The organism is Gordonia sp. LMA167, from assembly GCF_058130025.1.
The window spans coordinates 5,281,607-5,396,083 of record NZ_CM176708.1; the positions used below are offsets into that span (position 1 = coordinate 5,281,607).

The 114,477-nt window shown below is 66.9% G+C and carries 105 protein-coding genes (2 of these 105 only partly in view); 58 read left to right on the forward strand and 47 right to left on the reverse strand.

The window, feature by feature from the left end:
- The 5 genes from nirB to ACVT6V_RS24070 form a co-directional block, all read right to left on the reverse strand.
- Positions 1-1,251 carry the 5' portion of a nitrite reductase large subunit NirB gene (gene nirB, locus ACVT6V_RS24050; RefSeq protein ID WP_489900987.1) on the reverse strand. It extends 1,272 nt beyond the left edge of the window, so only the first 1,251 of its 2,523 coding nucleotides appear in the window; the start codon lies at positions 1,249-1,251; its stop codon lies off the left edge, out of view.
- Positions 1,252-1,339: 88 nt separating this feature from the next.
- On the reverse strand, positions 1,340-2,851 hold the full coding sequence (locus ACVT6V_RS24055; RefSeq protein WP_489896601.1) for a nitrate/nitrite transporter: 1,512 nt from the start codon (positions 2,849-2,851) through the stop codon (positions 1,340-1,342).
- A 172-nt stretch (positions 2,852-3,023) separates the two neighbouring features.
- Entirely contained in the window at positions 3,024-3,878 is an 855-nt protein-coding gene (locus ACVT6V_RS24060) for a TIGR02569 family protein (RefSeq protein ID WP_489896602.1), read from the reverse strand.
- 126 nt (positions 3,879-4,004) lie between these two features.
- On the reverse strand, positions 4,005-5,180 hold the full coding sequence (gene moeZ / locus ACVT6V_RS24065) for an adenylyltransferase/sulfurtransferase MoeZ (RefSeq protein WP_489896603.1): 1,176 nt from the start codon (positions 5,178-5,180) through the stop codon (positions 4,005-4,007).
- A gap of 100 nt (positions 5,181-5,280) precedes the next feature.
- Positions 5,281-6,372, reverse strand: a complete 1,092-nt coding sequence (locus ACVT6V_RS24070; protein ID WP_489900989.1) for a DUF3152 domain-containing protein — start codon at positions 6,370-6,372, stop codon at positions 5,281-5,283.
- A 153-nt stretch (positions 6,373-6,525) separates the two neighbouring features.
- Here ACVT6V_RS24070 and fasR point away from each other — a divergent pair, with 153 nt between their 5' ends.
- A complete protein-coding gene (fasR, locus tag ACVT6V_RS24075; protein ID WP_489896604.1) occupies positions 6,526-7,200 on the forward strand; it encodes an HTH-type transcriptional activator FasR in 675 nt (224 codons plus the stop codon).
- A 746-nt stretch (positions 7,201-7,946) separates the two neighbouring features.
- Here fasR and ACVT6V_RS24080 read toward each other — a convergent pair.
- Entirely contained in the window at positions 7,947-8,180 is a 234-nt protein-coding gene (locus ACVT6V_RS24080) for a DUF3107 domain-containing protein (RefSeq protein WP_489896605.1), read from the reverse strand.
- Positions 8,181-8,318: 138 nt separating this feature from the next.
- On the reverse strand, positions 8,319-9,020 hold the full coding sequence (locus ACVT6V_RS24085) for a ferritin-like fold-containing protein (protein WP_489896606.1): 702 nt from the start codon (positions 9,018-9,020) through the stop codon (positions 8,319-8,321).
- A 306-nt stretch (positions 9,021-9,326) separates the two neighbouring features.
- On the opposite strand from ACVT6V_RS24085, the gene ACVT6V_RS24090 reads away from it, so the two are divergent.
- The gene (locus tag ACVT6V_RS24090) at positions 9,327-10,961 is read left to right on the forward strand and encodes a DEAD/DEAH box helicase (protein ID WP_489896607.1); all 1,635 of its coding nucleotides are present in this window, start codon (positions 9,327-9,329) and stop codon (positions 10,959-10,961) included.
- 78 nt (positions 10,962-11,039) lie between these two features.
- The gene (locus ACVT6V_RS24095; RefSeq protein WP_489896608.1) at positions 11,040-12,326 is read left to right on the forward strand and encodes an Rv3212 family protein; all 1,287 of its coding nucleotides are present in this window, start codon (positions 11,040-11,042) and stop codon (positions 12,324-12,326) included.
- Positions 12,327-12,354: 28 nt separating this feature from the next.
- Here ACVT6V_RS24095 and ACVT6V_RS24100 read toward each other — a convergent pair whose 3' ends face one another.
- Positions 12,355-13,146, reverse strand: coding sequence for a ParA family protein (locus ACVT6V_RS24100; protein WP_489896609.1), 792 nt, complete (start codon positions 13,144-13,146; stop codon positions 12,355-12,357).
- Between the two features lie 87 nt (positions 13,147-13,233).
- Positions 13,234-13,689 carry a hypothetical protein gene (locus tag ACVT6V_RS24105; protein WP_489896610.1) on the reverse strand — a complete coding sequence of 152 codons (456 nt, stop codon included), beginning with the start codon at positions 13,687-13,689 and terminating at the stop codon, positions 13,234-13,236.
- 101 nt (positions 13,690-13,790) lie between these two features.
- Between ACVT6V_RS24105 and ACVT6V_RS24110 the strand changes: the two genes are divergently transcribed.
- Entirely contained in the window at positions 13,791-14,762 is a 972-nt protein-coding gene (locus ACVT6V_RS24110) for a diacylglycerol/lipid kinase family protein (RefSeq protein WP_489896611.1), read from the forward strand.
- Here the strand turns inward: ACVT6V_RS24110 and ACVT6V_RS24115 are convergent.
- Positions 14,690-15,907: an MFS transporter gene (locus ACVT6V_RS24115; RefSeq protein WP_489900991.1), complete on the reverse strand. Its 1,218-nt coding sequence runs from the start codon at positions 15,905-15,907 to the stop codon at positions 14,690-14,692. The two genes, ACVT6V_RS24110 and ACVT6V_RS24115, sit on opposite strands and share 73 nt — an antisense overlap.
- A gap of 456 nt (positions 15,908-16,363) precedes the next feature.
- On the opposite strand from ACVT6V_RS24115, the gene ACVT6V_RS24120 reads away from it, so the two are divergent.
- Positions 16,364-16,618, forward strand: coding sequence for a WhiB family transcriptional regulator (locus ACVT6V_RS24120; RefSeq protein WP_161062209.1), 255 nt, complete (start codon positions 16,364-16,366; stop codon positions 16,616-16,618).
- Positions 16,619-16,773: 155 nt separating this feature from the next.
- On the opposite strand, the gene ACVT6V_RS24125 is transcribed toward ACVT6V_RS24120, so the two are convergent.
- Both ACVT6V_RS24125 and ACVT6V_RS24130 read right to left on the reverse strand, forming a co-directional pair.
- Positions 16,774-18,279 carry a sensor histidine kinase gene (locus tag ACVT6V_RS24125; protein WP_489896612.1) on the reverse strand — a complete coding sequence of 502 codons (1,506 nt, stop codon included), beginning with the start codon at positions 18,277-18,279 and terminating at the stop codon, positions 16,774-16,776.
- A gap of 58 nt (positions 18,280-18,337) precedes the next feature.
- Positions 18,338-18,553 carry a biotin/lipoyl-binding carrier protein gene (locus ACVT6V_RS24130; RefSeq protein WP_489896613.1) on the reverse strand — a complete coding sequence of 72 codons (216 nt, stop codon included), beginning with the start codon at positions 18,551-18,553 and terminating at the stop codon, positions 18,338-18,340.
- 114 nt (positions 18,554-18,667) lie between these two features.
- Between ACVT6V_RS24130 and ACVT6V_RS24135 the strand changes: the two genes are divergently transcribed.
- Positions 18,668-18,742, forward strand: coding sequence for a 50S ribosomal protein bL37 (locus ACVT6V_RS24135; RefSeq protein WP_370452957.1), 75 nt, complete (start codon positions 18,668-18,670; stop codon positions 18,740-18,742).
- 250 nt (positions 18,743-18,992) lie between these two features.
- On the opposite strand, the gene rsrA is transcribed toward ACVT6V_RS24135, so the two are convergent.
- Both rsrA and ACVT6V_RS24145 read right to left on the reverse strand, forming a co-directional pair.
- The gene (gene rsrA / locus ACVT6V_RS24140; RefSeq protein WP_489896614.1) at positions 18,993-19,310 is read right to left on the reverse strand and encodes a mycothiol system anti-sigma-R factor; all 318 of its coding nucleotides are present in this window, start codon (positions 19,308-19,310) and stop codon (positions 18,993-18,995) included.
- Complete coding sequence (locus tag ACVT6V_RS24145; protein ID WP_489896615.1) at positions 19,307-20,194, reverse strand: sigma-70 family RNA polymerase sigma factor; 888 nt, start codon at positions 20,192-20,194, stop codon at positions 19,307-19,309. The genes rsrA and ACVT6V_RS24145 overlap by 4 nt, the downstream gene beginning before the upstream one ends.
- 153 nt (positions 20,195-20,347) lie before the next feature.
- Between ACVT6V_RS24145 and ACVT6V_RS24150 the strand changes: the two genes are divergently transcribed.
- Together ACVT6V_RS24150 and ACVT6V_RS24155 are read left to right on the forward strand one after the other, a co-directional pair.
- Positions 20,348-20,845: an aminoacyl-tRNA deacylase gene (locus ACVT6V_RS24150; RefSeq protein WP_489896616.1), complete on the forward strand. Its 498-nt coding sequence runs from the start codon at positions 20,348-20,350 to the stop codon at positions 20,843-20,845.
- A 73-nt stretch (positions 20,846-20,918) separates the two neighbouring features.
- Positions 20,919-21,728 carry an SOS response-associated peptidase gene (locus ACVT6V_RS24155; protein WP_489896617.1) on the forward strand — a complete coding sequence of 270 codons (810 nt, stop codon included), beginning with the start codon at positions 20,919-20,921 and terminating at the stop codon, positions 21,726-21,728.
- 4 nt (positions 21,729-21,732) lie between these two features.
- Here the strand turns inward: ACVT6V_RS24155 and ACVT6V_RS24160 are convergent, their stop codons facing one another.
- Together ACVT6V_RS24160 and ACVT6V_RS24165 are read right to left on the reverse strand one after the other, a co-directional pair.
- A complete protein-coding gene (locus ACVT6V_RS24160; RefSeq protein WP_489896618.1) occupies positions 21,733-22,761 on the reverse strand; it encodes a zinc-binding alcohol dehydrogenase family protein in 1,029 nt (342 codons plus the stop codon).
- Positions 22,762-22,801: 40 nt separating this feature from the next.
- Positions 22,802-24,304: a flavin-containing monooxygenase gene (locus ACVT6V_RS24165; protein WP_489896619.1), complete on the reverse strand. Its 1,503-nt coding sequence runs from the start codon at positions 24,302-24,304 to the stop codon at positions 22,802-22,804.
- Between the two features lie 174 nt (positions 24,305-24,478).
- Between ACVT6V_RS24165 and ACVT6V_RS24170 the strand changes: the two genes are divergently transcribed.
- Positions 24,479-24,901: a globin domain-containing protein gene (locus ACVT6V_RS24170; protein ID WP_489896620.1), complete on the forward strand. Its 423-nt coding sequence runs from the start codon at positions 24,479-24,481 to the stop codon at positions 24,899-24,901.
- Between the two features lie 224 nt (positions 24,902-25,125).
- Positions 25,126-26,304: an MFS transporter gene (locus ACVT6V_RS24175; RefSeq protein ID WP_489900993.1), complete on the forward strand. Its 1,179-nt coding sequence runs from the start codon at positions 25,126-25,128 to the stop codon at positions 26,302-26,304.
- Between the two features lie 80 nt (positions 26,305-26,384).
- Here the strand turns inward: ACVT6V_RS24175 and malQ are convergent, their stop codons facing one another.
- Positions 26,385-28,532 (reverse strand): 4-alpha-glucanotransferase, encoded by a 2,148-nt coding sequence (gene malQ / locus ACVT6V_RS24180; RefSeq protein WP_489896621.1) that lies wholly within the window; start codon positions 28,530-28,532, stop codon positions 26,385-26,387.
- Positions 28,533-28,666: 134 nt separating this feature from the next.
- Between malQ and ACVT6V_RS24185 the strand changes: the two genes are divergently transcribed.
- Positions 28,667-29,287: a cysteine hydrolase family protein gene (locus ACVT6V_RS24185; protein WP_489896622.1), complete on the forward strand. Its 621-nt coding sequence runs from the start codon at positions 28,667-28,669 to the stop codon at positions 29,285-29,287.
- Positions 29,288-29,303: 16 nt separating this feature from the next.
- Here ACVT6V_RS24185 and ACVT6V_RS24190 read toward each other — a convergent pair whose 3' ends face one another.
- Both ACVT6V_RS24190 and ACVT6V_RS24195 read right to left on the reverse strand, forming a co-directional pair.
- The gene (locus ACVT6V_RS24190) at positions 29,304-30,680 is read right to left on the reverse strand and encodes an FAD-binding oxidoreductase (RefSeq protein ID WP_489900995.1); all 1,377 of its coding nucleotides are present in this window, start codon (positions 30,678-30,680) and stop codon (positions 29,304-29,306) included.
- 5 nt (positions 30,681-30,685) lie between these two features.
- The gene (locus ACVT6V_RS24195; RefSeq protein ID WP_489896623.1) at positions 30,686-31,339 is read right to left on the reverse strand and encodes an SDR family oxidoreductase; all 654 of its coding nucleotides are present in this window, start codon (positions 31,337-31,339) and stop codon (positions 30,686-30,688) included.
- Positions 31,340-31,682: 343 nt separating this feature from the next.
- Between ACVT6V_RS24195 and ACVT6V_RS24200 the strand changes: the two genes are divergently transcribed.
- On the forward strand, positions 31,683-33,071 hold the full coding sequence (locus ACVT6V_RS24200; protein WP_489896624.1) for a NarK family nitrate/nitrite MFS transporter: 1,389 nt from the start codon (positions 31,683-31,685) through the stop codon (positions 33,069-33,071).
- Positions 33,072-33,165: 94 nt separating this feature from the next.
- On the opposite strand, the gene ACVT6V_RS24205 is transcribed toward ACVT6V_RS24200, so the two are convergent.
- Positions 33,166-33,438 carry a GlsB/YeaQ/YmgE family stress response membrane protein gene (locus ACVT6V_RS24205; protein ID WP_489896625.1) on the reverse strand — a complete coding sequence of 91 codons (273 nt, stop codon included), beginning with the start codon at positions 33,436-33,438 and terminating at the stop codon, positions 33,166-33,168.
- Between the two features lie 210 nt (positions 33,439-33,648).
- Between ACVT6V_RS24205 and ACVT6V_RS24210 the strand changes: the two genes are divergently transcribed.
- Positions 33,649-34,098 carry a MarR family winged helix-turn-helix transcriptional regulator gene (locus ACVT6V_RS24210; protein WP_489896626.1) on the forward strand — a complete coding sequence of 150 codons (450 nt, stop codon included), beginning with the start codon at positions 33,649-33,651 and terminating at the stop codon, positions 34,096-34,098.
- Positions 34,099-34,148: 50 nt separating this feature from the next.
- Complete coding sequence (locus ACVT6V_RS24215) at positions 34,149-35,969, forward strand: MFS transporter (protein WP_489896627.1); 1,821 nt, start codon at positions 34,149-34,151, stop codon at positions 35,967-35,969.
- A 166-nt stretch (positions 35,970-36,135) separates the two neighbouring features.
- On the opposite strand, the gene ACVT6V_RS24220 is transcribed toward ACVT6V_RS24215, so the two are convergent.
- From ACVT6V_RS24220 to ACVT6V_RS24245, 6 genes are all read right to left on the reverse strand, one after another.
- Positions 36,136-37,008 carry a ParA family protein gene (locus ACVT6V_RS24220; protein ID WP_489896628.1) on the reverse strand — a complete coding sequence of 291 codons (873 nt, stop codon included), beginning with the start codon at positions 37,006-37,008 and terminating at the stop codon, positions 36,136-36,138.
- Between the two features lie 90 nt (positions 37,009-37,098).
- Positions 37,099-37,389, reverse strand: coding sequence for a hypothetical protein (locus tag ACVT6V_RS24225; RefSeq protein WP_489896629.1), 291 nt, complete (start codon positions 37,387-37,389; stop codon positions 37,099-37,101).
- 13 nt (positions 37,390-37,402) lie between these two features.
- A complete protein-coding gene (locus tag ACVT6V_RS24230; protein ID WP_489896630.1) occupies positions 37,403-38,056 on the reverse strand; it encodes a hypothetical protein in 654 nt (217 codons plus the stop codon).
- A gap of 113 nt (positions 38,057-38,169) precedes the next feature.
- The gene (locus ACVT6V_RS24235; protein WP_489900997.1) at positions 38,170-38,679 is read right to left on the reverse strand and encodes an O-acetyl-ADP-ribose deacetylase; all 510 of its coding nucleotides are present in this window, start codon (positions 38,677-38,679) and stop codon (positions 38,170-38,172) included.
- Positions 38,680-38,701: 22 nt separating this feature from the next.
- Positions 38,702-38,920, reverse strand: a complete 219-nt coding sequence (locus ACVT6V_RS24240) for a hypothetical protein (protein ID WP_489896631.1) — start codon at positions 38,918-38,920, stop codon at positions 38,702-38,704.
- A 62-nt stretch (positions 38,921-38,982) separates the two neighbouring features.
- Complete coding sequence (locus tag ACVT6V_RS24245; protein WP_489896632.1) at positions 38,983-39,480, reverse strand: hypothetical protein; 498 nt, start codon at positions 39,478-39,480, stop codon at positions 38,983-38,985.
- A 72-nt stretch (positions 39,481-39,552) separates the two neighbouring features.
- Here ACVT6V_RS24245 and ACVT6V_RS24250 point away from each other — a divergent pair, with 72 nt between their 5' ends.
- The 14 genes from ACVT6V_RS24250 (at position 39,553) to ACVT6V_RS24315 (ending at position 56,304) form a co-directional block, all read left to right on the forward strand.
- Positions 39,553-40,026, forward strand: a complete 474-nt coding sequence (locus ACVT6V_RS24250; RefSeq protein ID WP_489896633.1) for an NUDIX hydrolase — start codon at positions 39,553-39,555, stop codon at positions 40,024-40,026.
- Positions 40,027-40,453: 427 nt separating this feature from the next.
- A complete protein-coding gene (locus tag ACVT6V_RS24255; RefSeq protein ID WP_489896634.1) occupies positions 40,454-41,395 on the forward strand; it encodes an NADP-dependent oxidoreductase in 942 nt (313 codons plus the stop codon).
- Positions 41,396-41,464: 69 nt separating this feature from the next.
- The gene (locus ACVT6V_RS24260; RefSeq protein WP_489896635.1) at positions 41,465-42,298 is read left to right on the forward strand and encodes an aldo/keto reductase; all 834 of its coding nucleotides are present in this window, start codon (positions 41,465-41,467) and stop codon (positions 42,296-42,298) included.
- Between the two features lie 71 nt (positions 42,299-42,369).
- On the forward strand, positions 42,370-43,545 hold the full coding sequence (locus tag ACVT6V_RS24265) for a pyridoxal phosphate-dependent aminotransferase (protein WP_489896636.1): 1,176 nt from the start codon (positions 42,370-42,372) through the stop codon (positions 43,543-43,545).
- A 140-nt stretch (positions 43,546-43,685) separates the two neighbouring features.
- A complete protein-coding gene (gene acmB, locus ACVT6V_RS24270) occupies positions 43,686-44,891 on the forward strand; it encodes a methyl acetate hydrolase AcmB (RefSeq protein WP_489896637.1) in 1,206 nt (401 codons plus the stop codon).
- Positions 44,892-45,065: 174 nt separating this feature from the next.
- Positions 45,066-46,703: an aromatic/alkene/methane monooxygenase hydroxylase/oxygenase subunit alpha gene (locus ACVT6V_RS24275; protein WP_489896638.1), complete on the forward strand. Its 1,638-nt coding sequence runs from the start codon at positions 45,066-45,068 to the stop codon at positions 46,701-46,703.
- Between the two features lie 432 nt (positions 46,704-47,135).
- A complete protein-coding gene (locus ACVT6V_RS24280; RefSeq protein WP_489896639.1) occupies positions 47,136-48,188 on the forward strand; it encodes a 2Fe-2S iron-sulfur cluster-binding protein in 1,053 nt (350 codons plus the stop codon).
- Positions 48,189-48,220: 32 nt separating this feature from the next.
- Positions 48,221-49,327, forward strand: a complete 1,107-nt coding sequence (locus ACVT6V_RS24285) for an aromatic/alkene monooxygenase hydroxylase subunit beta (protein WP_489896640.1) — start codon at positions 48,221-48,223, stop codon at positions 49,325-49,327.
- A gap of 5 nt (positions 49,328-49,332) precedes the next feature.
- Entirely contained in the window at positions 49,333-49,671 is a 339-nt protein-coding gene (mimD, locus tag ACVT6V_RS24290; protein ID WP_489900999.1) for a propane 2-monooxygenase effector subunit MimD, read from the forward strand.
- Positions 49,672-49,787: 116 nt separating this feature from the next.
- Positions 49,788-50,834, forward strand: a complete 1,047-nt coding sequence (locus ACVT6V_RS24295) for an amidohydrolase family protein (protein ID WP_489896641.1) — start codon at positions 49,788-49,790, stop codon at positions 50,832-50,834.
- A complete protein-coding gene (locus tag ACVT6V_RS24300; RefSeq protein ID WP_489896642.1) occupies positions 50,831-51,604 on the forward strand; it encodes an iron-sulfur cluster assembly protein in 774 nt (257 codons plus the stop codon). The genes ACVT6V_RS24295 and ACVT6V_RS24300 overlap by 4 nt, the downstream gene beginning before the upstream one ends.
- Entirely contained in the window at positions 51,601-52,626 is a 1,026-nt protein-coding gene (locus ACVT6V_RS24305; RefSeq protein WP_489896643.1) for an NAD(P)-dependent alcohol dehydrogenase, read from the forward strand. The genes ACVT6V_RS24300 and ACVT6V_RS24305 overlap by 4 nt, the downstream gene beginning before the upstream one ends.
- Before the next feature lie 80 nt (positions 52,627-52,706).
- Entirely contained in the window at positions 52,707-54,356 is a 1,650-nt protein-coding gene (gene groL, locus ACVT6V_RS24310; protein WP_489896644.1) for a chaperonin GroEL, read from the forward strand.
- Between the two features lie 163 nt (positions 54,357-54,519).
- Positions 54,520-56,304, forward strand: coding sequence for a sigma-54-dependent Fis family transcriptional regulator (locus tag ACVT6V_RS24315; protein WP_489896645.1), 1,785 nt, complete (start codon positions 54,520-54,522; stop codon positions 56,302-56,304).
- Positions 56,305-56,314: 10 nt separating this feature from the next.
- Here the strand turns inward: ACVT6V_RS24315 and ACVT6V_RS24320 are convergent, their stop codons facing one another.
- Complete coding sequence (locus tag ACVT6V_RS24320) at positions 56,315-56,983, reverse strand: DUF6891 domain-containing protein (protein WP_489896646.1); 669 nt, start codon at positions 56,981-56,983, stop codon at positions 56,315-56,317.
- A gap of 157 nt (positions 56,984-57,140) precedes the next feature.
- Here ACVT6V_RS24320 and ACVT6V_RS24325 point away from each other — a divergent pair, with 157 nt between their 5' ends.
- The 5 genes from ACVT6V_RS24325 (at position 57,141) to ACVT6V_RS24345 (ending at position 62,048) form a co-directional block, all read left to right on the forward strand.
- Positions 57,141-57,797 carry a class II aldolase/adducin family protein gene (locus tag ACVT6V_RS24325; protein ID WP_489896647.1) on the forward strand — a complete coding sequence of 219 codons (657 nt, stop codon included), beginning with the start codon at positions 57,141-57,143 and terminating at the stop codon, positions 57,795-57,797.
- Entirely contained in the window at positions 57,794-58,693 is a 900-nt protein-coding gene (locus tag ACVT6V_RS24330) for a carbohydrate kinase family protein (protein WP_489896648.1), read from the forward strand. The genes ACVT6V_RS24325 and ACVT6V_RS24330 overlap by 4 nt, the downstream gene beginning before the upstream one ends.
- Before the next feature lie 114 nt (positions 58,694-58,807).
- Positions 58,808-59,218, forward strand: a complete 411-nt coding sequence (locus ACVT6V_RS24335) for a RidA family protein (protein ID WP_489896649.1) — start codon at positions 58,808-58,810, stop codon at positions 59,216-59,218.
- Positions 59,219-59,415: 197 nt separating this feature from the next.
- A complete protein-coding gene (locus ACVT6V_RS24340; RefSeq protein WP_489896650.1) occupies positions 59,416-60,798 on the forward strand; it encodes an FAD-binding oxidoreductase in 1,383 nt (460 codons plus the stop codon).
- 113 nt (positions 60,799-60,911) lie between these two features.
- The gene (locus tag ACVT6V_RS24345; protein ID WP_489896651.1) at positions 60,912-62,048 is read left to right on the forward strand and encodes a LuxR C-terminal-related transcriptional regulator; all 1,137 of its coding nucleotides are present in this window, start codon (positions 60,912-60,914) and stop codon (positions 62,046-62,048) included.
- Between the two features lie 15 nt (positions 62,049-62,063).
- Here ACVT6V_RS24345 and ACVT6V_RS24350 read toward each other — a convergent pair whose 3' ends face one another.
- Positions 62,064-62,648 carry a TetR/AcrR family transcriptional regulator gene (locus ACVT6V_RS24350; RefSeq protein ID WP_489896652.1) on the reverse strand — a complete coding sequence of 195 codons (585 nt, stop codon included), beginning with the start codon at positions 62,646-62,648 and terminating at the stop codon, positions 62,064-62,066.
- A gap of 112 nt (positions 62,649-62,760) precedes the next feature.
- On the opposite strand from ACVT6V_RS24350, the gene ACVT6V_RS24355 reads away from it, so the two are divergent.
- From ACVT6V_RS24355 to ACVT6V_RS24390, 8 genes are all read left to right on the forward strand, one after another.
- Positions 62,761-64,527, forward strand: coding sequence for an acyl-CoA dehydrogenase (locus tag ACVT6V_RS24355; protein ID WP_489896653.1), 1,767 nt, complete (start codon positions 62,761-62,763; stop codon positions 64,525-64,527).
- A 59-nt stretch (positions 64,528-64,586) separates the two neighbouring features.
- Entirely contained in the window at positions 64,587-65,348 is a 762-nt protein-coding gene (locus ACVT6V_RS24360; protein ID WP_489896654.1) for an SDR family NAD(P)-dependent oxidoreductase, read from the forward strand.
- 48 nt (positions 65,349-65,396) lie between these two features.
- A complete protein-coding gene (locus ACVT6V_RS24365; RefSeq protein ID WP_489896655.1) occupies positions 65,397-66,176 on the forward strand; it encodes an SGNH/GDSL hydrolase family protein in 780 nt (259 codons plus the stop codon).
- A 173-nt stretch (positions 66,177-66,349) separates the two neighbouring features.
- Positions 66,350-66,775, forward strand: coding sequence for a PH domain-containing protein (locus ACVT6V_RS24370; RefSeq protein ID WP_489896656.1), 426 nt, complete (start codon positions 66,350-66,352; stop codon positions 66,773-66,775).
- Complete coding sequence (locus ACVT6V_RS24375) at positions 66,762-68,291, forward strand: PH domain-containing protein (protein ID WP_489896657.1); 1,530 nt, start codon at positions 66,762-66,764, stop codon at positions 68,289-68,291. Before ACVT6V_RS24370 ends, ACVT6V_RS24375 begins: the two co-directional genes overlap by 14 nt.
- Positions 68,292-68,739: 448 nt before the next feature.
- The gene (locus ACVT6V_RS24380; protein WP_489896658.1) at positions 68,740-70,563 is read left to right on the forward strand and encodes a hydroxysqualene dehydroxylase; all 1,824 of its coding nucleotides are present in this window, start codon (positions 68,740-68,742) and stop codon (positions 70,561-70,563) included.
- Between the two features lie 31 nt (positions 70,564-70,594).
- Positions 70,595-71,218, forward strand: a complete 624-nt coding sequence (locus ACVT6V_RS24385) for a TetR/AcrR family transcriptional regulator (RefSeq protein WP_489896659.1) — start codon at positions 70,595-70,597, stop codon at positions 71,216-71,218.
- Positions 71,219-71,259: 41 nt separating this feature from the next.
- A complete protein-coding gene (locus ACVT6V_RS24390; RefSeq protein WP_489896660.1) occupies positions 71,260-72,228 on the forward strand; it encodes a LysR family transcriptional regulator in 969 nt (322 codons plus the stop codon).
- 23 nt (positions 72,229-72,251) lie between these two features.
- Here ACVT6V_RS24390 and ACVT6V_RS24395 read toward each other — a convergent pair whose 3' ends face one another.
- The 8 genes from ACVT6V_RS24395 to ACVT6V_RS24430 all read right to left on the reverse strand — a co-directional run bounded on the left by ACVT6V_RS24395 (position 72,252) and on the right by ACVT6V_RS24430 (position 81,186).
- On the reverse strand, positions 72,252-73,469 hold the full coding sequence (locus tag ACVT6V_RS24395) for a vWA domain-containing protein (protein WP_489896661.1): 1,218 nt from the start codon (positions 73,467-73,469) through the stop codon (positions 72,252-72,254).
- 34 nt (positions 73,470-73,503) lie between these two features.
- The gene (locus ACVT6V_RS24400; RefSeq protein ID WP_489896662.1) at positions 73,504-74,388 is read right to left on the reverse strand and encodes an AAA family ATPase; all 885 of its coding nucleotides are present in this window, start codon (positions 74,386-74,388) and stop codon (positions 73,504-73,506) included.
- Entirely contained in the window at positions 74,388-74,999 is a 612-nt protein-coding gene (locus tag ACVT6V_RS24405) for a nucleotidyltransferase family protein (protein ID WP_489896663.1), read from the reverse strand. Before ACVT6V_RS24405 ends, ACVT6V_RS24400 begins: the two co-directional genes overlap by 1 nt.
- A complete protein-coding gene (locus ACVT6V_RS24410) occupies positions 74,996-75,976 on the reverse strand; it encodes an XdhC family protein (RefSeq protein ID WP_489896664.1) in 981 nt (326 codons plus the stop codon). The genes ACVT6V_RS24405 and ACVT6V_RS24410 overlap by 4 nt, the downstream gene beginning before the upstream one ends.
- Positions 75,977-76,088: 112 nt before the next feature.
- Positions 76,089-78,488 carry an aerobic carbon-monoxide dehydrogenase large subunit gene (locus ACVT6V_RS24415; protein WP_489896666.1) on the reverse strand — a complete coding sequence of 800 codons (2,400 nt, stop codon included), beginning with the start codon at positions 78,486-78,488 and terminating at the stop codon, positions 76,089-76,091.
- The gene (locus ACVT6V_RS24420) at positions 78,485-79,015 is read right to left on the reverse strand and encodes a (2Fe-2S)-binding protein (RefSeq protein WP_489896667.1); all 531 of its coding nucleotides are present in this window, start codon (positions 79,013-79,015) and stop codon (positions 78,485-78,487) included. Before ACVT6V_RS24420 ends, ACVT6V_RS24415 begins: the two co-directional genes overlap by 4 nt.
- Before the next feature lie 48 nt (positions 79,016-79,063).
- Positions 79,064-79,951: an FAD binding domain-containing protein gene (locus ACVT6V_RS24425; RefSeq protein WP_489896668.1), complete on the reverse strand. Its 888-nt coding sequence runs from the start codon at positions 79,949-79,951 to the stop codon at positions 79,064-79,066.
- A 29-nt stretch (positions 79,952-79,980) separates the two neighbouring features.
- Positions 79,981-81,186 carry an XdhC family protein gene (locus tag ACVT6V_RS24430; RefSeq protein WP_489896669.1) on the reverse strand — a complete coding sequence of 402 codons (1,206 nt, stop codon included), beginning with the start codon at positions 81,184-81,186 and terminating at the stop codon, positions 79,981-79,983.
- A 257-nt stretch (positions 81,187-81,443) separates the two neighbouring features.
- Here ACVT6V_RS24430 and ACVT6V_RS24435 point away from each other — a divergent pair, with 257 nt between their 5' ends.
- The 6 genes from ACVT6V_RS24435 (at position 81,444) to ACVT6V_RS24460 (ending at position 87,629) form a co-directional block, all read left to right on the forward strand.
- Positions 81,444-82,232: a CPBP family intramembrane glutamic endopeptidase gene (locus tag ACVT6V_RS24435; protein ID WP_489896670.1), complete on the forward strand. Its 789-nt coding sequence runs from the start codon at positions 81,444-81,446 to the stop codon at positions 82,230-82,232.
- 181 nt (positions 82,233-82,413) lie between these two features.
- On the forward strand, positions 82,414-83,709 hold the full coding sequence (locus tag ACVT6V_RS24440; protein WP_489896671.1) for a flavin-containing monooxygenase: 1,296 nt from the start codon (positions 82,414-82,416) through the stop codon (positions 83,707-83,709).
- A gap of 40 nt (positions 83,710-83,749) precedes the next feature.
- On the forward strand, positions 83,750-84,202 hold the full coding sequence (locus ACVT6V_RS24445) for a RidA family protein (RefSeq protein WP_489896672.1): 453 nt from the start codon (positions 83,750-83,752) through the stop codon (positions 84,200-84,202).
- A complete protein-coding gene (locus ACVT6V_RS24450; RefSeq protein WP_489896673.1) occupies positions 84,199-84,873 on the forward strand; it encodes a DUF1028 domain-containing protein in 675 nt (224 codons plus the stop codon). Before ACVT6V_RS24445 ends, ACVT6V_RS24450 begins: the two co-directional genes overlap by 4 nt.
- The gene (locus ACVT6V_RS24455) at positions 84,870-86,039 is read left to right on the forward strand and encodes a M20 family metallopeptidase (RefSeq protein WP_489896674.1); all 1,170 of its coding nucleotides are present in this window, start codon (positions 84,870-84,872) and stop codon (positions 86,037-86,039) included. The genes ACVT6V_RS24450 and ACVT6V_RS24455 overlap by 4 nt, the downstream gene beginning before the upstream one ends.
- 177 nt (positions 86,040-86,216) lie before the next feature.
- On the forward strand, positions 86,217-87,629 hold the full coding sequence (locus ACVT6V_RS24460) for an aspartate ammonia-lyase (protein ID WP_489896675.1): 1,413 nt from the start codon (positions 86,217-86,219) through the stop codon (positions 87,627-87,629).
- A 79-nt stretch (positions 87,630-87,708) separates the two neighbouring features.
- On the opposite strand, the gene ACVT6V_RS24465 is transcribed toward ACVT6V_RS24460, so the two are convergent.
- On the reverse strand, positions 87,709-88,311 hold the full coding sequence (locus ACVT6V_RS24465) for a TetR/AcrR family transcriptional regulator (RefSeq protein ID WP_489896676.1): 603 nt from the start codon (positions 88,309-88,311) through the stop codon (positions 87,709-87,711).
- A 296-nt stretch (positions 88,312-88,607) separates the two neighbouring features.
- Between ACVT6V_RS24465 and ACVT6V_RS24470 the strand changes: the two genes are divergently transcribed.
- A complete protein-coding gene (locus ACVT6V_RS24470) occupies positions 88,608-90,710 on the forward strand; it encodes an oxidoreductase (protein ID WP_489896677.1) in 2,103 nt (700 codons plus the stop codon).
- Positions 90,711-90,818: 108 nt separating this feature from the next.
- On the opposite strand, the gene ACVT6V_RS24475 is transcribed toward ACVT6V_RS24470, so the two are convergent.
- Both ACVT6V_RS24475 and ACVT6V_RS24480 read right to left on the reverse strand, forming a co-directional pair.
- Positions 90,819-92,462: an HNH endonuclease signature motif containing protein gene (locus tag ACVT6V_RS24475; protein ID WP_489896678.1), complete on the reverse strand. Its 1,644-nt coding sequence runs from the start codon at positions 92,460-92,462 to the stop codon at positions 90,819-90,821.
- A 502-nt stretch (positions 92,463-92,964) separates the two neighbouring features.
- Entirely contained in the window at positions 92,965-93,876 is a 912-nt protein-coding gene (locus ACVT6V_RS24480) for a LysR family transcriptional regulator (RefSeq protein WP_489896679.1), read from the reverse strand.
- 143 nt (positions 93,877-94,019) lie between these two features.
- Here ACVT6V_RS24480 and ACVT6V_RS24485 point away from each other — a divergent pair, with 143 nt between their 5' ends.
- The 3 genes from ACVT6V_RS24485 to ACVT6V_RS24495 are packed head-to-tail and all read left to right on the forward strand — an operon-like array spanning position 94,020 to position 97,475.
- Positions 94,020-95,540, forward strand: a complete 1,521-nt coding sequence (locus ACVT6V_RS24485; protein WP_489896680.1) for an APC family permease — start codon at positions 94,020-94,022, stop codon at positions 95,538-95,540.
- A gap of 45 nt (positions 95,541-95,585) precedes the next feature.
- Complete coding sequence (locus ACVT6V_RS24490; RefSeq protein ID WP_489896681.1) at positions 95,586-95,966, forward strand: cupin domain-containing protein; 381 nt, start codon at positions 95,586-95,588, stop codon at positions 95,964-95,966.
- Positions 95,967-95,987: 21 nt separating this feature from the next.
- Entirely contained in the window at positions 95,988-97,475 is a 1,488-nt protein-coding gene (locus ACVT6V_RS24495) for an aldehyde dehydrogenase family protein (protein ID WP_489896682.1), read from the forward strand.
- On the opposite strand, the gene ACVT6V_RS24500 is transcribed toward ACVT6V_RS24495, so the two are convergent.
- The 3 genes from ACVT6V_RS24500 to ACVT6V_RS24510 all read right to left on the reverse strand — a co-directional run bounded on the left by ACVT6V_RS24500 (position 97,472) and on the right by ACVT6V_RS24510 (position 101,179).
- Positions 97,472-98,881: an FAD-binding oxidoreductase gene (locus tag ACVT6V_RS24500; RefSeq protein WP_489896683.1), complete on the reverse strand. Its 1,410-nt coding sequence runs from the start codon at positions 98,879-98,881 to the stop codon at positions 97,472-97,474. The two genes, ACVT6V_RS24495 and ACVT6V_RS24500, sit on opposite strands and share 4 nt — an antisense overlap.
- 78 nt (positions 98,882-98,959) lie before the next feature.
- Positions 98,960-100,627, reverse strand: coding sequence for a LuxR C-terminal-related transcriptional regulator (locus ACVT6V_RS24505; RefSeq protein ID WP_489896684.1), 1,668 nt, complete (start codon positions 100,625-100,627; stop codon positions 98,960-98,962).
- 75 nt (positions 100,628-100,702) lie between these two features.
- Positions 100,703-101,179 (reverse strand): NUDIX hydrolase, encoded by a 477-nt coding sequence (locus ACVT6V_RS24510; protein ID WP_489896685.1) that lies wholly within the window; start codon positions 101,177-101,179, stop codon positions 100,703-100,705.
- Between the two features lie 115 nt (positions 101,180-101,294).
- Here ACVT6V_RS24510 and ACVT6V_RS24515 point away from each other — a divergent pair, with 115 nt between their 5' ends.
- Positions 101,295-102,998: a nucleobase:cation symporter-2 family protein gene (locus tag ACVT6V_RS24515; protein ID WP_489896686.1), complete on the forward strand. Its 1,704-nt coding sequence runs from the start codon at positions 101,295-101,297 to the stop codon at positions 102,996-102,998.
- Between the two features lie 73 nt (positions 102,999-103,071).
- Here the strand turns inward: ACVT6V_RS24515 and ACVT6V_RS24520 are convergent, their stop codons facing one another.
- Both ACVT6V_RS24520 and ACVT6V_RS24525 read right to left on the reverse strand, forming a co-directional pair.
- Positions 103,072-103,443 (reverse strand): nuclear transport factor 2 family protein, encoded by a 372-nt coding sequence (locus ACVT6V_RS24520; protein ID WP_489896687.1) that lies wholly within the window; start codon positions 103,441-103,443, stop codon positions 103,072-103,074.
- Positions 103,440-103,817 carry a cupin domain-containing protein gene (locus ACVT6V_RS24525; protein ID WP_489896688.1) on the reverse strand — a complete coding sequence of 126 codons (378 nt, stop codon included), beginning with the start codon at positions 103,815-103,817 and terminating at the stop codon, positions 103,440-103,442. Before ACVT6V_RS24525 ends, ACVT6V_RS24520 begins: the two co-directional genes overlap by 4 nt.
- Positions 103,818-103,943: 126 nt before the next feature.
- On the opposite strand from ACVT6V_RS24525, the gene ACVT6V_RS24530 reads away from it, so the two are divergent.
- The 5 genes from ACVT6V_RS24530 to rsgA are packed head-to-tail and all read left to right on the forward strand — an operon-like array spanning position 103,944 to position 110,146.
- The gene (locus tag ACVT6V_RS24530) at positions 103,944-107,117 is read left to right on the forward strand and encodes an ATP-binding protein (protein ID WP_489896689.1); all 3,174 of its coding nucleotides are present in this window, start codon (positions 103,944-103,946) and stop codon (positions 107,115-107,117) included.
- A gap of 29 nt (positions 107,118-107,146) precedes the next feature.
- The gene (locus ACVT6V_RS24535) at positions 107,147-107,383 is read left to right on the forward strand and encodes a hypothetical protein (RefSeq protein ID WP_489896690.1); all 237 of its coding nucleotides are present in this window, start codon (positions 107,147-107,149) and stop codon (positions 107,381-107,383) included.
- Between the two features lie 2 nt (positions 107,384-107,385).
- Positions 107,386-107,772 (forward strand): VOC family protein, encoded by a 387-nt coding sequence (locus ACVT6V_RS24540; RefSeq protein WP_489896691.1) that lies wholly within the window; start codon positions 107,386-107,388, stop codon positions 107,770-107,772.
- A 48-nt stretch (positions 107,773-107,820) separates the two neighbouring features.
- Positions 107,821-109,086, forward strand: coding sequence for a 3-phosphoshikimate 1-carboxyvinyltransferase (gene aroA, locus ACVT6V_RS24545; protein WP_489896692.1), 1,266 nt, complete (start codon positions 107,821-107,823; stop codon positions 109,084-109,086).
- Between the two features lies 1 nt (position 109,087).
- On the forward strand, positions 109,088-110,146 hold the full coding sequence (rsgA, locus tag ACVT6V_RS24550; RefSeq protein ID WP_489896693.1) for a ribosome small subunit-dependent GTPase A: 1,059 nt from the start codon (positions 109,088-109,090) through the stop codon (positions 110,144-110,146).
- A 375-nt stretch (positions 110,147-110,521) separates the two neighbouring features.
- Here the strand turns inward: rsgA and ACVT6V_RS24555 are convergent, their stop codons facing one another.
- The 3 genes from ACVT6V_RS24555 to ACVT6V_RS24565 all read right to left on the reverse strand — a co-directional run bounded on the left by ACVT6V_RS24555 (position 110,522) and on the right by ACVT6V_RS24565 (position 113,913).
- Positions 110,522-111,268 (reverse strand): GntR family transcriptional regulator, encoded by a 747-nt coding sequence (locus tag ACVT6V_RS24555; RefSeq protein WP_489896694.1) that lies wholly within the window; start codon positions 111,266-111,268, stop codon positions 110,522-110,524.
- Between the two features lie 129 nt (positions 111,269-111,397).
- Positions 111,398-112,780 carry a chloride channel protein gene (locus tag ACVT6V_RS24560; RefSeq protein ID WP_489896695.1) on the reverse strand — a complete coding sequence of 461 codons (1,383 nt, stop codon included), beginning with the start codon at positions 112,778-112,780 and terminating at the stop codon, positions 111,398-111,400.
- Positions 112,781-112,890: 110 nt separating this feature from the next.
- Positions 112,891-113,913 (reverse strand): LacI family DNA-binding transcriptional regulator, encoded by a 1,023-nt coding sequence (locus ACVT6V_RS24565; RefSeq protein WP_489896696.1) that lies wholly within the window; start codon positions 113,911-113,913, stop codon positions 112,891-112,893.
- Between the two features lie 148 nt (positions 113,914-114,061).
- Here ACVT6V_RS24565 and ACVT6V_RS24570 point away from each other — a divergent pair, with 148 nt between their 5' ends.
- On the forward strand, positions 114,062-114,477 hold the 5' portion of the coding sequence (locus tag ACVT6V_RS24570; protein WP_489896697.1) for a phytanoyl-CoA dioxygenase family protein. It continues 790 nt past the right edge of the window; 416 of the gene's 1,206 nt are visible here — the first part of the coding sequence; the start codon lies at positions 114,062-114,064; its stop codon lies off the right edge, out of view.

Genomic DNA, 114,477 nt, shown 5'->3' on the forward strand with positions numbered 1-114,477 from the left:
GCCCTTCGACACCCCGTTGCACGAACAGATCTCGGCGTCGTCGGGCAGGGCGTCGATGCCCACACCGGGTCCGGCCGCCGGAGCGATCAGCGCCGCCGGGTCACCGGGGATCTCCCGGCCCACCATCGGCTTGAGCATCGCGTACGCGGACGCATCACCCACCAGGATGCCGCCGAGCAGCGTCGTGGCGTCGTCGGAGACCACCACCTTCGCGTAGCGTCCGGCCACCGCGTCGTGGTAGACGATCTCCAGCGCGTTCTCGGTGGTCGCCATCGCGTCACCGAAGCTGGCGACGTCGACGCCGAGGAGTTTGAGCTTGGTCGACATGTCGGCGCCCGGGAATGTGGACTGCTCGCCGAGGAGCTGGTCGGCCACCACCTCGGCAGTGCTGTAGCCGGGGGCGACGAGCCCGTAGCAACGCCCCTCGACCGCCGCGACCTCACCGATCGCATAGATGTCCGGGTCGTCGGTGCGGCACGCGGTGTCCACCAGCACGCCGCCACGTTCGGCGACTGCCAGCCCGGCCTCGCGAGCCACCTGATCGCGGGGCCGGACACCCGCCGAGAACACCACCAGCGCCGCATCCAACTCGGTGTCGTCGCTGAGTGTCACGCGCAGCCCACCGGATTCACCGTCGGCGATGTCGGCGGTGCCGACACCGGTGTGCACCGTCAGCCCGAGGTCGGTGACCAGGGACTTCAAGACCGCCCCACCGCCCTCGTCGACCTGCATCGGCATGAGTCGCGGCGCGAACTCCACCACGTGCGGCGTCATACCCATCAGCTTGAGCGCGTTGGCGGCCTCCAGTCCGAGCAGACCGCCGCCGACGACGATTCCGGGGGCCCCCGGACCGGCGGCATCGGCCGTCGCCCGGATTGCGTCCAGATCGTCCAGCGTGCGGTAGACGAAGCACTTCTCGTTGTCGTGGCCGGGTACCGGCGGAACGAACGCGTAGGAGCCGGTGGCCAGCACGAGCGCGTCGTAGGCGATCTCGCGACCGGACGTGGTGACCACCCGATGCCCTGCGCGGTCGATGTCGGTGACCGTCTCCCCGAGATGGGTCACCACGTGCTCGTCGCCGGCGTAGGTGTTGCCGTCCAGCGCCAGCGAATCCCGTTGCCAGGCGCCGACATAGGATGACAAGCCGACACGGTCGTATGCGGGGTCGGCCTCTTCGGAGACCACCTCGATCCGCCAGGTGCCGTCGGTGTCACGGTTGCGTAGCGTCTGGACGAAGCGGTGACCCACCATGCCGTGGCCGACCACGACAACTGTCTTGGATTCGCTGGTCACTGGTAACTCCTTGATGTTTCGGCGTAGGACCGGTCGGTGGGACCGGTCAGGCCAGGGTTTTGTCGGTCGCGCCGGAATCGGTACCGGCGGCGACCTCACTGTTGTCGGTGCTCGGGTCGACCGGGGTTGCTTCTGCTCCGGAGCCCTCGGCGACCTGCAGGTCGGTGGTCTCGCTGACCACGGCGGGACGGCGCGCATAGAACCACCAGGTGATCGCCCCGGCGACGACGTAGAAGGCCAGGAAGATCCAGAACGCCACGGTGGCCGACTGATTCGACTTGTAGCTCTGGCGCAGGACGAGGTTGATCCCCACACCGCCGAGACCACCTGCCGCGCCTGCGATCCCGATCAGCGCGCCGGACATGCTGCGCGACCACTTGGTCTTGCCGAGCGCGTTGAGCCCGGACAAGCCCTTGGACTTGTCCTCCCAGATCGTCGGGATGATCTTGTAGACCGAGCCGTTGGCGATGCCCGAGATGAGGAACAGCAGGATGAACGCGATGACGAACGCGGTCAGCACTCCGCCGGTGATCACCTTGCCGTTGGAGTCCGCGATCGTGCCGGCGACCACCAGGATCGATGCGGAGGCGGCCATCGCGATGAAGCTGTAGAACGTGACCTTGCCGCCACCGACCCGGTCGGCGAGCTTGCCGCCGTAAGGCCGGGACAACGAGCCGAGCAGCGGTCCGATCCAGGCGATCTGCGCTGCCGCCAGCGCCGGTTTGGCCGCTCCGGCAGAGGTGAAACTGATGTTGAGCACCTGACTGAAGGCGAAGCCGAAACCGATGAAGGAACCGAAGGTGCCGATGTAGAGGATGCAGATCAGCCAGGTGTCGCGGTACTTGAGGCAGTCGATCATGGCGCGACCGCTCGAGGTCTGGTGATCCAGGTTGTCCATGTAGAGCATGGCGCCGACGCCTGCGACGGCCAGGGCCACGAGGTAGATCGCGCAGACGATCTCGGGCTGATCCGAGGCGAGCCAGATGACGGCGAGGCCGATCAGCTGGATCACCGGCACGCCGATGTTGCCGCCGCCGGCGTTGAGCCCCAGTGCCCACCCCTTGAGGCGCTGAGGATAGAACGCGTTGATGTTGGTCATCGACGACGCGAAGTTGCCGCCGCCGAAGCCGGTGAGGGCGGCGACGCCGAGGAACCAGCCGAAGCCGAACTCGCCCGGATTCATCATCAACATCATGGTCAGTGCGGTCGGGACGAGCAGGACGATCGCACTGAAGATGGCCCAGTTGCGCCCACCGAATCGTGCGGTGGCCTGGGTGTAAGGAATACGTAGACACGAGCCGACGAACGTCGCGGTCGCGGCGATGATGAACTTCTGATCGAGACTGATCCCGTACTCGGGGCCCATGAACAGTGCCATCACGGAGAACAGGGACCAGACGGAGAAGCCGACGTGCTCGCAGATCACCGACCAGACCAGATTGCGCTTGGCGATCTCGGCGTTCCCTGCGTCCCAGGCCTTCTGGTCCTCGGGATCCCATTCGGTGATCGTGTGATCGCGCGTCATCGCTTGCCGCACAAAGGCGGGCAGTACAGGCATGAGCAGTCCCATCGAGTCGTCGTGATGAATTACCGACGACGCTGTCGGTGATGGGAACAAAGTTAGGGAGCCCGTGTTGCCGGGATTTTCCCTGGCGTGACCGATCGGTCACGATGTGCTCACATTGCGCGGCAGAGACTGTGAGAAGGAGTCAGCGGATACTGACCTGCGATTACAGCATCAAACGGACAAGATCGACGACCCGCTGCAGGCCGGGTAGGGCGCCCGCGGTGGCCCTCGGATGTAACGCGTGCACCGCCAGCCGAAACATGACGGCACGCAGCATCATCTGCGGCCACTCCGGCTGATCTGCCCAGCGTCGCACGAGGTCGTCGTCGGCGCCACCCCACGCCAGCGAATCGACCACCACGACCGCGGCCGCCCAGGACGCGGGCCTCCAGTACGGCACGATGTCGGTGATCCCGGGCGCGGCGGCACCCGCGAAGAGCACCGTGCCGAACAGGTCACCGTGCACCACCTGAGAATCCAGGGACACCGTCTTCCGAAGTGTGGCAAGGGTTCTCAACATCTGCACGCTGTCTTGACCGTCCGGCGAGGTCGGTTCGCCCATGCCGGCTGCACGCGCGGTCCGCAGCGGGACATCCTCCCACGCCGCACGGTCCGCGGCGGTGAACACGTCGACGTCGGTATGCGGTGGCGCCGGGGACTGCAGCAGAAATCTCGGACGGTCCAGCCCCGAGGTGGCCGCGTGCAAGCGATCCGCGACGAGTACGACCTCGTCGTGCCGAGGTTCGGGCGCACCCGCGATATAGGTGTCGGCCCGCCACCCCGACACCACGTAGCGACCATCCGTGGCACGGAATGGACGTGCGATCCGCAAGCCCTCCACATAGAGCGATTCGCGCACACTCGCCGACCACGCGGCCCGTGCGTGATCGGGCACCAGCGACAACACGACCTCACCGACCCGCCAGCCACCGATCCAGGACTCACCCATGGGAATCGGCGGGTGTGCGGTCAACCCGAACGTGTTCAACACATGTTCGGGCGGCTCGACGGTCTTCACATCTGCAGAGATTACCGAGCGAACCGGGCAGAACTCCGCAACGACGCGACTCTGAGCAGGGCAGAGACACGATTGGTTGCTGTTTGCGTCGGTTTCCGACTCAAACAGCAACCAATCGAACAGCGATCAGTAGACCGGGAGCGTCTTGTCCACCTGGTTGGCCCACGCGGTGACACCACCCTGTAGGTGGGTCGCATCGGCGAATCCGGCACGTTTGAGGGCCGCCAACACCTCGGCGGAGCGGATGCCGGTCTTGCAGTAGAGGACTGTCGGCCGGTCCTGGGGAACCTTGGCCAACCCGGCCCCGGACAGGATCTCGTCCTTGGGGATCAGGGTCGCACCGTCGATGTGCACGATCTCCCATTCGACCGGTTCACGCACATCGATGAGGGCCAGGTTGTCGCCGGCGTCGATCTTCTCCTTCAGCTCGGCGGCGGTCAGGGTCGAATCCGCTGCGGCATCGGCCGCCTCGGTCGACACCACGCCACAGAAATCGTCGTAGTCGATCAGTTCGGTGATCTTCTCGCCGGCCGGGTCCTTGCGGATCTTGATGGTGCGATAGGTCATGTCCAGGGCGTCGTAAACCATCAGACGGCCGAGCAGGGGCTCGCCGATTCCGCAGATCAGTTTGATCGCCTCGGTACCCATGATCGATCCGATCGATGCGCACAGGATGCCCAGCACCCCGCCCTCAGCGCAGGACGGCACCATTCCGGGTGGCGGCGCCTGGGGATAGAGGTCGCGGTAGTTGATGCCGCGACCGTCCGGCGCGTCCTCCCAGAAGACCGACGTCTGGCCCTCGAACCGGTAGATCGAACCCCAGACGTAGGGCTTGTGAGCGAGGACGGCGGCGTCGTTAACCAGGTAACGCGTCGCAAAGTTGTCCGTGCCGTCGAGGATCAGGTCGTACTGCGAGAACAGCTCGACCGCCCCCTCGGGCTCCAGCCGTCCGTCGTGGATGTTGACGGTGACATACGGGTTGATCTCGCTGATCGAGTCGCGGGCGCTCTCGGCTTTCGGACGGCCCACGTCGGACTGGCCGTGGATGACCTGACGCTGCAGATTCGACTCGTCGACGACGTCGAACTCCACGATGCCGATGGTGCCGACTCCGGCCGCGGCCAGGTACAGCAGTGTCGGCGAGCCAAGGCCGCCGGCCCCGATCACCAGCACCTTGGCGTTCTTCAGCCTCCTCTGACCGTCCATCCCCACGTCAGGGATGATCAGGTGGCGGCTGTAACGGGCCACCTCTTCGTTGGACAGTTCCGCTGCGGGTTCCACCAGCGGTGGCAAGGACGACACGGGCGCCTCCAGTACGTGACTCGATGTGCGATCTCTATCTGTGATCTCTATTCGTCAACGGTCACGACCGCGCTGTCATTCCGGACGCGGTCCGAGCGCGTCAATTCTTGGGGAACGGCCAGGGGTTCGGCGTGCAGACGTAGCTGCGATTGGCGCGCATGTCGGGGTCGAGCGCCATGATCTCGGCGTTGGCCACACCGAACGACTGCTGCATCATGACCGGGGCCAGCGCACCGTTCTCCTTGCAGGGTTCGTGGGCCTCGTAGCCGATCCCATGGCCGGTCTCGTGGTTGACCAGGTATTGGCGGTACGCCAGGTCGTCACCCTGATACGACAGCGCGCCACGCACCCAGCGGGCTTCGTTGAGCGTCACCCGCTTCTCCGGGGGATAGAAACACGACGTCTCGAGTTGGATCTGGTAGCCGCAGAGTTCGCGGGTCGTGCCCGGCGACGTCAGCGTGATCCGCAGATCGGGATCGCCCGACGACACCCGCCGGAACGCGACCTTCCCGTCGCCGATCCAGCTCCGCGGATTGGCCAGGGTGGAATCCACCATCTTGGCGAACGACGTGTCGCCCCCGAAGTCCTGTCCGTTCAAGCCGTTCTCGACCTCGACGGCGTAGGTGTAGACCTGAGGGCCGGTCCCCACCTGCTTCCCACCCCCGCGGACGACGTGGTAGGTCTCCTTGCCCTTCTGCGTGTAGGGACCGCCGTCGGGCAGCGTGCCCGCGGGCAACGAAGCGGCCTGGATCGAGCCGGTGGGCGCGCCGATCGGCTTGGTCTCCTTGCTGACATCGGTGTTGCGTGACGCCGAGTCGGGATTCACATCGGCAGCCGGGACGAACGCGGCGTCGTTTCCGCTGCGGACGGTCACCACGATCAGCACGACGGTCAACACGATCAGCACGGGGATCGCGTAGGCCCGCCAGCCATAGGTGGCCACGAACCGACCGAGCGCGCTCTGCTTCTTGCGTTCCGGCTGCGCCTCCCGATCGACGCGGATGCGGCCGCTGTCGTCGGTCGGATCCCACCGCGCACGTAGCGGCTGATCTGGCCGGGGACGCGTTCTGGCACCCGGCGGGGGCACGGTCGTGTCCGCCGACGGTCCGGTGTCCATGCGGGTCCGCCGGGGCCCCACATCACGTGCGCGGACCTGCTCACCGCCTGCGACCCCCGCCGCCCCTGGGCCCATCGAACCGGCGCCGGGATCGCCGGAGTTCGGCCCGCCTCCTGGGTGACTCACAGGCTCAACCTTCTCACAGGTCAGCGATGATCAGCGGGACCAAGTCACAACGCGTGCTGTGCGGCTGAGATCACGCCGGACACCGGCGAGTACGCTCAACCCATGTCGACCGCCACAAATTCATCGCACGGCGCAGGGCGTAGCACGCGCCTTCCGCGCAGTGCTCGTCGCATGCAGCTCCTGGATGCTGCCAGCGAGATCTTTGTGGAGCGTGGCTACCATTCGGCGGGCATGGACGAGATCGCCGTGCATGCCGGGGTCAGCAAACCGGTGCTCTATCAGCACTTCCCGTCCAAGCTCGACCTCTACATCGCCGTCGTCGACTCGCATGCGGAGAAGCTGGTCAGCGACGTGAACCGGGCACTGCTGACGACCACGGACAACAAGCAACGTGTGCGTGCCGCCGTGGAGGCGTTCTTCGACTTCATCGATCAGGACAACTCCGGGTATCGCCTGATCTTCTCCTCGGATGCCAAGGATCCGGCAGTCATCCGCCGCGTGGAGGGCGCGACCGAGGCCTGCGTCGACGCCGTCTACGGCCTGGTGATGCACGACTCGGGCCTGGACCCCTACCGCTCACGCATGCTGGCCGCGGGACTCGTCGGCGCGAGTCAGGTCAACGCCCGCTACTGGCTCGAGGCCAAGCGCCCGGTCGACAAGCGCGCCGCGGTGGACACGACCGTCGCACTGCTCTGGGGCGGCCTGTCGCATGTGCCCCTACAGGGCTCGTCGGGCGAGCACTACGCCGACACCGACGCCGCTTCCACAGACAGCTGAGACATCCGCTCAGCGGACCACCGTCCCGCGGGATGAGCACCCGAGCTCTGCGGTGATTCACCCGATCCCTGAGGAGGCCCCGAGCGCTAGCGAAGGGCTGTCACGAAGGGGCGCCCTTCGTGACGCATCGCTCGTCCCTCGCGAGGCTCCTCAGGGACCGGGTGGTCACGCATCGCGCGTCCCTCGCGAGGCTCCTCAGGGACCGGGTTGGTGACGCATCGCTCGTCCCTCGCGAGGCTCCTCAGGGGCCGAATGGTCACGCATCGCGCGTCGCTCGCGAGGCTGATTCACCCGATCCCTGAGGAGGCCCGGAGCGCTAGCGAAGGGCCGTCACGAAGGGGGCCCTTCGTGACGCATCACTCATCCCTCGCGAGGCTCCTCAGGGACCGGGTGGTCACGCATCGCTCGTCCCTCGCGAGGCTCCTCAGGGACCGAATGGTCACGCATCGCGCCCGCTCCCGAGAATGATTTACCCGATCCCTGAGGAGGCCCGGAGCGCTAGCGAAGGGCCGTCACGAAGGGGCGCCCTTCGTGACGCATCGCTCGTACCTCGCGAGGCTCCTCAGGGACCGAATGGTCACCATCACTCATCCCTCGCGAGGCTCCTCAGGGACCGGATGGTCACGCATCGCTCGTACCTCGCGAGGCTCCTCAGGGACCGGATGGTCACGCATCACTCGTCCGTCGCGAGGCTCCTCGGCGACAGAGGTGGTCACGCCCCCAAGCTCACTCCCAGCGGAGCCGCCTCAGGAGGGGCCGAAGCCGACCCGGCGGTTCTCCGTACTCCCGACCTCTACGTAAGCGATCTTCGAGACCGGCACCAGGAAACGCGCGCCCTTGTCGTCGACCAGCGACAGCAGCTGCTCCTTGCCGGACAGCGCCGCCTCGACCTCCGAATACGCCTTGTCACCGGTGAGTGCGGTGTGGATGGACAGCTCACGAGGGCTGTCGGTGATACCGATCTTCACTTCAACGGCCATGGCCACCCTTCTCTCAATCTGACGGTGCCGCCGAGGACCGACCCCGAAGGCGTCGACACGACACAATTGGTGTGCCGACCCAGGCTAGTTCAGGCCGCGAGCCCGATGACACCGGCTCCGCTCACAGCGCAACGACCGCTAGTCCAGGCCGAGATCACGCATCCGTTTGCCGTGTTCCTCGGTGATCGCGTCGAAGAAGGTGGCGATCCCCTGCAGTGCCGCCGAGCCGGCGAACAACAGGTCGGTGACCTCTTCCTCGGCCGCCAACACCCACTGCGCGTGGGTGACCGCCTCGCCCAGGAGACGGCGACCCCACAGCTTGAGCGGTGAGGCCAGAGCCGGGTCCGCCGCGACCGCCGCCGCGACCTGATCACGAGCGAATCGCGAGTTCGACGTCTCGGCCATCACCTCGCGGACCACCGACTGCGCATCGGCGGGCAGGCCGCCGGCGACCTCGCTGTAGAAGTCCGCGGCGAGGCCATCGGCCAGATAAGCCTTCACCAGCACCTCGTACCAGGTCTTGGGCGTCGTGACCTGGTGGTACTGGTCGAACACCTTCCGGTACCGCTCGACCGCCTCGGTCGGGTCGATCCCGCGTGCGGACACCTGGGCGGCGAGAGCATCGAAATGGTGGATCTCCGACGCCGCCATGCGCGCGATCGCGATCCTGCTCTGCACGTCCGGCGCCATGCGCGACTCGTCGATCAGCCGGTAGAACGCGGCGTATTCACCGGCCAGCAAGACGGCGAACAGCTTGGCGATCGCACTGTCCCCAGCGCCCGAGCCGGGGGCTGCTGCGGGATCGGGAGTTACTCCGGACGGGGGCGGCGCAGTCGACATGGTGGAGATGGTAGGCGGGGCCGAAGCGTTCACCAAGTACACTTGACAACGGTGCACTGACGCGATCATGACGATCAGGTGGCGAGGCGACCGGCCGAACGGCCCGCCGACCGACCCGGATCACGCGCGGGCACCGGACAATGTGCGCGCACTTTGAGCGCCGGGCGACGCAGCCCGGCCGGCCACCACACAGTCACCGACCACGGTTTGCCCGGTCCGAAGCGGACCTTTCTCAGCCGCAGACCGTCGAATCAACTGTGGTGCCTTTCGTGCGTGCGGGAAATGCAGAAAGGCATACAACCTCACATGAGCGATTCCATCGCGACACAGACAACCAGTCCCGCCGCGCCGACCGACAGCGGGAACGACGAGGTGAAGACCACCGTCGTCGACGAGACACACTCCTCCCCCACGTTCGCCGAGCTCGGCGTCGACGACCGGATCGTCGCGGCCCTGGCAGAGGACGGCAAGACCCACACCTTCGCGATCCAGGAACTGACCCTGCCACTCGCGCTGAGCGGCGACGATCTCATCGGTCAGGCCCGCACCGGCATGGGCAAGACCTTCGGTTTCGGTGTTCCCCTGCTCCATCGACTCGCACACGCCGAGTCCTCCGGGCTGCGGGCACTGGACAACACCCCACGTGCCCTGGTGATCGTGCCGACCCGCGAGCTGTGCCTGCAGGTCACCGGTGACCTGGAGGTCGCCGCACCCAAGCTCGAGGTCACCCTGGCCAACGGCACCACCCGCCCCCTCAAGATCACCTCGATCTACGGTGGGCGTCCCTACGAATCGCAGATCGCCGACCTGAAGTCGGGTGTCGACGTCGTCGTCGGAACCCCCGGCCGCCTCCTCGACCTGGCCCAGCAGGGTCACCTGATCCTCGGCAAGGTCTCGATCCTCGTGCTCGACGAGGCCGACGAGATGCTCGACCTCGGGTTCCTGCCCGACATCGAGCGGATCATGTCCGCGCTCCCGACACCCCGGCAGACGATGCTCTTCTCGGCGACGATGCCCGGCCCGATCGTGACCCTGGCCCGGACGTTCCTGCACCGCCCGACGCACATCCGCGCCGAGCATGCCAACGATTCGGCGATCCACGAGCGCACCACCCAGTACATCTATCGCGCCCATGCGCTGGACAAGGCCGAGCTGGTGGCTCGGGTTCTGCAGGCTGAAGGCCGCGGTGCCACAATGATTTTCACCAGAACCAAGCGAACTGCCCAGAAGGTCGCCGACGACCTCGCAGAGCGCGGCTTCTCGGTGGGCGCCGTCCACGGCGACCTCGGTCAGGTGGCCCGGGAGAAGGCCCTCAAACGTTTCCGGACGGGCGACATCGACGTCCTCGTCGCCACCGATGTCGCCGCCCGTGGCATCGACATCGACGATGTCACCCACGTCGTCAACTACCAGTGCCCCGAGGACGACAAGACCTACGTGCACCGCATCGGTCGCACCGGCCGCGCCGGCCGCACCGGCATCGCGATCACCCTCGTCGACTGGGATGAGATGCATCGCTGGGAACTGATCAACAACGCCCTCGGTCTCGACAAGGCCGCGCCGGTCGAGACCTACTCGACGTCGGAGCACCTGCGCGAAGAACTCGGCATCCCCGAGTCGGCCACGGGCCGGATCGTCGCCCCGAAGCGCACCTCCGACGACGACGGCAAGAGAGCCGAGCGTTCTCCGCGCTCGGACCGCCCGAAGTCCAACCGGACGCGTCGACGCACCCGCGGCGGCAAGTCCGAGACGAGCGGCGAGGCCGCAGCACCCGCGGCAGCACAGTCCGAGAACCCCGGGTCCGGCAACGGCCCGTCGACAGACCAGTCGGACAGCGACAAGCCCCGCCGTCGGCGCCGTCGCCGCGGAGGGGCCAAGCGCAGCCCGTCGTCCACCGAGACACAGACCGAGAAGGCCACGTCCGCCGCGTCCGCCGAGTGATACTCAGTAGCGTGATCAGATTCCGCTGCACGATCGGACCCCAGTCGGCATCGGCGGTGATCCGCGACCGGAGAGCTCGTGGCCCGTATCCGACCTGAGCGGCGGACACCCGTCGATCTCGCGGTATCCGCCGCGATCGTGGTGATCCTGCTCGTCGCGGGGGTGGTGGTCTGGCTGTACAGCCCGGTTCGGCACACCGACAGCACCCAGGCGGCCGCGCCGGTTGCCGAGGTGCAGCCGTCGTCGGCCGTGCCTGACCGACTCACGCCCATCTGGCGCGCGTCGTCTGCCCGCACCCACAGCCCGGCGGTCACCCGCTCGTTGGTGGTGACAGCCGACGGCGGCGAGGTGGTCGGCCGCGACCCGGCGACCGGCGAGGAACGCTGGCACTATCGGCGCGATCTGGATCTCTGCGCGGTGCTCGCCGCATGGCCGTCGAGCAGCAACGAGGTCCTCGCTGCCTACCGCAACTCGCGCGGGTGTGGCGAAGTGACCGCTCTCGACGGATCGTCGGGACGTCGCGCCGGCGCGCGCAGCAGCGACGCCGACGATCACGTCCGCCTGACGTCGGATTCGGGTTACGTTGTCTCCCAAGGACCTACCCGCCTGGAGACCTGGGGATCCAATCTCGTCCGCGGCATCGAATACGGCCGGGTCGACGCGCCGGTCAAACCCGGCGTGCAGCCGGGACGGAAGGATTGCCACCTCTTCTCGTCGGCCACCGGCGGAAGTAGGGTCGCAGTCATCGAACACTGCGGCAGCGAACCGGGCTACCGTCTGACCGTCCTCGGGGCCGTGCTCGACAAGGACGAGGAGGTCCAGCAGTACGGGTCGTCGATCATCACCGACGGCACGTCCGGACCGCCGCCGGTGGTCATCGGGATCACCAGTTCGGCGATCGCTGTCTACGACGGCGGCGGCGATCCCCCCATTCCGGCCCAGAACAGCCCCACTCCGCGCGGGACGGATACGGCCACGATCCGGCAGTTCAACACGGACGGCGTGGCCATGGCCACCAACACCGTCAACGGCCCCGAGGCCCCGCCCGCAGAGGTCGTCGCGGTCACCGGCGGCGGACTGACCAGCTTCTACACTGGCAACGCGACCGTCGTGCTCGACTCCGCCGACCTGCGGCCGATGTATCAGGTGCCCGGGGCGATCGGAACGGGCGACGTCATGGCAGGCCAGTTGCTACTGCCGACGCCGACCGGGATCAGCGTGCGAGATGCTGCCACCGGGCGGGAGTTCCGCACGATCCCAGTCCTCCGAGACGGCCGACACGACGAACCGGTCAGCCTGCGGGTGCTCGGCTCCACCGTTCTGGAACAGTGGGGTGCGACCGTGCAGGCCTACGGGCAGGCGTGACCGCTGACGTCGGCACATCCGGCGATGTTCAGGCCGTTTCGAACGTCTGCACCGGTTTGCCCGCCTCCCAGTGCTTCCACATGTTCTCGGCGAGTCCTCGGTAAGCGTTCGCGCCCTTGTTCTTTCGGCCGCGCATCACCGACGTACCCGACGCCGACGCCTCCGCGAACCGGACCGTGCGCGGAATGGGCGGATCGAGGACCGGAAGCTCGTATCGATCCGACACATCGGCCAGCACGTCACGGCTGTGGGTGGTTCTGGCGTCGTACAGGGTTGCCACCGCACCGAGAGTCTTCAGGCCGGGGTTGGTGATCTGCTGGATCTCTTTGACGGTCCGCAGCAGTTGGCCCACACCCCGATGGGCCAGGGTTTCGCATTGCAGCGGCACGATCACCTCGTCGGCGGCGGTCAGGCCGTTGAGGGTGAGCACGCCCAGCGACGGCGGGCAGTCGATCAGGATGACGTCGTAATCCTGCGCGACCTCGGCGAGTGCGCGTTTGAGCGCGTACTCACGTCCCGGGCGCATCAGCAGCAACGCCTCCGCACCGGCCAGATCGATCGTGGCGGGCAGCAGGGTCATGTTGTCCTCGGTGTCCAGCAGGACGTCCGCGATCTCCTCGTCGCCGAGCAGCACGTCGTGCACCGACACCTGGAGCTGATCGGGGTCATGTCCGAGCGAAAAGGTAAGACAGCCTTGTGGATCGAGGTCGACGACCAGAACCGAGACGTCGAGATCGGCCAGGGCGGCGCCGAGCGACGCAACAGTCGTGGTCTTGGCGACGCCACCTTTTTGATTCGCGACGGCCAGCATCCGGGTCATGGCATCAACTGTACGGCCGATGGGCGCAGCCGTCGTGCTTACCCGCGCCGCGACACGGAAGTGGACCCGAGATCGGATCCGCGGCCCTCAGCGCCGTCGTGACCTGCGCTCTCCGGCAGGCGGGTCATCAGAGGCGTACTCGCCCACCAACCAGCTGGTCGAAGCCGGACTGAAGATCAGCACCAGGACCGCGATGGCCGCGATGGCCAGGGGTATGCCGAACCACGGTTGGTGGCTGTCGGTGAGCAGTGCGTAGGCGACGGGCAACAGCAGAATCTGTGCGACCACGGCGATCGCGCGTCCCCACCGGCGTCCGACGAGCAGCGCGGTTCCACCCACGAGGACTCCCGCACCGATGATCCCGAACCATGCCGCCGTGCCGTACCCGCTGATGAACGCCTCTCGGTGACCGGCCGCCTCCCGGATGGCCAGGACCACGGCGACGGTCACCGCGATGGCGCCCTCCAGCGCGGTGACCGCTCCGGCCAGCCGAATCGTCGTCGGTACCCGCTCGACGGTGCCGTCGTCCCGCTTCTCGCTCACGCGTTCCAGCCTATGGGTGGGCGAGCCGTCTGCGCCGCTCACCCCCGGCCGCGGGCAGGCGGATGCACGTCACACCGCGCGACCCCATATCGTGGGGTCTCGTGCGCGTCATGCTCATCGTCAATCCGTTCGCCACCGCGACCACACCGGCCGGTCGCGACGCGCTCGCGCACACCCTCGGTTCGCGCTTCACGCTCGATGTCGAACACACCACCCACCGAGGACACGCCGGCGAACTAGCGCAACGCGCCGTCGCCGAAGGTGTCGACGTGGTTCTGGTACATGGCGGCGACGGGTCGGTCAACGAGGCGGTGAACGGACTCCTGGGCGCACCGGCGGCGCCGGTCGAGCCCGGGCGCCGACTGCCGGGCCTGGGCGTGATCCCGGGCGGCAGCGCCAACGTCTTCGCCCGCACACTCGGGATCCTGGCCGACCCACTCGCCGCGACGGGTCAGATCATCGAACTCCTCGAGACCGGGCATTGCCGCCGCATCGGCCTCGGCCACACCCAGGACCGATGGTTCCTCTTCAACACCGGGATGGGGATGGACGCCGTCGTGGTGCACGCGATGGAAGACAAGCGGCACGCCGGCAAACCGGCCACACCCGCGCGGTACTTCCGGACCACCGTCGCCTCGTTCCTCCGGAATGCGACGAGCGGTGCGTCCTTCACCGTCGAGGTCCCCGATCGCGAACCCATCGAGGGCGTGAAGTTCGGCTTCGTCAGCAACACCAGCCCGTGGACCTACTTCGGCGATTACGAGATCCGCACGAACCCGACCACCGGGTTCGACACCCGCCTCGGCCTGTTCGCCGCGACGTCGACCGCTGTGTCCCGCAACATTCCGCTGGCTGCACGCCTGCTCACTCATCGCGACCCCAAGGGACGCCACGTCTACCGCGACGACGACGTCGAATGGGTGCGGTTCCGCACCGACGAGCCGATCGACGTGCAGATGGACGGCGACTACATCGGCGCCCATCAGCTGATCGAGTTCGGCTATCGCGCGGACGCCCTCGCGGTGGTCGCACCCGGCAGCACGCGCCACAACATCACGCCCAGAACTGCGTAAGGCAGCGCGGCAACGGCGAACAGCGCGGTCGGTGGCAGCCACGCAGACCCGACGGCCCAGGCGCCGAACGCAGCCACGGCGACAACCTCCTCGCCCACCCCGACCACCGACGTGATCGTCGCCCGCACGCCCGACGGCACGCGGTCCTGCAGCATCGCATCGGCCATCACCAGAGACCACCCGAAGACTCCGAAGGCGAAGGCCACCAGGATGATTCCGGCCGGATGACCTGACGCCGCACCGATCCCCAGCGCGACGGCGCCGAGAACCAGCCACGGCGCCAGCCGACGCGGGCGGAAATCTCCGACATCGGTGCGTTCGGCGGCGTAGCCACCGGCGATGTCACCGCAGGCCACCACGACCATCAGGACGGCGACACCCGAGGTCGGACCGCTCCACATCTCGTCGGCGAGCAGTGGCAGGTACTCGTCGAGGGCGCCGACCCAGGTCAGGGCGATCACGAGCAGGAGGACGCGGCGGAGGATGCGGTCGGCACGAAACCGGCCGAACACCGCCGCGATCACCCCGCGACCGGAGGTGGGGTCGGTCAACACAGGCCCGTCCGACCGCCGCTGCTCGGTGTCAACGGGGTGTTCGGTCCCATCCGGGCGTACGACATCGGCGCCGTTGTGTCGTGGCGCGCGGACACGCTGCGGAGCGTGCTCCTCCGCCAGCATCGCCGATGCCGCCGCACACACCACGCACGATCCGATGCTCGCCGCGCCCGCCGCCTGGTATCCGCCCCAGGCGGTCAGCGGCACCGCTGCCACGGTGCCGACAAGGACTCCGCACGCGCCCATGGCCCGGACCCGACCGGCGAGCGCCGCATACCGCTGCGCCTGTCCGCGGGCGGCGAGGGTGTCATAGAGGAGCGCCTGCAGTGTGCCCGAACGCAACGCCGACCCTGCCGACCAGAGCACGAACCCGGCGGCGAACGCCGCGTACGACGGCCACCATGTCCACAGGGCGAATCCGGCGGCCGTCAACAGCGGGCCGATCACCAGCAACCGACGACGCGGCACCCGGTCGGCCACGATCCCCGTGGGGATCTCGAACAGAAATGAGCAGATCGACCAGATGATGAACAGTGACGAGATGGAAGCTGCAGAGAGTCCGGCCCCGGTGACGTCGGGGTCGGCGAACATCACCGCGTAGAGCGGATAGAGCGGGATGGCGTCCTCGGCCAGGGCCGCGATCGACGCCGGCGTCGTCAGCCGGGACGCCCTCGGCGCCCGCGAATGTGATGAGGATCAACATCGTCGTCGTGGCATGCCTCACAGAGTACCGACGGTGAAGCGAATACCACCAGGGTTTTTCTTCGACGACCTGCGGAAATCTCTGCAAACTCGTAACAAGAACGAGTAGAGTAGTACATCGGTGCGTAACGGTGTGCAGCCACCCCCTCCCAAGGATGGTCACGGAACAGTGATATTGCACACGTGTTAACGGAACACCATTGACTTCGCCTGGATTCGTGAAAGTATTCACAAGCAACAGTGCGGAAACATTCGGTGTGTCCGCGTGAACTAGCGGTTACAGCCACAACAAACCAGACATTGGGAGTTGTCGAGTGGTGCTTGAAAGCACCTGAAGGAGAAGGAATGGACTGGCGTCACAATGCAATCTGTCGCGACGAAGACCCGGAACTGTTCTTCCCGGTAGGGACCAGTGGGCCGGCCATCGCGCAGATCGCTGATGCGAAGCTCGTCTGCGCACGGTGCCCCGTCACGGCCGAATGCCTTTCGTGGGCCCTGGAGTCCGGACAGGACGCGGGCGTATGGGGCGGGATGAGCGAAGACGAACGGCGCGCGCTCAAGCGTCGCACCGCACGTACACGGACGCGGAGCAGCGTCTAGGGGGGCCACAGAGCCGAAACCGCAACAGCGGTCACGAAGAGACCCGGCCCCGGCCGGGTCTCTTCGTCTGTACGGAGTTCATGTGCCGGGCGATCCCGCACATACCCAAACGGCCAGCGACCGAACGGATTCGAACATCTCGTCGGTGTCCTGGATCACCGGAGTCCGATGACGACACCGACTTCGGTGCCACGCCCGGACGGACTCGGACCCATCGTGAGCGTCCCACCGAGTTCGATCGACACCATCGTCTGCACAATCTGTAGACCGAGTCGATCAGACGAGGCGACGTCGAATCCCTCCGGTAAACCAGAACCGTTGTCACGCACGGCTATCCGGAGCTCACGGACATCTCGATCAGCGAGGATCTCGATCTCGCTGTCGGCGCTCGGCGCACCGAACCCATGCTCGATGGCGTTCTGGATCAACTCGGTGAGCACCATCACGAGAGGCATCGCCATCTCCGCGGAGAGGACGCCCAGCCGATCGGTATGGGTGACCCGCACCCGGGTGTCGCCGGAAGCGACGTCGACCAGGATCGGCACGAGCCGGTCGACGACCTCGTCAAGGTCCACCTCCTCGTCGACGCTGCCGGAGAGCAACTCGTGTACCAGGGCGATGGATGCGACGCGGCTCACGGCCTCGGTCAGCGCGCCCCGCGCCTCGGGATTGGTGGTACGCCTGGCCTGCAAGCGCAGCAGCGCCGACACCGACTGCAGGTTGTTCTTGACGCGATGATGGATCTCCCGGATCGTGGCGTCCTTGCTGATCAGTGCGAGGTCCCGCCGCTTCACCTCGGTGACGTCACGAATCAGGACAACGGCACCCGTCGTCCGGCCGCGTGGACGCAGCGGCACCGCGCGGATCAGCACCGTTGCGCGCCGCGCATCGGCTTCCATCCGCATCCCCACATCCCGGTACGGCCCGGCCGGCGGCGGGGTGGCGCCTGCGGCCGCGTCGATCATCGTCGCGACATCCTCGGACTCGAACGGATCGGTCAGCAGCGACGAGGTCACATCGGACAGCCGAGTATGCGTCAGTTCGGTCGCCCAACCCATCCGATGGAACGCGGACAACGCATTCGGGCTGGCATAGACCACCATGCCGTGCTCGTCGACCCGAACGAAACCGTCACCGGCGCGTGGCGTCGACAGCCCCCGCGGATTGCCCTCCTGATGCGGGAACGTACCGTCGGCGACCATCTGACACAGGTCGTTCGCCGAGTCCTGGTAGGCCAACTCCAGCGGCGACGGTAGACGCGGATGGGTCAGATCGACGGCCCGGGTGAGGACCGCGATCGCGCGGTCCGTGCCGGTGAACCCGACCGGCACCGCCTCCCGCCGGATCGCCACCGCGCCGAGCCACTCCGGGTCCTCATCACGCAGGACCCGATCAGCGACGAACGCGCGCTCGAGCTGAGGGTTGACGGTCCCGTCGGCGACCGACCCGACCTCGTCACGCGGGAACACCGTCGATGCAGTGTTCGGTCGGCATTGCGCCACCGTGACCATGTCGCCGTTCTCGGTCTGCACCGACATCAGGAAGTCGGCGAACGACAGATCCGCCAGCAACTGCCACTCGGCGACGAGCCGCTGCAGATGCGCGGCGGCCGCATCGGAGAGCTGAGTGTGTTCGGCGAGGAGGTCGGCCAGCGTCGACATGTGCGAACGCGCTCAGCCAGCGAGCCGGGAGGGCGGCAGTGTGTCCACCGACGCCCGACTACTGGTACACGGCGATGACGTCGCCGGCCTGGATGACATCGCCCACCTTGACCTTGACGTCGGCAAGCGTGCCGGGCTCCTCCGCCAGGACCGGGATCTCCATCTTCATCGACTCGAGCAGGAACAGGGTGTCACCGACGTCGACCTGCTGCCCGGCGCTCGCCCGCACCTCGAGAACACTAGCCACGATCTCCGCCACGACGTCTTCAGCCATGGACATAAACTAGCTCACTTCCCGCCTGGTCACGACGAGGTCGATGGGCGATTGGGAACCGAAGCCACCAGCATGGGACAATCGAGGACGCAATCAGCACGAAGGAGATCCGTCATGGGTAAGCGCGGTCGCAAGAAGCGCGCTCGTAAGAAGAACGCTGCCAACCACGGCAAGCGTCCCAACTCCTGATCTCAGGGGTCGCGAGCACTACTGCGGGGTTTGGACTCGGCGCCTTTCGCGTCGGAGGCTCGGCGCTTGTCGCGTCGGAGGCTCGGCGCCTTTCGCGTCGAGAGAACCCCAGAATTCACCGACAGCACCCACCGTTGGTCGCGGACCTCATCGGTCCGAGCCGGGGTGGGTGCTGTCGGTGAATTCCGGGGTTCTCTCGACCTCCGTGCTGGGCACGATGGTGAGGTTGGTGCGGTGGTGACCGTGTTGGCTACGCTTGGCCGGTCTCGCGGACGATGACGGTTTTGCGAATCTCCACCCGCAGCCGCTCACGGAGGCCCTCGGGGGCGTGATCGTTGCCGCATTTGCGATTGATCAGGGTCTTGAGCTGCCGTTCGATGCCGTAGTGGGCGAAGCACGACGGGCAACTGTCGAGGTGCGACTGCAGTCGCGACCGCGCACCCGAGTCGCACTCGTTGTCGAGGAGCAGCCAGACGTCGGCGAGAACCGCTGAACAGTCCAGCTGCAGGAACTCGGGATCGGCGTCGGCGTCCATTCGGGGCTCCTCGGAACCATGTGTGCTGCTCATCGTGCCACCTCGCTCTCCGAGGGGAGGGCGGCCCGGTTGAAACCGCGCTCACGGGCGACGTCGGCGAGCAGTTCACGCAGTTGACGACGACCGCGGTGCAGACGGGACATGACGGTGCCGATGGGGGTATCCATGATCTCGGCGATCTCCTTGTACGGCAGCCCTTCGACGTCGGCGTAGTAGACCGCCATACGGAAGTCCTCGGGCAACTCCTGCAGGGCTGCCTTGATGTCGTCGTCGGGTAGGGCTTCGAGAGCTTCGATCTCAGCCGATCGCAACCCGGTCGACGAGTGTTCGGCGGTCGCTGCCAACTGCCAGTCGGTGATCTCGTCGGTCGGATACTGCGCCGGCTGCCGCTGCTTCTTGCGATAGCCGTTGATATAGGTGTTGGTCAGGATGCGATAGAGCCACGCCTTGAGGTTCGTGCCCTCACGGAACGACTTGAAGGCCGAGAAGGCCTTCACATAGGTCTCCTGCACCAGGTCCTCGGCGTCGGCCGGATTGCGGGTCATCCGCAGAGCGGCGCCGTACATCTGGTCGAGCAACGGCAGCGCATCACGCTCGAAACGCTCGGTGAGCGCCTCGGGTGTCTCGGTCGGATCGGTGCGGCTCGGTGCCTGCGATCCGGCCCCGGACGCGCGCGCCCCGGACTCGTCCGCCTCGTCGGCGGGCGCCTGATCGGTTGACTCGGGTTCGACCACTACGATCCCTTCGGTGACGGCCTTCGCGGAGACGTCGTCCGGCGCCGGGAACACCCAACGGGGCTCGGGCGCCGACGTTCCGCTGTCGGTCAAGCTTACCGATGACGATCCGGGCGCCATGCCCGGCTCGTCTGAGGGCTCGTGTACCGGTGAGGCGGGTACGAGCAAGCCGACGCTACTCATGTGGCTGATCGACCTTCCTTCGGAGTCGAGAACGTGCAGGTTGCGGCAACAAGAAGACGAAGTGTCCAGCTCGTCACCACACTCAACAACAGCCGTGGTGCGACAAATGTTCCACGCGACGATCGGCATCGATCGAGGAGAAGGGAGACAACAATGGCCGCGACTCCCGCGGTGGCCGCACTCGAGCGTGCGCGCATTACGCACACCGTGCATCGATACCCGCACGACAAGAACACCGACGCCTACGGAGCCGAGGCGGTCAGCGCACTCACCGACGCCGTCGGGGCCAGCGCCGAGCAGGTCTTCAAGACGCTGGTGATCGATCTCGCCGGGACACTCGCCGTGGCCGTGGTGCCGGTTCCACGTCGCCTGTCGCTCAAAGCAGCCGCGGCGGCGCTGGCTCACGTGGTGCCCGGTGTGTCGAAGGCCCGGATGGCCGATGAGAAGTCGGTGACCCGATCGACGGGTTATGTGTTCGGCGGGGTCTCGCCGATCGGCCAACGAACCGCTTTGCCCACGGTGGTGGATCGTTCTGCGCTCGACTGGCCGACCGTGTTCTGCAGCGCCGGTCGACGCGGCCTCGAGGTCGCCCTCGCCCCGGGTGACCTGGTCGCCGTCACCGATGCCGTGGTCGCCGACATCGCGGTCTGACGGGCCGGACGGACGGTCTCCGATCACCGCGCCGACCGAGACCACCGTCGGTCCGGCGTGACAGCATGGACACATGTGCGGACGCTATGCGGTGACCACCGACCCGGCGAAACTCGCCGCCGAGATCGACGCCATCAATGAGGTACCGGTGCCGCTCGACCCGACGACGGCGAGTTCGAGCGAGACGGAGGGTACGGAGAAGTCGGAGAGTACGGAGAAGTCGGAGAACGGACCCCGCCAACCGGGACCGAACTACAACGTCGCGCCGACGACGACGGTGATGACCGTCGTCAAGCGACACTCCCCCGACGATCCCGACGACGATCCGGCACTGCGGGTCCGGGCGATGCGGTGGGGGCTGGTACCGGTGTGGGCCAAGGACGTGAACAAGGGTCCCCTGCTGTTCAACGCGCGCGCGGAGAGCGCCGCGGAGAAGAGTTCGTTTCGGACCTCGGTGAAGTCCAAACGCTGTCTGGTGCCCATGGACGGCTGGTACGAGTGGCGCAAGGGACCCGTCGACGACAAGGGCAAACCGACCAAGGTGCCGTACTTCATGTCACCGGTGGACGGCACCCGGCTGTTCATGGCGGGATTGTGGTCGGTCTGGCGTCCGAAGGACGCACCCAAGGATGCGGCGCCGCTGTTGAGCTGCACCATCCTCACCACCGACGCGGTCGGCCACCTCCGCGACGTCCATGACCGGATGCCGCTGATCATGCCCTTCGACAACTGGGACGCATGGCTCGATCCGGACCACACCGCGCCGAACGATCTCTTCGCGCCCCCGAGCGAAGCGGTCGCCGAGGCGATCGACATCCGTGAGGTGGCACCGCTGGTCAATCGGGTCGCCAACAACGGTCCGGAGCTGCTCGAACCGGTGTGAGTGCTCAGTCGGTGACCAGGACGGCCGCACCATCGAAGCGCCCGGCCTTCAGATCGATGAGTGCCTCGTCGGCCTCGGCCAGTGGATAGGTGTGGGTCCTCGCGCGAACCCCATGGCGTGCCGCCACCGCGAGAAACTCCCGGCCGTCCGCGCGCGTGTTGGCGGTGACCGAGCGTATCTCCTTCTCGTAGAACAATTCTCGTTCGTAGTTCAGCGTCGGGATGTCGGTGAGATGGATGCCGGCGACCGACAGGATCCCACCGCGGTCGAGTGCTCGCATCGCCACCGGGACCAGATCCCCGACCGGTGCGAAGGTGATCGCGGCGTCCAGCGGCTCGGGCGGGGCGTCATACGCGTCGCCGGCCGAGTCCGCGCCCAGCGTCAACGCCAGCTCGCGGGACGCCGCACCGCGCGTCATCACATGCACCCTCGCGCCCATCGCGATCGCGACCTGCGCGCACAGGTGGGCGCTGCCACCGAAGCCGTACAACCCCAGCCGGTCGGGCACCCGGAAGCCGAACTCGGCCCCGGGATCGGTTCGGCTCGCCCGTTTCAGGGCGCGATACCCGATGATCCCGGCACACAGCAGCGGCGCGGCGGCCACGCTGTCGAGATCCTCCGGTAGCGAGTAGGCGAACGCGGCCGGCACCGTCGTGTACTCTGCGTACCCGCCGTCGTGGTCCCAACCGGTGTACGACGATGCCGGACACAGGTTCTCATCGCCGCGACGGCAGTAAGCACATGTGCCGTCGGTCCGGTGCAGCCAGGCCACACCGACCCGGTCACCGAGCGCGAATCCGTCCGCCTCCGCACCCATCCCGGCGATCTCGCCGACGACCTCGTGCCCCGGCGTCACCTGGTCACGCCGGACCTCGAGGTCCCCTTCGGCCACATGGAGGTCCGTCCGACAGACACCGCAGGCGATCACCCGGACGAGTAGTTCGTCGGCGGCCGGTTCCGGGACGGGCCTCTCCACGAAGGACAACGGCCGGTCCGTGATCGGCCCCGGATTCTGGACCACCCAGGCGTGCATAGGCCAAGGATAGGTCCGATCGGGTCGCCCCGAACCGCCATCAGCGGTAGGTGTAGGCGTCCAAGGGGAACCGGTCCATCTCGCGCAGTGTCGACAGGGTCGAACTCGGCCGGAGCAACGCCGCCTCGCCGTGCTGATTGAAGTAGTAGCTGCGCGATGATGCACAGTTCCCGTTGTAGAAGACCGACGATCCGAGACGTTCGGTGACCGTTGCCAGGAATTCCGCGTTGGCCTGCTCGGTGACCTCGAAGGTCGACCGGCCACTGCGCTCGAGTTCGGCGAAGATCCTTCGGATGTGTTTCATCTGGCCCTCGATCGTCGTGAAGTACGAGAGGCCGCTGTAGGAGTACGGACTGTTCAGCGACAGCAGGTTCGGGAAACCCGGTATCGTGATGCCTTCATAAGCCTGAAAACGATTCTCCCGCCACCATTTCCCCAGATTTCGTCCGTCTCGACCGACGATCTCGAACGCCGGGAAGTTGACATCCCACAGGTTGAAGCCGGTGGCCAGGACCAGGACGTCGACGCCGATCCGGTCACCGGCCTCGGTGACGATCGCATCGGGTTCGATGCGGGCGATCGAACCCGTCTGCAGCGCAACGTGAGGCTGATTGAAGGTGCGGAAGTAACTGTTGGAGAAGGTCGGTCGCTTGCATCCGAAATCATAGGTCGGCGTGAGCGCACGGCGGGTTCCCCGATCTCTGACCTGTAACCGCAGATGCGCCCGCGCAAGCAGCTCGGCCGCGCGGTTGCCGGGCTTCGCCTGTTTGAAATGGAGCACACCGAACACCATCAGCGCCTCGAGGCCCGCGGTGTTGACCAGCCGGGCGAGGCGCTGCGTGAGAGGCACCCGCGCGAACAGATTCTGTACCGCCGCGGGTATCGGGAAGTCGATCTTCGGCACCACCCAGATCGGTGTGCGCTGAAATACCGTCAATTGCTCGGCCTGCGCGGCGATCTCCGGAATCAACTGGACCGCGGTGGCACCGGTCCCGACGATCGCCACCCGCTCGGCGGTGAAGTCGTGACCGTCCTGCCACGCTGTCGTGTGGATGATCGTTCCGGCAAACGAGTCCATCCCGGGAAAGTCGGGAGCGTGCGGCTGCGACAGGAATCCGGTGGCGGTGACCAGGTAGCGGCAGGTACGCGTCGCGCCGTCGGCGGTGGTGACCTGCCAGATCTGCCGGTCATCGTCCCACTGCGCACGCTCGACGGATGTACCGAACTCCATGTGCCGCTTCAGGTCGTACTTGTCGGCCACGTGTTGCGCATACCGTTCGAGTTCGGCACCGGGGGCGAAGAGCCGCGACCAGCGCGGATTGGGTTCGAACGAGTACGAGTACGTCACCGAGGCGATGTCGACCGCGAGGCCGGGATAGTGATTGACATGCCAGGTACCACCGAGATCGCGCTCCCGTTCGAGAATCGCGATCGACTCGATCCCGTGTCGTTTGAACTCGATCGCGGCGCCCATGCCGCCGAAGCCCGCGCCGACGATCACCACCTCGTGATCTGGCCGCACCGTCATCACCCCGCCCGTCATGCCATTTTGATGTTACGCAAGACACACTAACCCAGCGGCGCGCGCGGGACCAGAGTCGATTCCTCGGCGATCTCACACCGTTGCCGACACGGTGTGAGATCCCGGTTACCCGCGGCCAAGACCAATTGCCGCGCCGGTAATTGTCAGGTAACAGCTGCGCCGGACCATCACCACATGGACAAGAACCTTCTCGAGCACAGCCTCTCGCTCGTCGATCTGCCGGACGCCGGACTGACCGTCCGGTTCTACGAGATCCTCTTCGAGCGCTACCCAGAGGTCAGACCGATGTTCAGCCGCGATCAGCGTCAGCAGGCCGCCATGCTGCGAACCGCGGTCATCGCGGTCGTCGATCATCTCGACGAGCCCGAGTGGTTGTCGACGACCCTCGGTTCGCTCGGCCGACGCCACGCCGAACTCGGGGTCACCGAACCCATGTATGCGGCGGTCGCCGACTGCATGATCGCCGCGATGTCGGAGATCGGGGGCGAGAGCTGGACGCCCGAGATGACACAGGCGTGGACCGACGCACTCACGGCGGTCGCCTCGTTGATGGTCGCGGCGTATCCGGCCGAGGAGGACGCCTCCGGGGCCGCCTGACAATCCCGGAGATCTGTTGCTGGCCGTGGCCGTGCCGCCGGCGCCCGTGCGTCGGTCGGAATACCCTTGCCTCGCCCGGCGCTGGCAGTGGTATGCCATCGACCGGAAACAGCCGTCCGCACCATATGCCGTCGGCCGCTCAGCCGACCCGGGCCACGGACTCGCGCCGGCGTACGTCAGGTGGCTGGGCCTTCGTCTCCGCAGCTCTCGCGTTCACGGTCGTCATGATGGGCACGACTCTGCCGACGCCGCTGTACGCCATCTATTCCGACGAACTCGGGTTCGGTGTCACCACCACGACCGTGATCTTCGCGATCTACGCGGCCGGTGTCATCACGGCACTGGTCGTCTTCGGACGGTTGTCCGACGTGGTGGGCCGACGACCACTGCTGATCGCCGGAGCGGTGCTGTCCCTGATCAGCGCGGTCGTCTTCATCACCGCCGGTCCGGTCTGGCAGCTGATGATCGGCCGCGTGCTGTCCGGGTTGTCCGCCGGCATCTATGCGGGCGCCGCCACCGCTGCGGTGATCGAACTGGCGCCCGCCGGGTGGCGCAGCCGCGCTCCGTCCATCGCGACCGCCGCGAACATCGGCGGACTCGGCCTCGGGCCACTCGTCGCCGGACTGCTCGCGGAGTTCGCACCTGCGCCGTTGCATCTCCCGTTCGCGGTGGACCTGGTCCTGCTCGTACCCGTGCTGGTCGGTATCTGGTTCATCGCCGAACCGGTCGACGTGAAACCCGACGCGCGGTTTTCCGTACAGCGACTCTCCGTCCCGGCCGAGGTGCGCGGCGTGTTCCTGCGGGCGGCGATCGCGGCGTTCGCCGGATTCGCGGTGATGGGGACATTCAGCGGCGTCGCACCGTCGTTCGTGTCGCACATCCTCGGCATCGGTTCCCACGCGGTATCCGGAATCCTCGTCGCGGTGTTGTTCCTGACCTCGGCGCTCACGCAGATCGTCGGTCGATCACAGCCGACCGAGCGTGCCCTGGTCGTCGGATGCGCGGTCCTCGTGGTCGGTGTGGCGGTGTTGATCTGGGGACTTCTCGCCGCGTCGCTGACCGTTCTGATCGTGGGTGCGGTGATCAGCGGGGTCGGACAAGGTCTTTCCTTCTCCAAGGGGCTGGCCGCGGTGGTCGCCGCCAGTCCCGCCGACCGACGCGCCGAGGTCACCTCGACCTACTTCGTGGTCGCCTACGTCGCGATCTCGATTCCCATCGTCGGTGAGGGAATTGCGGCATCGCACTGGGGGCTGCGGACCTCGGGCGTGGTGTTCAACATCGTGGTCGGGCTGATGGCGCTCATCGCGTTGACGCTCACCGTGATGGCGGTTCGCGCCGACCGACGGGTCCGCGCCGACAACCCGGTTGCCCCGAGCGTCTCGGCCAGATCGAACCGCGGCTGACAGCGCTCGTCGGAGCAACACCGGGGCTCACGGTCGCAGCCTGAAGTGACGCCCTCGACCGTATCGAGCCGACGCACTGATCAGCCGCGACCGACACCCGCATCGTTGAGCGCCTCGACCAGCTCCGCGAACCGCGCGTTGCTGGCGAGATCCTCGACCAGGACCACCTCGCCGTCGTCGCCGGCCAACGGGATGCACCAATTCGGATACTGCGCCGCTCCCGTTCCCGGCTGATTCTGGATGCGCCGCTCCCCGACCGCGTCGACGAGCGCCACCCCGAGCAGCACCGACGGGCTCGCCGCGATCAGGCGATAGAGCGCGTCCACGGTCCGCGGGTCGGTGAGCGGCGTGTCCTCCGAGATCAGTCCACGCGCCCGGGCCATCGCCAGCACCGCGTCCCGGTCACGTTCGTCGCGGGCCCGCTCGGCCTCTTCGCCGGTCTCCAACAGTCCGAGGCGAGAACGCAATTCGATGTGATCACCCGCGAGATAGCCCACCGTCGGTGGCAGGTCGTGGGTGGTGACCGAGGTCAGACACAACTCGCGGTAGTCCTCGGGCGGTATCGGCGTGTACTGGCCGTGCTCGAACCAGAGGATGGACGTCCCCAGGATTCCCCGCTGCGTCAACGCCTCCTGCACATGCCGCTCGAAGACGCCGAGATCCTCACCGATCACCACCGCGCCGGCCCTTTCCGCCTCCAGGGCGAGGATGCCGATCAGTGCGTCGTGGTCGTAGTGGACGTAGGTACCGTCGGCGGGCCCCTTGCCATCCGGAATCCACCACAACCGGAAGAGCCCGAGGATGTGGTCGACCCGCACTCCGCCGACATGTCGCAGAACGGTCCGCAGCATGTCGCGGTACGGGACGTACCCGGCCTCGGCGAGGCGGCGCGGATGCCAGGGTGGCTGATCCCAGCCCTGCCCCTGTTGATTGAAACCGTCCGGCGGCGCCCCGACGGTGGCGCCGCTTGCCAGCACCTCGCCGAGCATCCAGACGTCGGCACTGTGCCGCGCGACCCCGACGGCGAGATCGGCGATGATCCCGATTCCCATGCCGGCCGAGATCGCGGAGTGCTGGGCCGCCGCCAGTTGCTCGTCGCACACCCACTGCAGCCACATGAAGAAGTCGACGCGGCCCGCGAGCTCCTTACGCTTGTTCTTGACGAAGTCCTTGTCCTGCAGCTTCGTCGACCATTTCGGACTGTCGTCCCCGTACTGCTCGGCCAGGGCGCACCAGGTGGCGAACCGCTTCAGCCCCTTGCCCTCACGTCGACAGAAGGAGCGGTAGTCGAAGTCCCTGGCCTCGGACCGCGGCTGCTCGTGTATCCGTTCGAGAACGGCCATCTTTGCGCGAAAGGATTTGTTGCGTTTGATCTTCGCTACCGAGAGATTCTCGTCGAAGAGTGCTCGTTCGAGCACCCGGATCCGTTTGCGATCACGTTTGTCGAGGGTCGCGGACTCCGGGATGTCGCCGATGCGGATGTAGAGCGGGTTGATGAAGCGTCGGGTCACGGGCAGATAGGGAGAGGCCTCGATGGGCGCGCGGGGCTGGGCCGCGTGCACGGGGTTGATCTGGACGAAGTCCGCCCCGTAGTTGCTCGCGGCGATCGCGCAGATCTCGCCGAGGTCGGCGAAGTCGCCCACGCCCCATGACCGCGCCGACCGCACCGAATACAGCTGGACGGCCAGGCCCCACTGCTGGTGGCCCAAGAGCTTGTCCGCGGTGGACAGTCGGCGCGGTGTCACGATCAACGGGCGCTCGTCGGAACTGCCGGTGACCGGGTCGACGGCGTGCACGGTGTGATAGCCCGGTTCGAGGTCGGCGGGGACCACAAATGTCGCGCGCCCGATGAGAACCCCGTCGACCTCGCGTGGTTCCACCCACACGTCGGCCTGTTGGGGATCCGCGGTCGCACCGCTCTCGGTGGTGATCCACACGTGTACGGGATCCCAGTGCGGCACATGGACCACGAACGTGGCACCCGACCCCTGGGTGGCCACCGTCACGGCGGGCACCATCGCGCACCAGGCCTCGTCATCGAGCGCGGCATGCGCGGCGTCGATCTCGGCTGCCGATCCCGCCGTCACACCGAGAGAGTCGAGGACCGCGACGATCGTCTCCGAACTCACCTCGTGCTCGAGCTCATCCCAGCCGACGTAGCTCGTGGCCACGCCACATCGTCGGGCCAGCCCGGCCAGTTGCTCGCGTGGCACATGCACCGTCGTCACCCGAGCATGGTCTCAGGATTCGGCGCGGTGCGCCCGATGAATACCACGCGAATTCGGTGGGGCCACACTCGAAAGGTGGTTGAATCGGGCTCGTTGAATCAGGCGGGCGCCGCTCATCGTCGAAAGGCATACACATGGCCGACACGCTGACCCTCGATCCCACGACCACCGCTCTGGTGCTCATCGAGTTCCAGAACGAGTTCACCAGTGACGGCGGTGTCCTGCACGACGCTGTCGCCGAGGTCATGGACAAAACCGGCATGCTCGCCAACACGATCGACCTCGTCGACAAGGCGCGAGCAGCGGGGGTGACGATCATGCATGCACCCATCACCTTCGCGCCCGGTTATGGCGAACTGACCCGCCACCCCTACGGGATCCTCAAAGGCGTCGTCGACGGCAACGCCTTCGTCAAGGGCTCCTGGGGTGCGGCGATCGTCGACGACCTCGCTCCCGCCGACGGCGACATCCTCATCGAGGGCAAACGCGGGCTGGACACGTTCGCGAGCACGAACATCGACTTCATCCTGCGTAGCAAGGGGATCACCACGATCATCCTCGCCGGGTTCCTCACCAACTGTTGTGTCGAGTCCACCATGCGCACCGGGTACGAGAACGGTTATCGGGTGATCACCCTGACCGACTGCACCGCGGCGACCTCGGTGGCCGAACATGACAACGCGATCGAGTTCGACTACCCGATGTTCTCCGAACCGGTCGACTCCGCGGCGGTGAAAGCGGCCGTGGGCGGCTGACACCAGCCAACCGGCGCTATCGGCCGAACAGGACGCCGGGATTCAGCAAACCCGCGGGGTCGAGCGCGGTTTTCACGGCGTGCATCGTCGCGAGGTCGACGTCACTGCGTCCGAGGTGTGTCCAGGCGACCTTGGCCCGCCCGATGCCGTGCTCCGCGCTGATGCTGCCGCCGTTGGCAGCGACGATCCCGAACACGTGTGACGTGACCTCATCGGCCCGATCCTCCGGGACGTCGAGCAGGTTGACGTGGATGTTCCCGTCGCCGATGTGGCCGAACAAGATGGGACGACATGCGTGGTCGACGACGTCGGCGACCGTCGACAGCTCGGCCAGCGCCTCCGGCAACGCCCGAATCGGCACGGACACATCGAGTTTGACCACCGGGGTGGTGGAGGACCGGGAGATGGATTCGGTGTGGAGTTCGCGCGCCGCCCACAGGGCGCGACCCGGGCCCGGTTCGAGAACGGCGTCGGCGACCGCGGCGTTCTCCAGCGCATCGAGAACCACCGCCTCGATCCCGCCGGTACCGGAGACCTCCACCAGCGTGTAGAACTGCGCCTGCACCGCGACCGGGCGGCGGACCCCGCGCTCATGCACCAGCCGGAGGCCGTCCTCGGTCATGATCTCCGCGGCCTCGATGGTCAGGCCGCGAGCGGTCAACTGGTCCAGCAGCGCGAACGTGTCCTCCACATGGTCGACGGCCGCGACCAGGACGATCGTCTCGGTGGGCGGTGCGATCAACCGGAACAGCACCCTCGTGATGATCGCGAGTGTCCCCTCGCTACCCGCCAGCAGACCCGGAAGGTCATAACCGACATTGTCTTTCACCAGCGACGTCCACCGACGCAGGATGCGTCCGTCGGCGAGCACCGCCTCGATGCCCAGCACCTGGGCGCGTGTGTTGCCATGCCGGATCATCCGGACCCCACCCGCATTGGTCGCGACGACCCCTCCCGCGGTGGCGGATTCACGCGAGGCCAGATCGACCGGAAAGGCCAGGCCGCACACCTGCGCAGACCGGTCGATCGCGTCGATCGTCGCCCCGGCCTGAGCGCCCACACAGTGACCGACGGTATCGACCTCGTCGACATCGTCCATCCGTGCGGTGCTCAGCACGATCAGCGGCGACCGGTCGTCGTCGCGGTCGGCGGGCGGGACGGATCCGCCGACCAATCCGGTGTTCCCGCCCTGCACGCAGATCGCGATCCCGTCGTCGGCACAGGCCGACACGATCGCCGCGACCTCGTCGGTGGTACGCGGACGGACAACCGCGGCCGCCGACCCCGTCCATCGGCCGGTCCAGTCCGTGAGGTGGCCGGACATCGCCTGCGGATCGGTCAGCACCTGTGTGTCACCGACGATCGCGCGAGCACGACCGAGGAACGCCTCGATCGTGCTCACGGCGCGCGGAGGGCCTCGGCGATCGGTGTGCTGCCGTCGTTGAACTCGATGGTCCGATGCACCGTCGTCGGATCGGCGATCACGGCGGCCACGACAGCGGCCACGTTGTCGCGGCTGACCTCATCGCCCGATGCCCGCGTGCCACCCACGTCGATGCTGCCGGTTCCCGGTTCGTCGGTGAGTCGACTGGGTCCGAGGATCGTCCACTCCAACGGCGTCTGTTTCAGGTGAACGTCGGCCTCGGCCTTCGCCTGGGCGTAAGCGTAAAACGAATTGTCCTCGGGCACACCGTGGTCGAGGCCGGCACCGAAGTAGGAGACCATGATGTAGCGGCGCACCCCCGCCTTCTGTGCGGCATCCATCGAGCGGATGGCGGCGTCGCGGTCCACGGCGTAGGTCCGACTCGGGTCTCCTCCGCCGGCCCCGGCGGACCACACCACCGCATCGACCCCGGAGAGCACCGAAGCCAGTCCCGAGGCGTCGAGTTGCTCGACGTCGGCGACCACCGGATCGGCACCCGCGGCGATGACATCGTCGGAATGCGACGGATTCCGGATGATCGAGCTCACCTTGTCACCGCGATCGGACAGGATCTTCGCGAGTCGCAACGCGATCTTGCCGTGACCACCGATGATGGCAATCTGGCTCATGCGTTTCTCCTTCTCTTGTCGGGTTTCTGGCCTCTACGCCAGGCTAGGCGAGATCGCCGCGACCATGGCGTGAGTCGCGACACCCCGTTCCCCGATTCATCCCCGATTGCTACTCCGCACAGCGCGCTACACTGGCTGTGAGGTCTTGACCTGCGGCTTTCACTGCCCGCCGGGCCTCCCGATTCCCTCACAGCCACCGTCGGCGAATGTGCGAAGCGCTTGACTGTCGCGTAACGGGAGCGCGCACGGCACGTAACGGGGCGTCCATAGGTTCATCGCAGTACATCTGGGCAGCGTCGCCCGCCTTTCTTCAGCAGCCGCTCACATCCCAGGAAGTTCCCTGATGACATCAACTCTTGAGACCACCCGCACCCCGGACGAGGTCGCACTCGACCAACGGGGCCACTGGATCCACAACTGGCAGCCTGACGACGAGACGTTCTGGAGCTCGATCGGCAAGAAGGTCGCCCTCAAGAACCTCTGCTTCTCCATCTTCGCCGAGCACATCGGATTCTCGGTGTGGCTGTTGTGGAGCATCGTCGTCGTCCAGATGACCGCCGGCGCCGACGGTACGCCCGCCGCATCCGGATTCGCCCTGACCACCACCCAGGCGCTGTGGTTGGTCGCGGTCCCCAGCGGCGTCGGCGCATTCCTGCGTCTCCCTTACACTTTCGCGGTCCCGGTGTTCGGCGGGCGGAACTGGACGGTGATCTCGGCACTGCTGCTCCTCATCCCGTGCCTCGGATTGGCATGGGCTGTGTCCAACCCCGACATCCCCTTCGGCCTACTGCTGCTCGTCGCCGCGACGGCGGGATTCGGCGGTGGCAACTTCGCCTCCTCGATGGCCAACATCTCGTTCTTCTACCCGGAGAAGGAGAAGGGCTGGGCGCTGGGCCTCAACGCCGCCGGCGGAAACATCGGTGTCGCGGTGGCGCAGAAGATCATTCCGTACATCGTCGTGATCGGTGCGGGCGTGACCCTGTCCTACGCCGGCCTGTTCTATGCGCCGCTCGCGGTTGCTGCCGCCGTGTTGGCGTTCCTGTTCATGAACAACCTCGCCGAGGCCAAGGCCGACGTGAAGCCGGTCTGGGAATCGTTGCGACACAAGGACACCTGGATCATGTCTCTGCTCTACATCGGCACCTTCGGCTCGTTCATCGGCTATTCGGCCGCCTTCCCGAGCTTGTTGAAGGCCGTCTTCGATCGCGGCGACATCGCACTGACCTGGGCCTTCCTCGGCGCCGGCATCGGTTCGATCGCGCGCCCGCTGGGCGGTAAGCTCTCCGACGTCATCGGGGGCGCGCGGATCACCGCGGTCAGCTTCGTCATGCTGGCCGTCGGCGCGGCCGGCGCACTGTGGTCGGTGAAGATCGAGAACCTGCCCTTGTTCTTCACCGCCTTCATGTTCCTGTTCATCGCCACCGGCATCGGCAACGGCTCGACGTACCGGATGATCTCCAAGATCTTCCGGGTGAAGGGTGAGGACGCGGGCGGAACCCCGGAGATCATGACCAACATGCGCCGTCAGGCCGCGGGCGCACTCGGGATCATCTCCTCCGTCGGCGCATTCGGCGGATTCATCGTGCCGCTGGCCTACGCCTGGTCGAAGAGCCACTTCGGCAACATCGAGCCGGCCCTGTGGTTCTACGTGTTCTTCTTCATCGCACTGCTCGGGGTCACGTGGGCCTTCTACATCCGCCCGAGCACCCGGATGGCGCAGGCCGGGGTCTGACCCACACCGGACACGCTTTTCACCGACCACAGCAGCGCCCCGCCACTCGGAAGTGGCGGGGCGCTGCTGTGCTTGGCGGGTCAGGGCTTTCCGGTCACACCCGCGAACCCCGCCCGCGGACGAGGCCGACGACCCAGATCAGCAGGCAGGCGCCGGCCAGACAGGTGACGAAGCTGAAGATCAGTCCGCCGCCCTCGACGTCGACGCCGAACAGTTTGAGGATGAACCCGCCGATCAAACCACCCACGATGCCGACCACGATGTTGAGCAGAAGCCCCATCTGCGCGTTGGTCTTCATGATCATGCTGGCGACCCACCCCGCGAGTCCGCCGATGATGATCCAACCGATGATTCCCAGTCCGAGCATTGAAGGTCCTCCAGATCTGCGGCGAGCCCACTCATCCGCGATGACGTGTCGTACCCGAAAACGGTACCCGCGCACCGGCAAGAGATCGGGGGAAATCTCTTTACGATTCGATTACTTAGCACTACGCAACTAATATAGTTAGCTACCTACAACTAACCATCTGGACGAAAACCCCGAACGGGCCCCATCCCCCCGCGAAAGGTGGCGCGCATGGCGCTGGTCAACCCGACCGCCGAGGTCGACGACGCGACGGACATCGCGACGCTCTATCACCTGCTCACGCGCATCACCAGAATCCTGCGCACCCGCGGCGGGAGCGGAAACCTCACCGCCGGCGTCGCCGCCGCGCTGTGGACCGTCATCAACCACGGCCCGATCCGACTGTCCGCACTCGCCGAGCGGGAATCGGTCTCGGCCCCGACCATGTCACGCATCGTCGCCGCGCTGGAGGAGCAGGGCTACCTCGAACGCACCACCGATCCCGACGATGGGCGAGCCAAACTCCTCAGCGCCACACCGGCCGGCGTGGAACTCATCACCAACGCCAGGACCATGCGGGCCCGCGTGCTCGCCGAAGCGATCGACGGCCTGGACGAGGACGACCGCGTGACGGTGAACCGAGGACTCGCGATCCTGGCCGATGCCCTCGGTGCGATCTGATGCCGCCACACACATCGACCACCGACACGCCTCCGCCGGCTAGGACTCCCATGACATCCACCTCGCCCGCAGACACCTCCAGCGCGGACCACGATCCGCACTACAAGTGGATCGCCCTGTCCAACACCACGTTGGGCATGCTGATCGCCACGATCAACAGCTCGATCGTGCTGATCGCGCTCCCGGACATCTTCCGGGGCATCCACCTCAACCCGCTGTTGCCCGAGAACACCAGCTACCTGCTGTGGATGATGATGGGCTTCCTCGTCGTCACCGCAGTACTCGTGGTCAGCTTCGGACGCCTCGGCGACATGTTCGGCCGAGCCCGCATGTACAACATGGGCTTCGCCATCTTCACCATCTCGTCGATCTTCCTGGCCATCACCTGGTTCGACGGCTCCGAAGCAGCGATCTGGCTCATCTTCTGGCGCGTCATCCAAGGCGTCGGCGGGGCATTCCTGATGGCCAACTCGTCGGCGATCCTCACCGACGCATTCCCCGCCAACCAACGCGGACTCGCATTGGGTATCAACGGAGTCGCGGCCATCGCCGGTTCGTTTCTCGGCCTGCTGGTCGGCGGTGTGCTGGCACCGATCCACTGGCACCTCATCTTTCTCGTGTCGGTGCCGTTCGGCGTGATCGGCACCATCTGGGCCTACCTCAAGCTCCGCGACACCGGCGTTCGGCGCAAGGCCAAGATGGACTGGTGGGGCAACCTGACCTTCGCGGTCGGCCTCATCGCCGTGCTGGTCGGGATCACCTACGGCATCCAGCCCTACGGCGGACACAGCATGGGATGGACGAGTCCGATGGTGCTGTCCTGCCTCATCGGCGGTGGCCTCGTCCTCGCCGCCTTCGTCCTGATCGAGACCCGGGCGCCCAGCCCACTGTTCAACCTGCACCTGTTCACCAACCGGTCGTTCACGTTCGGCAACATCGCGAACCTGATGGCCTCGATCGGCCGCGGCGGCCTCCAGTTCATCCTGATCATCTGGCTGCAGGGCATCTGGCTCCCCCAACACGGCTACAACTTCGAGCAGACGCCACTGTGGTCGGCGATCTACATGATCCCCCTGACCATCGGATTCCTGGTGACCGCGCCTCTGTCCGGCGCACTGTCGGATCGGTTGGGCACCAAGTGGTTCACCACCACCGGCATGCTGCTCACCGCCGCGTCCTTCGCCGCACTGATCGCGATGCCGGTCAACTTCTCGTACACCGCGTTCGCGGTCGTGCTGCTGCTCAACGGCATCGGCATGGGACTGTTCTCCTCGCCCAACCGCGCGGAGGTGATGAACAGCCTGCCGGCCGACGCCCGCGGGTCCGGATCGGGCATGATGACCACTTTCCAGAACACCGCCATGGTGTTGTCGATCGGCCTGTTCTTCAGTCTGATGATCACCGGTCTCTCGGCCCATCTGCCCGCGACCATGAGCGCCGGCCTGATCGACAACGGGGTCTCCGCGGCCCAGGCGGGTCAGATCGCCCAGCTTCCCGCTGTCGCCGTACTCTTCGCCGCATTCCTCGGCTACAACCCCGTGGAGCAGCTCCTCGGCGGCCAGCTGTCGAGCCTGCCGCAGGCCAACCAGGACACGCTGACCGGGCTGGACTTCTTCCCGCATCTGATCACCAATCCGTTCGCGGACGGACTGTCGGCCGCGTTCAGCTTCGCGATCGTGTGCTGCGTGATCGGCGCGATCGCCTCGCTGTTCACCGGCGGGCGCAAGTCCGATGCGAGCTCACCCGACGAGCCGACCGCGGTCCACCGGGACTCGATCGGCGAAGACCTGGCCGCAGTCGCCGCCTCTGCATCGTCGGAGTCGCCTTCTGAGCTGATCAGCGAGGTATCCGGACCGCCTGGGGTTCGCTGATTGCCGCCGCAACGATCCGCGACGGATCGCACGCGATCGCACGGATCGGGCTTGGCCACATGGTCATGGCCCCTGACGATGATCAGTGACGTGGCCGTTGACCTGTCGGCGGTGATGTCACCCGCCATCATGGCGGCCCAATGCCCTGCACGGTCCTAGTGCAGCACTAGCCAGGTCGACCCCGATCGAGCTTCACGCCGACCTCGATCATCAGTGCCTGCGCCAGCCTGCGGAACTGGTCGAAATGACCGTGGTGTCCGTACTTCGCATGCAGGGTCGGATAGGGCGTGAACTCCGCGGCGGCGCCGATGACGTTGGCCTCGTGCAGGTAGGCGGGCAAGACGTTCTGGATGGTGGGATCACGACGGAGCCGGCGGATCGTGTCCTGGTGCAGGACCGATCCGCTCCGGAACTTGGTCACGACCACACCGAGTTCGATGATGTGGCGGCCGATCTCGGCGGCGAAGTCGGCGACCTGCCGTTGGATGTGTGGAATCGCATAGGTGGACAACACATCCGGGATGGTCGGGATCACGTAGGCATCGGCGAGCGCCAAACCGTTGAGACTGAACGGCCCGACGTTGGGAGGGCAGTCGATCAAGATGAAGTCGTAGTCGGCGGCGATCGACGCCACGGCCGTGCGCAGGATGCCGACGGCCGCGGCGTGATCGTCGGCGGCCACGCGATGTGCGCTCAGTTCTTCGGAGAGCTCGATCAGGTCCAGGGACGATGGCAGCAGGTCGATGCCGGCAACTGTGCGCACCGGCGACACATCATGCTGGAGGGTCTTGGCCAGATCGAATTGCTCGGTGCCGTCGAGGACATCACCGAAGAGCGTCGCGAGCGTATGGCCGCGTGCATTGCACTGTTGCCAGCGGTCCGGACCGATCATCATCGTGGTGAGGTTGGTCTGGGCGTCCAGGTCGATCAGCAGCACCCGTTTCCCGAATTCGCCCGCCAGGAATTCGGCGACACCTGCGGTCAGCGTCGTTTTGCCGACACCGCCTTTGAGGCTGATGGTCGCGATCGCGGTCGGCATGGCACACCCCGATGTCGTGGCCCGCAAGGGCCGCACACTGGCACGGACTCCCTGGTCAGCCTAATGGCAGCGAGCGGTCCGGGTGCGCCGTCAACCGTGGAATTCGTTCTTCGGCAATCGCGGGCGGGCTCCGGCGGGCCAGCGCCTGCCGGGTACCCGCAAGGTCCAGCCCGCGGGCGGGACGGTGAAATCCATCCACCGCCCGTCACCGAGCCACAGCGACCAGAGGTCCTCGTCCGGAAAATCACCCATCCGGACGTAGAGCTGTTGCTCGCCGATCGCTGCGGTCATCCAACCCTGATCGTCGGGATCGTCCACGAAGTCGGCCTCTGCGGCCAGCACGGCCTCCAGATCGTCGACCCGATCGCAACGTCTGACCATTTCCCGTCTCCCGTCAGTCGTCGAATCGGACCGAGCTCACCGCGGCGCCGATAGATCGGCGGAACGACGCGCCCTCCCTCGCCGGGGCGGTTCCGGTGGCGTGCAGGAGATATGCGACGTTCCCGCGGCGGTACGCCGCGTACCGGATCGCGCAGTACCAGGTCTGGTCGTCGCCGACGTAGGTGCCGGTCTGCATGGATGAACCTGCGGTCCGAAAGCCCGGTTGGGTGCGAGTGGCCTCGTGTTCGTTCCACTCCGGAAGCGCTCGCGCCTCCACGAAGGCATGATCGATCAGTTCGGAGATCGCGATCCCGGAATCGACGACGAAACGGGTCAACACGATCGCGATCGTGCCGTCATGACCATGACCGGCGACGAAAAGTCGCAGATAGCCGGGCGCGACGGCACTGCGCCAGATCTCTGCATCGACGTCGATGAGGACTTCCCCGGGGATCGACCCGTGATCGGTCACCCGGCTGGCCGACACCGCCATACGGGCAAGACGATCCAGGATCGGAACGTCGGCCGCACGAGACGATTCGCGGTCGGTCCGGGTGCGTTCGGCCGCCGCATACGCGAAGGTGTGGGGTCGCAGGACCGTCGGTTCCCGCAGTGTTGGTTCAGGCCGCGTGGTCGTCGATTCCGCGTGATCGGCGTCGGCGGTCATCGTCGGCCACGCGCCAGGTCACGGCTCGCATCGCGATGCCCGCAGGCGTGGGTCATGTACCCCCGGTTTTCGGCCACCAGCAGAGGATAGTCACCACGGCCCGAGAATGAGTGCTAGCTCAGTGCGCGGCGTGTGAGATCCGCGATCTCGTCCGAAAAGGCAACGAGCGTAATCGATTCGACAGTTGAATCTGCGCCTTTGACAGCACGAACCTGCTGCCCGACGGCATCATCGAGCGGCCATCCGTAGGCACCCCCCGAGATCAGCGGAAATGCGATGGACGAGGCGCCCATCGCATTGGCCAACCGCAGGCTGCGGGTGTAGCAGGCCCGTAGAACCGACGAGCGATCCTCGCCGGGCGAATAGACCGGCCCGACTGTGTGGATCACCCATCGAGCCGGAAGATCTCCTGCGGTGGTGGCAACCGCGGCTCCGGGCTCCAGGCCCGAGGGCAGTGTCGTCTCTCTCAGTAACCGACATTCGTTCAGGATCACCGAGCCACCCGCGCGATGAATCGCGCCGTCCACGCCCCCACCACCGAGGAGAGACGAGTTCGCGGCATTGACGATCACGTCGACGCGCATCGTGGTGATGTCGCCGATGACGATGTCGATGCTGCCCATGCCGGCCGAGACCATCAGGCGGTCAGTACGACGTCGGCCCGTTCACGTTCTTGCCGGACCTCGACTTGTACAGCGCGTACCCGCCGTAGACGGCAAGGCCGAGCAGTGCGATCCAGAACAGACCCTTGAGGAGCGGTCCCACCATGGCGAGCGCCAGCAGCACCACGGCGATGATGCCGAGCACCTTCCAGAAACCGATTCCGTTGCTTGTTGTCCCGTTGGGATTTGTTGATGTTGTCATGACTCCACTGTGATCGTTGCGGGCCGGAAAATCATCAGCCGGCGGTCTAAATCGGGGAAAGATCAGGGGTATCCCTGACGCTCGACAGCTCCGCCCGACGGCGCCGACCTCGGCAGTTGCGCCGGAGCGGTGTACGAGCACCCGAGTTGGTCGGGGGTGGTGTAGTTGCACCGATCGCGAAACCAGGCGACCGTGATCTCTGCGATGCGCCGACGCGAACGGCTCATCAGGTAACCATGCGTGCAGTCGTCGAACGTGTCGTCGTAGAACCAGGTGTCCAACGCACTTCGGGACACGCTGTAGGACGAGAGCACCGGAGCCGACATGATCACGGTCGAGAGGCGCAAGAGAAACGTCTCCGAGCTCAGCGCCAGGATCTGGGCGCAGTCGGCGTCACGCGAATCGTCGTCGACCCGGATTCCGGCCGGACCGACATCGAGGATGGCGGCGCGTGGCATCCGGCCCATGGATTCGACCAGCCATCGGTCCATGGCTGCCCAGTCGACCGACCGGCGAGAACGGCCCGCCTCGGGGTGGCGGTCGGGCTGGTACTGGGTCATGGGCGACACCTCCTGTATCGGGACGGCGCAAGTGAATCACCGACCACCGACAAGCTCGGGCAGGATGGCGGTGTGCCCATCCCAGAATTCATCCGTGACCTGCGCCGCCACGTCGGACATGCGCCGTTGTGGCTGTCCGGCGTCAGCGCGGTCATCGTCGATCATGACGACCGCATCCTCCTCACCCATCGTGCGGACACCGGCCAGTGGGCCGTGGTGTCGGGAGTGCTCGAACCCGGGGAGGAGCCGGCCCGGGCGATTCTTCGGGAGATCGCCGAGGAGACCGGCGTTCGCGCCGAGGTGCTGCGATTGACGAGTGTCGACGTGACGCCGACGATCACATATCCCAACGGCGATCAGACCCAGTACCTCGATGTCTGCTTCCTGGCGCGTCACATCGACGGCGAGCCGCACCCGGCCGATGACGAGAACACCGCAGTCGACTGGTTCGCCATCGACGATTTACCCGACGATCTCGCCGAGACGTCGCGACTCCGCATCGACAAGGCACTGCGGAACGATCCGTCCGCCTGGTTTCGTCGCTGAGTGTCGCGCAGCGCTGGCGCTCCGGGCGCCTGGGGAGCGTCCCGCCGACGTAACCCCCCCACCGGTCCCTGATGTAACCACCCGGTCCTGAGGAGCGAGCCCGCGACCACCCGGTCCCTGAGGAGCAAGCCCGCGAGCGTCACGAAGGGCCGACCCTTCGTGACGGTCCTCCGCTGGCGCTCCGGACCTCCTCAGGGATCGGGAGAACAATCCCCCGCCCTGGCGCTCCGGACCTCCTCAGGGATCGGGAGAAACAATCCCCCGCCCCGGCGCTCCGGACCTCCTCAGGGATCGGGAGAAACAATCCCCGCCCCTGGCGCTCCGGACCTCCTCAGGGATCGGGGTATGAGATAGCTCCCGCCGCCGGCGATCGGGCCCCATGAGCCGGCTCGGAATACTCGACGGGGGCCCTGTCCTTGTACCGGGCATGGCCAAGAAGCTCGTTGCGACCGCATACGGGGACCCGTCCGACGTCCTCGCGTTCGTCGATGTGTCGATTCCGTCGCCTCAACCGGGTCAGGTCGTGGTCGAGACGCGCGCCATCGGGCTGAACCCGATCGATGTCAAGACCGTGCTGGGCGCACTGGGCGCCGATGAGTCGAAGCTGCCGCTACCCATCGGGTATGAGGCTGCGGGTGTCGTCGTCGAGGTAGGCGAAGGCGCGGAAACAGACAAGGGCCCGATCGAGGTCGGCGATGAGGTCATCGTCTACCGCGCTGTGGGCGCCGTTGCCGACACGCTGGTGGCCAAGGCCACCGCGATCCATCCCAAACCGGCCGCACTCGACTTCGAGCATGCTGCAGGACTGTTGCTGGTCGGAACGACCGCCGCGGATGCCATCGGCACCGCCGGCGTCGGCTCATCGGACATCGTGCTCATCCACGGTGGATCCGGCGCCGTGGGTTCGATCGCGATCCAGCTGGCCGTCGCACGCGGGGCAACGGTGATCGCCACCGCGGGCACGAGAAACCACGATCATCTGCGGTCGTTGGGCGCCATTGCGGTGGCGTACGGCGACGGACTGGTCGATCGGGTACGCGCGACGGCTCCGGGTCCGGTGACGGTCGTCGTCGACGCCGCGGGCACCCCCGAGGCGATCGACGCGTCCCTGGAGCTGGTCGACAACCCGGGAACGATCATCAGCGTCGCCGCCTTCGGGCGTGCCGCCGACGGTATCGTGCTGGTGAATGGCAGCACCCCGCACAGCCGCCGCCACCGCGCCGAGGCCATCGACGGTCTCATCGCCGACGCAGCCTCGGGTGCGCTCATCACCGAGGTCGCCAAGACCTTCCCACTCACCGAGGCGGCGCGCGCCCTCGACGAACTGGCGACCAGCCATCCGCGGGGCAAGTTCATCCTCGTACCCTGACTCGCAGATCCGGCCCACCGACGAACCGTCCTGTGAAACCGATGATCGACGAAAGGTGAATGAAACAGAATGTCTGTTCCCACAATCACTCTCAACAATGGTGTCGAGATCCCACAACTGGGCTTCGGTGTCTTTCAGATCCCGCCGGAGGAGACCAAGGCGGCAACCCTGACGGCGCTGGAGATCGGCTACCGCCACATCGACACCGCCGAGATGTACGGCAATGAAAAGGAGGTCGGTCAGGCGGTCGCGGAGTCCGGCATCCCGCGCGAGGATATCTTCATCACGAGCAAGCTGAACAACGGTTTCCACGCCCACGACGACGCCGTGCGCGCCACCGATCAGACCCTGACCGATCTCGGCGTGGACGCCGTGGACCTGTTCCTGATCCACTGGCCGCTCCCCGGCATCGACACCGACTACGTCGAGACCTGGCGTGCACTGGAGAAGATCCATGCCGAAGGCAAGGCCCGCGCGATCGGCGTCTCCAACTTCCAGCAGGCCCACCTCGAGCGCTTGTTTGCCGAGACCGATGTGGTGCCGGCCGCCAACCAGATCGAGGTTCACCCGTATCTGACCCAGAATGCGTTGCGCGCATTCAACTCTGAGCACGGAATCGCGACCGAGGCATGGTCGCCCATCGCGCAGGGCGACGTCCTCGACGACCCCGTGCTCACCAAGATCGCCGGTGAGAAGGGCCGTACCACCGCCCAGATCACCCTGCGCTGGCACATCCAGCGCGGCGACATCGTGTTCCCCAAGTCGGTGACCCGTTCGCGGGTCGAGGAGAACTTCGCCCTCTTCGACTTCGAGCTGTCCAGTGAGGACATGGCCGCCATCGACGGACTGAACAAGGATCGTCGGCGCGGGCCGAACCCGGACGAGTTCAACTACATTCCGTAGCGCTCACCGGCACGAACGACACACGCGGCCCCTCGGCAGGCCGGGAATCCTCCGAAGAGCACAATGACGCCATGAGGATCTCCCAGCGCGCCGAGGCGGTCGCGCCGTTCTATGCGATGGAGTTCGCCAAGCGCGCCGCGGCAATCGAGGCAGACGGCCACCACGTGGTGAAGCTGAGTATCGGTGAGCCCGACTTCGGTGCCCCACCAGCGTTTCTCGCTGCGGTCCGCGATCTCACCGACGGCCGCCCACTCAGCTACACCGCAGCGCTGGGGTTACCGGAACTGCGGGCGGCGATCGCCGAGTTCTACTCCCGCCGGTTCGGTTGCGACGTCGATTCCCACCGCGTGGTGGTGACGTCAGGCGCGTCCGCTGCCCTTCTGCTGAGCTGTGCGGCATTGATCGACCCCGGCGACGAGGTTCTGCTCGCCGATCCCTCCTATCCGTGTAACCGCCAGTTCGCCGAGAGCTATGGCGCTCGCGTGCGCCTGATACCCACCACACCGGCGACGCGCTTCCAGTTGACCACCGACCTCGTCGCCGACGCGTGGGGTGAGCACACCCGCGGTGTGATGGTCGCGTCGCCGTCGAATCCGACCGGGACGTCGGTGCCCTACGACGAACTGAGCCGGCTGTGCGCCGACGTGGCCGGTCGTGGCGGATGGCGCATCGTCGATGAGATCTACCTCGGCCTCGCGGACGATACGGCCGGCCGCCCGCCGAGCAGCATCCTGGCCGCTGATCCCGGCGCGGTCGTGATCAACAGTTTCTCCAAATACTTCGGCATGACGGGCTGGCGCCTCGGCTGGTGCATCGTGCCCGACGAGCTCGTCGGGGTCATGGAACGCCTCGCGCAGAACTTCTACATCTGCCCGCCCACGCCGGCCCAACATGCTGCCCTGACCTGCTTCACCGACGAGTCCCTCGCCCTGACCGAGGCACGCCGCGAGGAGTTCCGGATTCGCCGTGACCTCGTCGTCGACGGCTTGGCCCGGATCGGACTCGACGTGCCCGTGGTGCCCGACGGCGCCTTCTACGTCTACATCGACGTCGGCGGCACCGGGCTCACCTCAGCGGAATTCTGCGATCGCGCGCTGCGCGAGGCACATGTCTCCCTCACGCCGGGAAAGGATTTCGGGCATCATACGGCCGACGATCACATCCGGTTGTCATACGCGGCCTCGACCGACGAGTTGACCGAAGGCCTCCACAGGCTCGGCGAATTCGTGGCATCGCTGCGGCACTGATCGGTGGACAGAACCCCCCGTGGACCCACGAAACGCCGCCACTCGGGCCGATGCGACCTGTCCGGTTCGGCAGTTCCCGAACGCCGCCGCTGGCCCTAGTGTCGACAGGTGACGCAGCACATCAGAGAGGATGGCAGCACATGAGCACACCGACCATCGACCCCCACAGGATCGGCGATGCGGTCGACGAGGTGATCGCGGCCGCAGTGTCGGGTACGCCGAGGGTTCCCGGAGTCGTCGCCGGAGTCACCACCGACAAGGAAATGCTGTCGCTGCGTGCGGGCGGTGTTCGCGCCATCGACGGCGACGACGCCATGACCACCGACAGCATCTTCGCCATCTTCTCCACCACCAAGGCCATCACCGCGACCGTGGCACTCCAGCTCGTCGAGGACGGGCGGCTCGACCTCGATGCGCCGGCCGCGGAGTACGCGCCGCGCCTGGGCAACGTGGCAGTGATCGACGGTTTCGATGGTGCCGGCAACCCACGCCTGCGGGCGCCGAAGACTCCGGTCACGACCCGTCACCTCCTCACCCACACAGCCGGTTTCGGGTACGACTTCTTCAACGAGACCTACCTTCGCCTCACCCGTGACCACGGCGTGCCCGGGATCATCACCGCCACCCGGGAGTCGCTGGCAACACCGCTGCTCTTCGATCCGGGCACCGAGTGGTGCTACGGCAGCAACATCGACTGGGCCGGGCTGGTCGTCGAAGGCATCACCGGCAAGCGCCTCGGCGAGGTGATGTCCGAACGGGTGTTCTCGCCGCTCGGGATGTCCGACACGTCGTTCACCCTCACCGGCGAGATGACCGGTCGCCGCGCCGTCATGCACCATCGGCGCGAGGACGGTTCACTGTCCGCCAATCACAAGTGGGCGCTGCCGGAGGATCCCGAGGTGCACATGGGCGGCCACGGCCTCTACTCGACGGTGCGCGACTACCTGACCTTCATGCGGATGTGGCTCAACGACGGCCTGTCCGATGGCGGCGACCAGATCCTGCGGCCCGACACGATCGCCGACGCCGAGCAGAATCACATCGGTGACCTGCGGGTGACGATGCTGCCCGGGGTGATTCCGGCACTGTCTAACGATGCCGAATTCTTCCCCGGCATGCCCAAGTCCTGGGCGTTGAGTTTCATGATCAACGACGACGACGCCCCGACCGGCCGACCAGCTGGTTCACTCGCCTGGGCGGGTCTGGCAAATCTCTACTACTGGATCGATCGCAGGACCAAGATCGGCGGATTCTGGGCCACTCAGATCTTCCCTTTCGCCGACCCGACCTCGGTGGGTGGGTACCTGGACTTCGAGACGGCCGTATATCGGGCGGTGACGACCTGAAGACACACGGAACCTGAGATCGCCATCCGCACGTCCGGCAATTCCGGATTCATCTCATCAAATGTGCTTCGCGTCTCACAGTGAGACGGATATGACCTGACTCACACTGTTGTATCAAAGGCGCTCCAGCCAAGCAGGCCGGCACCGCGCCGGCCTTCTCACGAGGAGGCCACATTGAGCAGGCAGAGCTTGACCAAAGCACATGCAAAGATCACCGAATTGTCGTGGGAACCCACCTTTGCCACACCGGCCACACGATTCGGGACCGACTACACGTTTGAGAAGGCCCCGAAGAAGGATCCGCTCAAACAGATCATGCGGTCCTACTTCCCGATGGAGGAGGAGAAGGACAACCGCGTCTACGGCGCGATGGACGGCGCCATCCGCGGCAACATGTTCCGCCAGGTCCAGGAGCGGTGGCTGGAATGGCAGAAGTTGTTCCTGTCGATCATCCCGTTCCCGGAGATCTCGGCCGCTCGCGCGATGCCCATGGCCATCGATGCGGTGCCCAACCCGGAGATCCACAACGGGCTCGCCGTACAGATGATCGACGAGGTTCGTCATTCGACGATCCAGATGAACCTCAAGAAGCTGTACATGAACAACTACATCGACCCGGCAGGCTTCGACATCACCGAGAAGGCATTCGCCAACAACTACGCGGGCACCATCGGCCGACAGTTCGGTGAAGGATTCATCACCGGCGACGCGATCACCGCGGCGAACATCTATCTCACCGTCGTCGCCGAGACCGCGTTCACCAACACCCTGTTCGTCGCGATGCCCGACGAGGCCGCGGCGAACGGTGATTATCTGCTGCCCACGGTGTTCCACTCGGTACAGTCCGACGAGTCGCGGCACATCTCCAACGGCTACTCCATCCTGCTGATGGCGTTGGCTGACGAGCGCAATCGTCCACTGCTGGAACGTGATCTGCGGTACGCGTGGTGGAACAACCACTGCGTCGTCGACGCGGCGATCGGCACCTTCATCGAGTACGGCACCAAGGACCGTCGTAAGGACCGGGAGAGCTACGCGGAGATGTGGCGGCGGTGGATCTATGACGACTACTACCGCAGTTACCTTCTGCCGCTGGAAAAGTACGGTCTGACCATCCCGCACGATCTCGTCGAGGAAGCCTGGAACCGGATCGTCAACAAGCATTACGTGCACGAGGTGGCACGGTTCTTCGCCACCGGTTGGCCGGTCAACTACTGGCGCATCGACGCCATGACCGACAAGGACTTCGAGTGGTTCGAGGAGAAGTACCCCGGCTGGTACAACAAGTTCGGCAAGTGGTGGGAGAACTACAACCGTCTCGCCTACCCCGGCCGCAACAAGCCGATCGCCTTCGAGGACGTGGGTTATGAGTACCCGCACCGGTGCTGGACGTGCATGGTCCCGGCCCTCATCCGCGAGGACATGGTGGTCGAGAAGGTCGACGGACAGTGGCGCACCTACTGCTCGGAGACCTGCTATTGGACCGACGCGGTCGCGTTCCGGGCCGAGTACGAAGGCCGCGAGACCCCGAACATGGGTCGGCTCACCGGTTTCCGTGAATGGGAGACGCTGCATCACGGCAAGGATCTCGCTGACATCATCACCGATCTCGGCTATGTCCGCGACGACGGCAAGACGCTGATCCCGCAGCCACACCTGGATCTCGATCCGAAGAAGATGTGGACGCTCGACGATGTGCGCGGCAATGTCTTCCAGAGTCCGAACGTGCTGCTGAACGAGATGTCGGATGTTGACCGCGAAGCCCATGTCGCGGCCTATCGCGCCAATCCCAACGGGGCCGTCCCCGCCTGAGGGAGATCCGGTCGGGTGGTCTCGATACGCCACTCACTCCGTTCGCGGCTACTCGACCAGCGGAAAAGGGCCGGGTAGGCCAACCGCTGGTCGAGTAGGACCGAACCGCCAGGCGAGGACCGCATCGAGACCACCACCCCAGGGGTCTCGAAAAGCCACTCACTCCGTTCGCGGCTACTCGACCAGCGGAGAAGGGTCGGATACCCAACCGCCGGTCGAGTAGGACCGAACCGCCAGGCGAGGACCGTATCGAGACCACCACCCCAGGGGTCTCGATACGCCACTCACTCCGTTCGCGGCTACTCGACCAGCGGAAAAGGGTCGACCACCACCCAACCGCCGGCCGTATCGAGACCACCCCGCCACACCCGCTGTCTCGCTACGCCACTCGCCAGCGGAAAGCCGGCGGTTCATGCACAGACAGGAGTTCCCGTGGCAGACAACCACCGCATCAACTTCGAGCCCGTCGACATCGAGATGGAGGTCGGCGAGAACGAGACCATCCTCGACGCCGCCTTCCGTCAGGGCATCCACCTGATGCACGGTTGCCGCGAGGGCCAATGCTCGGCCTGCAAGTCGTTCGTCCTCGACGGCGACATCCAGATGGACGACTACTCGACCTTCGCCTGCAACGACGCGGAGACCGAGGAAGGCTATGTCCTGCTGTGCCGCTCGTATGCCTACAGCGACTGCGAGATCGAGCTGCTCAACTTCGACGAGGACGAGTTGCTCGGCGGCGCTCCGATCCAGGACGTCACGACCCGGATCAGCGCCATCGAACACGTGACCCGCGACATCGTGTCCCTACGACTCGATGTCGTGGAACCGGAGGTATTCGAGTTCAAGGCCGGTCAGTATGTCGACCTGCAGGTGCCCGGCACCGACCACACGCGTTCGTTCTCGCTGGCCACCACGCAGGCACATCCGGACAAACTGGAGTTCCTGATCAAGCAGTATCCCGGCGGGCTGTTCGCCGGCCTGCTCGACGGGGGGTTGGCGGCCGGCGACGAGATCTGTCTCACCGGGCCATTCGGCTCGTTCACCATCAAGGACGGTCATGTGCTGCCGATCGTGGCCATCGGTGGCGGTGCAGGCATGGCGCCGGTCCTCTCCCTGCTCCGGCATGCGAGTGAGACCGGACTGCGTCGACCGGTGCACTTCTACTACGGCGCCCGCACACCCGCCGATCTCTTCTATCTCGACGAGATCATCTCCCTCGGAGCCACACTCGACGACTTCCGCTTCACCGCATGCCTGTCGGAATCCGCCGACGACGCCCCGGACGGCGTGACGGTCGAGACGGGCAACGTCACCGACATCGTTTCTCGATGCGAACCCGACCTGGCCAGAACGGAGGTGTACTTCTGCGGGCCGCCACCGATGGTGGACGCCGCCCTCGCCCTTGCCGATCAGGCCGGGGTACCCAAAGACCAGATCTTCTTCGACAAGTTCTCCAGCCCCGCGTTCGAACAACCGGCCGTCTGACCGGCGAACGCAAGACGACAGGAACGAAAGGTATGTCCGCACCAGCAGAGCCGCGGGAGCGTAGCTTCCCCTCCATCGAATTCACCGACGCCGAGGCCGGCGCCAAGGAATTCCCGAGTTCCAAGAGCCGCAAGTACAGCTACTACACGCCTGCGAAGAAGCGCGCGACGATGTACGAGGACGTCACGGTCGACGTGCAGCCGGATCCCGAGCGGCACCTCACCCAGGGATGGATCTACGGATTCGGTGACGGCCCCGGTGGCTATCCGCAGGAGTGGACTGCCGCCCAGTCCAGCAACTGGCATGCCTTCCTCGATCCGAACGAGGAATGGGAACAGACCATCTACCGCAACAACTCCGCGGTGGTGCATCAGGTGGACCTGTGTCTCCAGAACGCCAAACGCGCACGGGCATACGATAACTGGAACTCCTCCTGGCTCAAATTCATCGAACGCAACCTGGGCGCCTGGATGCACGCCGAGAGCGGGATGGGCCTGCACGTGTTCACCTCGATCCAACGCTCTGCGCCCACCAACATGATCAACAATGCGGTGGCGGTCAGTGCGGCGCACAAACTGCGGTTCGCACAGGACCTGGCGCTGTTCAACCTCGACCTGTCCGAGGCCGAGGACGGATTCGACGGCTCTGCACACAAGGAGGTCTGGCAGTCGGCCCCGGAGTGGCAGGCCACTCGGGAGGCCGTCGAGAGGCTCACCGCGATCGGCGACTGGTGCCAGCTGCTGTTCGCCACCAACATCGTGTTCGAACAGCTCGTCGGATCATTGTTCCGGTCGGAACTGGTGATGCAGGTGGCCGCCCGCAACGGCGACTACATCACCCCGACGATCGTCGGTACCGGTGAATACGACTATTCCCGTGACCTCAACTACTCGCGCGCTCTGTTCCAGATGCTCGCGCGCGACGAGACGTTCGGCGAGCAGAACAAGGCTTTGTTCGCGGAGTGGATGTCGGAGTGGGTGCCCCGTTGCCTGGATGCCGCCCGGTCACTGCAGCCCATCTGGTCGCAGCCGGCCGACAAGAGCGTCACCTTCGCCGCCAGCCTCGAGCACGCCACGACGAAGTTCCGCGACGTGCTCGCCTCCATCGAAGTCGAAACCCCCAAGGAGTTGGACCAGTGAGCACAATGCAATTCGGAGCCGACACGGAGTTCTCCAACATGTGCGGTGTCACGCTCATGAACACGCCGATCGGTCGCGTCGTGGCGAATGTGATGGGCGCCAAGGAAGGGATCAGCCTCACCGAGTACCCGTCGATGATCCGCGTGGACGGGGTCAACAGGCTCGACTTCGACTACGACGAACTGACCGACGCCCTCGGTCAGGACTTCGACGGCTCGATCTTCGAGGAGATCAGCTCGACCCACTACGGGCGCATGGTGCACCTCGATGACCGCACGATCCTGTTCGCCAGCCCCGAGGACGCGGCCGAGTTCATCGGTTTCGATCTCACCGCTTCGTCGTAACAGCTTCGCCGCCCGAGGGTTGACTCCCCACACCCTCGGGCGGTGGACCCGACCGGCCACCCCCGCCCACAGCTTCAGCCCCAGCCCCAGCCCACCGAGAGATAGCGAGCGAACCGATGTACGAGAAGAACGGCGAGAAGTACTTCATCGTCGATGGCCATGTCCACCTGTGGGACGGCCGGGAATCCAACCAGCGCAACATACACGGCAAGCAGTTCATCGACTGCTTCTACGACTACCACAAGAACCTGAGCCCCGAGGAGCAGGTGTGGGACTACGACACCTACTGCTATTACGGCGCGGACCGGTTGATGAACGACCTGTTCGTGGACGGCCCGGTCGATCACGCGATCTTCCAGGCCACCATCCTGCGCGAGTTCTACGTCAACGGATTCGCCCAGGTCGACGATTCGCTCAAGCTGGCCCAGGACAACCCGGACAGATTGACCTACAACCACGCCTACGATCCGCGTGACGGCGAAGAGGGCCTCAAGCAGCTGCGCCGGGACGCCGACGCCATGCAGTTGCAGGGCGTCAAGCTCTACACCGCCGAATGGCACGGCGATTCGCGGGGTTACAAACTGGACGACCCGTGGTCGAGGCGCTACCTCGAGGAGTGCATCGACCTGGATATCAAGAACATTCACGTACACAAGGGACCGACCATCCGGCCTTTGGATCGCGACGCCTTCGACGTCGCCGACGTCGACAAGGTGGCCACCGACTATCTCGACCTGAACTTCATCATCGAGCACGTCGGCCTGCCTCGCCTGGAGGATTTCTGCTGGATCGCCACGCAGGAGTCCAACGTGTACGGCGGTCTCGCCGTGGCGATCCCGTTCATCCACACCCGCCCCCGGTACTTCGCCCAGATCATCGGGGAGCTGCTGTACTGGATCGGCGAGGACAAGATCCTCTTCGCATCCGACTACGCACTCTGGACGCCACAGTGGCTCGTCGAACGGTTCGTCGACTTCCAGATCCCCGAGGACATGACCGAGTACGCCCCGATCACCGTCGAGCAGAAGAAGAAGATCCTGGGCCTCAACGCGGCCGCGCTGTATCCCAACATCAAGGTGCCCAGCGAGCTCCAGATCCCCACGGATGCGGCCGATCCCGGCGTGGAGGTGGCGGCCGGCGCCAAGGATGCGGTGACGGCATGACCGCCCTGGCCACCGGCAGCCCGACGTCGACGGCACCGGTCGTCGACGCGATCCTCGCGGCACTCGGCACCGTCCTCGATCCCGAACTCGACGAGCCGATCACCGATCTGAACTTCGTGCGATCGGTCGTGATCGACGATGAGGGCGTCACGGTGCACCTGCGGTTGCCGACCTCGTTCTGCTCGCCCAACTTCGCCTACCTGATGGCATCGGATGCCCAGGACGCGCTGCACCATGTCGACGACATCGGTTTCGTGCGGGTGCTTCTCGACGATCATCACGACAGCGACAAGATCAACACCGGTCTGGCCGCGGAGTCCGGGTATGTCGGAACGTTCGGTGTCGAGGCCGACGACAGTCTCGACGAACTGCGCACGATCTTCGTCCGCAAGGCGCATACCGCGGCGATGGAGCGCTGCATCTCCGATCTGCTCGCGCGCGGTGAGATCACGATGGAGTCGATCGGGCATCTGACGCTGCGCGATCTGCCCCCCGGGGCGAAAAAGGGGGCGCTGCTGCGCCGCCGGGCCAACGCGGGTCTGAGTCTGTGCCCCAACAGCCTCGTCCTGGTCGACGAGGACGGGCAGCCCGTACCGGCCGACGACGTCGCGCTGGCATTCCGATTCGCGCGGTCGGTGCGGATCTCGATCGAGGGCAACGGGCATTTCTGCCGCGGATTGCTCGCCACCCGCTACGCCGACGACGCCGACTGCGACGGCCGCAGCGGGCCCGTCATCACCAACCTCCGATCCGAGGAGAACCCATCATGAAGGCCGTCCAGGTCATCGGCTACCACGACAAGCTGCAGCTCAACGACATTCCCGACCCGCAGATCACCGGTCCCCTCGACGTCATCGTGAAGATCGGCGGCGCCGGTGTGTGCCGGACCGATCTGCACATCCTCGAAGGCCAGTGGGCGGAGAAGAGCGGCGTGGCACTGCCATACACGATCGGCCACGAGAATGCCGGCTGGGTACACGCCATCGGTGACGCGGTCACCAATGTCGCGGTCGGCGACACCGTGATCCTGCATCCGCTCATCACCTGCGGACTCTGCCACGCATGCCGCGACGGCGACGACGTGCATTGCGAGAACAGTGATTTCCCCGGCATCGACACCGACGGCGGCTACGCCGAGTATCTCAAGACGACGGCTCGCAGCGTCGTGCGGATCGACGAGTCGCTGCAGCCATCAGACGTCGCGGCACTCGCCGATGCCGGTCTGACCGCCTATCATGCCGCCGCGAAGGTGGCGCGGATGACCAGGCCCGGGGACACCTGTGTCGTCATCGGTGCAGGAGGGTTGGGCCACATCGGCATTCAGGTCCTCAACGCCATCTCCGGGGTCACCATCGTGGTCGTCGACCGCAACCCCGCGGCCGTCGAGCTCGCCATCGAGGTGGGGGCGCAGCACGGCATCGTCGCCGACGGCTACCACGTGGACAAGGTCCTCGAGCTCACCGAGGGCAAGGGCGCGGAGGCGGTGCTGGACTTCGTCGGCGAGGGCGGGGCCACGGCCGAAGGCGTCGCGATGCTGCGCCGGGCGGGCAACTACTTCGTCGTCGGCTACGGCGAGAACATCGACGTCCCCACCATCGACATCATCTCCACCGAGATCAATTTCATCGGCAATCTGGTCGGGTCCTACAACGACCTCACTGAGCTGATGACCCTGGCCGCCCAGGGCAAGGTCGCGCTACACACGACCAAGTACGCCCTCGACGACTACCAGCAGGCCATCGACGACCTCGACGCCGGCCGCGTGCGCGGGCGGGCCATCCTCGTTCCCTGATACCTGCCCCGACGTCCAGAGCAATAGACACCACAGCAATAGACACCACAGCAGCAGACACCCACGAAAGGTAGATGACAATGGCCAAAGAGTTGCGCTACAACGCCGAAGCGCGGCTACGGCTGGAACGGGGCGTCAACGCCCTGGCAGACGCAGTCAAGGTGACCCTCGGCCCGAAAGGCCGAAACGCCGTCCTGGAGAAGCTGACCGGTCCCCCCACGATCACCAACGACGGTGTCACCATCGCCCGCGAGATCCAGTTGCGGGATCCGTTCGCCAACATGGGTGCACAGCTGGTCAAAGAGGTCGCCATGAAGACCAACGGCGTGGTCGGCGACGGCACCACCACCGCGACCGTGCTCGCGCAGGCGATGGTTCGTGAAGGCCTACGCGCAGTCGAACAAGGCGCCAACCCGATGCGGGTGCGTCGCGGCATCGAGCGCGCCGTCGCGACCGTCATCGAAGCGCTCGAGGGTCAGGCCGTCCAGATCGGCGGCAGGGCCGACCTGGAACGGATCGCGAGCCTGGCCGCCAGCGACGACGACGCCATCGGATCGGTGATCGCGGGCGCTGTCGAGTATGTGGGCAAGAACGGAGTGATCACCACCGAGGAGAGCGACACGCTCGGACTCGGGGTCGAGGTCGTCGACGGGATCGAGTTCGACCACGGCTACATCTCCGGGTACATGGTCACCAACCCGGAACGGATGGAAGCGGTTCTGGAGTCCCCCGTCATCCTGCTGACCAACAAGAAGATCACCGCGGTGCAGGAGATCATGCCGGCCGTCGAGACGGCCAAGCGTGCCGACCGGCCGCTGCTCGTTCTCGCCGAGGACGTCGACGGCCCCGCGCTCCAGCTGTTGGTGGGCGGCAACATGCACAAGACGATGCAGTCGGTCGTGGTCCGTGCCCCCGGATTCGGTCACCGCCGGATCGCCGAACTCGAAGATCTCGCGGTCGCCCTCGGTGGACACGTGATCGCCAAGGACACCGGTATCGAGCTGTCCGAGGTGTCGCTCGAACACCTCGGCACCTGTGACCGGGTCACCATCACCGAGGACGAGACCACCATCGTCGGAGCGCACGGCAGCCAGGAACTCGTCGACGCCCGCGTGACCCATCTCGAGGCGCAACTGGGTCGCGCACGCATCGATGCCGATCGCGACAGCCTGGAGCTGCGGATCGCCCGGTTGACCGGGCGGGTGGCGGTCATCCGGGTCGGCGGCTTCACCAGCGTCGAGCTGAAGGAGCGCATGCTCCGGGTCGAGGACGCGCTGGCCGCCACACGGGCGGCGGTGGAGGCAGGCATCGTCTCGGGCGGCGGGACGGCGTTGGCGCAGGCCCATCGCGCCCTCGACTCTCTCGAGGCCACCGGCGACGAGTCGGTCGGCATCGATGTCGTGCGACGCTCGCTGGCCGAACCGCTGTTCTGGATCGCAACCAACGCCGGCTTCGACGGCGAGGAGGTGGTGAAGGTGGTGACCGGCCTCCCGATCGGCCACGGCTTCAATGCCTTGACCGGCGGATACGGGGATATGTTCGACGAGGGCGTCATCGATCCGTGCAAGGTCACCCGGGCCGCCCTGGAGAGTGCGGCGTCGATCGCCGCATTGTTGATCACCACCGAGACCGCCGTCGTCGAAGAGGTGCTCACCCACCCCGGCGCCATCGAGGCCCCGGGCTTCGGCGACCTGGCCGAGGGCATGGTGCGCCCCTCGAACATCTACTGACGCGCCCCGAGCTGGGCCGGCCGCGATCCGAACGACATGTTCGCGGCGTTGATCGCGGCCGGCCCTCCCCACCATCACCGTCCAGCCACCCCATTCCGGGGCCCACCGAGTCGGCTAGACTCGGACCGATGTGAGATCCACATCACAGAGGAGTTCGTTTTCTGTGAGATCGCAGCCCGCCTCCCAGACCGAAACGCCCATCGAGGTCGCCGCCGCGCGTGAACGCTTCCTGACCGACGACAACATCTCCGGCGGAGTACGTGACAGCATCTCCACCTCGTGGCGTCGGTCCCGCGCGTTCAATGTGCACGCCGACCGCCTGGAGCTGCCGTTCGTCCGAGAACCCAATCTGGAGAGTCCACTCGTCTCGGCCGCGCGACCCATCATCCGGCAATTGGCCGACGACCTGTCCGCGGAACCGGTGAGCATCATCCTCACCTCCGCGGACGGCGTGGTCCTGTCGCGTGCGACCGCGCACCGCCCGCTCAACCAGATGCTCGACCAGGTGAGCCTGGCGCCCGGCTACAGCTACAGCGAGGAGCACGCGGGGACCAACGGCATCGGTACGGCCCTGGAGAACCGGCAGGCCACCCTCGTGCGGGGTTCCGAGCACTACGCCGGGTGCCTTGCGCAGTTGTCGTGTGCCGGTGTGCCGATCGTGCATCCCGTGTCCGGCGCCGTGGTCGGCGCCCTCGACCTCACCGGACTGGCCGACGACGGCGGTCCGTTGCTGCTGACCCTCGCGAAGTCGGCGACCGCTCAGATCGAGCAACGCATGCTGTCACAGGCCAGCGAACGCGAATCGCGACTCCTCAACGCCTACCTCGCCACCTGCCGACGCGCACCTCAGATGATGGTGCTCGCCATCGCCGGTGACGTCGTGTTGATGAATCAACGCCTACGACTCGCAGTTGACCCGCAGGACCAGATCTCGCTGCTCGAGCATGCGGTCGACCAGACGCTCGACACGACGTCATCGCGCGGGGTGACGACGATGGCGAGCGGGCGGGTCGCCCGGCTGTCCCCGGTGCCCGAGTACTGGGACGAGCGTGCCGGGATGGCGGTGTTCCATGTCCACCTCGTCGAGACCGGTGAGCGACCGGTGCCGCGATCGTCGACACGCCGCCCCGGAGCCACCCTTACGGGCCTGGTCGGCCGGAGTTCGTCGTGGCAACAATGCTGCGACCACGTCGTCCGGTACGTCGGTGCCGGCGAGTGGATCGCGGTGTCCGGCGAGTCCGGGTCCGGGCGCCTCACCGTGCTCCGCGCCAGCGCTGCACTCGCGCACGGCAATCCCCGGGTGTTCTCCGCGAAGGACCTCCTCCTCCCCGCCTCGCTCGACGCACTGGCCGGCGAACTCGAACGTGACGACTTCAGCGTCATCCTCAGCGATGTCGACGCACTCGAAGGACCGTCCCTCGCGCACATCGCGAGCATGTTCCAGGGGCGCGAAAGCGCCGGTTGGGTGGGCATCACCGTCGGCGACACCGCCGCCGCGTCGCAGGACACCGACGCCGCAGCGACCGTGCTGCCGTTCTTCACCCACACCGTGTCGATCCCGCCGCTGCGGCACCGCATCGAGGATCTGCAGGATCTGATCCCGATGCTCCTGCGACAGTTGACGCGGGGTCGCGAACTGACTGTGTCCGCCGAGGCGCTGCGGCAGCTCAGCAAGTACAGCTGGCCCGGTAACGTCGCCCAACTCCGCCAGGTCCTGCGGGAGGTCGTCACCCATCAGCGGTCGGGTGTCATCGACGTCCATCAGCTGCCGCCGTCGGTCCGGTCGCTGAGTCGGCACAAGCTGACCCGTATCGAGGCGCTCGAACGTGACGCCATCATCCGCAGCCTCGAGGAGAACGGCAACAACAAGGCCACGGCAGCAGCCGCGCTCGGCATCTCGCGTGCCACCATCTACCGCAAGATCAAGGAATTCGGCATCGACGTCTGACCTTCTCCCGTCACCCGGTCACGCTCTGCGGTAGGGGTTTTCTCCATTCGCTGATGCGGACACCGATGCGGTCATGGCGCGACCCCGACCACCTGACGTCGAGCCCGGACCGCCGTAGGGTTGCGACGATCTGCTCCCCCAACAACGTCTCTGTGCTCTCGTAGACGGCGTGCTCGGCGTCCGTGTCGCCCGCCGACATCGCGTCGAGCAAGGCCTCCGGCACCGTTGGATGCGGCCGGAATGCGCTGTACCCGAGATAGAGAACAGGATCGTCGTCGGCGAGCCGTTCGGCGTCCTGCTCGTGAAAGAACACATACGCCCACTCCCGGAACCCATACCAGTCATCCTGGTCCGGTTCAGGTGTGCGTTCGCGATCGATGTCCCTTGTCGCGCAACGGGTGCAACACGAGTAGTTCATCAATGCGAGCACGCCGTCGGTGACGAGTTCGTCGAACGCCGCCCGGAGCCTGCCGTAGTCGCCGCCGTCGCTCCATGTGCGTTCGGACTCGCGGCGCGCCCACCACATCCGCCGGACCTCGGCGACGGCCTCCACGGCCGGTTCCCCGGCATCCTCGGCCCAGTCGCGTGCATCCGACTCGATGTCGGCGAGTTCGGTGAAACCCGGGATCAGCCGCGCCGCGACCAGGCCCCGCAGGTCCACCAGATGCTCGTCACGCATGGATGCCCCCACTTCTCCGCCCTTCACTCATCGCGTCTGATCGAATATCGGACATGGTCATTGGACGTCGGCGCGGTCGAATCGGTTCCACGATGACGGCAGTTCGTCCGTTCGGATGACACAGCTGCCGCACGGGGCTTCGCGTAGTCTCTCGAACGTGCGATTCACCGAGGAACGAACATCGCTGGCGGCCGCGGCGCATCGACTGGCGCACGCCGGGATGACCCACGGCACGGGCGGCAACCTCTCCATCCGGGTCGGCGAATCGGTCGTCCTCACACCGTCGGGCTGTCAGCTCGGCGATGTCACACCCGACCAGATGGTCGTCGTCGATCTCGACGGAGTGGTCATCGAGGACACCGAGCACCGACCGACCTCGGAACTACGCATCCATCTCGACGTCTACCGCCACACCCCGGCCGGTGCGGTGGCTCACGCCCACCCGATCGCATCGATCGCGGTGGCCAACATCGTCGACGAACTCCCGGTCGTGCACTACACCGCCGCATTGATCGGGGGTTCGATCCGGGTGGCACCGTACGCGGTCTTCGGCAGCAATGACCTCGGTGACGGCGTGGCGGCGGCCCTCACCGAGCGCACCGCGGCACTGATGCGCAACCACGGTTCCGTTGCCTACGGCGACAACCTCGACATGGCCTGCGACCGTATCGAACTCGTCGACTGGCTGGCCGAGGTCTATCTGCGTTCGGCCGCCGTTGCGCCGCCCGCGACCCTGAGTTCCGACGACGTCACCGAGGTCGTCGCCACCGCACTCCGACGTCACTACACACCGTTCCCCGGGAGGAAAGCATGAGGGTCGCCACCTTCGGCGCGCACGTACTCGATGTGCTCGCCCAACCCGTCGACGAGATCCCCGACGGACAGGGCGCCGCGCTCGTGCAGAACATCCGGATGTCGGCAGCCGGACCGGCCGGTGGAACCGCGATCGCCCTGGCCAAACTCGGCGTCGAGGTCTACACCGTCGGTGCCATCGGGGCCGACGATCCGGGCGATGTGCTGACCACCATGTTGAACCGCCACGGCGTCAACACCGACCACCTCGTGACCGTCGATCAACCGACCTCGATGAGCATGCTGCCGATCCGCAGCAACGGCGACCGCCCGGCTCTGCACCTACCCGGCGCAAACCTCGCGTATCCGCTCGGGCACGCTCCGCTGGAACTGCTGACCGGCGTCGATCATGTCCACGTCGGCGCTCCCGAGCTCCTCAATCCACCGGAACTCGCACCGCTGCTCGCCGACATCAGGGCCGCCGGAACCACCGTATCGGCGGACATCCTCGCCGACGGCGACCCCGGTCTGCTCACCTGGATCGAACCCGTTCTGCCGCATCTGGATTACCTGCTGCCCAACGATGATCAGGTGCGGGGGTTCACCGGCGAGCGCGACCTCGTCGCCGCATGCCGGCGCCTGATCGACCTCGGTGCGGTCTGCGTCGCGGTCACCGCCGGCGCGGACGGCGCCCACGTCGTGACGTCCGAGAACGCCGAACATGCTGCGGCACAAGCTGTCACCGTCGTCGACACGAGTGGTTGCGGCGACTCGTTCTCGGCCGGGTTCCTCGCGGCTCGCGGACACGACCTCGACCTGCTCGAGTCCGCCGAGATCGGCTGCGCGGTCGCCGGAATCGTCGCGACCGGACTCGGCAGCGATCACGGCGACTTCACCTGGTCGTCGGTCGCGAACTGACGCCCCCGGGGCATCCCACGACGATCGGCCGATCGGCCCCCCAGATTTCTGGATGGAGAATTCCCCGGGTCATCGGGATGGGAAATGTTCTGCGTCCAGACGAATCTCTGATGCATGAACTCACCAACGCACACGATCACCCGGATCAACCCATCCTCCTGGAACGCGCAGTTCCGGTTCGACCACGCCCAACTGCGGCCGGCACCGCGCGAGATCCTCACCATCGCCGGTCAGGCATCCGTCGGCGACGACGGCACCGTCCTGCACGAAGGTGATGTCGCAGCCCAACTCTCGCTCGCGATGCACCACGTCGAGGAGATCTTGTCGGCCGCGTCGATGACCCTCGCCGACGTACACATGCTCACCGTCTACGCCACCGAGGTACCGGCCACGCTCGCCGCCTACGAAGCCCTGACCGAACGCCTCGATGCGCAGGGCGCCACGCCGCCTGCGGCGGTCATCGGCGTCGCCGCGCTGGCCTTACCCGGCCTCGCCGTCGAGATCACCGCGCAGGCCGGTCGCTGATCTGCACGGTGCACGTCGCCGTGAGCGGTCTCGATACGCCCCTCGCCTGGCGGCTCGTGGCTACTCGACCCACGGGGGGCCGCAGCCTCACCCAACCGCTGATCGAGTAGGCACCGAGCTCGCGAGGAGCCGTATCGAGATCACCGAAGCCCGAACTCACTGATCACCAACACATCTCATAAACCCAAGGAGAAACCATGTCCATCACCACCCCCGAAGAACACATCCCCCCGACCATCGCTGCCACCGACACCCTCGCCGCCATCGTCGACGGTCCCGTCCTGACCCCCGGCGACGCCGCCTATGCCGACGAACTGGCGGGCTTCAATGCTGCGAGCGCGCCGAATCCGGCGATCGTCGTCGGAGCCACATCGGCCGACGACGTCGCCGCCGCCGTCCGTCACGCCCGGGCACACGGGCTGCGCATCGGTGTGCGGGCCACCGGTCACGGACCGGTCATCGAGGGTGCGGGCTACCTCACCGTCACCACCTCCCGGATGACCGATATCCAGGTGGACCCGGTCGCCCGGACCGCACGGATCGGGGCCGGTGTGCGCTGGCGTGACGTCATCGCCGCAACCGCACCGCACGGATTGACCGGGCTGGTCGGCTCCTCGTCGTCGGTCGGTGTCGTCGGCTACACGCTGGGCGGTGGACTCAGTCCGCTGGCCCGCGAGTTCGGTTTTGCCGCCGACCGCGTGCGTCGCATCGAGGTGGTGACCGCCGACGGCACGATTCGAACGGTCGACGCCGGTGCGGGCTCTGATCTGTTCTGGGCCCTGCTCGGGGGCCGTGACGGCTGCGGCATCGTCACGGCGATCGAGTTCGAGCTGATCCCGCTCGTCACCCTCTACGGGGGCGGGATATTCTTCGCCGGCTCGGCGGCCGAGCAGGTGTTGCACGCCTGGCGGCGGTGGGCCCCGACGCTCCCCGAGTCGGCGGGGACCTCGGCGGCGGTGCTGCGTCTCCCGCCCGACCCGCAACTCCCGCCGCCGCTGCAGGGCCAGATCGCGGTGCACGTCCGGTTCACCTATACCGGCGATCCCGCCGTCGGCGCGCAGCTGCTGGCACCGATGATGTCCGCCGGCCCGATCCTGTTGCAGAACGTCGACGTGCTGCCGGTCGCGGCGCTTGACGCCGTCCACATGGACCCGCCCGGGCCGATGCCGAGCATCGAGCGGGGCTGCGCCTTGCGGGAGCTGCCGGCCGAGGCCATCGACGCGCTGCTCACCGTGGCCGGGCCGCAGGTGCCGAGTCCGCTGGCCATCGTCGAGATCCGACTGTTGGGCGGCAGGATCGCTGCGCCGCAAGGGGTCCCCAACTCCGTGGCCGGTCGCCACGCAGCCTTCGGGGTTCTCGCGATCGCCGTCCCCGCAGGACCGCTCGCCGATCAGGCGGCTTCCGATGTCGCAGCCGTGCACCGTGCGGTCACACCATGGGCGCATGGCGGCCTGCTGAACTTCGCCGGCCACATGCCCGCGGACGAACTGGCGGGCCTGTGGTCTGCGGCCGACGCGGCACAGCTGGCCGCGATCCGCGGCCGCCACGACCCGACCGGGATGTTCGCGCGACAGGCCTGACAGATACCGATCACGGCGACCGGCCGGACGCACCCGCGTCCGGCCGGTCGTTCGATCAGCGTCCCCACATTTCTGGGATAGACAGATGACCTGCGAAAACGGAGAATCTTCTCATGACGACGAGTCTGACCGCGGATCGGGTGCGCAGTGACGTCGATGTGCTCGCCCACGCCGGGCTCGGCGTCGGCGACTTCCTCGGCGAGGCCATCGGATCACTCATCCGGGCGGTACCCCACGCCGCCGCCTGTATGGCCACCGTCGACCCCAACACCCTGCTCATCACCAGCACCCGAAAATACGGAAATCTCCTCGGCCGCAACCAGCACGACGACGAGTGGGGACTGCGCGAGTACGGAACCGTCGAGTCCTCGTCGTTCCGGCAACTCGCGATGGCCGGCGTCGATGCGGTCGGCATGCACGAGTTGACGGCTGGTCGGACTCAGGAGTCGCCGCGAATGCATGAGTTCATGCGGCCGCACTACGACTTCACCGATGAGGCACGGCTACTCATGCGCGACGGCGCGCAGGTCTGGGGCGGCATCGCCTTCTTCCGCGAGGTCGGCGAGCGACCCTTCACCCCGGACGAGGTGGAATTCCTTCGAACTCTGTCCCAACCGCTTGCCCTCGGTGTCCGCACCGGTCTGCTCGCCAGCATCGTCGCCGAACCGCAGTCAGCGCCCTCGGGTCCATGTGTGCTGATCGTCGACAGCCAGAATCACATGGTCCAGATGAGTGCCGGCGCCGAGGAGCGGGTCGACGACCTTCTCTCCGGCGCCAACAGCGGGGCAGCGTCATCGGTGATCACCGCGCTGGTCGGGGCGGCCCGACGGTACGGTCGTGGGGAAACCGACGTTCCGCCGCGACTGCGCGTCCGGGGGGCATCGGGAATGTGGCTCGTGGTGCACGCCTCCCCGCTGTCGAATGCCGATGGCCGGGTCGGCGAGGTGGTGGTGACCATCGAGGAGGCACGGCCGCCGGAGATCGTTCCCCTGGTGGTGGCCGCCTTCGGCCTCACCGCCCGCGAACGCGACGTCACCCAGATGGTGTTGCAGGGGGTCGCGACCAAGGACATCGCGTCGACGCTGCACGTCTCCGCCTACACGGTTCAGGACCACCTCAAGTCGATCTTCGACAAGGCCGGTGTACGCAGCCGACGCGAGCTGATCGCCCGGGTGTACTTCGATCAGTACGCGCCGCGGATGAACGATCAGCTCTTGCCGTCGGGGGCATACGTCACCACGGAGTCCTGAGCAGGCGATCGGCGCCTACCGCACCATCCGCACGGCCAACTCTCCGTAAGCACGCGCGAGCGCAACGGGGTCGCGGTGGGTCCGTGACGGGAACCAACGGCACACGTCGACGCACAACGACGAGAGCGCCAGGACGGCGTCGTCGGCGGCCGTCACCGTGAATTCCCCGGACGCCACACCTTGACGCACGATCACCGCGAGCACGTCGGAGGTCTCACGACGGATTGCGGTGATCGTCCGATAATGCTCGCGGGTCAGGCCGTGCAGTTCGTACTGAACCACCTTCGCGAGCTCATGCTGTTCGGCCTGCCAGCGGGTGAATTCGCCGATGACAACCCGCAGTCGGTCACTCGCGGACAGCGATTCATCGTCGACCTCCCGTAACGCGGCGAGCACACCACGGTGCCCTTCGAGGGCGATCGCGTAGAGCAGTTCCTCTTTCGAGCGATAGTGCGGATACATGGCGGCCGCACTCATGTTGAGCCGCTTGGCGATCTGCCGTGTGGAGGTGCCGCCGTAACCGACCTCGGCGAACGAGGCGATCGCCGCCCTGCGGATTCGCTCCGCCGCCACCGAGTCGCCGTTCTTCGGCCCAGCCACCGACGCTCACCCCGCCTTCCTGATCTCGACATCTTGACCTGATCGCACTGTACGATGCATCATAAGCGAGCGCTTAGATTATGAGCGAATGCTTAGGTGACGAAGGAGTCCGATGGCCACCCCACTCTCCCGACGCGATCTCGAGTTCCTCCTGTACGAGTGGCTCGACGTCGAAGAGCTGACCAAGCGCGAACGTTTCGGTGAGCATTCCCGCGAGACGTTCGACGCGGTCCTCGAGCTGAGCGAGGATCTCGCCACCAAACGGTTCGCGCCGTTCAACAAGCTCGGCGACCAGAACGAACCGTTCGTGGGCGAGGACGGGAAGGTCGTCTTGCCGGCGGAGATCGAGGCCGGCATCTCCGAGTTCGTCAAGGCCGGATTGATGGCCGGCTCGTTCGACGAATCGGTCGGCGGGATGCAGCTGCCGACCGTGATCAGCCGGGCGTCGAGTGCGTGGTTCCAGGCGGCGAACGCCGCGATGTCGTCCTACACCTTCCTCACCGTCGGCAACGCGAATCTGCTCACCGAGTACGGCACCCCAGAGCAGATCGACACGTGGGTACGCCCGATGGTCGAGGGACGCTACTTCGGGACGATGTGCCTGTCCGAACCCCAGGCCGGTTCGTCACTGGCCGACATCACGACCAAGGCAGAACCGCAGTCCGACGGCACCTACCGGATCACGGGCACCAAGATGTGGATCTCGGCGGGCGAGCACGAGCTGTCAGAGAACATCGTTCACCTGGTGCTTGCGAAGGCACCAGGCGGAGGGCCCGGCGTCAAGGGCATCTCGTTGTTCATCGTGCCCAAGTATCTCGCCGACGGCACCCGCAACGACGTCGCGCTCGTCGGCCTCAACCACAAGATGGGCAACCGGGCGACCACCAATACATTGCTCAACTTCGGCGACGGAACACACCTGGACGGCGGCGCCGTCGGCTATCTCGTCGGCGAAGAGCATCGCGGCCTGAGTTACATGTTCCACATGATGAACGAGGCGCGTATCGGCGTCGGATTCCTCGCCACCTCGCTGGGCTATGCGGGTTACCTGGCCTCTCTCGAGTACGCCAAGGTCCGCACGCAGGGCCGACCTGTCGACCAGAAGGATCCGGCCGCCAAGCCGATCCCGATCATCGAACACGCCGACGTCAAGCGAATGCTGTTGGCGCAGAAGTCCTATGTGGAAGGCGCACTGGCGCTCGGCCTGTACTGCAGCAAGCTCGTCGACATCGAGTCGACGAGCACCGGTGACGACCGCGATCGCGCGACCCTGCTGCTCGACGTCCTGACCCCGATCGCCAAGAGTTGGCCGTCGCAGTGGTGCCTGGAGGCCAACAGTCTCGCCATCCAGGTCCACGGCGGTTACGGCTACACCAAGGAGTTCGATGTCGAGCAGTACTACCGCGACAACCGGCTGAACCCGATCCACGAAGGTACCCACGGGATTCATGGTCTGGATCTGTTGGGCCGCAAGGTCGTGATGCAGGGCGGTGCCGGACTCGCTCTGCTGGCCGAGACCATCGGGGCGACGATCGAGCGGGCCGGCAGCGTGGAAGCCGTCGCAGGTTACGCCGCCGAACTCCGCGCCGCGCTCGAGCAGCTGGTCGCAACAACCGCCGCCGCATGGTCCACCGGCGATCCGGCGGTGGCGCTGGCCAACGCCACCGCCTACCTCGAGGCCGCCGGACACATCGTCATGGCGTGGCTCTGGCTCGAGCAAGTGCTCGCGGCAGATGAGAAGACCGGTGACTTCTATGACGGCAAGCGTGCTGCGGCACAATACTTCTTCCGCTACGAGTTGCCGAAGACAGCCGCTGCGCTGAACCTGGTCGCCGCCCTCGACCGGACCACCGTGGATGCCGATCCCGCCTGGTTCTGACGCACCCTGATCCCTACCCGCCGGTGTGATCAATCCGGTTCCGACACAAGGAGACACACATGCCCGTGATGGACCTGTTCGACCTATCCGACAAAGTCGTCGTCGTCACCGGCGCGTCCTCCGGACTCGGGGTCGCCTTCGCCAAGGGCTTCGCCGAGGCCGGCGCCGACATCGTGCTCGCCGCACGTCGCGCCGATCGCCTCGCCGAAACCGCGGCGATGGTGGAGGCGCTGGGCCGCAAGGCCCTGTCGGTTCCGGCCGATGTCGCCGACCCCGACCAGTGCCAGGCGGTCATCGACGCGGCCATGGAGACGTTCGGTCGCGTCGACGTGCTGATCAACAATGCCGGCGTCGGCACAGCCGTCCCCGCGACCCGCGAGACACCCGATCAGTTCCGCTCGGTGATCGACATCAACCTCAACGGGTCGTATTGGATGGCCCAGGCGTGTGGACGCGTGATGCAGCCGGGCAGCGCGGTCATCAACATCTCCAGCGTCCTCGGCATCACCACCGCCGGACTGCCGCAGGCCGCGTACGCGTCGAGCAAGGCCGGCGTCATCGGTCTCACCCGGGATCTCGCCCAGCAGTGGGGCACACGCAAGGGAATCCGCGTCAACGCCATCGCGCCGGGGTTCTTCGAGAGCGAGATGACCGACACCTACCACGACGGCTACCTCGAATCCCAGCTGCCGCGGGTCGTACTCGGGCGAATGGGCAAGGGCGAGGAACTGGCCGCCACCGCGATCTGGCTGGCATCGCCGGCATCTGGCTACGTGACCGGTCAGACCGTCGCGGTCGACGGTGGTGTGACGGTCACTTAAGTATCCGTCAAACGACAGACGTCAGATCTCGAATCCAGCAGGAGCACTGTGCGATACGTTGCTGTCGGCGACAGTTTCACCGAAGGCGTCGGAGATGAACCGGACGGTGTCACTCCGCGCGGATGGGCCGATCTGGTCGCCGAAGGACTGGCCGCCCACCACGGGGGCATCGAGTATGCCAACCTCGCCATCCGCGGCCGGTTGCTCGCGTCGATCGCCACCGAGCAGATCGACGCCGCATTGTCTCTCGATCCCCTGCCGACACTGCTGACCTTCAACGGCGGAGGCAACGACATGCTTCGCCCCGGAAGCGATCTCACACAACTGATCGAACTCACCCGCAGCGCGGTACGACGCTGCCGGGACGCGGGGATCGAGGTCGTGCTGCTGGCCGGCGCGGACCCCTCGGCAGGTCTGCCGTTCAGCGACGCCATCCGGGGTCGCGGCGAATTCCTCACCACGCAGGTGAGCGCCCTGGCCGTCGAGGAGTCCGTGCGGTTCGTCAATGTGTTCGGCGACAGTGAGATCCGTCAGCCGGTCTACTGGTCCGATGATCGTCTGCATCTCAACCCGACCGGCCATCGGCGGGTCGCGGCCCACATCCTCCGGGCGCTGGGAGTCGAGACGGCCACGATGCCGCAGCGACCCGAGGACCCGGTCGGCGGACGACGGTGGGCGGGCGACCTACGGTTCGCCCGTGCCCACCTGGCACCGTGGGTGATCCGCCGTCTACGCGGCCGGTCGTCGGGTGACGACCGCGCCGCGAAGCACCCCGCGTGGGTCCCGGTTCCCGCCACGATGAGCCAGGCGTCGCCGGAGGCGCCGTAGCCTCTGCCACTGGTCTTCACCGCCGCCGTCGATCACGGCGACACCCGCGCCTGCGCGAAGTCGGCGGGCGCCGGCCGGCCCGCACCCTAAACTGGTCGGCAATGGATGCCTCGCCGCCGATACTCCGTGAACCCCTCCACCAGGTCGATCCTCGCGCCCTGACCATGTGGCGGATGACACCGCTCCTGCCGGCCATCCCGCTGCTGGCGGTCGCCGTCGTCCTCGCCTGGATGGTCGACACAATCCGTTGGCCTGCGCTGGTGGTCGCGGTGCTGACCGTGCTGATCGCCGCCTTCTTCGTCACCGTCGTGCCGGTGTGGAGGTATCGATTTCATCGGTGGGAGGTCACCGAGGACGCTGTCTACACCCAGTCCGGATGGTTCGTGCGGAGCCGGGTGATCATCCCCATCGCCCGCATCCAGGTCGTCGACACCGCGGCGGGACCGATCGAACAGCTGTTGAACCTCGCGACACTGACCGTCACCACCGCATCGTCGGCAGGGACCATCCGGGTCGTCGGGCTCGACGCCGCGAGCGCCCGTCGAGCCGCGGCAGATCTCACCGCACGCACCCAGGCACACTCCGATGACGCGACCTGAGCAGCCCCTCCCGCCCGGCGGCCGCCCACCGGTCGCCGATGCACTCGACGACAACCCCGACGAATGGCATCGGCTGTCGCCCTGGATGATCGCGGTCAAGCCGATAGAACAGTTGCCCCAGCTCATCCCGCTGGTCATCGCCATACTCTTCGCCGGACGCGGCGCCCCGAGCCTCAGTATCATCCTCACGGTCGTCGCGGTCCCGCTGGTCACCATCGTGCCGTGGCTGGTCACCCGCTATCAGGTGACCGAGGAACACGTCCGCGTGCGGAGCGGACTGCTCACCCGCAAGGTCGCGACAGCACGGCGCGATCGGATCCGAAGTGTTGACCTGACCGCATCCCTGCCCCATCGGGTGCTGGGTCTGAAGAAGATCCGTATCGGCACCGGCGGCGACAAGGACTCGTCGGTGGTGGAGCTCAACGCCATCACCGCAACTGATGCCGACGCCCTGCACGACCACCTGATGGCGACGGCCGCACGCGTCCGGCGATCGGATGTCAACGCTGCCGGCGCGCACCCACCCTCGACTCCCCCACAGCTGCTCTCGCAGCTTCGACTGTCCTGGTTGCGGTTCGCACCGTTCCAGATGACCGGGTTCGCCGCAGCCGCCGCCGCGGGTGGGCTGGCAGCACAGTTCGCCAATGACGCGGGCTTGTTCGAGCAGGGGGCGACCGCCGCCGAACAGGCCGTCGACCGCGTCCGCGACGTCCCGGTGCCGGTGGTGATCACCGTCGTCGTGCTCGCGGTGCTCGCCGTCGGCGCCCTGTTGTCGGTCGGCGGATACGTGCTGGGGTACTGGAACTTCTCGCTGGCTCGCAACCCGGACGACGGCACCCTACGCATCCGTCGCGGTCTGCTGACCACGAATGCCTCCAGCCTCGACGAGAACCGCATCCGCGGCGTGCACCTCCATCAACCGGTGTTGATGCAGCCGCTGGACGGGGCCCGCCTCCATGCCATCGCCACGGGTTCGTCCAAACATCCACTGCTGTTGCCACCGGCACCGGCCGCCGAGGCCATCCGGGTCGGTCGGCTGGTGACGCACGGCGACGGCGAACTCACCGGACGGTTGCGGCGGCACGGCCACGTGGCACTGGTACGCCGTGTCACCCGCGGATTCTGGTCCGGCCTGGTGGTGGCCGCGATCCTGGCAGCCCTGGTCGCCGGCCCTCTGACCTGGCCGTGGCTGATCCTCGCAGTTCTCGTGGTCCTGATTTCATGCCTCCTCGGCATGGTTCGCTATCACCATCTCGGTCACGACATCACCGACCGGTCGGTGGTCATCGCGCCGCCGCGGATCGCGCGTCACCGGTACGTCCTGGACCGTACGGGCACCGTCGGCTGGGCGTCGCGGGCGTCGATGTTCCAACGTCGCCAGGGCGTGGAGACCGTCATCCTCGCCACCGCCGCGGGATCGGAGGCGTACACCGCCGTCGACCTCGACGAATCCGCCGCCGCCGAACTGATGGCGACCGTGTCGCCGGATCTGCTCGCGCCGTTCCTGACACGCTGACGAACGAGCGAGCGTCCCGGACCGGAGGAACAAGCGAAGCGTCACCACCCCGGTCACGAGGAACAAGCGAAGCGCCACCACCCCGGTCACCAGGAATGAGCGAAGCGCCACCACTCCGGCCCCGATGAACAAGCGAAGCGCCGCCACCCCGGTCGCGAGGAACGAGCGATGCGTCACCAACCCGGTCCCTGAGGAGCCTCGCGAGGAACGAGCGATCGTCACCAACCCGGTCCCTGAGGAGCCTCGCGAGGAACGAGCGATGCGTCACGAAGGGCCCAACGCGTGCGGCCCTCCGCTAGCGCCCACCCCGGGAGAAGGCGCCCAGACATGCCTAGTGAGACGATTGACCAGGTTATTTGAGACTTTTTCCCGAATCAGTCCCAACGGTCCGTCGGACAGTGGTAAACCCACAATCAGTCAGTGCTGACTGATTGGAAGGGACGGGGACATGAACGACGAGGACACCAACGAGGACAAGGGCCGGTTCTCTCGCCGGTCGGCGTTGACGGGGGCGGCGGCGGCCGCCGTGCTGGCGGGCACCGCGGTCGCCATGCCGAACGTCACAGTGCCATCGGCACAGGCAGTTCCACGGACCGGCCGGGGTCGAGGACGTGAGGTCGCCATCTTCGGCGGTGGTATGTCCGGACTCGCCGCGGCACACGAACTCGTCGAACGCGGGTTCCGCGTCACCGTGTACGAACCGGCGTATCTCGGCGGGAAGGCACGCAGCCACGACGTTCCCGGCACCGCCCGTGGCGGTCGTCTCGCCCTGCCCGGTGAGCACGGTTTCCGCTTCTTCCCCGGCTGCTACCAGCATGTCCCGGAAACGATGGAACGAATCCCGGTGGCCGGCGGCACCGTCAGGGACCGTCATCTCATCAGTGTCGAGACGGCGGTCATCGCCTTCGACGACTCCGGCTACGCTCCCACGACGGCCCCGACATCCCTCGTGGGAGCCGTCCAACACGGTCCCGCGGTCCTCGAACTGGACAACCTCCGCAACGCCCTGACAACGGGACTCAAATTCGTCGCCGACGTCCCGCCCGACGAGCTCGCCTATTTCGTGACCCGCGAGCTGATCATCGCGACGAGCTGCGAGGAACGACGACTCGGCCAGTGGGAACAGCAGTCCTGGGTACAGTTCGTCAAGGCGAAGGGCAAATCGTCGGCATATCAACGGTATCTGGCCGGTGCCCTCACCCGAGCCCTGGTGGCGGCGAAGTCGCAGACCGCGTCGGCACGCACCATCGGGCAGATCGGATTGGCCCTGGCGACATCGGCGACCGGGTTGCTCGGCCAATACGACGCCGGCCTCGTGCAGGGTGGTGTCGACCGAATCCTCAACGCCCCCACCAGTCACGCGTGGATCGGTCCGTGGGTGGCCTACCTGCGTGGTCGCGGAGTCGAATTCGTGATGGGCGACGGGGTCGCAGACTTCCAGGTCTCGGATCGGCGGGTGACGGGTGCGCGCCTGACGTCCGGCGGAACCGTGACTGCCGACTGGTATGTGGCGGCCATCCCGATCGATCGACTCAAACCGTTGCTCACCGGAAGCGTGCTGCGCGCCGATCCATCGTTGGCGGGCATCCGGCGCCTCCAGGACGACTGGATGGTGGGGATCCAGTACTTCCTCTCCCGCCAGACGGAACTGCCACCCGGCCACATCGCCGCCTTGGGCACACCGTGGGCCCTGACCGGCCTCTTCCAGGCACGACCATGGAATGTCGACTTCGCCAAGACCTACGGCGACGGCCGAACCCGTGATTGCCTGTCCATCGACATCTCCGACTGGGACAAGCCCGGCATCCTCTACGGCAAGCCCGCCAGACGTTGCACCAAGCGGGAGATCGCCCGCGAGGTGTGGGCGCAGATGAGTCGCGCCATGAACTCCGCAGGCAACAGGTTGCTGCGCAGCGAGGAGATCGTCACGTGGTCACTCGACCCCGGGATCACATGGTCGCCACAGATCGCCAACGCAACCCCGCTGATGGTGAACACGGCCGGTTCCTATCACCACCGGCCCACCGCCCACACTGCAATTCGGAACCTCTTCATCGGCGGCGATCACGTCCGCACGAACATCGATCTGGCGACGATGGAAGGAGCCAACGAGTCCGGGCGTCGAGCGGCCAACGCGATTCTCGCCGCGGCGGACAGTCCCGCACGACCGGCATCGGTGTTCCCATTGGCAGAGCTACCCATGCTCGATCCGATCAAGGCCGAGGACCGCGCGCGCTATCGCGCAGGGTTACCCCACTTCCTCGATGCCTGAGCGGGGTGGCGTCGGCGGATAGGATCGGTGGGTGAACGCAACGGCGCACAACCTCCCGCGCGGCGAGGGTGCCGTCACGCAGCAACGCGGTGACCGCACCCGTCATCAGATCATGGATGCAGCGATCCGTGTGCTCGTCGAGCGCGGTTACGCGCGGGCCAGCACCCTCGCGATCCAAGCCGAGGCGGGTGTCAGCCGCGGCCGCCTGCTCCACCACTACCCCTCGCGCGACCGACTTTTCATGGCCGCCGTCGACCACCTTGCTCGCACGCGAATCGAGGAGATGCCATCCCAGGTCGACTGGCCGGACAATCCTGCAGCACGGATCGGCCCGGCGATCGAACTCGGCTGGAGTACCTTTCATCAGCCCTACTTTGTCGCGTCCATGGAGTTGTGGATCGCGGCACGGACCAACGAACAACTGCGTAGCGCGCTGCTGCCGACCGAACGACGACTCGGACCGACCGTACGACAGGCCGTCGCCGGGTTCCTCGGCGACGAGTTGACCGCTCACCCAAGGTATCCCGAGCTGTATCCACTCTTGTTGTCCAGCATGCGCGGCGTGGCCACGACCTACCTGATCGATCGCCGGGACCCGCGAACGGATCCGCATCTGGATCTGTGGAAGGCGATGACGCGAACCTACCTGCTCTGATCGCGACCGGGCGCGCGCGGCCGGTCACTACCATGGGCATCATGACCTCGACCCAGCTGCGCGCGTTCGTCGCGATCGTGCGGACCGGGTCGGTCAAGCAGGCGGCCGCCGAGCTCGGCCTCACCGAGCAGGCGGTGTCGATGCATGTCGCGCAGCTCCGCAAGAGCCTGGGCGATCAGCTCTTCCGGCGGACACATTCCGGCCTCGCGTTCACGCCGGGCGGGCTGCGGCTGGCCGCCCGTGCCGTGGAGATCCTCGGATTGCAGGATCAGACCGTGAGCGAGGTCGAGGCGGCCGCCGGCGGCCGGCGCACGATCAGGGTGGCCGCGTCCAGCTTGTTCGCCGAACATGCCGCCGGAGGTCTGATCGACCTGTTCACCAAACGGGCGAAGGATCTCGAGGTGGAACTGAGTGTCCAACCGCCGGATCAGTTCTCCTCTCTGCTCGCCTCGCGTGCCGTCGACGTCGCGATCGGACCGGCACCTCTGGAAACCGAGGCCGGCCACGACGGTCCCGCCCTGAGCGTCAAGGAGTTCCTCACCTACGACGTCGAGGTGATGGCGGCGCCCTCACATCCGCTCGCGCGGCGGCGCGTGAGTCCCGAGGAACTCGCCGGCACCCCGTGGAATCTCGGCCCGTCGGCGGCCGGCAGACGCGGTGCGATCCCCGAGATGCTGGCACGCCTCGGTGTTGCCGAGGATTGCCAGCGGATCTTCCAGAGCGATGCCGCGGCCTGGGAGGAGACACAGCGCGGCACCGGGTTGACGCTGGCGCTGACATTCGCCGTGCACTCGGACCTGCAGACCGGGCGACTTGTCCGGGTGGACGGCGCAAAAGCGCACCGCCGCGAGACGTGGAGCGCGATGGCACTCTCCCACGACGCCACCCGCACTGCCGGCGAGCTCATGCGCTTCGTCGCGACCCCGAAGGCCATGCAGGCGATGCTGCGCGGATCCGGTGTCCCGGTGAAACATTTTCGTCCGGCCGTCTATGTCACCCTGTGGAATTGAGCGAGACTCCACGGAACCTGCGATTATCGACGGCGGGCCTCGGTGATCGCGGTGATCATCCCGGAGAGGTCGTCAACGGTCGCTGCCGGAAGAAACCGATCACAGTACGGTAGAGCTGCGGCCATTCCACCCACCAGTGGTTCGTAGCCGGGAGCTCCGGCACGCGGATTGAGCCAGATCACCGTGAACGTCCGGCGCGCGATCCGGGCCATCGCCCGCTCCAGACGGGCCGGATCATCGGAATCCCATCCATCTGAGGCGATCACACAGATCGAACCGCGCAGGCTCTGCGCATGACGCGACGCCAGCAGCGCGTCCAGACTCGCCGCGATACGGGTACCGCCGAAGCGATCCACCACCTTCGCACCCGCCAACTCGACGGCATCGTCGATGGACGAGGATGCCAGGATCGGCGTCATCCGGGTCAGTCCTGTACTGAATGCGAACGTCTCACTGCGGCCGCGCCGTGACAACGCACGCATGATGTGCAGATACGCTCTCGCATAGCCCTGCATGGACTGGGAGACATCGCAGACCATCACGATAGGTCGGGCCCGCCACATCGGCCCGCGATAGACCACATCGGCCACCTCCCACCCGGTGTGCCGTGAGTTCGCCAGCGTGCGGCGCAGATCGATCCGACGCCCTGCGACCAGAGTGCGCTCCCTGCGCCCGCGGCGTTTCGGCCACCTCTCCGCGGCCCCGTCCAGCCAGGCCTCGATCAACCGGAGTTGGCCGGGATCCAACCGATCGAACGGGACCCGCGCGATCGCCTCGATCGCGCTCGGCCGCGGAATCCAGACCGGTGCGCCCTCCCCGTCGTCGTCGACGGTGTCGTCGGTCACCGCCATCCGCGGCAACGTCGCCCATGGCAACCCGTCGGAGGTGTCATCCGCACCGGCATGCGGGCCGGGCACCGCCATCGACTGATCGCCTCGCGGCGCCGACACCGAGCCCCGCAGTGCCACCGGGTCCAGGGAGAACACCGCGTCGTCGAAGACCGCGGCAAACACCGCGTCGAACCTGCCTAGGTCAGAGTGCCTGCGCACCAGAGTGATCCGCGCGAACCAGTAGAGCTCGCGACGAACGGACACGGATCCACGCGGCATCGCCTCCAACGCGCGACAGAACGCCGACGCGTCGGTTTGCCCGACCGGTACGCCCGCGGTGCGGAGCCGCTCGGTGAATCCGGCGGCGAACGCGGCGCGATCGATGCGCGCGAGGACCGGCCCGCCGGTCATCGACCCGCGGCCCCGAATCGTCGAACCGCAGCCATCACAGGAAGGCCCCGCGGTCGAGCGCCTCGACCAGGGTCTCCTGGTCGTCGGGCGTCTTCACCAGCGTTCCGAGGGTGGGCTGCACCGTCGTCGGCATCAGTTCGGAGACTCCGAGCGTGATGAGCGCCGACACCCAGTCGATCGCCTCCGCCATGCCCGGCGGCTTGTCGAGGTCGAGTTCGCGGACACGGCCGACGAACACGGAGGCGTCGGCGATGAGGCTGTCGGACGCGCCATGGACGGTACGACGCAGAACGGCGGCGACCTGCGCCGCCCCGGGGTATGGGATCCAGTGATACAGGCATCGGCGCCGTAGCGCCTCATGCAGCTCTCGACTTCGGTTGGAGGTGAGCACGACCAGTGGCCGACGCCGGGCGCGGATGGTGCCGAGCTCGGGGATGGTGACCGCCCCCTCGCCGAGGAACTCGAACAGCAGCGCCTCGAATTCGTCGTCGGCACGGTCGATCTCGTCGATGAGCAGGACCGGCGGCTTCTCACCCTCATACCGGATCGCGGCGAGCAGGGGTCGCTCGGAAAGGAACTCCGGCGCATACAGATCGGCATCGGCGAGTGGTTGGCCGCGGGTCTCGGACATCTTGATGGCCAACAGCTGTCGCTGATAGTTCCACTCGTAGAGTGCATCGTGTGCGGCCAGACCCTCGTAGCACTGGAGTCTGATCAACTCGGTGTGCAGCGCCGCGGCCAGGGCGGTCGCCGCAGATGTCTTGCCCACTCCCGGTTCACCTTCGAGCAGGATCGGCATCTGCAGCGAGGTGGCCAGGAACAACGCGGTGGCCAGCCCCTCGTCGGCGAGGTAGTCGACGGAGTCGAGAAGCTGCGCAACGTCCTGGGGTGAGGAGAACAGTGGCTCGCCGGAATCCATCAGGCGGGCCTCACCGAACCGACGTCCGGCGCGTTCGCCAGCAGTCTGCGGTAATCGTCTTCGGTGTCGACATCGATCGGAGTGTCGGTGTCGACATCGACGGTGATCAGATCGGCGCCCGCCGCATCGATCAATCGCCATACACCCTTGTCGCCGTGCAACTCGGCCACGGCGGGAAAGATCGAGCGTCCCAGCCAGAACGGGTGACCGAGGCCGTCTCGGTACCGGACGGCGCCGATCGATGACCGGCACGCCGCGGCCACCAGCGCGTGCACCGCCGCACCCTGCACGCCGGGCTGATCGCCCAACAGCAGTACCGCTCCGTCTGCGGCGGCATCGATGTGCATGATCGCCTTCCGGATCGATGACGAGCAACCGGTACCGAAGTCGTCGTTGCGCACCACGGTGACACCGTGCAGATCGACACCGGCCGCCACGTCGTCGGCGCCCGCGCCGAGGGTGACGAGGATCTGGTCGAATCCCTGGCCTCGAACGCTGTCGAGCGTCGCGCCGAGCAGGGTGCTCCCCGCGTACGGCAACAACTGTTTTGGTCGGCCGAGTCTGCGGGAGCCGCCGGCCGCGAGCACCACCGCGCACACCGGTGCCGTCATCGGGCCGCCTGCAGGCCGCCGGTCGCGCGGGCGATGAAGGTGTTGCGACATCCGGGGCAGCAGAACCAGTGTCGGCCGGAATCGTCGACGTATTCCGGGGTGTCCTCGGTCACCAATACCGTCATCCCGCAGATCGGGTCCACCTCCCGACGGATTCCGGGCCGCGTGACGGCATCCTCGCCGGGACCTCCGCCGGTGTCGATCGCGGCCGGCTCCGTTCGTGCGGCGATTCCCCCACGCCGGATGGCCGCGACCACCTCGGCGAGTACCGACAGCGCGATCTCCGGCGGCGTCACCGCGCCGATGTCGAGCCCCACGGGCGTGTGCACCCGGTCTCGTTGGCCCGCCGTCAGTTCCATCGCATCCAGCAACGCGGCTCCCCGCGTCCGGCTCGCCACCAGGCCGACGAACGGCACGTCGTGATCCAGTGCGGACCGGATCAGTCCGGCCTCATCACCCCCATGGGTACACACGATCGACGCCACCGCGCCGTCGGACGTCGCCATCGGCGGCTCACCTGGTTCGGCGGAGTCGTCATGAGCAACATCGAATCCCAGCAACCGTGCCTGCTCGACGACCGCCAGTGCGATGGGAGTATCACCGACGACGTGGACGATCCGGGCGGGCAACACCGGCTCGATGAAGATCTCCAGGGTCCCACCGGACAGACACGGGTTGACCGCCACCCTCGCCCCCGGCGTCTCCGGATAGTCCTCGGCGCCGTCCGGGACGATACGCAGCAGCAGACCCTCACCGTCGGCGATCGAGTCGACGGCCGCCAGACGGACCGATTCGGCCGTACACTGACCGCCCGCGAATCCGTGCATCTGCCCGTCCGCGGTCACCAACGCCTGATCACCCGCATGCGCGGAGGTCGGCGACTGGGCGCGCACCACCGTCGCCCGCGCGAACGGGATACGCCGACCGGTGAGTTCGGCGGCGAACTCGGCGAGCGACCTCCGATCATCGGATGTCATGCGGGCTCCTCTCGTTGCCGGTCTTCTGCTGCTGGTCTTCTGCTGCTGGTCTTCTGCTGCTGGTCGTCGCTGCTCGTCGCCGCTCCTGGTTGTCGCTGCCGGTTCTTGCTGCTCAGATCGGCGGTCGTGCCCGACCCCGCATCGCCTCCCAGACCCGCGACGGGGTTAACGGCATGTCTGCGTGGCGAATCCCGAACGGCTCCAGTGCGTTCACCACCGCGTTGACCACCGCGGGCGGCGAGCCCACCGTCGCCGACTCGCCGACGCCCTTGGCGCCGATCGGGTGGTGCGGCGACGGAGTCACGGTGTGCCCGGTCTCCCAGTGGGGTACCTCGAGCGCGGTCGGGATCAGGTAGTCCATCAGAGATCCGTTGAGGCAGTTGCCCGATTCATCGAACTCGATGACCTCCATCAGCGCCATGCCGACGCCGTCGGTGAGACCACCGTGCACCTGTCCCTCGATGATCATCGGGTTGATCCGGGTGCCACAATCGTCGACCGCCACGAATCGCCGCACCTTGACCACCGCGGTGTCGGGATCGATGTCGACCACACAGATGTATGCGCCGAACGGATAGGTGAGGTTGGCGGGGTTGTAGACCACCGATGCGTCCAATCCTCCCTCCACGCCGGGCGGGAGGTCACCGGCACCATGTGCCTTCATGGCGATGTCGGCGATGGTCACCGACTGACCGGGATCACCCTTGACGTGAAACGACCCCTTCTCCCACTCCAGATCCGCGACCGACACCTCGAGCATGCCCGATGCGATGAGCTTCGCCTTGTCGCGAATCCGGCGCGCCGCGACCGCGGCCGCCGCCCCCGACACCGGTGTCGATCGGCTGCCGTAGGTGCCGAGACCGAACGGCGTGTTGTCGGTGTCGCCGTGGACGACGTCGATGTCGTCCGGCGGGATGCCGAGCTCCTCGGCCACGATCTGCGCATAGGTCGTCTCGTGTCCCTGGCCCTGCGACTGCACGGACAGCCGCACGACGGCCTTGCCGGTGGGATGCACGCGCACATCACATCCGTCGGCCATACCGAGACCCAGGATGTCCATATCCTTGCGTGGCCCGGCGCCGACGGCCTCGGTGAAGAATGCGACACCGATCCCCATCAGCTCGCCGCGCTCGCGCTTCTCTGCCTGTTCGGCGAGCAGCGCGTCGTAGTCGGCGATCCGCATCGACTCGACCATCGCCGCGTCGTAGTCGCCGGAGTCGTACACCCACCCGGTCTTGGTGGTGTACGGGAACTGGTCGGGACGGATGAAGTTCTTGCGCCGCAACGCGATCTGATCCATCTTCAGTTCGTAGGCAAGACAGTTCACCAACCGTTCGACGAGGTAGACCGCCTCGGTGATCCGGAACGAACACGCATACGCGACACCGCCGGGCGCCTTGTTGGTGTAGACCGCGGTCATCGAACAGTACGCGGCCTCGAGTTGATAGCTGCCGGTGAAGACACCGAAGAATCCCGCCGGGTACTTCACGGGTGCGGCAACGCCGTTGAACGCGCCGTGGTCGGCGAGCACGTTGGTGCGGATGGCCAGCATCCGGCCGTCCTTCGTGGCGGCGATCTCACCCCGCATCACATAGTCGCGGGCGAAACCGGTACTGGTCAGGTTCTCGGTGCGGTCCTCCATCCACTTGACCGGCTTGCCGGTGACGATCGATCCGACGACGGCGCACACGTAGCCGGGATAGATGGGCACCTTGTTGCCGAATCCGCCGCCGATATCGGGTGAGATGACCCGGATCTTGTGCTCGGGAATCCCGGCGACGATCGCATACAGGGTGCGGTGGGCATGCGGCGCCTGACTCGTCGACCACAGCGTGAGTTTCCCGTCGACCCGGTCGAAATCGGCCACCGCGCCGCAGGTCTCCATCGGGGCCGGATGCACCCGCGGGTACACGATGTCCTGGCTGACCACCACGTCTGCGGATGCGAACACCGCGTCGGTGGCGGCCTTGTCCCCGGTCTCCCAGTCGAAGACGTGGTTGTCGGTCTTGCCCTCGAGATCGTCGCGGATGACCGGCGCCGACTCGTCGAGGGCCTGGCGCACGTTCCAGACGGGTTCGAGGATGTCGTAGTCGACGTCGATGAGCTCGAGCGCATCCCGTGCCGCATAACGGTCCTCGGCCACCACGGCCGCGACCTCCTGACCCTGGAACCGCACCTTGTCGGTGGCCAGGACCGCCTGCACGTCGTTGGACAGCGTCGGCATCCAGTCCAGTCCCAGACCTTTGAGCGTCTCGCCGGTGATGACGGCCTTCACCTTGGGTAACGCCTCGGCCGCCGAGGTGTCGATCGAGACGATCCTCGCGTGGGCGACCGGGGAACGCAGGATCGCCATGTGCAGCATGCCGGGCAGTTGCACGTCGTCGACGTATCGACCGAGACCGCGGATGAAACGTGGATCTTCCTTGCGGAGCATCCGGCCGTACCCGACCGGCTTCTGGTTGTTGTCGACCAGATCCGCCGCCGCAGGCTCCGGAGGTGTGGTGATGGTCATCGGACCGCTCCTGCCGTGGTGTCCTCGGTCGCCGCGTCGGCGGTGGTGTTCTGTTCCTGCGCGGCACCGTCGGGATGTCGCGCGGCCCACTGCACCGAACGCACGATCGTGGTGTACCCGGTGCAGCGACAGATCTGCCCGCTGATCGCTTCGCGGATCTCGTCCTCGGTGGGGTCCGGGTTCTCGTCCAGCAGCGCACGAGCGGTCATCAGCATGCCCGGGGTGCAGAATCCGCATTGCAGCCCATGGCATTCCATGAACCCTTGCTGCAGCGGATCCAGGGTGGTGCCCTGCTCCAGGCCCTCGACGGTCCGCACCTCATGGCCACCGGCCATGGCGGCGAGCACCGTGCACGACTTCACCGGCCGGCCGTCCAGCTGCACCACACAGGTGCCGCAGTTGCTCGTGTCGCAGCCCCAGTGGGTCCCCGTCAACCCGAGATGGTCGCGGAGGAAGTGCACGAGCAACAGGCGCGGCTCGATGTCGCGGGTCACCGACTCACCGTTGACGGTCATCGTCACTTGCATCGAAATCTCCTCTGTATCAAGGCTGTCGCGGTCAGGGCTGTCACGAACTCAGGCCGACGTCACCGCGCCGACACCCAGCCGCTCGGCGCTGCGGCGAAGGGCACGTTTGGTCAGCTCGTCGGCGAGATGCCGTTTGTATTCGACGGTTCCGCGGCCGTCGGTCACCGGATCACACACCTCTGCGGCGATCTCCCCGGCCCGTGCCCAAGCGGCCTCGGTCGGCGCCTGACCCCGCAACGCCTCCGAGATCGCCGGGATCCCGGTGGTGTTCGCACCGACCGCAGCCAGGCCGACCCGCGCGTCGGCGATCGCCCCGTCGGTCAGCCACAACGCCGCGCCGGCGGCCACCACGGCCCAGTCGCCCGCGCGACGCTCCACCTTCTCGTACGCGCTGGCGCCACCGGAGCGGATGGGAATCCGGACCTCGATGAGCATCTCGTTCTGCTCGACCGCCGTCTCGTAGGGTCCGCGATGGAACTCGGTCATGGTGACCACCCGCTCGCCATCGGCACCGCGGATCACGCAGCTCGCGTTGAGCGTGGTGCAGACACTCGACAGGTCCTCGGATGGGTCGGCCTGGCAGAGGGACCCGCCCAGGGTTCCCCGGTTGCGGACCACGGGGTCCGCGATCACCTTCTCGGCGTCGCGAAAGATGGGGAAGGCCGCGAACAGCGGGTCGTTGGCCAGCAGTTCGCAGTGGCGGGTCATCGCGCCGATCCGCACGTCGTCGTCGGTGAACCGGATGTAGCCGAGCTCGTCGTGGAGATCGTTGATGTCGATGAGGTATTCGGGCGTCGCGAGCCGGAGTTTCATCATCGGGAGCAGACTGTGCCCGCCCGCGATCAACCGGGCCTCGTCACCCAGCCGCCCGAGGAGACCGATGGCGTCGTCGACGCTCGTCGCACGTTCGTATTCGAAGGGAGCCGGTACCTGCATGGTGTCTCCTCTGGTGGGACTCGACAGATCTACTGGGACTCGACGGAGTGGTGAGTCTCGACCGAATGTCTGGACCCGAGCGGACGTCGGGTCCCACTGCCGGCGCGGTGGGCCTCTCCGGGGTGGATGTCATCGGTCAGCCGGGCCAGATTGAGCCCGCTGCCGCCTCGTCGCCTGGCGATGATCTCGGCGACGATGGACACCGCGGTCTCGGCAGGCGTGCGTGCCCCCAGGTCGAGCCCGATGGGCGAATGCAGACGGGCGAGATCCGCGTCGGAGGCCCCCTCCTCGCGTAGTCGGCGCAGCCGGTCCTCGTGGGTTCGCCGCGACCCCATCGCGCCGATGTAGGCGCCCTCCGGTGTCTCGAAAGCGGCCAGCAGGGCCGGCACGTCGAACTTGGGGTCGTGGGTGAGCACACAGATCGCGGTGCGCGAATCGACTCGCCCGGCGGCCATCTCGGCGCGCAGGTAGCGGTGCGGCCAATCGACGACGACCTCGTGTGCGGCGGGGAACCGATGCCTCGTGGCGAACACGCCGCGGGCATCGCAGACCGTCACGTGGTAGCCGAGGGATGCACCCGCCTGTGCGACCGCGGACGCGTAATCGATGGCTCCGAAGACGATCATGCGGGGTGACGGCGCGAAGCTGTTGACGAACACGGTGATGCCGTCGCCGGTGCGAAGGCCCTCGGAACCGTATCGGAGAATCGATGTCTCCCCGAGGTCCAACAGACCACGGGCGTCCTGGGCCACCACCCGGTCGAGGTTCTCCTCGCCGAGCGTGCCGCTAGCGCTGTCCGGCGTGACGGTGAGATGGCTGCCGACGAGCACAGCAGCGTCCGAACTCGAGGTCACGGTGGCCACGGCGATCGGGCGACGCGCTTCGACGGCGTCGGCGAGCTCGCCGAGATCGGGCCAACTCTGCTGCGACACCGCCTCGCAGAAGACGTCGAGGATGCCGCCACAGGTGAGACCGACGGCGAATGCGTCGTCGTCGGCGATGCCGTATCGATCGGCCTGCGGCACACCGGACTGCATGACGTCGCCGGCGAGTTCGTACACCGCGCCCTCGACGCACCCTCCGGACACCGACCCGAGTACGTTGCCGTCGGCCAGCCGGATCGCTGCTGCACCCGGTTGGCGTGGCGCCGAGCCGGACGTCGTCACCACGGTCGTCAACCCGACGGTCTCACCGTTGCGCCAATGCTCCACGAGCGTGGGCAGGATCTCTCGCATCTACACATCCTCGACTCGAGCGGACACACCATTGTGTCCCGCGTCACAGCGTGACGCTGTCCAGTCTGCGCCGATTCGGCGCAGCGTCAACCCACACCTCAGTGTTCACTGAGGTTAGGGCGCCCTTCCTCTCCGGGAAACGTATCCCCACCCCGGTTCGTCGGCACGTCGTGCGGGGCCCCCTGTGAAATAGTGATGACGCCACGACGCACGCAAGCGCCCTGATCGCCTTCAGGACGACGAACGGAGAAGCATCCATGGCCCCAGAACCATCGGAGACACGACGTCGGCTGCCGATCTGGGGCTTTGTGCTCCTGGTCATCGGCTACCTCCTGGTGATCCAGACGGTGCCCGAGCTGACCAAGCCGAGCGGCACCGAGTACGGGAATTTCGAGAGCATCGCCGAGATCACGCGAGGCCTGTGGGTGACCACCGGCCTCGGCTGCCTGATCGTGGTGATCGTGGTCGGGGTCCTCCGGTGGTGGCGTCCGGTGTTCGTCGAAGAGCATCGGCTGCCCCGCTGGGTGTGGGTGTTCCCCATCGTGCTGCTGATCGCGGTGGCCGCCGGGACCGCCTATTCGCGGCTGGCCGACAAGGGCCTGACGTACACCATCCTGCTCTTGATCGGCACGATGGCCGTCGGATTCAGCGAGGAAGGCATCTTCCGCGGCGTGGGTGTGGTGACCTTCCGGGAGGCGGGCTACAGCGAAGGGATGGTCGCGCTGTGGACGTCGGTGATCTTCGGTCTGGCGCACGCCACCAACATCTTCTCCGAGGGGCTCGGCGCGATCCCGCAGGTGCTCACCACCGCGGTCGCAGGCTATTTCTTCTACCTGACCCGCCGGGTGTCCGGGTCACTGATCGCCGCCATGGTGATGCACGGGTTCTGGGACTTCGGGTTGTTCACGTGCACCATCGGTGACTCGATCAGTCTCGGCGCGTTCCTGTTCATACTCGCCGACATCGTGCTCGCCATCGTCGCGCTGGCCACCATCCGCAAAGTGTTTCCACGTAAGTCGCCGGAGAGCGGACCCGCGGCCTCCTGAGCTCCATTCCGCTGGGTCGGACTCCCAACGCTCCGTGACTTGGGCTGAACCGATGTCTTCGGCTGAACCGATGGATTCGGCTGAACCGATGTAGAAGCACGATTATCTCCGCTGTACAGATGCAACACCGCGCTGAATCATGGTTTCCAACGAACCGATTCCATGAACAGCGGAGGTTGAGATGATCGACCAGCAGATCGAGGTCCTCGTCGTCGGTGCGGGTCAGGCCGGCATCGCGATGAGCGAGCACCTCGGCGCGCAGGGCGTGCCACATCTCGTGGTGGAGCGTGACCGGGTCGCCGAACGTTGGCGCTCGTGGCGATGGGATTCCCTCGTCGCCAACGGACCGGCCTGGCATGACCGCTTTCCCGGCCTCGAATTCGACATCGACCCCGATGGCTTCGCGACGAAGGAACAGGTCGCCGACTACCTGTGCACCTATGCCGAGAAGATCGACGCCCCCATCCGCACCGGCGTGGAGGTGCGAGCGGTCCGTCGCAACGACGGACGCCCGGGATTCACCGTCGAGACATCGGAGGGCACGATCGATGCGCGCTACGTCGTCGCCGCGACCGGCGCGTTCCAGAAGCCGGTCATTCCCCCGGTCGTGCCACCGGACACCCGCATCCACCAGATCCACTCCAGCTCGTACCACAATCCCGAAGAACTGCCCGAGGGCGCCGTGCTGATCGTCGGCGCCGGCTCGTCCGGCGTCCAGATCGCCGACGAGCTGCGCAGATCCGGGCGTCAGGTCTACCTCGCGGTCGGGCCCCACGACCGTCCGCCGCGCAGCTATCGCGGACGCGACTTCTGCTGGTGGCTGGGCGTTCTCGGCAAGTGGGACATGTCGTCCCCACCGCAGGGAGCCGAGCACGTGACCATCGCCGTCAGTGGCGCACACGGCGGCCACACCGTCGACTTCCGTTCGCTGGCCGCGAGCGGCATCACCCTGCTGGGCCGAGCCGGCACCTACGCCGACGGCACCCTGGAGTTCGATGACGACTTGCGCGCCAACATCGACGCCGGCGACGCGAACTACCTGTCGATGCTCGACGAGGCGGACGACTTCGTCGCCCGCACCGGACTCGATCTACCCGCGGAGCCCGCTGCGCGCACTCTCGGGCCCGACCCCGCCTGCGTCACCGACCCGATCCGGCATCTCGAACTCACCGCCGCGGGGATCACCTCGATCGTGTGGGCAACCGGCTTCGCGCACGACTACGACTGGCTGCAGGTGGACGCCTTCGATGAGGACGGACGGCCGCGCCACCAGCGCGGCGTCTCGTCGGAGCCGGGTGTCTACTTCCTCGGCCTGCCGTGGCTCTCGCGGCGCGGATCGAGCTTCATCTGGGGTGTGTGGCACGACGCGAAGTACCTCGCCGATCAGATCGCGATCCAGCGGGGCTATCTGGCCGCGTACCCGGCCGGCGAGAACACGCCGTACGCCGATATCCCGGAGCCGCAACCGGTTTCCTGACATCCAGCCCCGATCACCACTGCCGAGAGGATCATCGCCGATGACCAGCACGCACACGCCCGAGGTGACCCACACCCGCATCCGGCCGTTCAACACCCGCGACACCTACCCCGAACAGAACCTCGACAACGATCTGTGCCAGGCCGTGGTGGCCGGCGGAGTGGTCTATCTGCGCGGACAGATCGGTCAAGATCTCGACACCCGCGAATCGGTGGGCATCGGCGACGTCGAGGCCCAGACGGAGAAGGCGATGAGCAACATCGCCCTGCTGCTCGACGAGGCCGGCAGCTCGGTGCGCGACATCGTCAAGGTCACCGTGTACCTCACCGACATCCGCTACCGCGAGACCGTCTACCGCGTGATGGGTCGCTGGCTCAAGGGTGTCTACCCGGTGTCGACGGGGCTCGTGGTCGAGGCATTGGCCCGCCCGGAGTGGCTGGTGGAGATCGACGCCACGGCCGTGCTCAGCGAGCCGAAGGAGACCGGCCGATGACCCTCTCACTGGTGGCACGCGACCGCGAGACGGGCGCCTTCGGCATCGTGATCTGCTCGTCGAGTCCCGCTGTGGCCGCCCGCTGCGCCCATGCGCGAGCCGGCGTCGGTGTGGTCGCCTCCCAGAACATCACCAACCCCGCTCTCGGTCCGGCCGTCCTCGACCAGCTCGCCGACGGAGCGACCGCCGAAGCTGGACTGAAATCTGCACTGGCACAAGAGCAATTCCCGGAACACCGCCAACTGACCGTCGTCGACACCCACGGCGACACCGCGGCGCACTCCGGTGCGCACAGCCTCGGTGTCCACGCCGACGCACAGGGTGACGGTGCCGTCGCCGCCGGAAACCTGCTCGCCGACCGGGACGTGATCGCCGCGATGCTGTCCGGTTACGTCGAAAGCGGTTCGGACACCCTCGAAGAGCGTCTCCTCGACGGTCTCCGCGCGGCTCTGCGCGCCGGGGGTGAGGCGGGTCCGGTGCATTCCGCGGGCCTGCTGGTCGTCGACGATGTCCCCTGGCCGGTCACCGACCTGCGCGTCGACTTCGCCGAGGACCCGCTCACCGACCTGACCAACCTGTGGCAGATCTGGCAGCCACAGAAGAACGACTATCGCGTGCGTGGCGTCGACCCCACCCGGGCACCCTCCTACGGCGTACCGGGGGACCTGTGACAGCCCTCGATGAGGTTCTGACGTCGCGCGTGGCGTCCGCACACCCGGGTCTGGTCGCACTGTCCCGCGATCTCTTCGATCATCCCGAGGTCGCCTGGGAAGAGGAGCGTTCCGCACGTCGGGTGGCCTCGTCGTTGACGGATGCCGGGTTCGACATCACCGAGCGGTATTGCGGCCTCGACACCGCGTTCGCCGCACGGATCGGCACCGGGAACCTGCACATCGCGTTGTGCGCCGAATACGATGCCCTCCCCGGCCTCGGGCACGCCTGCGGGCACAACCTGATCTCGGCCATCACGGTGGGAGCAGCGGCGGCGCTCGCACCCCTGGTCGACGATCTCGGTGTGACCCTCTCCGTTGTCGGCACCCCTGCCGAGGAGGGCGGCGGCGGAAAGATCGAACTGCTCGAACGCGACGGATTCGCCGGCCAGCATGCGGCCGCGATGGTCCACCCCGGGCCCGCCGATGTTGCCCGCGCACATCCGTTCGCGGTGTCGCACAGCCACATCGAATACCACGGGAAATCCGCGCATGCGGCCGCCTACCCGGAGCGTGGCACCAACGCCGCCGACGCATTCACCATCGCGCAGATCGCGATCGGCCTTCTCCGGCAGCAGCTCCCCTCATCGGTGCGGGTACACGGCATGATGACCCGCGGCGGCGAGGCACCCAATGCCATCCCCGAACACACCGAGGGACGCTGGTACGTGCGCGCCGAGACGCTCGCCGAGCTCGCCGAGGTGGAACCCCGGGTCATGCGCTGCTTCGAGGCCGGGGCGCTCGCGTCCGGCGCAACACTGACCGTGACGCCGGAATCCAAGCCGTACGCCGAGTTTCGCACCGACGAACTCCTGCTCGCCTGCTACGAGAGGCGAGCGCTCGCGGCCGGCCGACGGTTCGGCACCGGACCCGACACGACGATGTCGCGGGCATCCACCGACATGGGCAACGTGTCCCAGGTGTTGCCGGCGATCCATCCCTACATAGGCATCGACTCACTGCCGGCGGTCAATCATCAGCCCGAATTCGCCGCCGCGACCATCACTCCCGCGGCCGAGACCGCCATCGCGCAGGGCGCACTCGCGCTCGCCGGCACCATCGTCGACGCGGCCACCGAGTCCGCCGTCCGCGGCCATCTGCTGTCCGCCAACCCGGCCTCCGGGTAGCCGCGGCCACCACCCGAGCCCCCGCTGGCCGAGTAACCCGCGAGCCACCAGGCGATCCCCCGCTAGCCGAGTAACCGCCACCACCACCCGAGTCCCCGCTGGTCGAGTAGCCCGCGAGCCGCCAGGCGAGCGAGCGTATCGAGACCACGCCCACGATCCGCAGACGGGACAACGCCGATGACGAACACCACCCGCACCGAACACGATCTGCTCGGCGACCGCGAGGTACCCGCCGACGCATACTACGGCGTGCACACCGCACGCGCCCTGGACAACTTCCCGATCAGCGGAGTACCCATCTCCCGGAACGCCGACCTCGTCTGTGCACTCGCTGCGGTGAAACAAGCAGCGGCCGAGGCGAACCGCGAACTCGAGCTCCTCGACACCGAGATCGCCGACGCGATCATTGGGGCCTGTATCGAGATCCGTGACGGCCGGCTGCACGACCAGTTCGTCGTCGACCAGATCCAGGGCGGCGCCGGCACGTCGACCAACATGAACGCGAACGAGGTGATCGCCAACCGCGCGCTGGAGATCAGAGGCCACGCCCGTGGCGACTACCGCATCATCCACCCGCTCGAACACGTCAATCTCGGCCAGAGCACCAACGACGTGTACCCGACCGCGGTGAAGATCGCCCTGGGCACCGCTTCCCGGTCACTCGCGAGCGCCCTGCGCGGGCTTGTCGAACAGTTGAGCACGAAGTCTGTCGAGTTCGCCGACATGCTCAAGATCGGCCGCACACAGCTGCAGGATGCGGTTCCCATGACGCTCGGTCAGGAGTTCGGGGCCTTCGCGGTCACCATCGGCGAGGACGCGGACCGGATCGACGAGGCGTCGGTGCTCATCGCCGAGATCAACTTGGGCGGCACGGCGATCGGAACCGGGCTCAACGCGCACCCCCGCTACGGCGCACTCGTGTGCGCTCGCCTCGCCGAGATCACCGGGCTGCCGTTGTCCACCGCGGGCAACCTCGTGGAGGCCACCTCCGACGTCGGCGCGTTCGTGCAGCTGTCCGGGGTGACGAAGCGGGCCGCGGTCAAGTTGTCCAAGATCTGCAACGATCTACGCCTGCTGTCCTCCGGTCCACGCGCAGGTCTCGCGGAGATCAATCTGCCTCCGGTGCAGGCGGGCTCGAGCATCATGCCCGGCAAGGTCAACCCGGTGATTCCGGAGGTCGTCAACCAGGTCGCCTTCGAGGTGATCGGCAACGACCTCACCGTGACGATGGCCGCGGAGGCAGGCCAGTTGCAGCTCAACGCCTTCGAGCCGATCATCGCCCGGGCACTGCTTTCCTCGCTGAGCCACTTGAGGGCTGCCGTCGATGTGCTGGGCGACCGGTGCATCCGCGGGATCACGGCCAACCCGGACCGCATGCGTGATGCCGTGCTCGGTTCGGCCGGGCTGGCCACCGCACTCAACCCGGTGTTGGGCTATCAGGCGGCCACCGCACTCGTCGCGGAGTCGGTCGCCACAGGCTTGTCGATCCCGGAGCTGGTCCGTCGCTCGGCGCTGGTCGACGACGAGGTGCTCGAACGTGTCCTGAGCCCGGACCACCTCTGCGGGCCGAGAACTCCCGCGCCACACTGACAGAAGCCCCGACGGGCAGCGGCCGGCTGTTGGCAGCGGCGGGCTGTTGGCAACTGCCGACTGTTGCAACAGCCGACTGTTACGTCAGCGCAGCGCATCTCAGTGCGGCGGCGAGGAATCGGCGCAGCGTGACGCGCACCGTTGCCGGGTGGACGTGCCGGGTCCGGCCCACCAGGTGCAGCCCGAATCCGTCTTCGAGAGCGACCGCCGCCGCGGCGATGTCGCCGACGTCACCGTCGACCGCGAACACACCGTCGGCGACGCCGCGGTCGATCACCTCCCGGTAGAGCGACACCTCCAGGTCGAAGAGTTGTGTCATCAACTCGGCGTGCCGAGCCGCACGCGCGCCGTGCAGGTGCAATTCGTAGAGCGCCGGACTCATCGGATCGTCGGGATCGCAGATGCCCAGTTCGACCAGAGTGCGCAGTCGCTGCACCGGGTCCGAGATGTCGGCGATGGCTTCCTGGCGCGCACGATAGAAGCGGGTCACGGCCGCCTCGTGGACGGCGAGCAGCAAGTCGTCGAGCTCCGGGTAGTAGTAGGCGACCGACCCCGGCGACAGTCCCGCGGCGGCGGCGATGTCCTTGATGCGCAGCCCGACGAGCCCGCGCTCGGCAATGGCGAGGGCTGCGGCAGTGATGATCTCGGCGCGACGGGCGTCCTGTCGGCGGGGGCGGGCCATGGTTCGCCAATCCTGCCTGCTACGGCGTCACGGATGCAAATGGGGGCATTGCTTCGGCCGCGCCGATGAACAGCTTCGAATATTCGCAAGACGAGATGTAGGCAACAGAGTAGCGCCCCGGCATCGCCGCAGGTTACCGTCGAATCATTCTTTGCGATTGAACTCAAAGAATCCTGGATCCCCAGCGATCACCACCGATCGACGGCCAGGGACCCCACGGTTTGACCCGCAGCCCCTGACCACCAGCCTCGACCCCCAAGCCACGACCCCCACAGCCCCACTGATGGAGACATCCCATGCGTGACCCTCGCTACGACATCCTGTTCGAACCGGTCAAGATCGGACCGGTCACGGCCCGGAACCGCTTCTTCCAGGTGCCCCACTGCAACGGAATGGGCTACCGCGACCCGTCGGGTGAAGCCGCCATGCGTCGGGTCAAGGCCGAGGGCGGATGGGCCGTGGTCTGCACCGAACAGGTCGAGATCCATCCGACCTCTGACATCGGGCCGTTCATCGAACTGCGACTCTGGGACGACCAGGACATGCCGGCCATCGCCCGCATCGCCGAGCAGATCCACGAGGGCGGCGCACTCGCCGGCATCGAACTGGCACACAACGGCCTCAACAGCCCGAACCTGATCAGCCGTGAGACCCCGCTGGGGCCGCAGCATCTGCCCGTCGTGTCGTGGAATCTCGACCCCGTCCAGGCCCGCGCGATGACGAAGGCCGACATCGTCGACCTCCGCAAATGGCATGCCGACTCGGTCCACCGTTCGCTGAAGGCCGGCTACGACATCGTCTACGTCTACGCCGGCCACGCGATCGGTGGTCTGCACCATTTCCTCTCGCCGCGTTACAACAACCGCACCGACGAGTACGGCGGCAGCCTGGAAAACCGCGTCCGGCTGATCCGGGAGATCCTCGAGGACACCCGCGAGATCGCCGACGGCAAGGCCGCGGTGGCCTGCCGGATCTCGGTCGACGAACTCCTCGGCGACGACGGCATCACACGCGCCGAGATGCAGGACGTCTTCGGGCTCATCGGTGAACACCCCGATCTGTGGGATCTGGTGTTGGGCAGCTGGGAGGACGACTCGGTGACCTCCCGCTTCGGCCCCGAGGCAGAGCAGGAACCCTTCGTCACCGGACTCAAGCAGCTGACCACCAAGCCCGTCGTGGGCGTCGGGCGGTTCACCTCTCCCGACACCATGGTGCGGCACGTCAAGAGCGGCATTCTCGACCTGATCGGCGCCGCCCGGCCGTCGATCGCGGACCCGTTCCTGCCCAACAAGATCGAACGCGGCGACCTCGAGGACATCCGCGAGTGCATCGGCTGCAACATGTGCGTGTCGGGCGACTTCACCATGTCCCCCATCCGTTGCACCCAGAACCCGACCATGGGCGAGGAGTTCCGGCGCGGCTGGCACCCCGAACGCATCGCCCCCAAGGCGTCGGACTCCTCGGTCCTCGTCGTCGGGGCCGGCCCCGCGGGACTGGAAGCCGCTCGCGCCCTGGGCAATCGCGGCTACCCGGTGACACTGACCGAGGCGTCACGCACCCTGGGTGGCCGCGTCGCCCGAGAGTCGAAGCTGCCCGGGCTGTCCGCGTGGATCCGGGTCATCGACTACCGACTGCAGCAGCTCGACCGGCTCGACAACGTCGAGGTCTACCGCGAGTCGCCGATGACCGAGCAGGACATCCTCGAGTACGGCTTCGACCATGTGGTCGTGGCCACCGGATCGTCGTGGCGGCGGGATGGCGTGGGCCGCTGGCACACCCACCCGATTGCCGTCGACTCCGCCGCCGACGTACTGACCCCCGACGACATCATGACGGGCATGCGCCCCACAGGAAATCGGGTCGTCCTGTTCGACGACGACCACTACTACCTCGGCGCCGTGATCGCCGAACTGCTGGCCAACGAGGGCTATGCGGTCACCCTGGTGACCCCCGTTCCGCAGGTGTCGCAATGGACGACGAACACCATGGAGGCCCACCGCATCCGGGCCCGGATCATCGAGGCCGGCGTCGAGGTGCGCACCGACACCACCGTGACCGCGATCGGTTCCGACCGCGTGGACACCGCCTGCCGGTTCACCGGTCGGGCCGGTGCGCTCGAGGCCGACTCCGTGGTCTTAGTGACCGCACGACTCCCCCACGACGAGCTCTACACCGCCCTGCACGCACGCCAAGACGATTGGAGCGCAGCGGGGATCAGCACGGTCAAGGGCATCGGCGACGCCTGGGCGCCGTCGACGATCGCCGCCGCGGTCTGGTCGGGTCACCGGTTCGCCGAGGAACTCGACGTGCCGCACAACGACGATCCGGTTCCGTTCCGTCGTGAGGTCACCCAGCTGTCCATCGAGCCGGTGTTCCACGCGCCCGTCGCGAGGGTGTAGTCCGCCGCCGGCAACACGATCACGCATCCCATCGCCGTCGGCCGAGTGTCACGTGAGGCTTCGTCGCACTCGGCCGGTGGCGTGCCTTTCCCGCAGGCGACCGATACCTCAGAAGGGCGGCGGTGGACCCTCGTTGTTGCGCTTGCGGTTTCGATTCCTCTCGGCCCGACGGCGGGCGTGTTTGTTCGCCGTCCGACTGCGCCTGCGGGTCGGGCGTTCGGCGTCGTCACCGGTGCCGGTGCCGGTGCCAGTGCCGGCGGGCGGGGCCTGGGGTACGGCGGTGAAACGGGCACGTCGTAGGCCCGGGAAGAGATCCTCCAGCGTCTCGGCCTCTCCAGGAATCACCAGACCCTCGGGAGTGACCGTCTCGGTGCACAATCGGCCGTTGACGTCGCGCCACATGTCGTCGAGCCACTCGCCGAAGGTCTTGAGCAGATGCCAGGGACGGCATTTCGGATTCATGTTCTCCGAGGTGGTCTGGCCACCGCCGGCCGGGTTGCCGTGGTCGAACTCGCGCACATGCTCGCCATCGCACTCCCACGCACTCTTGCCGCACCCGGGTTCGCTGCAGTAGCCGTGACGGATACGAATGAACTCGTCGAGCGCGGTGGTCGGCCGGTACGGGTCTGACGCGATCGACCCGGGCAGCGTGAAGGTGCCGTCCGGGTTCATGGGGGTGTTCGGCGGGATCAGATGGGATATCCGCGCATCGGGACGGGCGGCCAGTTCACGAACATGCGCGCCGTCGATGACGCCGTGGCCCTCCATGAAGCCGGGATTGTCGGCCCGGCCCGCCAAGGTGGCCTCGTCGGTCACCACGTGGACGACCACCTTCGGCGTCACCGGCATCACTGCGGTCGACCCGGCCGTACCCGCCGTACCCGCCGTGCCCGACGGGCCTGCCGGGTTGCCGTCGGAGTCGGTGTCGAGTTCGAGGGTCGCGGCGGTGACCGAGCAGTCATCGCGGCCACATTCACAGGTGTAGTCGCTACCGCTGAGCAGCGCGAACTCGGCATCCGAGAGACGCTGATTCTTCGTGCGACCGTCGTGCTCGCACACCCTGGCGGCCACGGCCTCGATCCGCGCGTAGGCGATGCGCGCGTTCTCCGCCGACATCACCCCGGTCAGTTCGGCGGTCCCGTCGCCGCGGTTCTCCAGCCACACACCACGTTTGTCCACAGCGTCTTTGCGACGCTCACGCACCGCATCGGGATCCTGGCGGAAGACGATGCGATCAACCATGTCCCGCAACCGTTGCGCCGAGTACGATCCGGCCCGCAGCCGCTCGGCGATCTGCGCGTCGACCAGGGACGCATAGTCCTGACCGTCGATCAGCGCGGTGCCGGTGATGATCTTGCGGGCTTGCCACTGGGCGACGACCCCGTCGCCCAGGCATTCCAACACCTTGGGGAGCCGGTCGCGCAGGGTGATGGCCTCATCGAGCAAGACTTCCGCCTGATGGCGGGTCATGTTGCGCAGCTGCGCAATTCGAGTGGCGGCGTCGGCGAACCCGTCGACGACATAGCCGTCGGTGTCCTCACGGGTGGCGACGAGACGATCGAACAGTACGCCGGCGAACCGGTAGTCGGCATACGCGAGGTACGAGTGCCCGCGGTCGATGTCCTTCATCCCCAGCAGCAGATCGTTGATGTCCGCATCATCGGCCCGATCGAGTTCGATGCCGCCCACGTACTCGCGCGACAGGCCGCGCCACAGCGGCGTTTCGGCTGACGGGGCGGCAGACGAGGACACGCGCGACCTTCCAGAGATGCGGACACGGCTGCAGGACACCCACGTTCGTCTCTGATCTGCGACACCCGAGAGCGGGTGACGCGGTCCCTCATTGCTCTGTAATTCCTGCTGACAACAAACTTACAACCGGGCACCGACAAGTTTTCTCGGCCGCGGGTTGCCCTTCGTGACGCGCGCTCGCTCCGCTCGCGGGCTCCTCAGGGACCGGATGGTGACGCGCGCTCGCTCCGCTCGCGGGCTCCTCAGGGACCGGATGGTCACGCACACCCTCTTTGCTCACGGCCTCCACAGGGACCGGATGGTCACGCACACCCTCTTTGCTCACGGCCTCCACAGGGACCGGATGGTCACGCACACCCTCTTTGCTCACGGCCTCCACAGGGACCGCATGGTCACGCGCACCCTCTCGCTCACGGGTTCCACAGCAACCGGATGGTCACGCCCAAGCACTTTCGCTCACGGGCTCCACAGCTACCAGTTGGTGACACACGGAAGTCCGCGCTCACTCCTCGGCGTCACTCCCGAAAAGGTTCCGGCACAGATCAGCCACCACGCTCGCACGACGTGTCGGTTTGGCGGCGACGGCGTTGAGCAGAACCATGGTCAGCGCCGGCACGTCGTCGGCGATCGGCACTGCGGCAACCTGGTGACCGTCGAGCGCCATCGGCACCGCCGACTTCAGGTTCAGCACGGTGTAGGCGAGCCCCCGTCCGACCAGTGCCCGGCAGGTCTCCACCGTCGTCGACCGGTACCGCACGTTCGGGGTCACTTCCGCCTCGGCGAAGACCCGCCGGAAATAGTCGCGGCTGTGCGGCAGATCGAGGAGCGCCATCGGCTCGTCGGCGAGCTCGGCCAGGTGGATCTCGCGGCGCCCCGCCAGCCGATGATCGCCGGCCACCAACACATACGGCGGCAGGGTGCGCAGCGGCCACCGCTTCAGGCGTGGATCGTCGACGAGGTCGTAACCGATACCCAGTTCGAACGTGCCGTCGGCGACGCCCTCGGCCAGGTCGGCGAGATCGACCTCGGAGGTCTGCAATCGTAGCTTCGGCAGCTTGTCGGCCGCGGTGGAGAGCAACTCGGGCAGCAGATAGGGGGCCGTCACCTCGAAGCATCCGATCGAGAGCGTGCCGGTGAGAGAACCGCCGAGACCCTGGGCCGCGGACCGGAGATCAGCGGCCGACGCGAGCAACCGGCGGCTGGCGACCAGCATCTCCCGGCCCGCCGGCGACAGCGTGATCCCCTTGGCGTGATGGCGGACCAGCAGTTGAACGCCTAGCGCACCCTCCAGATCTGTCAGCGCGGTCGACATCGCCGACTGCGACAGATGCACCGCCGACGCAGCACCGGTGATGCTGCCGGCCTCGGCCACTGCGACGAAATATTCGAGCTGCCGCAGCGTGTAATCGGCCATCCGCCCACCTCGCTTCGCACCGACCCGGATTTGGTTCGATGCAGCCGATCCTAAACCAAGAAAACACCGACTGTACAGATGATGTGCAAGCCCGCAAGCTGGTAGAACGCATTACAGCACCCCACTCTGAGCAGGAGTTTCCCATGGGAGCACAACCCGAGCTGTCCGACTCCGGATCGCACGACTCAGTCCATCTCCGGCACTCGCTGAAGCGCCTCGACGTTCCGATCATGATCCTGTCGGCGCTGATCAGCCTCGACATGGTCGGCGAGATCTCGTCGTTCGGCGGTGAGACCTTCACCTGGCTCCTGGTTCTCGGGCTGCTGTGGATGATTCCCTATGGCCTGGTCACCGCGGAGCTCGGCAGCGCGTTCCCCGACGAGGGTGGTCTCTACGAGTGGGTGAAGCGAGCCTTCGGAAAATTGGCCGGTTCGCTCGCGACGATCATGTACTGGTCGATCAATCCGCTGTGGATCGGCGGCTCGCTCGCCTTCATCAGCACCGAGGCGTGGAGTTCGTTCATCCACCCGGTCGGCACCGGCACGCTCGGCGACCTCGCGTTCAAGATCGCATTCGTTCTCGGTTCCGTCGGTATCACCCTGCTGGCGATGCGGCGCGCCCGGCTCATCTTCCGAGCCGGCACCTACATCAAGCTGATCCTGGCGGCAGTGTTCCTGGTGACCACCCTTGTCTACGGCATCCAGCACGGCTTCCACGGCATCGGCGCGGTGTCCTGGTCACCGACGATGACCGGATTCCTGGGGCTGGTCCCACTGCTGCTCTTCTCACTCGTCGGCTTCGAGGTGCCCAGCCAGGCCGGCGGTGAGATGCAGAACCCCCAGCGTGACGTCCCGCGCGGTATCGCGTTCGGCGGACTCGTCGGCATCCTGGTGTACGCCCTGCCCGTCCTGGCGCTGCTGCTCGTCCTGCCAGCCGACGAGATCACCGGCATCGCCGGATTCATGGCGGCCGTCAACACCGTGTTCGGTGTCTTCGGTCCGGCCGCGTCGGTGATGGTGAAGATCGCCGTGATCGCCTTCATCCTCGCCCTCGGTATCACCGGCGCCACCTGGGCGATGGCCGCCAACCGAGCGTTGGCCGTTGCCGCGGGCGACGGCGGGTTCTTCCCCTACTTCGCCAAGTTCGACGAACGTACGGACAACCCGCTGCGGGTCGGGATCTTCACCGGTCTCATCGCCCTCGTCTTCATGGTCGCCGGGGTCATCTTCTCCGGCGGCGACAGCGCCGCCACCTTCGGTGTGGTGCTCACCATCACCATCTCCACGTCGCTGGTCGCCTACGTGCTGGTATTCCCCGCAGCGCTGCGCCTGCGGTTCACCCGGCCGACCACGCCGCGTCCGTACGCCGTTCCGGGTGGAACGATCGGGATGACCATCGCCGTCGGACTGACCACCTTCTGGGCGGCGCTCGGCGTGTGGGTCGCCGTGTTCCCGGGCACACTGGAGCACCTCTTCGGCGTCGACTACGCCTTCCTCGACACCTGGGGCGTCTCCCGCATGCGGTTCGAGGTGTTCACACTGGGCACCCTGGCCGTACTCACCGTCATCGCCGTCGCCGGCTACCTGCGTGCCCGCAGTGTCGCTGTGATCAAGCCCGATTCGGCCGACGTCCGATGCGAGAACCTCACCGAACCCGTCAGCTGACCACAGCGACAACCGACAACCACACCGACAACGAAGGACGACGACATGACGACCACCGAACTGACCACTCCCGAACTCGTGCGAGCCGATGAGGACGCACGCGCCGCGATGACGCCGAGCGAATACGTGACCGCCGAGACTCTCCGTGAGGGCGAACCGCGCGAGCGCGAAGCGATCCACCTGACCAGCGACGACGAGAAGTTCATCGTCGGCTCGTGGGAGGCACAGCCCTACACCGAGTACATCGAGTCCTACCCTGGCGACGAATACGCCCGCGTGCTCGAAGGTTCGCTCACGCTGACCGGCGACGACGGCATCGCACACACGTTTTCGGCGGGCGAGGCGTTCACGCTGCGTCGCGGGTGGCGCGGTGAGTACCGCGTGACCGAGCCGCTGCTCAAGCAGTTCGCTCTCTACCTGGCCTGATCAGAGAAAGTCGCCATCACCATGTCTGACCTCACCTCGATCGACTGGCATGCACGCACCGCCGCGATCAAGTTCCCCACGGCCGCCTTCATCGACGGCCGACAGGTACCCGCGGAGTCGGGCGACACCTTCGACGTCGTCAATCCGGCCACCGGCGAGGTTCTCGCCGCGGTGGCGGCCGGCGACGTCGCCGACGTCGACGCGGCGGTTTCGGCCGCACGCAAGGCATTCGACGACGGCCGATGGTCGAGACTGTCGGCAAGCGAACGCGGCGCGATCCTCAACCGGTTCGCGGATCTGTTGATGGAGCACGCCGAGGAACTGGCGTTGCTCGTGACCCTCGAGATGGGCAAGCCCATCCGGGATTCGATTGCGGTCGAAGTCCCCGGTGCCGCAGCAGTTTTCCGATATTACGGCGAGGTCATCGACAAGCTGCCCGGCGAGCTCCCGCCCACCGCGGACGGCAGTGTCGCGCTGGTGCGGCGGGTTCCGCTGGGCGTCGTCGGCGCCGTGGTTCCCTGGAACTTCCCGCTCGACATCGCCGCCTGGAAGCTGGCCCCCGCCTTGGCAGCAGGTAACACGGTAGTGCTCAAGCCGGCAGAGGAATCACCCCTGTCCGCGCTACGGATGGCACAGATCGCGATCGACGCCGGGATCCCGCCGGGCGTGTTGAACGTCGTCACCGGCCTCGGCGCCACCGCGGGACGTGCCCTCGGCCTGCACCCCGACGTGAATTGCCTGACCTTCACCGGTTCCACCGAGGTCGGCAAGAAGTTCCTGGCCTACAGCGCCGAGTCGAACATGAAGCAGGTGTGGCTCGAATGCGGCGGCAAGAGCCCGAATATCGTGTTCGCCGACTGCGCCGACCTCGACCGTGCCGCCGAGATGGCCTGCTTCGGCATCTTCGGCAACCAGGGTGAGGTCTGCTCGGCCAACAGCAGGCTCCTGGTGCAGCGCGAGATCCTCGACGACTTCGTGGCGAAGGTGATCGACCACGCCGCCGCCTATCGTCCGGGCGACCCGCTCGACCACGCCTCGGTCGCCGGCGCCATGGTGTCGCGCAAGCAACTCGACCAGGTGCTGAGCGCCGTCGACCGTGCACGCGAAAGCGGGCGAATCGTGCTCGGCGGCAACTCGATCGGAGACTTCGGCTGCTTCATGGAGCCGACCGTCATCGTCGACCTGCCCCTCGACTCCCCCGCGGTGACCGAGGAGATCTTCGGACCCGTTCTCGTCGTGATTCCCTTCGATACCGAAGAGGAGGCCGTCCGGTTGGCCAACGACACCCCGTACGGCCTGGCGGCATCGACGTGGACCGCGGATCTCGACAGGGCGCTGCGGATGTCGGATGCATTACACGCGGGCACGGTGTCGATCAACACCGTCGACGCGTTGTCGCCGGGTACCCCCTTCGGCGGATTCGGCGCATCGGGGTTCGGATCGGATCTCTCGGTGCACGCGATCGACAAGTTCACCGGGCTCAAGACCACCTGGATCGCACGAAGCTAGTGTCTCGTCGAGCGTCCCGGCGGGAGCACCGCAGGCAGGATGTTCTGGTTGCGCCGGAAGACGTTGTCCGGGTCATAGCGGGCCTTGAGTTCGGCAAGGCGCTGCGCGTTGGTCCCGTAACAGGCGCGAGCGACGTCCGGACCCTCGTCCATCACGAAGTTCGCGTAGCAGCCGGGTAGCGAGTAAGGACGCAGGGCATCGCGGAAGTCGTTCGCCCACCCCGCGATCGCATTCTGAAGGCCGTCGACGGGAGCGAGTCCGGCGAACATCTGCGCGAACGCCGCCTCGCGCCATGGCCATGCGGTGTCGGTCCGGTCCGCGCGGGCAGCCGCACCGTCGAGCGGATAGAGATGTGTCATGCACAAAGGTGTGGGTGTCGCGCCGCCGAACTCGGCGAACCTGGCTGCCGCCGCGTCCGGGAGATCCTCGAACAACAGTCCGGTCAGGTGGCCGTACCGGCCTGCGGCCGCACCACCGTCGAACATGGACTGCAGGACCGGATAGGGCATTCTCCCGACACCGTCGAGCAGCGGGCTCTCGGCACGAAATGGCGCCAGTGCGGCATCAGAACGATCCGCCTCAGCGGTGTTGCACCACATCAGCGCGCACACCGGCCGCAGGCGCAACTCCTCGGGCATGGTCTCGTCCGGCGGCAGGGTGAGGAGCGCAAGATAGGCGTAGATGTCGTCAGGCTGTTGTGCGATCCAGTCACGGAACAGCCGCACGAGGCGTTCGGTGTGCTCCAGCGGGAACATCATGGGTCCCCCGGTCACCATCGACACCGGGTGCGCGCGCATCCGCAGTTCGGTGACCACCCCGACGTTTCCGCCTCCGCCACGCAACGCCCACAGCAGGTCGTCGTCGCCGCCGGGCCCCGCCGTGACCATCGAACCGTCGGCGAGCACCACGTCCGCGCCGACCAGGTTGTCCACGGCCAGACCGTATTTGCGGGTGAGGTGGCTGATGCCTCCGCTCAGCGTGAAGCCTGCGAGTCCCACGGTGGACACCGTGGCGGTGGTCGTCGCCAACCCGTGTCGATGGGTGGCCGTGTCCACCTGACCCGCACGGGCCCCGCCGCCGATCGCGACGATGCCGCGTTCCGGATCCACCCGTACGTGATCGATGGCACGCAGGTCCACCACCAGCCCGCCGTCGACGGAGCTGTGTTCGGGTGCGCTGTGTCCGCCCGCGCGGACGGCCAACGGGATACCGTCGGCGACGGCGCATCGAACCGTGGTGGCGACATCAGCCGCGTCGGCACAGCGGACCACCGCGGCCGGGTGTCGGTCCTGCACGTGGTTGTCGATCTCTCTGACCGCGTCATAGACCGGATCCCCGGGTTCGACGATGTCGCCGTGCAGCCTGTGTGCGAGCGCGTGGATGAGCCTGTCGGCGGTGGTGGCCATGACGCCCTCCTTGGTCGGGAACCTGGTGCTGGTGTCCAGCGTCCGACCAGCCGAGCGATCCAGCATCGGTGAAAACCCTCAATTCCCGGAGCGGATCGCGTCCTCGTGTCGGACGACGTAGGCCGCGGCTTCGGCACGATTGCGCAGCCCCAGCTTGAACAGGACATTGCGTACGTGCCGTTCGACCGTCTTGCGCGAGAGGAAGAGTCGGTCGGCGAGCTCCCGGTTGGACAGCCCCTGGCCCAGTAGGGTCAACACCTCGCGCTCACGCTGGGTCAGCTCGCCGAGATGTGCCGGTCCACCGCGCGCGGCCCGGACGCCCAGCTGGCGTAGGCGGGCGGCCGCTTCGTCGGCATCATGTCCGGCACCGAGCCCTTCGAAGGCAGCGAGAGCGGCACGGGCCTCGTCGACGGCGTCGTCTCCGTCGAGTACCCAGGAAAGTCGGAGTCGGGTCCGGGCGGCCTCGAGCGGGAGTCGCAGGCGACCGAACATCCTGAGAGCCTGTTCGAGTTCGCGGATGTCGCCATGCATCCTTCCTGCCGCTCGCAACGCCCTCGCACGCAGTTGCTCGCAATCGGTCTCATCGGCGAGGCCGCACAGGTGTTCCACCACGGTCTCGTCGTCACAGCCCACCGTCGCGAGCAGCTCCCAGACCAGTGCCGCTTCCACGCAGGGCCCGAGACCTGGGCGATACGAATCACGCCGGTCCTCGGCCCCGTCATCGAGAGCACCCTGCAATTCCCGGGCGCGCCGAAATGCCAGGCGCCGGGCCGAGGCCGGGTCTCCACGCGTGATGGCGAGCATCGCCAGCGGGTAGCTGCTGGTGACGTACGCCTCCAACCCGTCGAGCAAACCGGCGGCCTCATCGGGTCTGCCCTGCACCAGCCGAAGCTCCGCCAGCCGGGCCGCCGCCTCGGCGTAGACCGCAGGCTCTGCCGCCGCCCCGACACGCAACGCCTCGCGTAATTCGTGCTCGGCACCGGCGAAGTCGCCCGCCGCGAACAGCGCGATCCCCAAGGATGTCCGGCACGTGGTGTGCAGGTGGAATCCGCCGAATCGCCGGCTGAAGGTGTCCGCGGCATGCACCCACTCGACGAGGTGTTCGACCTGTGCGGTCTCGGCACACGCGCTGACCAGATTACAGCCGACGTAGACAACGGTGTGTGGACGTTTCGCCTCCCCCGCCAGCCCGGCCGCCATCGCTTCATCGAGGAGCGCCGTCCCCTCGGACTGCCGGCCGGTTCGGACGAGAACCGCGCCGAGTTGGCTGATCGCACAGAGCTCGAGATCGCTGTCGCCCAATCTCGTGGCACACTTGCGCGCATCGATGGCCAGCGCCTCGGCGGCTGCCGGATCGGCGCTGTCATGCGCACGAATCAGGCTCACCCAGCCCCTCAGCGGAGCGAGATCGCACTCCTCGACCAGCCGTTTCGCCCGGGCGAGCCATCCTCGTGCGGCGGCAACGTTGCCCAGACTCACTCGTTGGACGAGGTAGAGAGCCACCGCCACCACGACGCTCTGCACGTCGTCGCCCCGGTGGCGGAAGGCGGCATAGGCCTGCTCCTGATGTCGCACCGCGGCCTCGGTCTCCCCCAGCCACCATTGTGCGTCGCCCAGGCCGGCGAGCGCCTCCCCGATCGGATCGCGTTCGACCACGGCCGCGAAACCGGTCCGGGCCGTGGCCCAGTCACCCGCCGCCGCCGCCAGAGCGGCCGCCGCGAGAGGGTCTCCACCGGGCTCACCCACTCCCCCAACTCTAGGCCTGCTCAGCCGGTTCCCCTACGTCGCCGAAGCAGGTGACGGCAGGGAAAGTTGTCGCGCTCAGTCCTGACCGTCGAGTTCGGACAGCAGACGATCGACGAACTCGGCCTGCGCCGGATTGAGTTTCACGCGCGCGGTCTCGGGGTCGACCCACGCGGCGCGGTCGATCTCGGGGAAGCTCTGCATTTTTCCGGATCGAGGCGGCCACACCATCTCGAAGGTGTTGCTGACGACAGTCGAGGTGTCCAGGTCACCCTCGATCCCAAATCCGGTCACCGTCTTCCCACTCGCCTGGGTGACGTCGCCGAGATCGAGCACCGGACCGTCGGGTGCCGGACTGCCGATCTCTTCGGCGAATTCACGTCGGGCCGTCGCCTCCGGCTGTTCGTCGGGTTCGAGAAGACCCTTCGGGATCGACCAGGCGCCGTCGTCCTTGCGGGCCCACAGCGGACCGCCGGGATGGGCGATGAGAACCTCGACGACGTCGGCGCGACGACGGAACAGCAGGAGCCCGGCACTGCGTTTGCGGGTGGCCATCGGACCATTCTGCCCCGCGCCCCTTCGCCGCTCGCCCGCGGACATTTTCAAGGTGGAAACACGGCCGTGACACGGCTGCGTCGTGTCCGAAACGTCCGACTCGTAGACACTGCATATGGCGGTTCTCGACACGATCAGACATGGCAAGACCACACCTCACCTGGTGGACGAGATACCGCCACTGGCCAAGCTGTTACCCCTGGGCATCCAACATGTCCTCGCGATGTACGCCGGTGCGGTCGCGGTGCCGCTCATCGTCGGCGGTGCGATGGTCAGCGCCGGACAGCTCGAGCAGGGCGACATCGTCCACCTGATCATGGCCGACCTGTTCGTCGCCGGTATCGCGACGATCACGCAGGCCGTCGGGTTCTGGCGGTTCGGGGTACGGCTCCCGCTCATGCAGGGCGTCACCTTCGCGGCGGTCGGACCGATGATCACCATCGGCACGTCACACGGCATCACCTCGATCTACGGGTCGGTGATCGCCTGCGGTGTGTTCATGATCGCGGCCGCGCCCATCGTCGGCAAGCTCATCAGATTCTTCCCGCCCCTGGTCACCGGCACCATCATCCTCATCATCGGCGTCTCGTTGATGCGGGTGGCCGCAGGCTGGTTCGGCGGCGGCACCGCGACGGGCGAGGACTTCGGCGAGCCGAAGGCGATCGCCTTCGGGTTCTTCACACTCGCGGTGATCATCGCACTCGAGCGTTTCGCCCCGGACTCCATCAAACGTGTCTCCGTGCTGATCGGCCTCGTCATCGGCACGCTCGTATCCATCCCATTCGGCATGACCAACTGGGACGCCGTCGGCGAGAACCCCTGGGTCGCGATCCCGCAGCCCTTCCAGTTCGGATTTCCGACCTTCGAGGTCAGCTCGATCATCTCGATGGTGATCGTCGGTCTCGTGATCATGACCGAGACCACCGGTGACATCGTCGCCGTCGGGGAGATCGTCGACAAGAAGATCACCCCGCAGAAACTCGCAGACGGCATGCGCGCCGACGGTCTGGGCACGGTCCTCGGTGGCGTGTTCAACACGTTCCCCTACACCGCGTTCGCGCAGAACGTCGGGCTGGTCGCGATCACCGGTGTCCGTACCCGGCACGTCGCGACGTGTGCCGGCATCATCCTCGTCGTCCTCGGATTGCTACCCAAGATGGGCGCAATCGTCGAGGGCATCCCGCAGCCGGTGCTCGGCGGCGCGGGTGTGGCCCTGTTCGGCATGGTCGCCGCCAGCGGCGTCCGCACGCTGACCAAGGTCAAGTTCAGCAACACCAATGTGCTCGTGGTGGCCATCTCGGTCGGCGTCGCGATGCTGACCGAAGCGAAGATCTACTACACCGACCGCTCGCTGGGCGACAGCCCCGTCAACGTCTCGCTGGACATGTACCACCAGTTCCCCGACTGGTTCCAGACGATCTTCCACTCCGGCATCAGCGCCGGCGCACTGACCGCCATCGTGCTCAACCTGCTGTTGAACACCAAGAGCACCTCACCGGATCCGGTCGACTACCACAACACCGGCGAGATCGAGGTGGTCACCAAGAACGGACTCGGCCTGTCCAGCGCCGACGCCATGCGGGCCGCCGCGTTCGATCCGCGTGACGCACTGGCGGCCGCCGATCCGGACACTCCACCGGAGACCCTGCGCTACCTCGCCGAGCACGATGAGGGCCTGCACCCGTTCATCGTCACCAATCCGGCGGCGCCCAAGGATCTGTGCGACTGGATCAAGAGCCTCGGCGACCCCAAGGTGACACGCTTGTTCGACGACTGGGACCAGCACACCGGCGGCGGGTTCTCGCGGCGAGGCTCCTGACACGACCGCGCGATCCTCACCGGCGCCTTCCGAGTGCGAGCGCCACCTCACCCTTTGACCTCACCCTTTGACCTCACCCTTTGACGTAGGCGAGCTTCTCCGCGACCTTGCTGTCGACGATGGTGAACAGGTCGACGCCGCGCACGGCGCCGGGGTGATCACCTCCCCAGGTGAATCGCCAGCGGACCACCACCCGGTCACCGGCGACCAGACTCTCCTCCACCTCGAAGACCGGATCGGTTGTCGTGGCGAAGAAGTCGATCCACGCCTGACGCACCTCGACTTGACCTTCGTACCGTCTGCCCGCTGGCGGCGCGGTGGACTCGAAGACACAGTCCTCGGTCATCGCCGCCATCACCGCGTCGATGTCGCCGCGCCCGAAGGCGGCGTTGAACGCGTCCACCACAGCGAGGGCGTCGGTGTGAACGGTGCTCGAAGTCATCATGCGCCTGCCTCTTTCGCGTAGTTGCTGGCGCCATAGAAGTCGACCACGACGACCGCTTCGTCACCGACGACCCAGGCGTCGTGTCCGGACGGCAGCGACGTGAACTGCCCCGGCGTCGCGTCGAACTCGGTGCCGTCGGCCATCTGGACGTGCAACGTGCCGGACACGTGATACTGGAAATGCGGCGCCTCGCAGAGGTCGGTCCCGGCGAGCGGCTTCACGTCGTTCGACCAGCGCCATCCCGGTTGCAGGACGAGTCGGCCGATGTCGGAACCGCCGACATTGAGCAGTTCCATCATCCCGTGCTCGAAGGTGCGGACCTCGTCGGGCTCGGCGAAGTCCCGGTGTTCGGTGTGCTGTTGTGTGGCGGTCATGATTCCTCCGGATCGGGTGGCCTCGGTTCCGGCTCGGCACCGAGTGGTTCTCGCCCCGTGATGGGGTCGATTCGACGCTAGGAGTCCGACCTTGCGGTTTCCTTGCGGCGAGCGGATCATCGAGCGATGACCGGCGTCCGACCTGCCGCGGTGGCTGTCGAGTTCCGCCTCTTCGGTCGCTTCGTGGTACTCGTGGACGGCCTCGAGGTCCCCGCCCCCGCCTTCGGCGGCCGCAAGGTCCGCCAATTGCTGCGAATCATGCTGACCCGCAAGCACGAGCACGTCAGCATCGACACGCTCACCGGCATGCTGTGGCCGGCGCGGACGCCGCGGGATCCCGCGGCGAATCTGGCCGTGCTGGTCACCCGGGCCCGTCATGCGGTGGGGCTGCGCGACCTGATCGTGTCCCACGATTCGGGGTATCGGATCGGATTGGCGGAGAACCGGTATCGCCTCGACACCGACGAGTTCGTCACGCTGGTGACCGCCTCGCGCACCGTCGACGGCCATGACGCCCTGACCACCTGCGACGCTGCGTTGGAACTCTGGTCGGGCGAGCCGCTGAGCGAGGATCGGTACGACGACTGGGCGACCGGATACCGAGACATGTTGACGCAGTATCGGATCGAGGCACTCGAACGCGGAATCGACGCAGCCCTCGCCGAACGCGACACCGGACAGGCCGTCGAGTGGGCGACGACCGCACTGGCCGCCGCGCCGCTGAGGGAGAACTCGGTGGTGCTGGCGATGCGATCGTTCGCAGCACATGGCGACCCCCGCCGTGCGCTCACACTCTACGACCGCTTCCGCCGGGATCTCGCCGAGGAACTCGGCGTCGACCCGTCACCTGCCACCGTGACGGAATTCGAGGGCCTTCTGCACAGCGGCGCACCGCGGACACAAGCGAGTCCGTCGCCGATGACCCGCACGCCGACGACCCGCACGCCGACGATGCCCCCGCTGCGGTTCGTCGGCCGCGGAGCCGAGCTCGACCGGTTACGTTCGGCGACAGCATCACCCGGATCGGTGATCACCGTCGCCGGTCGATCCGGCACCGGCAAGTCCCGTCTCCTCGCCGAGCTGCGCGCACACGACGACGCCGCCATCGTCCGGTGCTTCGCCGCCCAGCGCGATGACATCTGGAGTATGGCCGCGGCCCTCATCCGGGAGATCCTGTCGGGCGACCCCGGCCTCGTCGACGAGGTGACGGGCCCGCTCCGCGGTGCACTGACGGCGCTGGTTCCCGATCTGGTACCCGCCGTCGACGTTCATGCCGACGCTGAGTCCATGCGGGCGTTGGTGATCGAGGTTCTGGCCCGACTCATCGCCGAAAGCCACATGACGGTCGTCGTGATCGACGATCTGCAATGGTCAGACGAGAGCAGCCTGTCGGCGGTGGCCGCGGCGATCCGCCGATCACCGCGACCTTCGTGGGTGCTGGCCTACCGGACCGACGAGGTCTATCCCGAGACGAGTCGTCATGCCGGACTCACGGCTCTCGATCCCGATGTGCGAATCACGTTGGGCGGGCTCGACGGCCCCGCCGTGCGGGACCTCATCGCCGACCCTGCGGTGAGCGAGACGCTGCTCGAACACACGGACCACTCCCCGATCGCCATCGCGGAGGCGTTGCGCAGGCTCGTCGGCGCCGGAATGGTCGACTTCGACCGCCAGGGCAGGTGGCACGCCACGGTTGCCGACCATGCCGCGCTACGCGAGGTCGCGCGGTCCTCCCAGCAGGACAACCTCGGCCGCCGTCTCGACGCGATCACCGGACCGGCCGCCGATGTGATCGACCTGCTGGCGATCCTGCGTCACGAGACGCCGGCACGTGAGTTGGCCCGCGTGCTCGACGCAGAGCCGGCGGAGGTCCTCGATGCACTGACCCGCCTCGCGCACGCCGACCTGGTCCGCCTCGGCGAGCAGGGGTGGGCCACCGCGCACGACATGATCAGCGATGTCGGCGAGCAGCGGCTCGACCCGGCCCGCCGCGCCCGTCTGCACGCGCTGGCCGCTGCGGCGACCGACGAGTCGGCAGACGCCGCGAGCGCAGCCCGTCACTGGCACCTCGCCGGGGAAGGCCGACGGGCTGCGCAGGCCTATGTCATCGCCTCCCGCTCCGCGCTGGACGCGTTCGCCCACGACGAGGCGATCTCCCTGGCCGGCTCGGGACTCGCGATCGGCGGATCGGGTCCCGCGGTCACCGTCGCCGCCCTCCACGAGGTGCGGGCGCTGGCCCGAGCCCGGGTGGGAGACCTCACCGGCGCGCGGGCCGACTTCGGTGCCGCACTGAACTCCGCGTTGCCCGGGCCACGCCAAGCCGTCGTGCTGGCCGAGCTCGCGATGGTCGCGTCCGGCTCCGACGACATGGTGCGAGCCGCCGACCTGTGCGAGATGGCCATCGTGCGTGCCGGCGCGGACCCCGGGGCGCGAGCCCGCGCACTCGAGGTGGGTTCGGTGCTCGACATGAACCTCGATCGCGCGGATCGTGCTGCCGAGCGCGCCGAGGAGGCGATCCGGAACTACACCGAACTCGGTGATGCGGCGGGAGTCGCACGGGTACTCGACGCACGTGCCATGGCCACCTTCCTCGATGGCGAGATCGAGCGGGGCGGCGAACTCCTCGCCCGGGCCGCCGACCTGTTCACCGATTCGGGGGACCTCCTGCGCGTGATCACCCCTCGATCCACGCATGGGCACGCCCTCGTCTTCGCCGCCCGACCCGGCGAAGGTCATGCCGAGACCGACATCGCCGTCGACCTTGCGCGCACCCTGGGCCACCAGGAAGGCATCACCTACGCGCTCTGGCACCGCAGCGAGGCGTCGGCGGCTCTCGGACACGTCGACGACGCACTGGCCGATGCCCGCGAGGCCCTGCGCATCGCCCGGCAGATCGGTCACCGGGGATGGACCGCGACGGCCAACCGTGCTCTCGGCATCGCCCACCAGACCCGCGGCGATCTGGCCGCGGCCCACGCCGCCTTCACCGCATCGCTGCAGGCCAGTGCACACCTCGACCTCTTCCGGTCGTGGGCGCTGTCGCGTCTGGCCATGATCGACATCGCCAACGGGGAACTCGACCGCGCCGAGGAATGCGTCGCCGAGGCGCTCACCACAGGTCCCGGGCTCGGTCAGCACGAGGCACGTCTCGCCCGATATCTGCTGGCCGAGGCCCGCCGCGACGACGATGCCGAGCGCCGCGCCACCGAACTCGAAGCGGCCGCCACCCGCTCAGGGGCCCTGGCCGTGCTGGCGGTGCTGCGCCCGGATCGGTCATCTGTGTCGCGCAGCACGCCGTGAAGTCGGCGACGGCGGTTTATCGTTGGTGCATGTCCGAGCGCCCTCACCACGATCACCACCCGGCCGACGCCCTCTCCGACGACGACCCCGACAAGCCGCACGAGTACGAACACGACTCCGCGTTCGCTTTCGGCGACGCGAAGCCGATCGGTGAGACCGATCGGATCGCCCGCGAGCGGGCCATCTATGAGGCCGCCCGCCACGGCAACGACCTGAACCGGGGGCACGCGCTCGGCGGCACCGATGGGTCGACCGAGGGCCAATAGACGTGGAGGTTCTCGGTAGCAGGGTCCTGTTGCGTTCCGCAGATCCCGAGCGGCTGCAACATTTCTACCGTCACCGCCTGCGACTGGCCGTCGCGCGTGAATATCCGGGCGGCGTGGTGTTCCACGCGGGCAACGGACTGATCGAGATCCCGGCGCACATGAGCGGCGACGTGACGGCAGGCGGTGGCGCCGACGCCGCCCTGTGGCTGCAGGTCCGCGACATGGCCGACACCGAGCGTGAGCTGCGTGCCGCCGACGTCCCCATCGTTCGCGAGGCACGCACCGAATCGTGGGGACTGATCGAGATGCACGTCGCCGATCCCGACGACCGCACCGTCATCGTCGTCGAGATCCCGGCCGATCACCCGCTTCGGCGGGACACCCGCTGACCCCCTCGAGAAGATGACCAGCGCCGGCGGCATGCCAAACTGGATCGCATGAGTATCTGGAGCGCGCCCACCGTGACGTCGCCGGTGGAGGCGACCGTCGAGTTGCCCGGCTCCAAGTCGATCACGAATCGCGCCTTCATTCTCGCCGCCCTCGCCGACGGCCCGTCCACCGTCCGCGGCGCGCTGCGCAGCCGCGATACGAACCTGATGTTGAGTGGACTCAGCGGTCTCGGTGTCGGCGTGCATGTCGACCCGGACGACGCGACGACCATTGATGTCGTCCCGCGACCCATGCACGAGGCCGACGTCTACTGCGGCCTTGCCGGGACGGTCATGCGGTTCCTGCCTCCGGTCGGGGCCTTCGCCACCGGATCCGTGGCGTTCGACGGCGATGACCAGGCCCGCACCCGCCCGCTGGCCACGATCCTCGACGCCCTGCGCGGGCTCGGGGTCAAGGTCAGCGGGGACCGCCTGCCCTTCACCGTCGACGGCACCGGATCGGCCCGCGGCGGGGAGGTCACCATCGACGCGTCCGCGTCATCCCAGTTCGTCTCCGGTCTGCTCCTGTCGGCCGCCCGGTTCGACACCGGGGTCACCGTGCGGCACGTCGGCGCCCCGGTGCCGTCGATGCCGCACATCGACATGACGGTCGAGATGCTGGCCACCGCCGGCGTGGTCGTCGAACGTCCCGATGCCGACACGTGGCGGGTGGCGCCGGGACCGATCGGTGCCATCGACTGGGAGATCGAACCCGACCTGTCCAACGCCTCGGCGTTCCTCGCTGCCGCCGCGGTCACGGGTGGGGCGGTCACCGTGCCCCGCTGGCCGGCGACCACCACCCAGCCTGGTGCCCAGATCGTCGAGATCCTGTCCGAGATGGGGTGTGACATCGAGCGCGCCGACTCGGCGTTGACGGTCCGTGGACCGGCGCGGCTGCGTGGGGTGAGCATCGACCTGCGTGACGTCGGGGAGCTGACGCCGACCGTCGCGGCGCTGTGTGCGCTCGCCGACGGTGAGTCGGTCCTGTCCGGCATCGCCCATCTCCGTGGTCACGAGACCGATCGGCTGGCCGCGCTCTCGACCGAGATCAACCGACTCGGCGGCGAGTGCACCGAGACCGAGGACGGGCTGCGCATCAATCCCGCCCCGCTCCACGGTGCGGTGTGGGAGTCCTACGCCGATCATCGGATGGCCACGGCCGGTGCCATCATCGGTCTGGTCGTCCAGGGGGTCACCGTCGACGATGTGGAGACCACGGCCAAGACGCTGCCGGACTTCCCGGGCATGTGGCAGAAGATGATCGGTCACCTCTGACGTGAGCCGCCGCGCCTCGAGCTATGACGAGTCCGACGTCCGGATACGTCCTGGCAAGGGCAGCCGGCCACGCACCAAACAGCGGCCCAGCCATGACGACGCCGTCGATGCCATGGTCGTCTCCGTCGACCGCGGGCGGTGGGGCTGTGTCCTGGGTGGCGACCCGGAACGGCACGTGGTGGCGATGCGTGCCCGCGAACTCGGGCGCACACCGGTCGTCGTCGGCGATGAGGTGGCCGTCGTCGGCGACCTGTCCGGCCGCCCGGACACCCTGGCGCGCATCGTGAAGGTGGCCGAGCGGACGACGGTCCTGCGCCGCACCGCCGATGACACCGACCCGTACGAGCGGATCGTCGTGGCCAACGCCGACCAGTTGCTGATCGTGACCGCGCTGGCCGATCCCCCGCCACGGACCGGGTTCGTCGAGCGAACCCTGGCCGCCGCATATGTGGGCGGGCTGACCCCGATCCTGTGCCTCACCAAGTCCGATCTCGCCGATCCCGAGGAGTTCACCCGGGCGTTCGCCGACCTCGAACTCCCCATCGTGCTCGCGGGCCGGGCCGATCCGATCGACGCGGTGTCCTCGATGCTCGCGGGGCACATCACCGCCTTCATCGGCCACTCCGGGGTCGGTAAGTCCACACTGGTGAATCGCCTTGTGCCCGATGCCGATCGGGCGACCGGCGTGGTCTCCGGCGTCGGCAAGGGCCGCCACACATCCACGCAGTCGGTGGCGCTGCCGTTGCCCGGTGCCGGAGATCGGCTGGGGTGGGTGATCGACACACCGGGAATCCGTTCGTTCGGTCTGGCACACGTGGGACCCGACGACATCGTCGACGCCTTCGACGACCTGCGCGACGCCATCGAGGACTGTCCCCGCGGTTGTACCCACCTCGGCCCGCCGGCCGATCCGGAGTGCGCACTCGATCAGCTGGACGGAAACTCGTATCGTCGCGCGATGGCGGTGCGCGCCCTGCTGGTCGCCGTCACGTCGAGCGGACCGGAGCCCGCCGACTCCCCTCGCGACGACAACGACCCTCAGCCCGACAGAACCCGATAATCCGCCGACAGAACCCCACTTCTTGCCGACAGAACCCGAGATTTCGCCGACAGAACCCTACTCCTTGCCGACAGAACCCAAAGTCTCACCGACAGAACCCTTTTTCTTGTCGACAGAACCGAAAATCTGGCAGGCAGAACCTGCCGATCTACGAAGTACACAGCGCTCTTCTCGCGCCGCAGGGCTCACCCGCGGGCGGTTCGGGTTCTCTCGCCGACCATCCGGGTTCTGTCGGCGGAATTTCGGGTTCTTTCGGCGACCATCCGGGTTCTGTCGCCGACCATCCGGGTTCTGTCGGCGGAATTTCGGGTTCTCTCGGCGGCAATCGGGGTTCTGTCGGCGAGGTCTGACGCTTTGTCGCGCCGTTCCGCTACCTCAACGGTCGACGACGGTGGTCTCGAAGAAGTACCGGTCCGCGCGGTAAGCGTGCTGACCCACCTCGACGACGCGGCCCGCGTCGTCGAATGCGGTGCGCTGCATCGTGAGTAGCGGCGCACCGACGGAGTCCCCGAGCAACGCGGCCTCCTCCTCATCCGCCGACTTCGCGCCGATCCGCTGTCGCGCGAGGCGGATGTGCACCCCCCGACCGCGCAGTCCCTTGTAAAGACCGCCGTTCTCCAGTTCGCCGGCGGGCGGGCAGATCTCGGCGGGGAGATGATTGATCATCAACGCCAACGGTTCTCCGCCGGCGGAGCGAAGGCGCTTGACGGTGACGGCCTCGGCCCCGACCGGCAGTGCGAGTTCGGTGCGCAGCTCCTCGTCGGGCACGCCGATCCGATACTCGAGCAGCTGAGTGCTGGGATGCATGCCGGCAGTCGACAGGTCGTCGTACAAGCTGGTCAACTCCACCGAGCGATGCACGGGACTCTGCACCACCTGCGTCCCGACCCCGCGCTTGCGGACGACGACACCCTTGTCGACGAGTTCCTGGATGGCCTGGCGAATGGTCGGCCGCGACAACTTCAAACGGCCCGCCATGTCGAGTTCGTTCTCGAGACGGTCACCGGGCGTGAGGTCGCCCCGTACGATCGCGGCCTCGATGGCCTGAGCGAGCTGATGATAGAGCGGGACCGGCGTGGACCGATCGAGCTCGACCGGAATCTGTAAGGCCTGTGCCGACATCCTGTCATTATGTCATAACAAAGATCACATCTGCCAGCATTACGTGATGCAGTCGACTGCCACCGAGTCGACTGCCACTGTGTCGTCTGTGACCGCGTCGTCGGCCACCGAGCCAGCCGTCAGGTCAGGTCAGGTCACGGTCTCGGCGGCAGATCCGGCGGTGTCTCGTCGGCGAGAGAGCGCCGCGGTCGTCAGCCAGGCGGCGATCACGCCCAGCACCGCGGCCGGCACCGCGTCGACGCCGACCGAGCCGGTCAGCAGCATGCTGAACAGCAGCGCACTGAACACGAACCCGGTGCCCGCCGTCATCCCGGCCGCGGCACCGACCGCAAGCGCCCAGGTGATCGAACAGCCGAACAGCAGACACCCGATGGATGCGACCCCCACTCCGATGAAGATCGCCGGAAACACCGGTCCACCGCGGAAACCGCAGCCCAGGCAGATGGCGTACCCGATCGCTTTCGCGACGATGATCACCAGCACCACGCCGACGCCGGTCTCGGCGAGCACGGCGGGCACAGCGTTCTGGCCGGAGAACAGGATGTCATCGGAGTCGGCACCGAGCCATCGCGCGATCATCGCCAGTACCCCGACCGCGAGACCGCCGACGACCAGCAAGCCGTAGCGACGGCGCCGGTCGATCGACGCCGCCCGATCGATCATCGTGCCCGCCTTCTTGACCTGAAACATGATCAGGCTCGCCACCACGCCGACGACCACGGCCAGCAGCAGATCCAGGATGCGCGTGCCCTGATAGTCGGGCATCTCGGGCACCGCCATCGACATCGTGCCGAGACCGCCCCAGTCACCGAGGCCGATGAACACCACATATCCGATGGCGGCCGCCATCAGGCCCGGCAGCAGGGCCGGGAGCAACGCCGCCCCGGTCGCCAGTCCGGCCTCGAGGAGCAACAGACCGGCGACCAGGGGCCCACCGAACAGTGCCGACACCGCAGAGAACGATCCGGCCGTGGCGAGCACCCGTTTGCCTTGTTCCGAGACCCGCGCGAACGGCACGACCGCGACTCCGACGGCCGAGCCGAGCGCGATCAACGGCCCCTCCGGGCCGAGAATCGCGCCGAACGCCAACGTGCCGATGGCCGCCAGTGCGATCCCCGGGGCGTACTGCCAGGGCGTGGGCGACACACTGACCCCGTCCAGCGGCGAATGCCCACCCCCGCCGGGCAACAACGCGGTCGCCAGCGCCACGATCACCGCACCGACCACCGGCAACCCGATCACCAGATACCACGGTGGGGCGCTGGCGCCCAGCGCCTCGGGCAGATCGGTCCACAGCAGATCCTCCAACCAATGGACCAGGCCGAGAAAACCCCAGGCGAGAAGAGCCGCCGGGATGCCGATGGCGGCACCGAGTCCGATCAGCTTCAGGTACTGCAACCCCTCGGCACGGTCCGGGTGCAGTTCTGCCGTGGTGCTCGGCCTCAGTCCCGCCGTCGCATCGGGGACGTTCGCGTCCTCGGGCGAGTCCCGGTCATCGTGCGCCGCACTCATCTCAACGACCTCTTCTCCCCGGAGCGATCTTGGCCGCCTCACTCTAGTGGTGTGTCACAAGCGGCGCCGCGACACCGCGGCCGATCGCGAACCCCACACCTCGGAGCGGTTCACACGTCCGGCAGGTTGTACGGCGTGATGATGTGAATCCCGGACACCCGCGGACGTTGATCTCCCGGCAGCGCCCCGTGGAAGCCCATCACTGTCTGTGCGACCTGCCGCATGTCGGCTCGGATGTCGTGGTGCAGCACCGCGGTCAGATGTCCGCTGCGCAGCAGGTCGCGGTTGGCATCACCGAGATCGTGGCCGACGAACACCTCACACGTGCGGTCGGCCGCGGCGAACGCCGCGACGATTCCGGTGTTCCCCCCACCGATCGAATAGACCGCCGCGATGCCGGGGTGATCCGCCAGTGCGCGGCCGGCGAGGGTTCGGCTGGTCGCGTCGAGACCGTCGGATCCCGACACCTCGATGATCCGACGTCGCGGGTCCGCGCTGCGCATCACCGCACGGAAACCCATCTCGCGTTCCTCTTCGCCGCGGAACATCTCGCTGCTCGTCATCACCAGCACATCGGCGGACACGTGTCTCAACCACTGGCACATGAGGTAGGCGGCGGTGGCGCCGGCGGCGCGGTTGTCCATGCCCACATAGGCGATGCGGGTACTCATCGGCACATCGGTGACCAGCGTTATCACCGGGATGCGCGCCGCCGTGAGCCGCCCGATCGCGGCCGCGATCTCGGGGCTGTCGGGGGCCTTGAGCACCACGGCGTGACTGCCGTGACGGCAGATCGTATCGAGTTCGGCCACCAGTTCGTCGACGTCCCACGTCTCGCGCAGGTGGTAGCGGGCCCGCATCACCGCGGGACGCAGACCCGGCATCTCCTGCTCCAACGCATCACGCACCAGATCCGAGAACCGTCGCGGGGTCTCCATGACCAGGTCGATGAGGAAACGTCGCCCGGACAGCCGCAACTGCGTCCGCTGGCGGTCGAGGTCGGCGATGGCCTGCTCGACCTGCCGAACCGTGCCCTCACGGACGCCGGGCCGGCCGTGCAGCACTCGGTCCACCGTGGCCTCACTGACGCCGGCCTGCCGTGCGATCTCGCGAACAGGATATCGATGTGGCACAGACCACCCCTGATGGATTCTTGATGGAAATCTGCTCTTGTTCGGACAATAAGATCTTGTCATTCTGGTGGACGTGATCACGGCGGAATCGCCGAGGGCCCGATCTCGACCCACGAAACGACATTGATCCCGAGAGGAGCGCACGCACATGACCCTGCGCAGCGCCGTCCCGACCGCCGCGATTCCCTCCCGGAGCGCGATTTCTCGCGCCGATCGGATCACCGAGAGCGAATGCAACCTCGACGATTTCGTCGCTGCGACCCGACGCAGCACCGACCTCGCCGACTATCCGCACGCCCAGAGCACCGAACGCGGCGTCCTCTTCTACGACGCGGCGGCCGTGACGTCGCTGACCGGCGACGCCCGTGAGACCCTCGCCGACGAACTGGCCGACGCGCTGCTCAACGGGCCCGGCATCGTCGTCTTCGCGGGAGCCTTCGACGACCGCCACGGACTCAGCGAGTCCACCAGGTTGTTCAGTCGGATCATCGAGGATCAGCGTGCCGCCGGTACCGCCAACGGGGATCATTTCGCCAAGCCCGGCGCCAACGATCGCATCTGGAA

Excerpts from the sequence above, each read along its gene's own strand:
- ACVT6V_RS24055 (WP_489896601.1), bottom strand. The coding sequence starts at position 2,851 with ATGCCTGTACTGCCCGCCTTTGTGCGGCAAGCGATGACGCGCGATCAC.
- ACVT6V_RS24070 (WP_489900989.1), bottom strand. The coding sequence starts at position 6,372 with ATGGGCCCAGGGGCGGCGGGGGTCGCAGGCGGTGAGCAGGTCCGCGCA.
- fasR (WP_489896604.1), top strand. The coding sequence starts at position 6,526 with ATGTCGACCGCCACAAATTCATCGCACGGCGCAGGGCGTAGCACGCGC.
- ACVT6V_RS24080 (WP_489896605.1), bottom strand. The coding sequence starts at position 8,180 with ATGGCCGTTGAAGTGAAGATCGGTATCACCGACAGCCCTCGTGAGCTG.
- ACVT6V_RS24085 (WP_489896606.1), bottom strand. The coding sequence starts at position 9,020 with ATGTCGACTGCGCCGCCCCCGTCCGGAGTAACTCCCGATCCCGCAGCA.
- ACVT6V_RS24090 (WP_489896607.1), top strand. The coding sequence starts at position 9,327 with ATGAGCGATTCCATCGCGACACAGACAACCAGTCCCGCCGCGCCGACC.
- ACVT6V_RS24100 (WP_489896609.1), bottom strand. The coding sequence starts at position 13,146 with ATGACCCGGATGCTGGCCGTCGCGAATCAAAAAGGTGGCGTCGCCAAG.
- ACVT6V_RS24115 (WP_489900991.1), bottom strand. The coding sequence starts at position 15,907 with ATGTTCGCCGACCCCGACGTCACCGGGGCCGGACTCTCTGCAGCTTCC.
- ACVT6V_RS24120 (WP_161062209.1), top strand. The coding sequence starts at position 16,364 with ATGGACTGGCGTCACAATGCAATCTGTCGCGACGAAGACCCGGAACTG.
- ACVT6V_RS24125 (WP_489896612.1), bottom strand. The coding sequence starts at position 18,279 with ATGTCGACGCTGGCCGACCTCCTCGCCGAACACACTCAGCTCTCCGAT.
- ACVT6V_RS24130 (WP_489896613.1), bottom strand. The coding sequence starts at position 18,553 with ATGGCTGAAGACGTCGTGGCGGAGATCGTGGCTAGTGTTCTCGAGGTG.
- rsrA (WP_489896614.1), bottom strand. The coding sequence starts at position 19,310 with ATGAGCAGCACACATGGTTCCGAGGAGCCCCGAATGGACGCCGACGCC.
- ACVT6V_RS24145 (WP_489896615.1), bottom strand. The coding sequence starts at position 20,194 with ATGAGTAGCGTCGGCTTGCTCGTACCCGCCTCACCGGTACACGAGCCC.
- ACVT6V_RS24150 (WP_489896616.1), top strand. The coding sequence starts at position 20,348 with ATGGCCGCGACTCCCGCGGTGGCCGCACTCGAGCGTGCGCGCATTACG.
- ACVT6V_RS24155 (WP_489896617.1), top strand. The coding sequence starts at position 20,919 with ATGTGCGGACGCTATGCGGTGACCACCGACCCGGCGAAACTCGCCGCC.
- ACVT6V_RS24160 (WP_489896618.1), bottom strand. The coding sequence starts at position 22,761 with ATGCACGCCTGGGTGGTCCAGAATCCGGGGCCGATCACGGACCGGCCG.
- ACVT6V_RS24165 (WP_489896619.1), bottom strand. The coding sequence starts at position 24,304 with ATGACGGGCGGGGTGATGACGGTGCGGCCAGATCACGAGGTGGTGATC.
- ACVT6V_RS24170 (WP_489896620.1), top strand. The coding sequence starts at position 24,479 with ATGGACAAGAACCTTCTCGAGCACAGCCTCTCGCTCGTCGATCTGCCG.
- ACVT6V_RS24175 (WP_489900993.1), top strand. The coding sequence starts at position 25,126 with ATGATGGGCACGACTCTGCCGACGCCGCTGTACGCCATCTATTCCGAC.
- ACVT6V_RS24185 (WP_489896622.1), top strand. The coding sequence starts at position 28,667 with ATGGCCGACACGCTGACCCTCGATCCCACGACCACCGCTCTGGTGCTC.
- ACVT6V_RS24195 (WP_489896623.1), bottom strand. The coding sequence starts at position 31,339 with ATGAGCCAGATTGCCATCATCGGTGGTCACGGCAAGATCGCGTTGCGA.
- ACVT6V_RS24200 (WP_489896624.1), top strand. The coding sequence starts at position 31,683 with ATGACATCAACTCTTGAGACCACCCGCACCCCGGACGAGGTCGCACTC.
- ACVT6V_RS24205 (WP_489896625.1), bottom strand. The coding sequence starts at position 33,438 with ATGCTCGGACTGGGAATCATCGGTTGGATCATCATCGGCGGACTCGCG.
- ACVT6V_RS24210 (WP_489896626.1), top strand. The coding sequence starts at position 33,649 with ATGGCGCTGGTCAACCCGACCGCCGAGGTCGACGACGCGACGGACATC.
- ACVT6V_RS24215 (WP_489896627.1), top strand. The coding sequence starts at position 34,149 with ATGACATCCACCTCGCCCGCAGACACCTCCAGCGCGGACCACGATCCG.
- ACVT6V_RS24220 (WP_489896628.1), bottom strand. The coding sequence starts at position 37,008 with ATGCCGACCGCGATCGCGACCATCAGCCTCAAAGGCGGTGTCGGCAAA.
- ACVT6V_RS24225 (WP_489896629.1), bottom strand. The coding sequence starts at position 37,389 with ATGGTCAGACGTTGCGATCGGGTCGACGATCTGGAGGCCGTGCTGGCC.
- ACVT6V_RS24230 (WP_489896630.1), bottom strand. The coding sequence starts at position 38,056 with ATGACCGCCGACGCCGATCACGCGGAATCGACGACCACGCGGCCTGAA.
- ACVT6V_RS24235 (WP_489900997.1), bottom strand. The coding sequence starts at position 38,679 with ATGGGCAGCATCGACATCGTCATCGGCGACATCACCACGATGCGCGTC.
- ACVT6V_RS24240 (WP_489896631.1), bottom strand. The coding sequence starts at position 38,920 with ATGACAACATCAACAAATCCCAACGGGACAACAAGCAACGGAATCGGT.
- ACVT6V_RS24245 (WP_489896632.1), bottom strand. The coding sequence starts at position 39,480 with ATGACCCAGTACCAGCCCGACCGCCACCCCGAGGCGGGCCGTTCTCGC.
- ACVT6V_RS24255 (WP_489896634.1), top strand. The coding sequence starts at position 40,454 with ATGGCCAAGAAGCTCGTTGCGACCGCATACGGGGACCCGTCCGACGTC.
- ACVT6V_RS24260 (WP_489896635.1), top strand. The coding sequence starts at position 41,465 with ATGTCTGTTCCCACAATCACTCTCAACAATGGTGTCGAGATCCCACAA.
- ACVT6V_RS24265 (WP_489896636.1), top strand. The coding sequence starts at position 42,370 with ATGAGGATCTCCCAGCGCGCCGAGGCGGTCGCGCCGTTCTATGCGATG.
- acmB (WP_489896637.1), top strand. The coding sequence starts at position 43,686 with ATGAGCACACCGACCATCGACCCCCACAGGATCGGCGATGCGGTCGAC.
- ACVT6V_RS24285 (WP_489896640.1), top strand. The coding sequence starts at position 48,221 with ATGTCCGCACCAGCAGAGCCGCGGGAGCGTAGCTTCCCCTCCATCGAA.
- mimD (WP_489900999.1), top strand. The coding sequence starts at position 49,333 with ATGCAATTCGGAGCCGACACGGAGTTCTCCAACATGTGCGGTGTCACG.
- ACVT6V_RS24295 (WP_489896641.1), top strand. The coding sequence starts at position 49,788 with ATGTACGAGAAGAACGGCGAGAAGTACTTCATCGTCGATGGCCATGTC.
- ACVT6V_RS24300 (WP_489896642.1), top strand. The coding sequence starts at position 50,831 with ATGACCGCCCTGGCCACCGGCAGCCCGACGTCGACGGCACCGGTCGTC.
- ACVT6V_RS24305 (WP_489896643.1), top strand. The coding sequence starts at position 51,601 with ATGAAGGCCGTCCAGGTCATCGGCTACCACGACAAGCTGCAGCTCAAC.
- groL (WP_489896644.1), top strand. The coding sequence starts at position 52,707 with ATGGCCAAAGAGTTGCGCTACAACGCCGAAGCGCGGCTACGGCTGGAA.
- ACVT6V_RS24320 (WP_489896646.1), bottom strand. The coding sequence starts at position 56,983 with ATGCGTGACGAGCATCTGGTGGACCTGCGGGGCCTGGTCGCGGCGCGG.
- ACVT6V_RS24330 (WP_489896648.1), top strand. The coding sequence starts at position 57,794 with ATGAGGGTCGCCACCTTCGGCGCGCACGTACTCGATGTGCTCGCCCAA.
- ACVT6V_RS24335 (WP_489896649.1), top strand. The coding sequence starts at position 58,808 with ATGAACTCACCAACGCACACGATCACCCGGATCAACCCATCCTCCTGG.
- ACVT6V_RS24340 (WP_489896650.1), top strand. The coding sequence starts at position 59,416 with ATGTCCATCACCACCCCCGAAGAACACATCCCCCCGACCATCGCTGCC.
- ACVT6V_RS24345 (WP_489896651.1), top strand. The coding sequence starts at position 60,912 with ATGACGACGAGTCTGACCGCGGATCGGGTGCGCAGTGACGTCGATGTG.
- ACVT6V_RS24355 (WP_489896653.1), top strand. The coding sequence starts at position 62,761 with ATGGCCACCCCACTCTCCCGACGCGATCTCGAGTTCCTCCTGTACGAG.
- ACVT6V_RS24360 (WP_489896654.1), top strand. The coding sequence starts at position 64,587 with ATGCCCGTGATGGACCTGTTCGACCTATCCGACAAAGTCGTCGTCGTC.
- ACVT6V_RS24370 (WP_489896656.1), top strand. The coding sequence starts at position 66,350 with ATGACACCGCTCCTGCCGGCCATCCCGCTGCTGGCGGTCGCCGTCGTC.
- ACVT6V_RS24375 (WP_489896657.1), top strand. The coding sequence starts at position 66,762 with ATGACGCGACCTGAGCAGCCCCTCCCGCCCGGCGGCCGCCCACCGGTC.
- ACVT6V_RS24380 (WP_489896658.1), top strand. The coding sequence starts at position 68,740 with ATGAACGACGAGGACACCAACGAGGACAAGGGCCGGTTCTCTCGCCGG.
- ACVT6V_RS24390 (WP_489896660.1), top strand. The coding sequence starts at position 71,260 with ATGACCTCGACCCAGCTGCGCGCGTTCGTCGCGATCGTGCGGACCGGG.
- ACVT6V_RS24395 (WP_489896661.1), bottom strand. The coding sequence starts at position 73,469 with ATGACCGGCGGGCCGGTCCTCGCGCGCATCGATCGCGCCGCGTTCGCC.
- ACVT6V_RS24400 (WP_489896662.1), bottom strand. The coding sequence starts at position 74,388 with ATGGATTCCGGCGAGCCACTGTTCTCCTCACCCCAGGACGTTGCGCAG.
- ACVT6V_RS24405 (WP_489896663.1), bottom strand. The coding sequence starts at position 74,999 with ATGACGGCACCGGTGTGCGCGGTGGTGCTCGCGGCCGGCGGCTCCCGC.
- ACVT6V_RS24410 (WP_489896664.1), bottom strand. The coding sequence starts at position 75,976 with ATGACATCCGATGATCGGAGGTCGCTCGCCGAGTTCGCCGCCGAACTC.
- ACVT6V_RS24415 (WP_489896666.1), bottom strand. The coding sequence starts at position 78,488 with ATGACCATCACCACACCTCCGGAGCCTGCGGCGGCGGATCTGGTCGAC.
- ACVT6V_RS24420 (WP_489896667.1), bottom strand. The coding sequence starts at position 79,015 with ATGCAAGTGACGATGACCGTCAACGGTGAGTCGGTGACCCGCGACATC.
- ACVT6V_RS24425 (WP_489896668.1), bottom strand. The coding sequence starts at position 79,951 with ATGCAGGTACCGGCTCCCTTCGAATACGAACGTGCGACGAGCGTCGAC.
- ACVT6V_RS24430 (WP_489896669.1), bottom strand. The coding sequence starts at position 81,186 with ATGCGAGAGATCCTGCCCACGCTCGTGGAGCATTGGCGCAACGGTGAG.
- ACVT6V_RS24435 (WP_489896670.1), top strand. The coding sequence starts at position 81,444 with ATGGCCCCAGAACCATCGGAGACACGACGTCGGCTGCCGATCTGGGGC.
- ACVT6V_RS24440 (WP_489896671.1), top strand. The coding sequence starts at position 82,414 with ATGATCGACCAGCAGATCGAGGTCCTCGTCGTCGGTGCGGGTCAGGCC.
- ACVT6V_RS24445 (WP_489896672.1), top strand. The coding sequence starts at position 83,750 with ATGACCAGCACGCACACGCCCGAGGTGACCCACACCCGCATCCGGCCG.
- ACVT6V_RS24450 (WP_489896673.1), top strand. The coding sequence starts at position 84,199 with ATGACCCTCTCACTGGTGGCACGCGACCGCGAGACGGGCGCCTTCGGC.
- ACVT6V_RS24460 (WP_489896675.1), top strand. The coding sequence starts at position 86,217 with ATGACGAACACCACCCGCACCGAACACGATCTGCTCGGCGACCGCGAG.
- ACVT6V_RS24465 (WP_489896676.1), bottom strand. The coding sequence starts at position 88,311 with ATGGCCCGCCCCCGCCGACAGGACGCCCGTCGCGCCGAGATCATCACT.
- ACVT6V_RS24470 (WP_489896677.1), top strand. The coding sequence starts at position 88,608 with ATGCGTGACCCTCGCTACGACATCCTGTTCGAACCGGTCAAGATCGGA.
- ACVT6V_RS24480 (WP_489896679.1), bottom strand. The coding sequence starts at position 93,876 with ATGGCCGATTACACGCTGCGGCAGCTCGAATATTTCGTCGCAGTGGCC.
- ACVT6V_RS24485 (WP_489896680.1), top strand. The coding sequence starts at position 94,020 with ATGGGAGCACAACCCGAGCTGTCCGACTCCGGATCGCACGACTCAGTC.
- ACVT6V_RS24490 (WP_489896681.1), top strand. The coding sequence starts at position 95,586 with ATGACGACCACCGAACTGACCACTCCCGAACTCGTGCGAGCCGATGAG.
- ACVT6V_RS24495 (WP_489896682.1), top strand. The coding sequence starts at position 95,988 with ATGTCTGACCTCACCTCGATCGACTGGCATGCACGCACCGCCGCGATC.
- ACVT6V_RS24500 (WP_489896683.1), bottom strand. The coding sequence starts at position 98,881 with ATGGCCACCACCGCCGACAGGCTCATCCACGCGCTCGCACACAGGCTG.
- ACVT6V_RS24510 (WP_489896685.1), bottom strand. The coding sequence starts at position 101,179 with ATGGCCACCCGCAAACGCAGTGCCGGGCTCCTGCTGTTCCGTCGTCGC.
- ACVT6V_RS24515 (WP_489896686.1), top strand. The coding sequence starts at position 101,295 with ATGGCGGTTCTCGACACGATCAGACATGGCAAGACCACACCTCACCTG.
- ACVT6V_RS24520 (WP_489896687.1), bottom strand. The coding sequence starts at position 103,443 with ATGATGACTTCGAGCACCGTTCACACCGACGCCCTCGCTGTGGTGGAC.
- ACVT6V_RS24525 (WP_489896688.1), bottom strand. The coding sequence starts at position 103,817 with ATGACCGCCACACAACAGCACACCGAACACCGGGACTTCGCCGAGCCC.
- ACVT6V_RS24530 (WP_489896689.1), top strand. The coding sequence starts at position 103,944 with ATGACCGGCGTCCGACCTGCCGCGGTGGCTGTCGAGTTCCGCCTCTTC.
- ACVT6V_RS24535 (WP_489896690.1), top strand. The coding sequence starts at position 107,147 with ATGTCCGAGCGCCCTCACCACGATCACCACCCGGCCGACGCCCTCTCC.
- aroA (WP_489896692.1), top strand. The coding sequence starts at position 107,821 with ATGAGTATCTGGAGCGCGCCCACCGTGACGTCGCCGGTGGAGGCGACC.
- ACVT6V_RS24555 (WP_489896694.1), bottom strand. The coding sequence starts at position 111,268 with ATGTCGGCACAGGCCTTACAGATTCCGGTCGAGCTCGATCGGTCCACG.
- ACVT6V_RS24560 (WP_489896695.1), bottom strand. The coding sequence starts at position 112,780 with ATGAGTGCGGCGCACGATGACCGGGACTCGCCCGAGGACGCGAACGTC.